This window comes from Methylobacterium soli, assembly GCF_008806385.1.
GTDB classification, from domain to species: Bacteria; Pseudomonadota; Alphaproteobacteria; order Rhizobiales; family Beijerinckiaceae; genus Methylobacterium; species Methylobacterium soli.
In genome coordinates, this window is sequence record NZ_VZZK01000016.1 from 1 (window position 1) to 112,767 (window position 112,767).

Annotated in this window: 103 protein-coding genes and 1 pseudogene; 46 read left to right on the forward strand and 58 right to left on the reverse strand. The window is 68.9% G+C overall.

Features of this window, described 5'->3' with window-relative positions:
- Window positions 1–119 precede the first annotated feature (119 nt).
- On the reverse strand, window positions 120–368 hold the full coding sequence (locus F6X53_RS15985; RefSeq protein WP_151001207.1) for a DUF6894 family protein: 249 nt from the start codon (window positions 366–368) through the stop codon (window positions 120–122).
- 223 nt (window positions 369–591) lie between these two features.
- Between F6X53_RS15985 and F6X53_RS15990 the strand changes: the two genes are divergently transcribed.
- Window positions 592–864: a DUF2312 domain-containing protein gene (locus F6X53_RS15990; RefSeq protein ID WP_150966574.1), complete on the forward strand. Its 273-nt coding sequence runs from the start codon at window positions 592–594 to the stop codon at window positions 862–864.
- Between the two features lie 18 nt (window positions 865–882).
- On the opposite strand, the gene F6X53_RS15995 is transcribed toward F6X53_RS15990, so the two are convergent.
- Window positions 883–1,476: an NAD(P)H-dependent oxidoreductase gene (locus tag F6X53_RS15995; RefSeq protein WP_151001208.1), complete on the reverse strand. Its 594-nt coding sequence runs from the start codon at window positions 1,474–1,476 to the stop codon at window positions 883–885.
- Between the two features lie 366 nt (window positions 1,477–1,842).
- Window positions 1,843–2,682, reverse strand: coding sequence for an outer membrane protein (locus tag F6X53_RS16000; protein ID WP_151001209.1), 840 nt, complete (start codon window positions 2,680–2,682; stop codon window positions 1,843–1,845).
- Window positions 2,683–3,212: 530 nt separating this feature from the next.
- Between F6X53_RS16000 and F6X53_RS16005 the strand changes: the two genes are divergently transcribed.
- Window positions 3,213–4,127, forward strand: a complete 915-nt coding sequence (locus F6X53_RS16005) for a manganese catalase family protein (protein ID WP_151001210.1) — start codon at window positions 3,213–3,215, stop codon at window positions 4,125–4,127.
- Window positions 4,128–4,189: 62 nt separating this feature from the next.
- Here the strand turns inward: F6X53_RS16005 and F6X53_RS16010 are convergent, their stop codons facing one another.
- The 4 genes from F6X53_RS16010 to F6X53_RS16025 form a co-directional block, all read right to left on the reverse strand.
- On the reverse strand, window positions 4,190–4,726 hold the full coding sequence (locus F6X53_RS16010) for a cupin domain-containing protein (RefSeq protein WP_151001211.1): 537 nt from the start codon (window positions 4,724–4,726) through the stop codon (window positions 4,190–4,192).
- 133 nt (window positions 4,727–4,859) lie between these two features.
- The gene (locus tag F6X53_RS16015; protein WP_151001212.1) at window positions 4,860–7,112 is read right to left on the reverse strand and encodes a xanthine dehydrogenase family protein molybdopterin-binding subunit; all 2,253 of its coding nucleotides are present in this window, start codon (window positions 7,110–7,112) and stop codon (window positions 4,860–4,862) included.
- An 11-nt stretch (window positions 7,113–7,123) separates the two neighbouring features.
- Window positions 7,124–7,570 carry a (2Fe-2S)-binding protein gene (locus F6X53_RS16020; RefSeq protein ID WP_151001213.1) on the reverse strand — a complete coding sequence of 149 codons (447 nt, stop codon included), beginning with the start codon at window positions 7,568–7,570 and terminating at the stop codon, window positions 7,124–7,126.
- An 11-nt stretch (window positions 7,571–7,581) separates the two neighbouring features.
- Entirely contained in the window at window positions 7,582–8,961 is a 1,380-nt protein-coding gene (locus F6X53_RS16025) for an MATE family efflux transporter (RefSeq protein ID WP_151001314.1), read from the reverse strand.
- Between the two features lie 409 nt (window positions 8,962–9,370).
- Between F6X53_RS16025 and F6X53_RS16030 the strand changes: the two genes are divergently transcribed.
- From F6X53_RS16030 to F6X53_RS16040, 3 genes are all read left to right on the forward strand, one after another.
- A complete protein-coding gene (locus tag F6X53_RS16030) occupies window positions 9,371–9,841 on the forward strand; it encodes a MarR family winged helix-turn-helix transcriptional regulator (protein ID WP_151001214.1) in 471 nt (156 codons plus the stop codon).
- An 895-nt stretch (window positions 9,842–10,736) separates the two neighbouring features.
- Window positions 10,737–12,305, forward strand: a complete 1,569-nt coding sequence (locus F6X53_RS16035) for a M10 family metallopeptidase C-terminal domain-containing protein (protein WP_191970860.1) — start codon at window positions 10,737–10,739, stop codon at window positions 12,303–12,305.
- Between the two features lie 323 nt (window positions 12,306–12,628).
- Complete coding sequence (locus F6X53_RS16040) at window positions 12,629–13,588, forward strand: GNAT family N-acetyltransferase (protein WP_151001216.1); 960 nt, start codon at window positions 12,629–12,631, stop codon at window positions 13,586–13,588.
- Between the two features lie 225 nt (window positions 13,589–13,813).
- Here the strand turns inward: F6X53_RS16040 and F6X53_RS16045 are convergent, their stop codons facing one another.
- From F6X53_RS16045 to F6X53_RS16055, 4 genes are read right to left on the reverse strand one after another with little or no spacing between them, the layout of a single operon-like run.
- On the reverse strand, window positions 13,814–14,191 hold the full coding sequence (locus tag F6X53_RS16045; RefSeq protein WP_210386386.1) for a DMT family transporter: 378 nt from the start codon (window positions 14,189–14,191) through the stop codon (window positions 13,814–13,816).
- Window positions 14,188–16,035: a hypothetical protein gene (locus F6X53_RS16050; RefSeq protein ID WP_151001217.1), complete on the reverse strand. Its 1,848-nt coding sequence runs from the start codon at window positions 16,033–16,035 to the stop codon at window positions 14,188–14,190. The genes F6X53_RS16045 and F6X53_RS16050 overlap by 4 nt, the downstream gene beginning before the upstream one ends.
- A gap of 8 nt (window positions 16,036–16,043) precedes the next feature.
- Complete coding sequence (locus F6X53_RS32420; protein ID WP_191970861.1) at window positions 16,044–16,205, reverse strand: hypothetical protein; 162 nt, start codon at window positions 16,203–16,205, stop codon at window positions 16,044–16,046.
- A 35-nt stretch (window positions 16,206–16,240) separates the two neighbouring features.
- On the reverse strand, window positions 16,241–16,957 hold the full coding sequence (locus tag F6X53_RS16055; RefSeq protein WP_151001218.1) for a sugar transferase: 717 nt from the start codon (window positions 16,955–16,957) through the stop codon (window positions 16,241–16,243).
- Between the two features lie 204 nt (window positions 16,958–17,161).
- On the opposite strand from F6X53_RS16055, the gene F6X53_RS16060 reads away from it, so the two are divergent.
- From F6X53_RS16060 to F6X53_RS16070, 3 genes are all read left to right on the forward strand, one after another.
- A complete protein-coding gene (locus tag F6X53_RS16060) occupies window positions 17,162–17,353 on the forward strand; it encodes a hypothetical protein (protein WP_151001219.1) in 192 nt (63 codons plus the stop codon).
- A gap of 423 nt (window positions 17,354–17,776) precedes the next feature.
- The gene (locus F6X53_RS16065; protein ID WP_151001220.1) at window positions 17,777–18,880 is read left to right on the forward strand and encodes a glycosyltransferase family 4 protein; all 1,104 of its coding nucleotides are present in this window, start codon (window positions 17,777–17,779) and stop codon (window positions 18,878–18,880) included.
- 207 nt (window positions 18,881–19,087) lie between these two features.
- The gene (locus tag F6X53_RS16070) at window positions 19,088–20,233 is read left to right on the forward strand and encodes a right-handed parallel beta-helix repeat-containing protein (protein ID WP_151001221.1); all 1,146 of its coding nucleotides are present in this window, start codon (window positions 19,088–19,090) and stop codon (window positions 20,231–20,233) included.
- A gap of 24 nt (window positions 20,234–20,257) precedes the next feature.
- Here F6X53_RS16070 and F6X53_RS16075 read toward each other — a convergent pair whose 3' ends face one another.
- From F6X53_RS16075 to F6X53_RS16085, 3 genes are all read right to left on the reverse strand, one after another.
- The gene (locus F6X53_RS16075) at window positions 20,258–21,409 is read right to left on the reverse strand and encodes a glycosyltransferase (protein ID WP_151001222.1); all 1,152 of its coding nucleotides are present in this window, start codon (window positions 21,407–21,409) and stop codon (window positions 20,258–20,260) included.
- A 114-nt stretch (window positions 21,410–21,523) separates the two neighbouring features.
- Window positions 21,524–22,822: a polysaccharide biosynthesis/export family protein gene (locus tag F6X53_RS16080; RefSeq protein WP_151001223.1), complete on the reverse strand. Its 1,299-nt coding sequence runs from the start codon at window positions 22,820–22,822 to the stop codon at window positions 21,524–21,526.
- 334 nt (window positions 22,823–23,156) lie between these two features.
- A complete protein-coding gene (locus F6X53_RS16085; protein ID WP_191970862.1) occupies window positions 23,157–24,251 on the reverse strand; it encodes a GumC family protein in 1,095 nt (364 codons plus the stop codon).
- A 1,027-nt stretch (window positions 24,252–25,278) separates the two neighbouring features.
- Between F6X53_RS16085 and F6X53_RS16090 the strand changes: the two genes are divergently transcribed.
- The 3 genes from F6X53_RS16090 (at window position 25,279) to F6X53_RS16100 (ending at window position 29,879) form a co-directional block, all read left to right on the forward strand.
- Complete coding sequence (locus tag F6X53_RS16090) at window positions 25,279–26,724, forward strand: UbiA family prenyltransferase (protein WP_151001225.1); 1,446 nt, start codon at window positions 25,279–25,281, stop codon at window positions 26,722–26,724.
- Between the two features lie 332 nt (window positions 26,725–27,056).
- Window positions 27,057–28,229, forward strand: coding sequence for a glycosyltransferase family 87 protein (locus tag F6X53_RS16095; RefSeq protein WP_191970863.1), 1,173 nt, complete (start codon window positions 27,057–27,059; stop codon window positions 28,227–28,229).
- A 198-nt stretch (window positions 28,230–28,427) separates the two neighbouring features.
- Window positions 28,428–29,879 carry an oligosaccharide flippase family protein gene (locus tag F6X53_RS16100; protein ID WP_151001227.1) on the forward strand — a complete coding sequence of 484 codons (1,452 nt, stop codon included), beginning with the start codon at window positions 28,428–28,430 and terminating at the stop codon, window positions 29,877–29,879.
- A gap of 7 nt (window positions 29,880–29,886) precedes the next feature.
- Here the strand turns inward: F6X53_RS16100 and F6X53_RS16105 are convergent, their stop codons facing one another.
- From F6X53_RS16105 to F6X53_RS16135, 9 genes are all read right to left on the reverse strand, one after another.
- On the reverse strand, window positions 29,887–30,750 hold the full coding sequence (locus F6X53_RS16105) for a glycosyltransferase family 2 protein (RefSeq protein ID WP_151001228.1): 864 nt from the start codon (window positions 30,748–30,750) through the stop codon (window positions 29,887–29,889).
- A 150-nt stretch (window positions 30,751–30,900) separates the two neighbouring features.
- Complete coding sequence (locus F6X53_RS16110; protein ID WP_151001229.1) at window positions 30,901–32,253, reverse strand: O-antigen polymerase; 1,353 nt, start codon at window positions 32,251–32,253, stop codon at window positions 30,901–30,903.
- Window positions 32,254–32,516: 263 nt separating this feature from the next.
- Entirely contained in the window at window positions 32,517–32,645 is a 129-nt protein-coding gene (locus F6X53_RS33700) for a hypothetical protein (RefSeq protein WP_280526032.1), read from the reverse strand.
- Window positions 32,645–32,815: a hypothetical protein gene (locus F6X53_RS32425; protein WP_191970864.1), complete on the reverse strand. Its 171-nt coding sequence runs from the start codon at window positions 32,813–32,815 to the stop codon at window positions 32,645–32,647. The genes F6X53_RS33700 and F6X53_RS32425 overlap by 1 nt, the downstream gene beginning before the upstream one ends.
- A 179-nt stretch (window positions 32,816–32,994) precedes the next feature.
- Entirely contained in the window at window positions 32,995–34,218 is a 1,224-nt protein-coding gene (locus F6X53_RS16115; protein WP_151001230.1) for an acyl-CoA dehydrogenase, read from the reverse strand.
- A gap of 50 nt (window positions 34,219–34,268) precedes the next feature.
- Window positions 34,269–35,420, reverse strand: a complete 1,152-nt coding sequence (locus F6X53_RS16120; RefSeq protein WP_151001231.1) for an acyl-CoA dehydrogenase family protein — start codon at window positions 35,418–35,420, stop codon at window positions 34,269–34,271.
- Between the two features lie 13 nt (window positions 35,421–35,433).
- Entirely contained in the window at window positions 35,434–36,630 is a 1,197-nt protein-coding gene (locus F6X53_RS16125; RefSeq protein WP_151001232.1) for an acyl-CoA dehydrogenase family protein, read from the reverse strand.
- Window positions 36,631–36,641: 11 nt separating this feature from the next.
- A complete protein-coding gene (locus tag F6X53_RS16130) occupies window positions 36,642–37,823 on the reverse strand; it encodes an acetyl-CoA C-acyltransferase (RefSeq protein WP_151001233.1) in 1,182 nt (393 codons plus the stop codon).
- Between the two features lie 76 nt (window positions 37,824–37,899).
- Window positions 37,900–39,975: a 3-hydroxyacyl-CoA dehydrogenase NAD-binding domain-containing protein gene (locus tag F6X53_RS16135; RefSeq protein WP_151001234.1), complete on the reverse strand. Its 2,076-nt coding sequence runs from the start codon at window positions 39,973–39,975 to the stop codon at window positions 37,900–37,902.
- Between the two features lie 347 nt (window positions 39,976–40,322).
- On the opposite strand from F6X53_RS16135, the gene F6X53_RS16140 reads away from it, so the two are divergent.
- The 9 genes from F6X53_RS16140 (at window position 40,323) to F6X53_RS16180 (ending at window position 48,899) form a co-directional block, all read left to right on the forward strand.
- A complete protein-coding gene (locus F6X53_RS16140) occupies window positions 40,323–41,501 on the forward strand; it encodes an ABC transporter substrate-binding protein (RefSeq protein ID WP_151001235.1) in 1,179 nt (392 codons plus the stop codon).
- 67 nt (window positions 41,502–41,568) lie between these two features.
- Entirely contained in the window at window positions 41,569–42,441 is an 873-nt protein-coding gene (locus F6X53_RS16145) for a branched-chain amino acid ABC transporter permease (RefSeq protein ID WP_151001236.1), read from the forward strand.
- A 10-nt stretch (window positions 42,442–42,451) separates the two neighbouring features.
- A complete protein-coding gene (locus tag F6X53_RS16150; RefSeq protein ID WP_151001237.1) occupies window positions 42,452–43,456 on the forward strand; it encodes a branched-chain amino acid ABC transporter permease in 1,005 nt (334 codons plus the stop codon).
- Complete coding sequence (locus tag F6X53_RS16155; RefSeq protein WP_151001238.1) at window positions 43,443–44,153, forward strand: ABC transporter ATP-binding protein; 711 nt, start codon at window positions 43,443–43,445, stop codon at window positions 44,151–44,153. The genes F6X53_RS16150 and F6X53_RS16155 overlap by 14 nt, the downstream gene beginning before the upstream one ends.
- Window positions 44,146–44,856 carry an ABC transporter ATP-binding protein gene (locus tag F6X53_RS16160; RefSeq protein ID WP_151001239.1) on the forward strand — a complete coding sequence of 237 codons (711 nt, stop codon included), beginning with the start codon at window positions 44,146–44,148 and terminating at the stop codon, window positions 44,854–44,856. Before F6X53_RS16155 ends, F6X53_RS16160 begins: the two co-directional genes overlap by 8 nt.
- The gene (locus tag F6X53_RS16165) at window positions 44,853–45,935 is read left to right on the forward strand and encodes an NAD(P)H-dependent flavin oxidoreductase (protein WP_151001240.1); all 1,083 of its coding nucleotides are present in this window, start codon (window positions 44,853–44,855) and stop codon (window positions 45,933–45,935) included. Before F6X53_RS16160 ends, F6X53_RS16165 begins: the two co-directional genes overlap by 4 nt.
- Complete coding sequence (locus F6X53_RS16170) at window positions 45,932–46,678, forward strand: enoyl-CoA hydratase-related protein (RefSeq protein WP_238296071.1); 747 nt, start codon at window positions 45,932–45,934, stop codon at window positions 46,676–46,678. The genes F6X53_RS16165 and F6X53_RS16170 overlap by 4 nt, the downstream gene beginning before the upstream one ends.
- A complete protein-coding gene (locus tag F6X53_RS16175; RefSeq protein ID WP_151001242.1) occupies window positions 46,675–47,505 on the forward strand; it encodes an IclR family transcriptional regulator in 831 nt (276 codons plus the stop codon). The genes F6X53_RS16170 and F6X53_RS16175 overlap by 4 nt, the downstream gene beginning before the upstream one ends.
- An 80-nt stretch (window positions 47,506–47,585) precedes the next feature.
- Window positions 47,586–48,899 (forward strand): CaiB/BaiF CoA transferase family protein, encoded by a 1,314-nt coding sequence (locus tag F6X53_RS16180; protein WP_151001243.1) that lies wholly within the window; start codon window positions 47,586–47,588, stop codon window positions 48,897–48,899.
- A gap of 33 nt (window positions 48,900–48,932) precedes the next feature.
- On the opposite strand, the gene F6X53_RS16185 is transcribed toward F6X53_RS16180, so the two are convergent.
- On the reverse strand, window positions 48,933–50,285 hold the full coding sequence (locus tag F6X53_RS16185; protein WP_151001244.1) for an L-serine ammonia-lyase: 1,353 nt from the start codon (window positions 50,283–50,285) through the stop codon (window positions 48,933–48,935).
- Between the two features lie 252 nt (window positions 50,286–50,537).
- Here F6X53_RS16185 and F6X53_RS16190 point away from each other — a divergent pair, with 252 nt between their 5' ends.
- Together F6X53_RS16190 and F6X53_RS16195 are read left to right on the forward strand one after the other, a co-directional pair.
- Window positions 50,538–51,758 carry an SMP-30/gluconolactonase/LRE family protein gene (locus tag F6X53_RS16190; RefSeq protein WP_151001245.1) on the forward strand — a complete coding sequence of 407 codons (1,221 nt, stop codon included), beginning with the start codon at window positions 50,538–50,540 and terminating at the stop codon, window positions 51,756–51,758.
- Between the two features lie 107 nt (window positions 51,759–51,865).
- On the forward strand, window positions 51,866–53,305 hold the full coding sequence (locus F6X53_RS16195; protein ID WP_151001246.1) for a protein adenylyltransferase SelO: 1,440 nt from the start codon (window positions 51,866–51,868) through the stop codon (window positions 53,303–53,305).
- 37 nt (window positions 53,306–53,342) lie between these two features.
- Here F6X53_RS16195 and F6X53_RS32430 read toward each other — a convergent pair whose 3' ends face one another.
- The gene (locus F6X53_RS32430; protein WP_191970865.1) at window positions 53,343–53,498 is read right to left on the reverse strand and encodes a hypothetical protein; all 156 of its coding nucleotides are present in this window, start codon (window positions 53,496–53,498) and stop codon (window positions 53,343–53,345) included.
- 205 nt (window positions 53,499–53,703) lie between these two features.
- Between F6X53_RS32430 and F6X53_RS16200 the strand changes: the two genes are divergently transcribed.
- The 3 genes from F6X53_RS16200 to F6X53_RS16210 all read left to right on the forward strand — a co-directional run bounded on the left by F6X53_RS16200 (window position 53,704) and on the right by F6X53_RS16210 (window position 54,824).
- Window positions 53,704–53,931 (forward strand): hypothetical protein, encoded by a 228-nt coding sequence (locus tag F6X53_RS16200; protein WP_151001316.1) that lies wholly within the window; start codon window positions 53,704–53,706, stop codon window positions 53,929–53,931.
- A gap of 10 nt (window positions 53,932–53,941) precedes the next feature.
- Window positions 53,942–54,343, forward strand: coding sequence for a hypothetical protein (locus F6X53_RS16205; protein ID WP_238296070.1), 402 nt, complete (start codon window positions 53,942–53,944; stop codon window positions 54,341–54,343).
- A gap of 124 nt (window positions 54,344–54,467) precedes the next feature.
- Window positions 54,468–54,824: a hypothetical protein gene (locus F6X53_RS16210; RefSeq protein WP_151001247.1), complete on the forward strand. Its 357-nt coding sequence runs from the start codon at window positions 54,468–54,470 to the stop codon at window positions 54,822–54,824.
- A gap of 19 nt (window positions 54,825–54,843) precedes the next feature.
- Here the strand turns inward: F6X53_RS16210 and F6X53_RS16215 are convergent, their stop codons facing one another.
- On the reverse strand, window positions 54,844–56,067 hold the full coding sequence (locus F6X53_RS16215) for a GNAT family N-acetyltransferase (protein WP_151001248.1): 1,224 nt from the start codon (window positions 56,065–56,067) through the stop codon (window positions 54,844–54,846).
- Window positions 56,064–57,494 (reverse strand): lipopolysaccharide biosynthesis protein, encoded by a 1,431-nt coding sequence (locus F6X53_RS16220; RefSeq protein ID WP_151001249.1) that lies wholly within the window; start codon window positions 57,492–57,494, stop codon window positions 56,064–56,066. Before F6X53_RS16220 ends, F6X53_RS16215 begins: the two co-directional genes overlap by 4 nt.
- Window positions 57,495–57,976: 482 nt before the next feature.
- On the opposite strand from F6X53_RS16220, the gene F6X53_RS16225 reads away from it, so the two are divergent.
- The 6 genes from F6X53_RS16225 (at window position 57,977) to cysC (ending at window position 61,984) form a co-directional block, all read left to right on the forward strand.
- A complete protein-coding gene (locus tag F6X53_RS16225) occupies window positions 57,977–59,500 on the forward strand; it encodes a DEAD/DEAH box helicase (RefSeq protein WP_151001250.1) in 1,524 nt (507 codons plus the stop codon).
- A 171-nt stretch (window positions 59,501–59,671) separates the two neighbouring features.
- Window positions 59,672–59,857, forward strand: a complete 186-nt coding sequence (locus F6X53_RS16230) for a YegP family protein (RefSeq protein WP_151001251.1) — start codon at window positions 59,672–59,674, stop codon at window positions 59,855–59,857.
- Window positions 59,858–59,987: 130 nt separating this feature from the next.
- A complete protein-coding gene (locus F6X53_RS16235) occupies window positions 59,988–60,275 on the forward strand; it encodes a hypothetical protein (protein ID WP_151001252.1) in 288 nt (95 codons plus the stop codon).
- 165 nt (window positions 60,276–60,440) lie between these two features.
- On the forward strand, window positions 60,441–60,635 hold the full coding sequence (locus F6X53_RS16240) for a hypothetical protein (protein WP_151001253.1): 195 nt from the start codon (window positions 60,441–60,443) through the stop codon (window positions 60,633–60,635).
- A gap of 51 nt (window positions 60,636–60,686) precedes the next feature.
- On the forward strand, window positions 60,687–61,103 hold the full coding sequence (locus F6X53_RS16245; RefSeq protein WP_151001254.1) for an acyl-CoA thioesterase: 417 nt from the start codon (window positions 60,687–60,689) through the stop codon (window positions 61,101–61,103).
- Between the two features lie 299 nt (window positions 61,104–61,402).
- Entirely contained in the window at window positions 61,403–61,984 is a 582-nt protein-coding gene (gene cysC / locus F6X53_RS16250; protein ID WP_280526036.1) for an adenylyl-sulfate kinase, read from the forward strand.
- Between the two features lie 16 nt (window positions 61,985–62,000).
- On the opposite strand, the gene F6X53_RS16255 is transcribed toward cysC, so the two are convergent.
- On the reverse strand, window positions 62,001–63,641 hold the full coding sequence (locus F6X53_RS16255; protein ID WP_151001256.1) for a helicase HerA domain-containing protein: 1,641 nt from the start codon (window positions 63,639–63,641) through the stop codon (window positions 62,001–62,003).
- A gap of 378 nt (window positions 63,642–64,019) precedes the next feature.
- Between F6X53_RS16255 and F6X53_RS16260 the strand changes: the two genes are divergently transcribed.
- Window positions 64,020–65,057, forward strand: coding sequence for a P1 family peptidase (locus F6X53_RS16260; protein WP_151001257.1), 1,038 nt, complete (start codon window positions 64,020–64,022; stop codon window positions 65,055–65,057).
- Between the two features lie 6 nt (window positions 65,058–65,063).
- On the opposite strand, the gene F6X53_RS16265 is transcribed toward F6X53_RS16260, so the two are convergent.
- The 6 genes from F6X53_RS16265 to F6X53_RS16290 form a co-directional block, all read right to left on the reverse strand.
- Window positions 65,064–65,372, reverse strand: a complete 309-nt coding sequence (locus F6X53_RS16265) for a hypothetical protein (RefSeq protein WP_151001258.1) — start codon at window positions 65,370–65,372, stop codon at window positions 65,064–65,066.
- A 10-nt stretch (window positions 65,373–65,382) separates the two neighbouring features.
- Complete coding sequence (locus tag F6X53_RS16270) at window positions 65,383–65,589, reverse strand: hypothetical protein (protein ID WP_151001259.1); 207 nt, start codon at window positions 65,587–65,589, stop codon at window positions 65,383–65,385.
- 209 nt (window positions 65,590–65,798) lie between these two features.
- Window positions 65,799–66,716: an EamA family transporter gene (locus tag F6X53_RS16275; protein ID WP_151001260.1), complete on the reverse strand. Its 918-nt coding sequence runs from the start codon at window positions 66,714–66,716 to the stop codon at window positions 65,799–65,801.
- Complete coding sequence (locus F6X53_RS16280; RefSeq protein WP_238296180.1) at window positions 66,713–69,124, reverse strand: hybrid sensor histidine kinase/response regulator; 2,412 nt, start codon at window positions 69,122–69,124, stop codon at window positions 66,713–66,715. Before F6X53_RS16280 ends, F6X53_RS16275 begins: the two co-directional genes overlap by 4 nt.
- An 88-nt stretch (window positions 69,125–69,212) precedes the next feature.
- On the reverse strand, window positions 69,213–70,205 hold the full coding sequence (rarD, locus tag F6X53_RS16285; protein WP_151001261.1) for an EamA family transporter RarD: 993 nt from the start codon (window positions 70,203–70,205) through the stop codon (window positions 69,213–69,215).
- Between the two features lie 143 nt (window positions 70,206–70,348).
- Window positions 70,349–70,744 (reverse strand): hypothetical protein, encoded by a 396-nt coding sequence (locus F6X53_RS16290; RefSeq protein WP_151001262.1) that lies wholly within the window; start codon window positions 70,742–70,744, stop codon window positions 70,349–70,351.
- Window positions 70,745–70,839: 95 nt separating this feature from the next.
- Here F6X53_RS16290 and F6X53_RS16295 point away from each other — a divergent pair, with 95 nt between their 5' ends.
- Window positions 70,840–71,037 (forward strand): ribosome modulation factor, encoded by a 198-nt coding sequence (locus tag F6X53_RS16295; protein ID WP_151001263.1) that lies wholly within the window; start codon window positions 70,840–70,842, stop codon window positions 71,035–71,037.
- 33 nt (window positions 71,038–71,070) lie between these two features.
- Here the strand turns inward: F6X53_RS16295 and F6X53_RS16300 are convergent, their stop codons facing one another.
- Window positions 71,071–71,826 (reverse strand): amino acid ABC transporter ATP-binding protein, encoded by a 756-nt coding sequence (locus F6X53_RS16300; RefSeq protein ID WP_151001264.1) that lies wholly within the window; start codon window positions 71,824–71,826, stop codon window positions 71,071–71,073.
- Window positions 71,827–71,906: 80 nt separating this feature from the next.
- A complete protein-coding gene (locus F6X53_RS16305) occupies window positions 71,907–72,884 on the reverse strand; it encodes a PAS domain-containing protein (RefSeq protein ID WP_151001265.1) in 978 nt (325 codons plus the stop codon).
- A gap of 350 nt (window positions 72,885–73,234) precedes the next feature.
- Here F6X53_RS16305 and F6X53_RS16310 point away from each other — a divergent pair, with 350 nt between their 5' ends.
- The 3 genes and pseudogenes from F6X53_RS16310 to F6X53_RS16320 all read left to right on the forward strand — a co-directional run.
- On the forward strand, window positions 73,235–75,559 hold the full coding sequence (locus F6X53_RS16310; RefSeq protein WP_151001266.1) for a P-loop ATPase, Sll1717 family: 2,325 nt from the start codon (window positions 73,235–73,237) through the stop codon (window positions 75,557–75,559).
- Window positions 75,560–76,079: 520 nt separating this feature from the next.
- Window positions 76,080–76,628 (forward strand): recombinase family protein, encoded by a 549-nt coding sequence (locus F6X53_RS16315; RefSeq protein ID WP_151001267.1) that lies wholly within the window; start codon window positions 76,080–76,082, stop codon window positions 76,626–76,628.
- Window positions 76,627–76,905 (forward strand): annotated as a pseudogene (locus tag F6X53_RS16320) (recombinase family protein); the annotation flags it as partial. The gene F6X53_RS16315 and the pseudogene F6X53_RS16320, both read left to right, overlap by 2 nt.
- A gap of 54 nt (window positions 76,906–76,959) precedes the next feature.
- On the opposite strand, the gene F6X53_RS16325 reads toward F6X53_RS16320, so the two are convergent.
- Complete coding sequence (locus F6X53_RS16325; protein ID WP_151001268.1) at window positions 76,960–78,000, reverse strand: hypothetical protein; 1,041 nt, start codon at window positions 77,998–78,000, stop codon at window positions 76,960–76,962.
- Window positions 78,001–78,403: 403 nt separating this feature from the next.
- On the opposite strand from F6X53_RS16325, the gene F6X53_RS16330 reads away from it, so the two are divergent.
- Together F6X53_RS16330 and F6X53_RS16335 are read left to right on the forward strand one after the other, a co-directional pair.
- Window positions 78,404–79,942, forward strand: a complete 1,539-nt coding sequence (locus tag F6X53_RS16330; RefSeq protein ID WP_151001269.1) for an ADP-ribosylglycohydrolase family protein — start codon at window positions 78,404–78,406, stop codon at window positions 79,940–79,942.
- A complete protein-coding gene (locus F6X53_RS16335; protein WP_151001270.1) occupies window positions 79,939–80,316 on the forward strand; it encodes a hypothetical protein in 378 nt (125 codons plus the stop codon). Before F6X53_RS16330 ends, F6X53_RS16335 begins: the two co-directional genes overlap by 4 nt.
- Before the next feature lie 535 nt (window positions 80,317–80,851).
- Here F6X53_RS16335 and F6X53_RS16340 read toward each other — a convergent pair.
- The 5 genes from F6X53_RS16340 to F6X53_RS16360 form a co-directional block, all read right to left on the reverse strand.
- Window positions 80,852–83,263, reverse strand: a complete 2,412-nt coding sequence (locus tag F6X53_RS16340) for a hypothetical protein (protein WP_151001271.1) — start codon at window positions 83,261–83,263, stop codon at window positions 80,852–80,854.
- Between the two features lie 208 nt (window positions 83,264–83,471).
- Entirely contained in the window at window positions 83,472–84,368 is an 897-nt protein-coding gene (locus tag F6X53_RS16345) for a site-specific integrase (RefSeq protein WP_191970866.1), read from the reverse strand.
- 563 nt (window positions 84,369–84,931) lie between these two features.
- Window positions 84,932–86,062, reverse strand: a complete 1,131-nt coding sequence (locus tag F6X53_RS16350) for an amino acid ABC transporter permease (protein ID WP_151001273.1) — start codon at window positions 86,060–86,062, stop codon at window positions 84,932–84,934.
- Complete coding sequence (locus tag F6X53_RS16355) at window positions 86,059–87,264, reverse strand: amino acid ABC transporter permease (protein ID WP_151001274.1); 1,206 nt, start codon at window positions 87,262–87,264, stop codon at window positions 86,059–86,061. The genes F6X53_RS16350 and F6X53_RS16355 overlap by 4 nt, the downstream gene beginning before the upstream one ends.
- The gene (locus F6X53_RS16360) at window positions 87,261–88,358 is read right to left on the reverse strand and encodes an amino acid ABC transporter substrate-binding protein (RefSeq protein ID WP_151001275.1); all 1,098 of its coding nucleotides are present in this window, start codon (window positions 88,356–88,358) and stop codon (window positions 87,261–87,263) included. The genes F6X53_RS16355 and F6X53_RS16360 overlap by 4 nt, the downstream gene beginning before the upstream one ends.
- 176 nt (window positions 88,359–88,534) lie before the next feature.
- Between F6X53_RS16360 and metC the strand changes: the two genes are divergently transcribed.
- Complete coding sequence (gene metC / locus F6X53_RS16365; protein ID WP_151001276.1) at window positions 88,535–89,725, forward strand: cystathionine beta-lyase; 1,191 nt, start codon at window positions 88,535–88,537, stop codon at window positions 89,723–89,725.
- A gap of 90 nt (window positions 89,726–89,815) precedes the next feature.
- Here metC and F6X53_RS16370 read toward each other — a convergent pair whose 3' ends face one another.
- The 4 genes from F6X53_RS16370 to F6X53_RS16385 form a co-directional block, all read right to left on the reverse strand.
- A complete protein-coding gene (locus F6X53_RS16370) occupies window positions 89,816–90,427 on the reverse strand; it encodes a pyridoxamine 5'-phosphate oxidase family protein (protein ID WP_151001277.1) in 612 nt (203 codons plus the stop codon).
- Window positions 90,428–90,488: 61 nt separating this feature from the next.
- Entirely contained in the window at window positions 90,489–90,863 is a 375-nt protein-coding gene (locus F6X53_RS16375; RefSeq protein WP_151001278.1) for a lipid-A-disaccharide synthase N-terminal domain-containing protein, read from the reverse strand.
- Window positions 90,857–91,657 carry a glycosyltransferase family 2 protein gene (locus F6X53_RS16380; RefSeq protein ID WP_151001279.1) on the reverse strand — a complete coding sequence of 267 codons (801 nt, stop codon included), beginning with the start codon at window positions 91,655–91,657 and terminating at the stop codon, window positions 90,857–90,859. Before F6X53_RS16380 ends, F6X53_RS16375 begins: the two co-directional genes overlap by 7 nt.
- On the reverse strand, window positions 91,654–93,414 hold the full coding sequence (locus tag F6X53_RS16385) for an ArnT family glycosyltransferase (RefSeq protein ID WP_151001280.1): 1,761 nt from the start codon (window positions 93,412–93,414) through the stop codon (window positions 91,654–91,656). The genes F6X53_RS16380 and F6X53_RS16385 overlap by 4 nt, the downstream gene beginning before the upstream one ends.
- Window positions 93,415–93,766: 352 nt before the next feature.
- Between F6X53_RS16385 and F6X53_RS16390 the strand changes: the two genes are divergently transcribed.
- On the forward strand, window positions 93,767–95,452 hold the full coding sequence (locus F6X53_RS16390; RefSeq protein WP_151001281.1) for an acyl-CoA synthetase: 1,686 nt from the start codon (window positions 93,767–93,769) through the stop codon (window positions 95,450–95,452).
- A gap of 49 nt (window positions 95,453–95,501) precedes the next feature.
- Here the strand turns inward: F6X53_RS16390 and F6X53_RS16395 are convergent, their stop codons facing one another.
- The 3 genes from F6X53_RS16395 to F6X53_RS16405 form a co-directional block, all read right to left on the reverse strand.
- Entirely contained in the window at window positions 95,502–96,011 is a 510-nt protein-coding gene (locus tag F6X53_RS16395; protein ID WP_151001282.1) for a cyclic nucleotide-binding domain-containing protein, read from the reverse strand.
- A 95-nt stretch (window positions 96,012–96,106) separates the two neighbouring features.
- On the reverse strand, window positions 96,107–96,496 hold the full coding sequence (locus tag F6X53_RS16400; protein WP_151001283.1) for a response regulator: 390 nt from the start codon (window positions 96,494–96,496) through the stop codon (window positions 96,107–96,109).
- A gap of 17 nt (window positions 96,497–96,513) precedes the next feature.
- The gene (locus F6X53_RS16405) at window positions 96,514–97,773 is read right to left on the reverse strand and encodes an ATP-binding protein (RefSeq protein ID WP_151001284.1); all 1,260 of its coding nucleotides are present in this window, start codon (window positions 97,771–97,773) and stop codon (window positions 96,514–96,516) included.
- 697 nt (window positions 97,774–98,470) lie between these two features.
- Between F6X53_RS16405 and F6X53_RS16410 the strand changes: the two genes are divergently transcribed.
- On the forward strand, window positions 98,471–99,298 hold the full coding sequence (locus F6X53_RS16410) for a hypothetical protein (RefSeq protein ID WP_151001285.1): 828 nt from the start codon (window positions 98,471–98,473) through the stop codon (window positions 99,296–99,298).
- A 67-nt stretch (window positions 99,299–99,365) separates the two neighbouring features.
- Here the strand turns inward: F6X53_RS16410 and F6X53_RS16415 are convergent, their stop codons facing one another.
- Complete coding sequence (locus tag F6X53_RS16415; protein WP_151001286.1) at window positions 99,366–99,701, reverse strand: hypothetical protein; 336 nt, start codon at window positions 99,699–99,701, stop codon at window positions 99,366–99,368.
- A gap of 245 nt (window positions 99,702–99,946) precedes the next feature.
- Between F6X53_RS16415 and F6X53_RS16420 the strand changes: the two genes are divergently transcribed.
- The 3 genes from F6X53_RS16420 to cuyB all read left to right on the forward strand — a co-directional run bounded on the left by F6X53_RS16420 (window position 99,947) and on the right by cuyB (window position 102,445).
- Entirely contained in the window at window positions 99,947–100,927 is a 981-nt protein-coding gene (locus tag F6X53_RS16420; protein ID WP_151001287.1) for a LysR family transcriptional regulator, read from the forward strand.
- An 88-nt stretch (window positions 100,928–101,015) separates the two neighbouring features.
- Window positions 101,016–101,420 (forward strand): polyketide cyclase, encoded by a 405-nt coding sequence (locus F6X53_RS16425; RefSeq protein ID WP_151001288.1) that lies wholly within the window; start codon window positions 101,016–101,018, stop codon window positions 101,418–101,420.
- A 203-nt stretch (window positions 101,421–101,623) separates the two neighbouring features.
- Complete coding sequence (gene cuyB / locus F6X53_RS16430; protein WP_151001289.1) at window positions 101,624–102,445, forward strand: cysteate racemase; 822 nt, start codon at window positions 101,624–101,626, stop codon at window positions 102,443–102,445.
- Here cuyB and F6X53_RS16435 read toward each other — a convergent pair.
- Entirely contained in the window at window positions 102,424–103,047 is a 624-nt protein-coding gene (locus F6X53_RS16435; RefSeq protein ID WP_151001290.1) for a winged helix-turn-helix domain-containing protein, read from the reverse strand. The two genes, cuyB and F6X53_RS16435, sit on opposite strands and share 22 nt — an antisense overlap.
- A 161-nt stretch (window positions 103,048–103,208) precedes the next feature.
- The gene (locus F6X53_RS16440; RefSeq protein WP_151001291.1) at window positions 103,209–104,300 is read right to left on the reverse strand and encodes a replication protein RepA; all 1,092 of its coding nucleotides are present in this window, start codon (window positions 104,298–104,300) and stop codon (window positions 103,209–103,211) included.
- A gap of 815 nt (window positions 104,301–105,115) precedes the next feature.
- Here F6X53_RS16440 and mazG point away from each other — a divergent pair.
- Window positions 105,116–105,961, forward strand: coding sequence for a nucleoside triphosphate pyrophosphohydrolase (mazG, locus tag F6X53_RS16445; RefSeq protein ID WP_151001292.1), 846 nt, complete (start codon window positions 105,116–105,118; stop codon window positions 105,959–105,961).
- Between the two features lie 463 nt (window positions 105,962–106,424).
- Here mazG and F6X53_RS16450 read toward each other — a convergent pair whose 3' ends face one another.
- From F6X53_RS16450 to pabB, 4 genes are read right to left on the reverse strand one after another with little or no spacing between them, the layout of a single operon-like run.
- Window positions 106,425–106,856 carry a DoxX family protein gene (locus tag F6X53_RS16450; protein ID WP_151001293.1) on the reverse strand — a complete coding sequence of 144 codons (432 nt, stop codon included), beginning with the start codon at window positions 106,854–106,856 and terminating at the stop codon, window positions 106,425–106,427.
- Entirely contained in the window at window positions 106,853–107,704 is an 852-nt protein-coding gene (locus F6X53_RS16455) for an aminotransferase class IV (protein ID WP_151001294.1), read from the reverse strand. Before F6X53_RS16455 ends, F6X53_RS16450 begins: the two co-directional genes overlap by 4 nt.
- A complete protein-coding gene (locus F6X53_RS16460; protein WP_151001295.1) occupies window positions 107,691–108,320 on the reverse strand; it encodes an anthranilate synthase component II in 630 nt (209 codons plus the stop codon). Before F6X53_RS16460 ends, F6X53_RS16455 begins: the two co-directional genes overlap by 14 nt.
- Window positions 108,317–109,786, reverse strand: coding sequence for an aminodeoxychorismate synthase component I (gene pabB / locus F6X53_RS16465; protein ID WP_151001296.1), 1,470 nt, complete (start codon window positions 109,784–109,786; stop codon window positions 108,317–108,319). Before pabB ends, F6X53_RS16460 begins: the two co-directional genes overlap by 4 nt.
- Window positions 109,787–110,272: 486 nt before the next feature.
- On the opposite strand from pabB, the gene rimO reads away from it, so the two are divergent.
- A complete protein-coding gene (gene rimO / locus F6X53_RS16470) occupies window positions 110,273–111,625 on the forward strand; it encodes a 30S ribosomal protein S12 methylthiotransferase RimO (protein ID WP_151001297.1) in 1,353 nt (450 codons plus the stop codon).
- Between the two features lie 60 nt (window positions 111,626–111,685).
- On the opposite strand, the gene F6X53_RS16475 is transcribed toward rimO, so the two are convergent.
- Complete coding sequence (locus tag F6X53_RS16475) at window positions 111,686–111,892, reverse strand: hypothetical protein (protein ID WP_151001298.1); 207 nt, start codon at window positions 111,890–111,892, stop codon at window positions 111,686–111,688.
- Window positions 111,893–112,110: 218 nt separating this feature from the next.
- Complete coding sequence (gene pncA / locus F6X53_RS16480) at window positions 112,111–112,743, reverse strand: bifunctional nicotinamidase/pyrazinamidase (protein WP_151001299.1); 633 nt, start codon at window positions 112,741–112,743, stop codon at window positions 112,111–112,113.
- Window positions 112,744–112,767 lie beyond the last annotated feature (24 nt).

The following is a 112,767-nucleotide window of genomic DNA, read 5'->3' on the forward strand; positions in this document are numbered from 1 at the left end:
CAGGGGCCGGATCGACTGATCCAGATCCTCCGGACGGCTCTCCGGGCTCAGAAGCGTCGGCGCCGATGACGGCGCGCCCGGATTCGCGGCCTGGCCCCCGCCGCGGCGGCCGGCCCGGATCACGCCGCCAGCGCCGGCATTCGCCCGGCGCATTGCGCGAAGGGCTGCAGCAGGACGCGCCGGCCCTTCAGATCGTGCACGGTCACGCGCCATTCCGACCAGTCGGTCTCGTCCTCCAGCGTCCGCATCACCTCCCGGGCGACCTGCTCGGCCCGCAGCGGCAGGCGGGCGGGCACGCGGATCTCCGCGCCCTCGGCGTCGAAGACGCATTCCGAACCGTTGGTGCAGTGGAAGCGATAGCGCGCCATTCCTCATTCCCTCTTCGTCTCGCGGTACCCGGCCGTCCGGCGGCCGATTCGCGCATGATTTGTTCTACATATGTTCTCACATCGGAGGGGCGATGGGGAAGCGCAAAATGCCGCATTCCGTCCTGTCTTCGGCGCTGCCGACCAGCCTGTTCGGGGCAATCTTAACGCCGCGCTTACCCTCTTGGCCGAGGTTGCGGCTCCCGATTGAGGAGAGAGAGGCACCATGACCGACAGTGTTGGAATCGCCGGCGATCGCATCCGCTCCATCATCGAGCGCGTCGAGAAGGTCGAGGAAGAGATCAAGGACCTGATGGAGGCCAAGAAAGACATCTTCCTGGAGGCCAAGAGCGAGGGTCTCGACGTGAAGATCCTCAAGGAGATCCTCAAGCTGCGTAAGCTCGACCAGGACGCGCGTGACGAACACGAGACGTTGCTCGAGGTCTACCTGCGCGCCATGGACGCGCCGACCCCGGCGCCGGTCGCTCAGGCGGCCTGACGCGCCGCCGCGCCCGCCTCAGCGCCAAGCCCCGAGGCGGGCGCGGACCTTGGCGGCGAAACGCTGCCGCTCGTTTCCCGTGCAGGAATCCATCCGGGTGAGCGCCAGCCATTCGAGCCGGCAGCGCCCAGCGCAGAGCGTCCGGATCCCGCGCCGGAACAGGCGCCAGTCGGGCCATCCGACGAGCCAGAGCAGCCATCGCGGCGAGCCGTAGGTGGTCACGATCGTGATCCGCCGGATGTTCGTCAGGAGCGGTCGCAGCACGCCGGGCCCCCCGAGCTCGAAGGCCACGCCGGGCAGCCAGACCCGGTCGAGCCAGCCCTTCAGCATGGCCGGCAGGCCGAACCACCAGGTCGGGTAGACCAGGACGAGAGCCTCCGCGCGCCGGAGCGAGGCCACGTGGCTCGCGATCTCGCCCCGGCCGGCCCCCCCGGTCTGATCGTAGTAGCGGCCGCGCTCCTCGGCATCGAGGGCGGGGCTGAACCCCTCCGCGTAGAGGTCTCGGATCTCCACCGCGTGCCCCGCCGACCGGAGCGCCTCGGCCGCCGCGTCCCGCAGGGCGGCGCAGAAACTGTCGGGCCGCGGGTGGCAATAGATCAGGAGGACACGCACAGGCCACGCTCCGAGCGACGGTCAGGCCGGTCCAGGCGGCGAGCCGGCCCGGCCGAGAATGGACCTAGCACGGTTCGATGCGCGGCTCCCCGTCGGGTGGCTTGGCGTCGGCCGGGACAACCGCGCGCCGGCGGTGCCCGATGCGGCCGGAGGGCCGGCCGCCGTTCGATGGTCCCGCGGGAGGCGGGCCGGGCGGGATCACCCTGACGGGGCGATCTGGCTCGTCCCGGCGCAACTGGTCCGCCGGCCGAGGCCGGGGAGCGCGCCGCGCGGCAGAGCGCCCCGGGAGCCAGGCTCCCGGGGCGCGGTTCGGCCAAGCGGCCAGTCTGATCGGGCTGGGGATGCTTCGGCCAAACCCGGTGAGGCTCAGTAGGAGCCGAACTTGTAGTTCAGGCCCGCGCGGACCACCGCGAACTCGTCGTCGCGGCGCCCGATGGCGCTGAAGGCCACGGCGGTATTGGCGGCGTTGTCGATGACGAGCGCGCCCTGGCGGCGGTTACCGCGGTCGAGGTTCACGTACAGGCCTTCGACCTTCAGCGTCACGGCCGAGGAGCGGAAGAAATTCAGGAACGAGTCGGTGGGCAGCGCGTACTCGACGCCGCCGCCGGCGGCCCAGCCGGTGCGGAAGTCGTCATTGCCGTTGAAGCCGCCGAAGCTGCGGTCGGCGCTGCCCGAGCCGTAGGCGAAGCCGCCGGTGCCGTAGAACAGGACGCGATCGAAGGCGTAGCCGACGCGGCCGCGGACGGTGCCGAAGAAGTCGAGGCTCGACAGGCCGCGCGGATCGACCGCCGAGAATCCGGCCGCCAGGGCACCGCCGCTGATCAGGGCGCTGCGACGGTCACGGCCGAAATCGACATATTGCGCGTCGGCCTCGAGACCGATCACCAGGCCCGAGCCGGGCGTGAACTGGAAGTTGTACCCGATCTGGCCACCGCCGGTGAACCCGTCCTGGCTCGACTGACGGAAGCTCGCGGTCGTGCCGGCGGTGGTCGCGAAGGCGGCCGGGATGCCGAAGGTGTTGGCGGAATCGTTGCTGGCGTCGAACGCGTAACCGGCATTGAAACCGGCATAGAAGCCCGTCCAGGTGAAGACCGGAACCGGCGTGAACACCGGCGGGGGAGCCGCGCGGCGCGGCAGATCGGCCGCCGAGGCGAGGGCGGTCGTGCCGGCAAGAACCGTCGCGGCGAGGAGAAGCGTTCTGATCATCAGGGGTCCTGTTCCCGTATGGGCTTTGACGACCGGGACAAGAAGGCAGCGCGCCGCCGGACGATAGTGCAGGACCGCAACAATGCGTCAGCGCATCGGGCAGGAATGCGATAAGACGTGCTCAAGCGCACATCATCGCACGATGGAATAAACTCCGGATCGGTTGATAGCCCAATTTAAATCAACAGAAATTCTGTCAGAGACATTATCAGAGCATCGAACCGATCATTTGTGCTTTCGCTAACCGCTTCGAGGCCGTGAACTTCAGGGCGCGATGCGATCCACGCGCGTGATCGCCTCAGGGTCCGCACAATCGCGGCGGGCCCGGTTCAGCGCCGGAACATGCCCTCCCCGGCCCAAGCTTCGGCCCGGTATCCGAAGCCGGCCGCGCCGCCGCGTCGGAGCCCGAACGAGGATCCGTCAGCACGTCGCCTCGGCTCCGGCCGTGAAAGAAAATTGCTCACCCTGTCGGAACAGCCGAGCCACTCGGCGGTACCCTCTGGACGAACAAACCGAGAGGGACACGCCCGATGTTCATGCGAATCGATCGCCTGCAAGCTGAGCTGCCCCAGCCGAAGAAACCCGATCCAAATGCTGCCGCGGCTCTTCAGGAACTGCTCGGCGGCAAGTATGGCGAGATGTCGACGCTCGGGAACTACATGTTCCAGAGCTTCAATTTTCGCGACAAGACGAAGCTGCGGCCGTTCTACAGCCTCGTGTCGAGCATCTTTGCCGAGGAACTCGGCCATGTCGAGCTGGTCTCGACCGGCATCGCCATGCTCAACAATGGCCCGGGCGACCAGACGCCGGAGGTCGACGTCTCCAAGGCGCCCTTCGAGGACATGAAGGACGTGCGCCTCGCCGGCAGCTTCCTGTCGAATGGCGGCGGCGCGATGCCGATGAACGCGAACGCGGCCTCGTGGAACATGGACATGGTCACCACGACCGGGAACATCATCATCGATCTGCTGCACAACTTCCATCTCGAATGCGGCGCCCGCCTGCACAAGCTGCGGGTCTACGAGACGCTGAAGGACCCGACCGGCCGCGAGGTCTGCGGCTACCTGCTGGTGCGCGGCTCCGTGCACGCGCACGCCTACGCGCTGGCGCTCAAGAAGCTGACCGGCGTCGAGATCGAGAAGATGCTGCCGACGCCCAATATCGACCTCTCCCGCATTCCCGAGTGCCAGAAATACCTGAACGAGGGCAGCCACCGGCGCCTCTACCGCTTCAGCCCCGACGACTACAAGGAGGCCGCCGGCGTCTGGTCGAACGACGAGGTGGCGCTGCCGGGCGACCCGCCGGGCAACCTCGAGGTCGTCGACGGACTGCCCGAGGGCGGCAAAATCCCCGAACTCGACGGCAATTACGGAGCCTTCGCGCCGAACTACGCCCCGGAAGAGATCTTCGAGGTCGCGAGCAAGCTCTACAAGAAGGGCCGCTGAGGCGCGCGGGGCCGGGGAGCGGACCCTCGCCGGCCCCCTCCCCGGCCCGACGCTCCGCCCATTCAGGGCTGTCGATGGATGGGATCGATCCAGTGGACGGCCTCGGGCCGCTCCACCGGCTCGACATCGGGCAGGTTGACGACGACCGCCTCGTTGTCCGAGCGCACCAGCACGCAATGCAGGGGCTCGTCCGTCGAGGCATTGATCTCCTGATGCGGCACGAAGGGGGGCACGAAGATGAAGTCGCCGGGGCCCGCCTCGGCGACGTATTCGAGCCGCTCGCCCCAGCGCATCCGGGCGCGGCCCGAGACGATGTAGATCACGCTCTCGAGCACCCCGTGGTGGTGCACGCCGGTCTTGGCGTCGGGCTCGATCGCCACGGTGCCGGCCCAGATCTTCTGCGCACCCACGCGCGCGTGGTTGATCGCCGCCTGGCGGAACATGCCGGGCGTCTGGGCGGTGTTCGGATCGAGCTGGCCGCCCGGGATCACCCGAACCCCGTCATGCTTCCAGCGCGCTTCCCCGGCCGGGCCGGCGCGGGCCTCCCCGGCCTCGGGGGCAGCCTCCCCATGCGCGTGGTCAGGGTCGTGATCGTGCATCGCTCGGGTCCCGTGCCCTCCCCCGCACCTGGCGGGGCACTCCGAGGATTGCCCGCCTGCGCGGCCTCCGCAAGCCCGGGCCGGCGCACCGGCCCGGATCGCCCCCGGCCCCGGCGGGCCGTTCGCCGCGGCATCAGGCGCCCGACAGGCGCGCCTTGCTCAGCGGCAGGCTGCGCAGGCGCTGGCCGGTGAGCACCGCCACCGCATTGACCACCGCCGGCGGCACGCCCGGCAATCCCGGCTCGCCGATGCCGCCCATCGGCGCCCCGCTCTCCACGATCGCCACCTGCACCCGCGGCATCCGGGTCCGGTCGAGGATCGGGTAGGCGTCGAAGTTCTTCGCCTGCCGCTCGCCGTTCTCGTAGACCACCTGCTCCAGGAGCGTGGCGGAGAGCCCGAGCGCGGCCGCTCCCTCGACCTGCCGCTTCACGATCGCCGGGTTGACCACGCGGCCCGGGTCGATCGCGATCCAGAGATCGTGCACCCGCGCCTCCCCGTCCTCCAGCGAGACCTCCGCGATGGTGGCCGTCTCCGAGCCGAAGGGCGAGGCCATCGAGACGCCCCGCGCCCGGCGCGACCCGTCCTGGGCCTCGAACGGACCGCGCTTCCAGCCGCCGGCGAGATCCGCCACCGCCTGCAGCAGGGTGCGGTGGCGCGGGCTGTCCTTCAGGAGCGTCATCCGGAGCGCGAAGGGATCGTGACCGCCGGCCTGCGCGATCTCATCGAGGAAGCTCTCGTAGAAGAAGTCGTTCATCGAGTGCCCGACCGAGCGCCAGAACGCGATCGTGACTGGGTGAGGCACCTTCACGTAGTCGAGGCGCCGGTTCGGGATGGCGTAGGGCTTCTTGTCGAGGCCCTCGACCACCGAGGAATCCACCGGCGCCTTGAAGATCGATCCGAACCAGCGCCCGATCGGGCCCTCGCCGACCGCCGTGGTCTGCAGCGCCACCGGAAGCCCGTCAGCCCCGAGCGCGGCCCTGAAGCGCGCGAAGCTCAAGGGGCGCACGGCATCCATCCCGAACTCCTCCTCCCGCGACCACAGCACGCGCACCGGCCGGCCCATCGCCTTGGCGAGCAGGATCGCCTGCGGGAAGGGGTTGGCCGGCCCGTAATAGAAGTGGCGCCCGAAGAAGCCGCCGAGCATCGGCGAGTGGATGCGCACCTGATCGGGCTGCAGCCCCGCGACCTTGGCGGCGACCTGCTGGAACAGCTCCGGCATCTGGTTCGGCAGCCAGAGGTCGAGGGTCCCGTCGGGGTTGAACCGGGCGATGGAGGCCGGCGGCTCGAGCTGCGCGTGGGCGAGGTAGGGCGCGTCGTATTCCGCCTCGACCACCTTCGCGGCGCCCGCGAATGCGGCATCCGGGTTGCCCTCCTGCTCGGCCGGGATGCCGGGCGCGGTCGAGCCCTTCAGCGCCGCCAGCATGGCGGCCGAGGAGAAGCCGCCCGAGACCGTGTCAACGCCCTCGGCTGCGGGCTTCGTCCAGGTGACGGCCAAGGCCTCCGCGCCCTTGCGGGCCCGCCACCAGGTGTCGGCCACCACCGCCACCGCGCCGGGCAGGCGCTGCACCGCCTGGACGCCCGGCATCGCCCGGACCTCGGCCTCGTTGGCGATCGCCTCGGGTTCGGTGCCGAGATGGGGCGCGTGCTGGATGGCGGCGTGCAGCATGCCGTCGATGCGGATGTCGATGCTGTAGACCGCCCGGCCGGTGGACTTGTCGCGCATGTCGAGGCGGGCCACCGGCTTGCCGATGTAGCGGAAAGCCTTTGGATCCTTGAGCGCGACGTCGTCACGGGGCTGAAGCGCCAGCGCGGCCGCCGCGAGCTCGCCGTAGCCCAGGGCGCGCCCGGTGGCCACGTGGATCACGCGCCCGTTCTCGGTGGTCAGGGAATCCTGCGCCACCTTGAGGCGCGCGGCGGCGGCGCGCAGCAGCATCTCGCGGGCGGTGGCGCCGAGCCGGCGCATGGCCTCGAAGCTGGAGCGGGTGGAGAAGGAGCCGCCGGTCATGCGCAGGCCGTTCACCACCGCGTAATCCGGCCCCGGCGGGGCGCATTCCACCGCGAAGCGGGCCGGGTCGAGGTCGAGCTCCTCGCCGATGGTCTGGGCAAGCCCCGTGTTGATGCCCTGCCCGCCCTCCACGAAGGGGCTGAGCAGGCGGACCGAGTTGTCGGGCCGGATCTCCAGGAAGGCGGCCACGCGCGTGCCGGGCTTCGGGGCGATCGCGGCCGGGCCCTCCGCCCGGGTCTGAGCGGCGGCCGGCGCGAGCCGCAGACCGACGCCGAGGAGGAGCGCGCCGGAGGCCGCGCCGAGGAAGCCGCGGCGGGAGAGGTTGCGGACCGGCTCGCGGTCGCGCTGGCCGGGCCGGAGGACGGGCGTGAGGTCGTTCATGGCATCCTCCCTCAGGCCGCGGCCTGCCGCACGGCGGCCGCGATGGCGTTGTAGGTGCCGCAGCGGCACAGGTTGGTCATCGCCTCGGCGATCTCGGCCTCGGAGGGCTTGGGATTCTGCTTGAGGAGGCTGGTCGCGGCCATGACCTGGCCCGACTGACAGTAGCCGCATTGCGGCACCGCGATGCCGACCCAGGCGGCCACGACCTTGGCGCCGACCGGGTCCTGCTCGACCGCCTCGATGGTGGTGATCGCCTGGGTGCCGACGCTCTCGGCGGGCACCTGGCAGGAGCGGGTCGCCTGCCCATCGAGAAGCACCGTGCAGGCGCCGCATTGGCCGATGCCGCAGCCATACTTGGTGCCGGTGAGCCCGAGGCTGTCGCGCAGCACGAAGAGCAGCGGCGTGTCGGGCTCAACCTCCGCCTGATGGGGCACCTCGTTGATCGTGAAGGTCAGCATGCGGGATCTCCTCACAGGCGATGACGTGTCGGGGCGGCAGGCGCGCGCCCGGCGGGAAGCCAGGCCCCGCTCAGGAGGCCTGCGGCGTTGATCAGGCCGACCGCGACGAGGCCGAGGCCGAGGGCCAGGAACACGCCATCGGGCACGAAGCCGAAGCACAGGGCGAGCCAGCCGCCGCCGAGCGCCAGTATCACCCGCAGGAGCCCGGCGGCCAACGCCCAGCCGACCCGGCCGGCGCCCTGCGCGGCGAAGTAGAGGGCGAGGCCGAATCCGAAGAAGCCGTAGAGGGGCCCGACCATCTGCAGGTAGCGGGTGCCCACCGCCAGCATCGCCGGATCGTCGCCGAACAGGCCGAGCCACGCCTCCGGCCGAAGCGCGGCGGCGACGCCGATCGCCTCCGCGGCGAGGCCCGCCAGCGCCGCGCCGATCCAGGCGGCGCGGCGCGCCCGCTCGCGGTCGCCGGCTCCGATCGCGGTGCCGACCAGGGCGGCGAGCGGGGCGCCGAGGCCGAAGACCAGGGGAACGAGCAGGTATTCGAGGCGCGTGCCGGTGCCGTAGCCGGCCACCGCCGCCGGCCCCGCGGCGCCGACGAGGCCGGTGGCGGTCGCGATGGTGACATTCGTGGTGGCGCTGACGAGGGCCGAGACGAGCCCGACGCGCAGGATCTCGCGGGCCGGCGGCCAGGCGAGAGCGGGCGGACGCGCGGGCGGACGCAGCACGCCGCGCCCGGACCAGAGATGAAGCGCGAAGACGAGGCTGCCCGCCGCGTAATAGCCGATCACCGCCGCCCCGCCCCCGGCAATGCCGAGCCGCGGCAGCGGCCCCCACCCGAAGATCAGGGCGGGCGAGAGGGGAATCAGCACCAGGGCGCCGAGGCAGGTGACCGAGGCCGGAAGCACCATGTTGCCCGCGCCGCGGATCACGGCGGCGAGCCCGTTGAAGAGCCAGATCAGCGCCGCGCCGGCGAAGACCACCTGCGCGTAGGTGATGGCGGCGGCGAGCGACCCGTCGCGCCCGCCCATGGCCCGGTAGGCGCCGGGCCCGAGGGTCAGGGCCAGAACGGTGGTGAGGAGGCCGAGCCCGAGGGCGATCGCGACGGCGTACCAGGCGAGATCCCCCGCCGCCTGCCGGCGTCCCGCCCCGAGGGCGCGCGAGACGGCCGAGAGGATGCCGCCCCCGACGGCGCCGGCCGAGACCATCTGGACGAGCATCAGCAGGGGAAACACCAGGGCCATCCCGGCCAGGGCGTCGGTGCCGAGCCCCGCCACGAAGTAGGTCTCGATCAGGCCCACCGATGCCTGCACCACGGACATCAGGACATTGGGAACGGCCAGCCGCAGGAGGGTCGGGACCAGCGGCGCCTGCAGCAGGCGCCGGGTGCGCGGATCCATGGGCGGGCTCACCGACGGCTCAGGCGGCGGGGCGCGAAAAGCCCTCGGGCCGCAGCCGCGGCCCGCCTGCGCGCCCTCGTCGGCGGCCCGCAGGCGCCCGTTCGCGAGGGCTGTCCCCGCTCGGATCGGCTCTGCCATCGTGGTCTCCGGTCCTCGGCGGTGGTTTGAGCCCTGGCGGCCGGGATGCGGCGCAGCCCGCCGCGATCGCCGCGCCGCCGGCGACGAACGGGTCTCGGCAACGGCGCCCGCCCGGGATGGCGTCCGACCATTTAGTGGCATATGCATCTTTATCGAGAGGGGTGTCAAGCACGCGGACGGGCAGCTTTCCGCCGGATGACCCGTTAAGGGCAGGAGGCCGTCGGGCAGACGGTCCCGGTCTGCCCGGGCCGTGCCAGGGTTTGGAGACGCGATGAAACCGGACCTGAGCCCGTGCAGCAACGCCGCGCTGCGCCAGGCCATGCGGCGCCTCGGGCAGCTCTACGACGACGCGCTGGCACCGAGCGGGCTCCGGGCGACGCAGCACGGGCTCCTGGCGACCATCGAGGCGCTCGGCACGCCCACGATGGGCGCGGTGGCCGAGCGCCTCGTGATGGACCTGTCGGGGCTCGGGCACACCCTGAAGCCCCTGGCGCGCGACGGCTTCATCCTGCTCGTCCCCGACGCGCAGGACCGGCGCGCCCGCCGCGTCACCCTGACCGAGCTGGGCCGGACGAAGCTCGCCGAGACAACGCGGCTCTGGCGCGGGGCGCAGGACCGGTTCGAGGCAACCTTCGGGACGGAGCGGGCCGCGGAACTCCGCTCGGTGCTCAGGCTCCTGGCCTCGCAGGATTTCCACGATGCCTTCGTGGCGGGACGGCCGCTCGCCGAGAACGCCGACTGACCGGAAAGACCTCGACCGGCGGGAGCGAACGTCCGGGTCCGCTCCCGGTGTTCCGAGACAGCTTTCGTGAGCAATCGGCAACGCCGTCAATCTGCGCCCGAAGACCTGCAGCCGCACGACAGCAGACCTAAGATTATATGCCGAGAATTGTAGCGTTTGTACAGACAAATACCATTATTGTACTATGGCAAATGTTAAGAAAAATCGTATTTGCCGCATTTCAGCCATATTCCGAGCTAGAACAACACCCAGCAACAAGCCAGACAAATCGAAGACATCGGGGAGTCAGATCGACGATGTATCCAAGCAAAATCGCAGATTATGCTGCCTTAAGCTTTTGAATCATTGTGAATTTGCAAGCATGAATCCGCCGATCACGCGCCGAGCCTCTGCGGCGCGGGAGGCCTGAGCGTCGATCGGCGCGCGAATCCGTCCGACCACCCCCTCGACGCCGGGCAACGGCTCTGAAATCCGGAGCGGGCGGATCTGCGCGGCTCCTCAAGGATCGTGTCGTCATTCAGGACCCGCACGGCCGTGAAGGACGGTCTCAAACCTTCGTTGGTCGCGGGGCGAGGTCACGCCCCTCCCCTGTGCTGGAAGCGGCTCGCGATCGTCGCGTGGCAGCGCGCAGATGCACTCGACCGAGCTCTCCGCTCAAAGATTGAGTTGTCTTTTCGAGCGAATATCCTCCAATTTGATAGTTGTCTTGCGTATATAATACAGAAATTTATTAGAAACCATCTGATTTGAATTCCAAATCTGCTCAAGACACCGCGCAGGTCAATATTGTCTGCCGGCCATGACGCTTGCCTTGAGCAAGAACCTGAAAAGTCACGCCGAACAGAAGAACGTCTTGGATTTTTCCAAGCAACGCGAACAAACGCAAGGGGATAGAATGATTTCCATCACAACTTACGGTGCCAGCGCGTCCGCGAAGGACAATACTGCGGCGATTCAGTCCGCCATCAACGCCGCGAAGGCCGCCGGCACCACGGTCGACGTGCCCGCCGGCACGTTCAAGCATGCCGGGGTCCTGAACCTCGATGGCGTTCAGATGACGGGCCATGGGGACAGCAGCGTCCTGGCGGCCACCAACGCCGCCACCCAGGCCGTGATGCTGACGGGCACCGGCGCCGGGCTCTCCAACCTCAAGCTCGTCGGCGCCGGCGGGGAGCGGCTCGCATCCTACGAGGCCGGCGGTCTCTCGGTGCTGAACGCGACCAACTTCACGGTCGACCACGTCACGATCGATCACGCCAGCGCCGCCGGCATGCACATCTCCGGCTCCTCGAACGGCAAGGTCACGAACAACGTCCTGTCCTATACGGGCGCGGATTCGATCCACTTCTCGAACTACGAGGGCGTCAACCACGACATCGAGGTGGCGGGCAACCGGATCGACCATAGCGGGGATGACGGCGTGGCGGTCGTCAGCTACGCGGCTGACGGTGCGGCCAGCTACAACATCAACGTCCACGACAACGCCGTCGTCGACCAGATCTGGGGCCGCGGGTACAGCGTCGTCGGCGGGCACGACATCGTCATCGAGGACAATTACTACAACAACAACCAAGCCGGATTTGCCGGCGTCTACATCGCCGCCGAGGGCGAGTACGGCACCCTGCCGGTCGACAACGTCAAGGTTGAGGACAACGTCATTGTCAGCGCCGGCGGCAATCACGGGTCGATTCACGTCTACGCGTCGAGCGGGCCGGTCACCGACATCACGATCGACAACAACTGGATCTACAACTCGAAGAACACGGACGTCATCCTGAACGGGGGGTCCGGGCAGTCCGGGATCAGCGTCACCAACAACGACGATTACGGGCCGGCTGCCTTCCTGTCGGATCAGGCCGGGGCGAAGCCGGTGGTCAGCGGAAACACCGAGAACGCGGCCAAGGCGGCCCCGACCCTCACGGAGTGGCTCGCCGCCCACAACGACGGCGGGACCGCGGCCCCCGCTCCGGTGACGTCGGCTCCCGCGCCGATCACAACGGCGCCGAGCCCCGCTCCGACGACGCCCGCTCCAACCGCGCCGACCCCCGCCCCCGCCGGCCTGACCCTGATCGGCAACAGCGGCGGCAACACCCTCAAGGGCGGCGCCGGCAACGACATCCTGAACGGCCACGGCGGCAAGGACATGCTGACGGGCGGCGCCGGCAGCGACAGCTTCGTGTTCGACACGCGCTCAGAGGCCAATGGCGACACCATCACGGATTTCGCGCACGGCCTGGACAAGATCGACCTGTCGCATATCGACGCGAACAGCCGCGCGGCGGGCAACCAGGGCTTCACCTTCATCGGCGAGCAGGGTTTCCACGGGACGGCCGGCGAGTTGAAGGCGTATCATTCGGGCGCCAACACCTACCTGGCCGGCGACGTCAACGGCGACGGCTCCGCCGATTTCACGATCAAGGCGCTCGGCGCGCACAGCTTCGCGACCGCCGACTTCATCCTCTGAGATCACAGCCCCCGGCAAAGCCGGGGGCTGTCCGCGTCCGAGACCCGCGTGGGAATTTTCCGCGCGGCCGCGGAATCGCCGCAGGCGATCGGGCGGCTCACCCGTCGGCCGGACCAGGATCCAGGCCCCGGCTCGGTTATCCGCCGCAATGCCAAAGGTGTAATCCTCCCGAGCTATCGCCGCGTCAATTCTGCCGTGAACAGGGCAGGATCAGAAATTCAGGGGCCAAAACATCAAAGGTTAATTTAGAACGACTGCTGTCATGCACCATATCTCGGCGCGGAGCATGCGTTTATGAGAAATAGTGCAGGGGCTCAGGAGAGATGAATCATCCGAAACCGATCTCCATTCCCAGCAAGGCAGATCTCAGGTCGACGATCTTTCACGAACCCTGGTGGCTCGATATCGTCACCGGCCGGACGCATGATCGTGTGCAGGTCAAGCGCGACGGGCAGGTGGTCGGATGGATGCCCTATTGTCCGAGACGCCGGATGGGTTTGTCCGCTCATCTGATGCCGCCCCTCACGCACTTCCTCGGGCCGGTTGTGGCTGAAGGCGAGGGAAATATCGACACGCGCTTCATCACGCGTCTCGGCATCCTTCGTGAATTGATCCAGCAACTCCCCAAGGCCGACCTGATCAATATCAAGTGCCACCGCGGAGTTACGGATACGATCGCCTTTCAGGAGAACGATTTCGCGACGTCCGTACAATTTACATTCGAGATCTTTCCGCAATCGATCGACACCGTCTGGAAGAACATGCGTTCGCCGCGTCGAACCGTGATACGGGGGGCGCAGCGGGAGGGGATCACGGTCGAGAATTACGGGGACGCGGATGCGTTCGCTGATTTTTACTGGAGGAACCTGGACGAGCGCGGGGCAAAACCGCGGTTCAGCAAGACATTGTGCCGCGACCTGATCGACGCCGCGACGGCGCGAAATCGCGGACGCGTGCTCTTCGCCAACGATCGGCACGGGGAGCACGTCGCGGCCATCTTCTACGTGTGGGATCTGGAAGCCGCCTATTACCTGATGACCACGCGCACGCAGCAGAGCCACAATGGTGCGATCAGCCTCCTGGTCTGGGAGGCCATCAAGAACACGATGCAGATGAATCTGGTCTTTGACCTGGACGGGCTGCACCACGAAGGCGCGATCATGTTCCTGGCGGGATTCGGCGCCCAGGTGAGCCCGCGATACATCCTGACCCGGGGCAACCTCTTCCTGCGCACCGGCTGGGAGATCAAGACCCGCGGCCTGCGCGGGAAGCATTTCTGCTGATCGCGACAGGCCGCCTGCGGTCGCGGGCTGCAGGGTTCGCGCGTTCCGACATTCGGTGGATCCGCCCGACCCGCGCGGAGACGCGATCCGGGCGAGAGCGGAGCGCCGATGCCGTCGGGACGAAGTCGGTGAAGCCGAGGATCAGGCAGGATCGAGGGCCCGGATCGTTCGATTGCGGGCGGAATCAGCGGTCGACGACCCGCATCCGCAGGGTCCGCCGCCCCCTCAACGACCGAGCGCGACGACGCCGACCCCGCTCACGATCAGGGCAAGGCCGGCGATGCGCGACACGGTCAGGGCCTCGCCCAGCATGAGGTGCCCTGCCAGCATGGTCAGGACGATTCCCAGCGCAACGCAGGGATAGGCGTAGGAGACATCGATCCGTGAGAGCACCAGGAGCCACACGACGGCACTGAGCCCAAACGTCAGGAGGCCTCCGAAGACGGCCGGCGCGAACGCCACGACCAGAACCGTCCTCAGGCCGATCGGACCGGCGAGCGCCGCCTGCACGGCGGCCGACGACATCCCGATCTTCAACAGGATCTGCGCCGAAGCGGACAGGGCGACGCTCAGCAGCACGAGGGCGAATGTCGCGGGAGTCACCGATCATTACCTCCGAAGGCGGCGGACGGCCGGCGGGACGCGTCGAAGACGCAGAGGCCGGAATGGCTGAAGACGATCGGGGCCGGCACCGGCTCCGCCGTGCAGGCATCGACCAAGTAGGGGATGTTCTCCCGGAACGCGAAGCTGAGGCGATCCCGGATACCGGGCAGGTTCAGCACCGCCGCGGTGCGGGCGCGCCATTCCGCGTAATAGCCCGGTGACCACATGACCGCAGCCCCATACCCGAAATCCGCCCAGACGCGGCGATGGGCATAATATTGAAACACTTCGCTGCCGCGTGCCAACGCAAGCTGCTTGCCATCCCCCATCGGAAGATCCCGGGGATCGGAGACGGGCCCGCCCCTCGGGGAACCCTGCGACAGCTTCGGATTCGCGACGGGCAGGAGAAACACGGCATCCGGCGCGGTCGCGGCCCGCGCCCAGGTCCCGAGGTCGCGCCATTTCGCGATATCTGCCCGAATCGCGGCATTTGCCCGTTCATTGCCCACGGCGATCGCCAGCCAGGACGCCAGCAGGAGCGGTAGCGCGAGGAGATCGAGCCGCACGCGTTCGAGCCGGGGCGGCGCTGCGCGGCGCCCCCGCGCAGCCCAGAGCGGGGCGAGGAGGAGCGGCAGGGCGAGCTTGCTCGTGGTCAACGCGGCGGCGGCGACCAGCCCCCAAGGCCACGCCCCCCAGCGCGCGCCCCGGGTCAGCCACAGGGTCGTCAGCGACACCGTCGCGAGGGTCACCATCAGCTGGATGCTGCCGCTCGCGCGGAGCAGGTGGAGGTTCAGGATCGGCGCCGCATGGGTGAGGAGCGGCAGGACGGCCCCGACGGCCCAGACCATTCCGAAGCCGATGAGGGCCTCCAGGCAGAAGGCGCGGGGAAGCTGCGCGGCCGCGAGCGCGCCGATGATCACGCTGGCGAGAAGAAACAGAAGGCTCGGTCCGGAGATCGAACCGACAAGAAAGTGGTCCGGATAGAACGCGTACAGGAATGTCGTGTAATCGTAAGGGACTGGACGGCCGTAGGTCGGATTGTTGAGGACGAGGCTGACGACCGGAGCCGCCAGCGCCGAGAACGGCAGCAGGCCCAGAAGGGCGCGCCGCAGAACAATCCGACTCGCGACCTCTCGCCGCCGGACTAGGCCGATCATGATCAGCCCGAGCGGCAACGCGTTCCAGACCGCCATGAAGGCATTCAGGAAGAAGACCGCGCCGTTGAGCGCGAAGGCTGCCGTCAGCCGCCCCCGCGCCGCGAAGGCGAGCAGGATCAGCGTGACCCCATTGGCGATCTCCGAATGCGTGAAGACGTTCAGGAACAGGCCGCCTCCCCCGGCGGGGGAGAGAAGCCGCATCGTGCTGGCGAAGGTCAGGAGGAGCACGAAGGTGACGCGCTGCGGCAGGGTGCGAATGCCGACAAGGTCGGCGCATAGAAGGAAGCCGAGGAAGCTCGCGCAGCGGGACAGATAGGCGAGCAGGAGGAACAGCGGCTGGTGGGCATCCCCGCTCACGCGGCCCGCCAGGAGCCACCAGAACCCGGAGGCGAAGTGCGGCAGGGACTGGATATAGGCATCCTGCGTGAATTGCGGCTCCGTCCAGAGCGCCGCCAGGATGCCGAGGTGATAAAGGTTGTTGCCGAAGCCGGAGACGTGGCCCGTCACGATCAGCGACAGGCCGGCGCCGAGGGCGGCCGTGACCAGAAGTTGGCGCGGAGCCGAGGCCATCGGCCCGGACGCGGCCCCGGCGGGAAGGACGCCGGCGCCCTCAGAGTGGTTCCGAGAGCCTTCGCGCCAGCGATGAAGCTGCGCCGCGCAGCCGACGGCGCATCGCGACAGGGGCATCAGGACCCTCACGGATCGGGTGGCGAGGGCGCACCGAGCCGGCAGGCCAGCCGCGCAGGGATCGGCAGGGTGATGCCGCGATGGGCAGGATGCTCGGATCCGCCGCCCGCATCGACCGGCAGGAACCGGATGCCATTCCGGGGCGCGTCGTCAGGCACAGATATCGTCATCTCCATCCCTGAATGCGCGTCATTGTGGTAAGCTGCTACCGGCTACCGCGTTGCGCCAGGACGGCCGGGATCGTGCGGATGAGAATGCTGAGATCATGCGCGAGCCGCCAATGCGTCGCGTAATGCAGGTCCAGCGCCACACGCTCGTCATAGGTGCAATTGCTCCGTCCGGACACCTGCCAGAGGCCTGTGATGCCCGGCGTGACGGAGAAGCAGAGGTGGAAGGCGTCGCCGTAGCGTGGAATCTCCGCCGTCACGATGGGACGCGGGCCCACGAGGCTCATGTCCCCCTTCAGCACGCTAACCAGCTGGGGCAACTCATCGAGACTGGTCTTGCGCAGGATCCGGCCGAGGGGGGTCACGCGCGGATCGTGGCTGAGCTTGTGGAACTCGCTCCACTCACGCTCTGCAGCAGGATTCTGTGCAAAGTAATCGCGCAGGACCTCGTCGCCATTCACAAGCATCGAACGAAACTTCAGAATCTTGATCGTCCGGCCTTGCTGCCCGACGCGCGCATGACGATAGAGCGGCGCGTGTCCGTCGCTCGCCCAGATCAACAAGGCGAGCAGGCACATCAGGGGCAGCAGGACCATGAGGGCAAGAGCAGCGACACTGAAATCGAGGCAGCGCTTGCCGGCTTGCTCGAGCGCCTGCGATGCCGCTGGCCTGAGCAAAGGATCCGTGATGATCTCCCGAGCTTGCTGCGATGCAGCGGATTGCAGCCGACGCGCGTGTTCGGCTCCTCTAGGCATGCTAGAGCCTCCAAAAATATCGTCCAAACGACTTAATTTTAGCTTGCAAGCCACGTACCACCAGCAAAAACAATACACAAGATTGCTAGTCCTGATGAACTATTACCCCACTTCGGAGTACGATATCGCACGCTGTGGATGTCTCTCGTCTTTGTTCAATAAGCTTACATGCCTGAAAGCCACGATATACGAAAGAATACGCATATGTCCGGATATTTTGCTCAGCGGTCAGGGGACCGCGATATGATCGTGTTGTTGTTCGGCGCCATCCTGGGCGGCTTGATTGGCGCCCTGTTCGGAGGTGGTGGCGTGACGCGGACCGTCGTGATCGTGCAGATCGGCGCCTGTTTCGGGGCGATCGTCGCCGCCGAGATTCTGAGACGCCGCCGATCCTGACGCGGTCCGTCGGGCGCCGGGCCACAGGCAACAAGTCTTTGGTTTTTCTGCAATAACCTGGAATTTCGCGCAGAATCCGCGAGCAGGGGTTGCAGGCTCCTCCGATCATGCCGCCCGGTCCGGCACTCCGAACTCGGACCGCCCCGACACGCGCGATCGACACCCCGCATGGGACCGTACGCAGCGCCGATGACGGGTCGTTTGCCGGTCATCTTCAAGTAATCGTTCGCGTTCCTTCAGAAGGATCGTCTTGCAAAACACCGGCACGGAAGGGCTTTCGGCCTCCGTCGGGCGCCTATGATGTGCTGCAGTGCAATGATAAGTTCGACGCCATACCGACGCGGCCTGACGCTGAGCGCGCGAGCCTCAGGCTGGCGCGCGCCCGTCACCGGGTGATCGGGGCCTTGCGGGAGGTTTTCAGCCTTGCACCTTTACATCAATGGCCGGTTCCTCACCCAGCGGTTCTCCGGCGTCCAGCGCTTCGCCATCGAGTTGACCGGCGCCATCGACGCGCTCGTCGGCGAAGGGGCGTGGCCGGCCGCCACCATTCTGGTGCCTCCGGGCCCGGCAGCGCCCCGACCCTACCGGTTCCTCGGCATGCGCCAGGTCGGACGCGCCAGCGGGCATCTCTGGGAGCAGCTCGAATTGCCGTATTTCAGCCGCGGCGGCTTCCTCCTCAATCTCGGAAACACCGCCCCCCTGGCGAAGGGATCGCGGCAGGCGGTCGTCATCCATGATGCCGGCGTCTACGATATCCCGCACGCCTATTCGCCCGCATTCCGAACCTGGTACAGGACGCTCTATCGCGGCTTGGCCGGGCTCGACGCGTCGCTCGTCACGGTCTCGCGGTTCTCGCAGGCGCGCCTCAGCGCCCGACTGCACTTGGCCCCGGACAGGATCGGGATCATGCGAGAGGGATCGGACCATATCCTGAGGGATTCCGGCGATCTCTCGGGACTGCCCGTCGACGGGAAACCCTTCGTCCTCGTCGTGGGCAACCTGGTGGCCCACAAGAACCTGTCGGCCTTGACGGCCTGCATCACCCCGTTGCGGGAGCGGGGCCTCGCCTTGGCGATCGTGGGGACCGGGGTGCGCACGATCTTCCAGTCGGCAGGCCATGAGGCCCTGGCCGGGGCGCTGATGCTCGGTCGCGTGACGGATCGACAGCTCAGCGCACTCTACAAGGCCGCGACCTGCCTGATCTTCCCATCGAGCTACGAGGGCTTCGGATTGCCGGCCGTCGAGGCCATGGCCTGCGGCTGCCCCGTCATCGCGCAGTCCGGCGGCTCGATCGCGGAGATCTGCGCGGAGGCCGCCCTCTATTTCGACGCCCGCGTCCCCGGATCGCTGGTCGATGCTCTGCGCGAGGTCGTGGGCGACCGCGAGCGCGCCGAGGCCATGTCCCGGATAGGGCTGGGGCGGTCCGCGCATTACACCTGGCGCAACGCGGCTTCGGACCTGTCGGGGCTTCTCCGAGACCAGATCGGCGAGACGAGGCGCCTCGGCACCGAGCGCCTCGTCCGCTGAAGCGCGGGATGATCGTTGCAGGCGCCCAAAAGTATTAATCCCAAAAGACCAATCGGGCGGAAACCGCACGGAATTAAACTCGACCGCCAAGCTTACTTCGTACGCTTATCAATAAACCTGCTCTCATGCTATCAGTCTTGGCCTTTTTCATCTAAGCTTTGCCGGCTTCTGTTATTTGGCCGGTATGATCGATGAGGATTCTAGACCTTGAAGGCACTCTTGCCCATTCTTCTCGCGGCTGTGCTCAACGATAGCGCACCACCTGCCCTATCGATCCTCGATTTTGGCGCCTCCCCGTCGGCCGAGGACAACACCGCGGCGATCGAGACCGCCATCGCGGCCGCCAAGGCGCGCGGCGTCCGGGTCTCCGTGCCGGCGGGCACGTTCAAGCACGCGGCCGCCTTGCGCCTCGATGGTGTGCAGATCGAGGGCGAGGGCCCATCCAGTGTGCTCCAGGGGACGGACCGCGAGAACATGGCGCTCATGCTCACGGGGCGCGGTGCAGGGATCCAGAACCTGCAATTGATCGGACCGCCCGGCGAACGCTACGCCTCGTACGAATCCGGAGGGGTCGCGGTGCTCAAAGCGCAGAACTTCCTCATCCGCGGGGTGACGATCAACCATTCGGGCGGCGCCGGCATCCACGTGTCCGGATCGCGCGACGGCCTGATCATCGGGAATGCCCTGACCTATACGGGGTCCGATTCCATTCACCTCTCGAACTACGAGGGCGCCAACCACGACATCGCCATCGTGGAGAACCGGATCGACCACGGCGGGGACGACGGGGTCGCGGTGGTCAGCTACGCCGACGGGCCGCCGAGCTACGCGATCGACATCGCCCGAAACGCCGTCACCGATCAGATCTGGGGGCGCGGCTACAGCGTCGTCGGCGGCCACGACATCAAGATTGCCGGCAATTTCTACGACAACAACATGTCGGGCGCGGCGGGAATCTACATCGCGGCAGAAGGCGCCTACAACACGCTCGGCGTCTCCAACGTGACGGTGACCGACAACACCCTCAAGAATGCCGGCGGCAAGCATGGCTCGATCCATGTCTTCGCCGACAACAACACCGTCCGCTCCGTGCTCGTCGAGCACAACACCATCTACGCGTCGCGGGCCGCCAGCATCGTGGTCAACGGCGGCGGCGGGGCCTACGATATCGCCGTCCGGAACAACACGTCCTACGCCCCTGCGGTCCGGAGCTTCGTCCAGCAGCGCGACGGGACGCGCGTCCAGCAGGCCGACAACACGATCCTCGATTCGTCGGATCCTGCGGCCGGGCAGGCGCCCGCAGCCGGGCAGGCGCCCGCGGCCGGGAAGATGCCCGCGACGCGGCGCCCCTGAGGGGAGCCCGCGCGGCCAAGCCCGTCACCGCGGCCGCGGCACCCGGGCCGATCCGAGCCCGGCGAACTCCCGGCGGAAGCCGTCGGCGCGCGCGCAGGCGGCGTAGAGCTTCAGCAACTGGCTGTTCATGCGATCGGACCGGTGATGCGCCTGGAAACGGTCGTAGCCGGCTCGGCCGAAGCGGGCGAGATCCGCCTCGGTCACCTGCGTGACGAGCGTGACGATCTGCTCGACGTCGCCGCAGGCGAACAGCCGGCCCGTCTCGCCATCGACAACGATCTCCTCGAGGCCGCCGACCCGGCTGGCGAAGATCGGGAGCCCTGCGCGCATCGCCTCGATGGCGACGAGTCCGAAGCCCTCCCAGCGCGAGGGAATGAGAAGCAGGTCGGCGTCCCGGTAGAGGGCGTCCAAGCCGCTCCGGTCACACCAGCCGCGGATCGTGACGTTCGCGGGAGGGGCGTGCGACCTGCCCGGATCGGTGAGGTAATCGCCGACGGCGAGGCCCTCCGCGCGGTCTGGCACGCGACGCATCGCGTCGAGGAAGAGATCGAAGCCCTTCTGGCGATCGAAGCGGCCCACATACAGGATCTTCAGCCGCCGCGGACCGAGGGGCCGCCCCCGTTCCGATCGGGGCGGCGCGGGGCCGGCCGGCGGCGCAATCCCGTTCTTGATGGTGACGCATTTCCGGGCAGGAAGTCCCGCCTGAACGGCCTCGTGCCATTCGTGGTCGGAGATGCAGATGATCCGATCGGAGCGGAAGGCCAGGATCCGCTCGATCAGGACCAGGAGCGTTCTCGGTGAGCCTTCCCGCAGGAAGCTCCACCCATGCGGGCAATAGAGCAGCCGGCCCCGGAACCGGACCAGGACGGCGCAGAGCCGGACGATGACGCCCGCGAAGGTGGAATGGACGTGAACGATGTCCGGCTTCTCGATCACGAGCACCGCCAGGACATGCCAGGCTAGGCGAAGCATTCCGATGAGCGAGCCGCGCGCGTGCGGATAGGGCTTCAGGATCAGCTTCGCGCTGCCCAGATGCGCGAAGCTGCCCGCGTTGACCGCAGGCAGGACCGCGATGATCCGCTCGATCTCGGGCGCGCGGAGCTGCTCGGGGATCACCTCCTCGAGATAGCTCAGGACGCCGCCCCGGGGCGCCTCGGTGATGTGGGCGACGCGCATCGCGATCCTCTCGGCCTTCGTGATCAGGAGGCGGCATGCCCATCCCGGAATCCTGCGGCCGATCCGCCGTTCCGGACTGCGCCGCACCGCACCGCGAGCCGGGCCAGGCCGGCGTCAGTGATCCAGGCTCCCGGAGGTGCTGATGATCTGCAGGCTCACCTCGATCAGGTCGCCGGGAAGCACGCGGCTGTCCTCGCTCGCGCTGAATTCCCGCGTCTCAGAGCCCTCGATCCGGACGAGCCGGATCTCGGCCTTCTTCTTGATGTCGTAGAGCGAGAGCGACTTGAGGGACCCGGTGGACAGGAGCTTCTCCTCCAGGGCCTTCATCCGGAAGGCGTTCTTCGAGAGTTTCAGCTCCGATTCCTCGATCTTCTTCATCAGCTCGGTCCGCCTCAGGGCTTCGAGCTTCTGATGCTGATTGCCGAGGTCCTCCCGGATGCGCTCGACCTCCGCGGCCTGGGCCGTGATCTGCAGAACGCGCTGGGAGGCGAGCAGGTAGGAGCGCTGCTCGCTCGTGAACTGGGTGATCGGCGTCAGACCGCGCTGGAATTGGTCCTTCACCCGCGCCAGGTCGGCGGCCTGCTGCTCGAGGCCGATTTCCTCCTGCTGCTTCTGCTTGAGAAGGGAGTCGATCTGGGTCGTGGTCTTGGTCTTGACCGTCTTGTAATAGGCCCGCTGGCTGTTCAGATCGTCCAGATTCGTCTGCAGCTGTCCGATCTCCAGATTGGTGATCCTGCTGAGCAACGGCGCCTGGACCGGCATGTTGACCAGGGCTTTCGTGTCGATCTGGGCAACCTCGTCGAGTTCGGACCGCAGGCGCACGAGGCGCACCTTGTGCTCGGCCGAATCCGTCCGCAGGCCGTCATACTCGCTCAGCCAGTCGGACGCCTCGGTGGCGGATCTCTTCCCGCCCTGGCGGAGGCTGTCATAGCCGCCGGCGAGCGCCACCGCCTTGCGCACCGTCATGCCGGTGCGGAACGCATATTCGCCGGGCTTCGAGACGTCGCCGCCGACGTAGAAGGGCCGCATCTCGACGACGTTGACGAGGACGTGGTCCCGCCCGATCGGGATGAAGTTGTCCTTCCCGTCCGGCAGCCTCTGGCGGAAGACCTTACCCGACAGGGCATCCTGGACCCGCGCATGAACCTCGGCCAAGCTCAGCCCCGCGGCCGGGCTCGATCCGACGAGCGGCACCATGATGCTGCCATCCGGGTTCACGGTGGTGCGCTGCTTCAGGTCAGGCAGGCCCGTCACGGAGATTTCGAGGACGTCTCCCGCCCCGACCGTGTATCCCGTCTCGGGCCCGGCCTGCGCGCCCGGAAGCACGGCCAGCAGGACAAGGAGCGCTGCAGGAAGGGCTGCCTTGAATCCGAACCGGCGCGGCCAAACAGCGAGATCGGGCAAGGCGGGCATTCCTTCATCATCGAGGGACCGGGCTTCTCCGCGCTACGATCGCGACGGTCTCGGCAGAGATCGCGCGGTGGGTCGCGGTGGAGCGCGACGATCGGCGTCGCGGACATCGATCGGGGCGAACATCGTCGCGCAGAGCTTCGCTGATTCCATACCCGAATTGTAGTGAATTTCAGCCTCTGTACGGATGTGCACTTTGTCTAGTTCGATTATCCTGATGTATTTCTCCGTCTAATATTGCTTGATAGCCGATCAATCCGAAGCAAAATCGAGTAAATCTTGGGCGGCTTGACGCCGGAATCGGCATCGCCTGCCCGTCCGCTGGCGGCCCCGATCGTCATGAGGCCCGCTGGAAGCGCCCGAGAAGGAGCGCGATCGCGCATCCGGCGGCTCCCCCCAGGACCACGAAGGTGAGCAGAATGGGCAGCAGCCGCGGCCAGCTCGGCCGGGTCGGGGAGGTCGCGGGCGCGACCCGCTGGACGCTGGCCTCCGATGCCGGCGTCCAGCCCGAGAGCTCGATCGAGCGCTGGAGCAACTTCTCGTACGCGGCGCGGGTCGAGCGCGCGACGCTGTCCAACTCGCGGATCCGCGCCTGGCTCTCCGCGAATTCCCGGGCCCGCCCGGCCCGCTCCTTCTCGACGCTCTCGTAGCTGCGTGCGTAGCCGCGACCGGACTCGATCGGTCCCGCGCTGGCTTGCGCCGCCGCCGCATCCCCGGGAAGGCCGTCATCCTTGGAGGATTGCGCGGCCTTCTCGGCAGCGAAGGACTGCATCCGCAGCTCTTCCACCCGGCCGCCCAGGGCTTGGAGTTCGCGGGCATTGTCCTGGGCCTTGAACTCGTACTGATCGGTGATGAAGCTCTCGACGATGGCATTCGCAAACTGCGCCGCCTTGTCCGGATCGCGCATCCGGAACGAGATCTCGACGAGTTGGCTCAAGCCCACCCGCTTCACGCCGAGGCGCTCGCGCAGCTGATCGACGACCCATTGCGTGCTGACCTCCGGCGTGCCCTCCCCGACCGCCGCCAGCCCGAAGGGCCAAGCCTTCGGCTTGGCGAATTCCGGGTCGGAGCGGAGCGCGAGGGTCTCGGCGGCCCGCCTCAGGATCCGGTCGGAGCGCATGATCTCGATCTGATTCTCGACCAGGATCGTGTTGGCGACCCCGTCGCCCGAGCCCGAGCCGCCCGTGAGATTGGCGCTTTTCGGCTCGCGGATCAGCAGGAGGGCACTCGCGCTGTACCATTTGGGAGCCATCTGGCTGTAGGCGATTCCGGCGATCATCGACACCGCGACGATCGCGGCGATCAGCCAGGCGTGGCCGCGCAGGCTGGCGCCGATGTCGAACCGGGCTTCGCGGGAGGCCGGAGGAAAATGTTCCGAGGATTGTGCATCCCGGGCAAATTCGGGTCTTCCTGCCGTGAAGATATGAGTCAATAGACGTCTCCGCACGTTGCGTCGGTGGACAAGATCCACACAAGCAGCAGGCCTGCACCGTAACGATCTGGCACGGTAATGCTTGCTTCCGGACAGGACCACAACTGCTTCAAGCCTTCAGGCCATGGCAATTAAGATCTAGGACCGATTTTTTTGAAGCGCGCGCCCGGCCTGTGATCCCGGTCACCGCGCTGCACCCCGCGACGGGCGTGGATCGCACCCGTCTCGCCGTCGCGGGGCTTCATGCAGGATTCGTGCAAAGATCGCCACAGGCGAACGAAGCAGACCAGCATCGCGCGTCAGGTCCTGCCGGGTCCGAGACCGCACGAGACAGGTTGATACCGTACAGGAGCGTGGATTTGTCTTGTTATGTCCATGGGATACGGTGATCGCTCATTCACGCGACGCGACGATCGATGAGCCGGAGGTCAGAACATCCCGGCACGGTAGCATGCTTTGTGCTTGATCGGCGGACATGAGGTTTCATCGCTCCGGCACGCGCCGTTGGGCTTGCACGGCGCCGATCGCGTCAAAGCGGTGCTTGCGCAGATCGACGCGTAACTTGCGAGCCTGCGTTCGAACAAGCAGCCCATGTCTTCCAAGCAGCCCATGTCTTCATCCCCGCCTCCGCACGCGTGCCGGAACGAGCGAGGCAGGGTTTGTGGATCCTCGCATCCTGTGCCGGTTCCGCACCCTTCGGTCCAGAAACGCACGACCGCGCCGACGCGATTTCGACCCGAGCCTCGGGATCCCGCCGGGGATGGAGCAAAGGCGCATAGAGCAAAAGTATTAGCCCGCAAGGGCGATATAGGCCTTGGCAGAAAACCCCGATAGGGTCGAATGAGTTCTAACAAATTTTGGATATTGCCCAGCTTTCTAACCTGAGAAGGCCGGATAAGTCTCGCCTTATTCCCGAACAAGATTTGATATGTGTTTAATTTGTACTTCTTCGTACACGTTATCTGATAGACTTTGTGCAGTGCAGCGTGCCACGATCGACAGGATCATGCGGTTTGGAGGAGCGGTGATGACCGATTCAGCTGCGCTCGAGAACACGGGAGCGATACCGCTGGTGGTCGATCTTGACGGCACCCTGATCAAGACCGACCTGTTGATCGAAGCGTTGTTCGCCCATCTGGGACAGGACATCGCCGGGACCTTCTTCGTTGCCCGTGCGCTGGCCGGCGGCAAGGCCGCGATGAAGCACGCCCTGGCGGCCCGCATCGAGATCGATGCCGCGCTCCTGCCCTATGACGAGGCGGTCCTCGACCTCATCAAGGAGGCGCGATCCCAGGGGCGCCCGGTCTATCTCGCCACGGCGAGCCACGAGAGCAAGGCTCAGGCCGTTGCCCGTCATCTCGGGATCTTCCACGGCGTGTTCGCGACGACGCACAGCCACAACCTGCTCGGACCCAACAAGGCGCGCGCGCTCATCGACGCGTTCGGGAGCCGGGGCTTCGATTACATCGGCAACAGCTATCCCGACCTGGCGATCTGGCAGGAAGCCCGGCGCGCCTACGCGGTTCGAACCTCGGCGGGCGTGCGCCGCAAGGCGGAACGCCTCGGTCTCACGCTGCAGCCGATCGCGAGCAGCGATAGCGGGCAGTGGATGACCTGGCTGAAGGCGCTGCGGGTCCATCAATATGCGAAGAACACGCTCGTCTTCGTGCCGCTGCTGACCTCGCACAACTTCCAGACCCATGCGATTCTGATGGCCTGCATGGCCTTCGTGACCTTCTCGCTCGCGGCCTCCGCCGTCTACCTGCTCAACGACCTGATGGATATCGACGCGGACCGGCGCCATCCGACGAAGCGCAATCGCCCCTTCGCCAGGGGGGCTCTGTCCATGAAGGCCGGCATGGCGGCGATCGTCGGGCTGTTCGCCCTCGCGATCGCGGGGGCGTCGCAGGTTTCCACCCTCTACCTGCTGACGCTGATCGGATACATTGCCCTGACGACGGCCTACTCGCTGTTCATCAAACGCAAGATGATTATCGACATCGTCGTCCTGGCGATGCTCTACACGGTGCGGGTCGTGGCCGGTGCCGTTGCCATCGATGTGGTGCTCTCCGAGTGGCTGCTGACCTTCTCGATGTTCGTCTTCACGTCCCTGGCCCTGATCAAGCGGTACACCGAGCTGGCCATGCGGATGGATAACGGGCTCGGTGACCCGACGAACAGGAACTATCGCAAGAGCGATCTGACGGTGATCGGCGGCCTGGCGGCCGCCACCGGCATGAACGCCGTGACGGTCTTCGCGCTCTATCTCTCCTCCCCGGCGGTGACCGCCAATTACGGCTCACCCAAGATCCTCTGGGCGATCTGCCCGCTCCTCGTCTATGTCCTCGGCCGGATGCTGGTGATGGCGCATCGGCGCGACCTGCACGACGATCCCGTCGTCTTCGCGCTGCGGGACCGGGTGACCCGCCTCGCGGTCGTGACCGCCGGTGCGCTCGTGCTGATCGCCCTGTGATTTCACCGGACCAGGCTCGTCGACGGCAGGGCGGGCGCGAGACGCGTCGACATAAATTCCAAAGCATCGATGAAGCACATGAGGCTAACGGCGCCTAGATTTTGCGATGTTCGCCAAGAGAAACACAGGTACACAGGATGAAATCACGCTCCCTTATCCTGATCTGCGCGCTAATTCCGTTCGTTATGCTCCTCATAAGTGGATCTCTGGTCGCACTCCACCTCTACTTTTTAAATACCCCCAACGGCCAAACAAACGCCGTTTATTTTCACAGCAATCTCCATGATCTTCGTGAAGCCCTACGGTTTCGGACTGACGACTCGTGGGGTCCGATGCTGCGGGCGCAGCAATGGTTGCGAGAAAATCCCGGGCAAGATGTCTACCAAGCGCTTTTCTTTGAACAAGGCATCAAGTTTCAATACCCGACCACATCTTTGTTCTACACTGAATTACAGAGCATAATCGCAGGCAGCGCAGCTGTTCAATCGTTAAACATCACAAATGCCTTGCTGTTCTTGTTGGCGGTCGTCGGGATGGTGCTGCTCACCCTCGGCTTAGTCGAGCACACGCGGCCCTCAGATACGAAGCGGGAGGTCAGAGAGCGCATCGGAATTGGTTTCGCCGCTGCCATAGGCACGCTGTGCTTCTATCCCTTGCAGAGGGCGTGGGCACTCGGCCAGATCCAAATTCTGCTCGATGTTCTATTCATATTCAGCTGTTACGCCTTCTTGCATGGTCGTTCCGCCACATCCGGCTTCCTGCTCGGTGCTTCCGCGCTGATAAAGCCGCAAATGGCACTTTTCCTGATCTGGGGGCTTCTCCGAAGAGACAAAACGTTCGTCGCCGGATGGATATTACCGGTCGGCTTTGGACTGACGGCATCCATTCTCGCTTACGGGCATGCATGGATCGGTGGATACATCCATGTTCTCAGCTTTATCAGCAGCCACGGTGAGAGTTACTTTGCGAACCAATCGGCTAACGGACTGATGTATCGGTTGCTTGATTTGGGTCCGAACTTGATCTGGGATGCGAGAGGCTTCGCTCCGCCCGACTTTCGCGTCAGAATTGTCACCCTTCTTTCATCCATCATGATCATCTCCATGGCATTGGTGCTTGCGGCCAGGGATTCTTCTCGTGAGGGAGGCCTTGTTTCGCTGATCGTCGCCGGTGGATGTTTCACAATGGCATCACCGATCGCTTGGGAACATCATTACGGAGTGCTGCTGCCAGCCTTCGCGTTCTGCTTCGCCACATTACATGCCCGCGAGAAGCAGACAGGGGCTGCCCTGTGGCCGTTCAGGATCACACTGGCAACCACGTTTATTGTCTCGGCGAACGCGCTACCTTTCCTGAATTATTTTGCAAAAACATCACTCAACCCAATTCAATCGTACCTCTTCTTTACAGCCATTGTGACACTTACCCTCACTTACATGCTCGCGAGCAGGAGTAGAATCCAGATCAACGATCTCGCGTTCAGGAGAGCCCGATTCGGCCCATGATGCGGCTGTGCGAGTATGACATCCTTCCCACAGCAGGCTGGAGGCCTTTGATCCACAGCTTGGTGCTAAGCGGCACTTTAGTATCGTCCGTGATGAAGAACATCGGCCGCCTCCCCGGGCGGTCGCATCCGGAGGAATCCCGCAGCATTGCCGTCTCGTCGCCCCTGGATACCGTGCTCGTGAAAGGCCCGCCACGCTGTGAGGACCGCCCGGTACAATGTCTATCGCTCCGCGGCTTGGGTGATCCTCGAAGTCCTCAGCGGCTCCGTCTTCTCCTCGATCGGCCTGATCCTGATCGCGAGCCTGATCGGGACGGCGAGCCTCGGCACGGCCGCGATCGCGCTGGCGATCGCCCAAACGATCAACTTCTTCCCGGACACGCTGTTCGATGAAGCCATCGTTCAGCGCCGCCGACTGGAACGGCGCCATCTCGGCAGCGCATTCTGGATCGTGACCGGTCTCGCGGTGATCCTGGGCGCCGCGATGGGCCTGACGTCCGGGTTCGTTGCGCGACTCTACGGGCAGGCCGAAATCGCCCCGCTCCTCCTCGCACTCGCGCCCGTTCCCATCTGCTCGGCCGTCGTGAGCGTTCAGTGCGCCCGGCTGCGCCGCACGCTGCGGCTTCGCACGCTCACGATCTGCACGGCCATCGCGCGCGCCTGCGCGACATCCCTCGGCATCGGCCTGGCGATCGGCGGATACGGCTCCTGGGCCGCGGTGGCGCAGTTCGGGTTCGCGCCGGCGATGCTCGCCATCCTGCTCGGCGCAAACAGCGATTGGAGGTTCGTGGGAAGCGTCTCCCGAAGACATGCGATCGAGATCAGCCGCTTTGCTTCCGTGCGCACGGTCGCCCACTTTGTCGAGGCGACGCGAAATCAGTTCTTTTTCATGATTCTTGGCTATTACGTGAGCCCCCAAGTCCTCGGCCAGGTCAGCCTCGCCTTCCGCCTGATCGATTCGCTCACGCGGATCATCTGCACGGCGCTGGTTCGGCTGCTGCTCCCGCTCCTGTCCCGCATGCAGCATGACAGGACGGCCCTGCCGGGCTTCTTCCTCGCTGCGAGCCGAGCGACGGCGGCGATCTTCATGCCGCCCTTCGTCGTGCTGGCGCTCATGGGTGGGGATCTGGGTCACCTCGTGGCCAACACCGATTGGCAGGGCCTTGCGCAGCTCGTCCCCTGGCTCTCGATCGCCGGCCTGTTCCTGGTGATCGAGATCCCGGCCCACACCGCGATCCTGGCGATCGGGCGTCCGGCGCTCCTGTCCTTCGCGGCCCTCGGCGGCCTCGCCTTCCTGCTGCTTCAGATCGTCGTCTTCGCGCCGGCCACCGGTGTCGGAGCCGTCCTCTGCTGGCTCACGGCCGTGGTGGCGAGAGCCCCGGCGCAGTTCCTGATGACCCGGCTCGTTCTCGGGATCCCGCTGCGGTCACAGCTGGCCGCCTACTGGCCCGCCCTCATGATCACGGGCGCGGTCCTTGTTCCGGTGCTCACGATCGCCCACTGGACCCTCCGGCACGGCTATTCGGACGTGTTCGTCGTGGCCCTGAAGCTGTTGGCCTGCGCCTGCATCTACCTGGCGTCGATCGCCCTCCTACTTCGGGCGCAACGCGGGACCGGAAGTCTTCCGAACACGCCCGGCGTCAGGGCGTGATCGGGGCTCAGCGCCGGCCCGGCCCGAGGGAATTGTCCAGCCGGTAGGCACCGAACCCGTAGATCCGCCCGCGCAGGGTCTGCAGGTGGTAGCGGGCCTTCAGGAGACGCCCGCAGGCCAGGTTCAGGATGAAGCCCCCCGTCGGACGAACCAGGAAGGTCGCGACCGTCATCGCCGGAACCCGGTTCTTGCGCATGGCGAACCCGAGCCCCGCCCCGTAGGTGTAGGCCCGCGCGACGGCGAGGCGCGTCAGGCTCTTGTCGGGATGCACGGCCAGTTGCGCGACGTCGTACCAGCAGAGCCAGCCGGCCTGGATCGCCCGAATGACCAGATCGTTGGCCTCGGCGGAGCCGAAGGGGCTGCCGACGCCGAGCCGTTCATCGAAGCCGCCCAGATCCTGGATCAGGGAGCGGCGGATGAACATGTTGAACTCGATCACCGACGTCCAGACGTCCCGGCACCCGATCGGCCCCGATTGCGGCCGCCAGCGCCCGGAGCCCAGGCCTCCACCCGGCGCCGCCGACGGACCCGTCCGCACGCCGAGACCCGGATCCTCGCGGAAGGCCCGATCGATCCGGGCCAGGAGGTCGGCCGGATACGTGCAATCATCGTCCGGGAAGGCGATGATGTCGCCCCGCGCCTGTTGCAGGCCGAGGTTTCGCGCGTGGGAGGAGTGACGGATACTGGAGCGGAGATGCGTGACCGCGAAGCGGAAACGCCCCTCCTCCGCCAGCCAGGCCAGGCGCTCATCCGCGTTCTGATCGACCACGATGACGTCGAAATCCCGGAACGTCTGGGCCTCGAGGGAGGCGAGGAGCTCGACGAGCTCGGCGACCCTGCCCAGGGTGGCGACGATGAGGGAGATAGGCATAGGCGTGATCCCGTTCGAGCGGCGGCGATGGCTGAACCCACGGCGCCGCGGCCCCGGCGGGCGGGCCGACGACCGGCGAGGCAGCCTCGTCCCCGCGTGGCCGCGCCCCAGCCCGCCTCCACCGACCGTGGCCGACCCCGTCGGATCGGCTCACAGCGCCGGGCCGGTCTTCGGCGCCCGCCCGCCGAACCAATCTCCGCCGGGGCGGGAAGCGCTCTCGACCGCGCGCGGCCGAGCCTCGCCCGCCCGGGGGCGGGGCGGGCCGGCCCGGCGCGCTTCCAGCCGGTGCCCACCCCGGATGTAGAAGTAGACCGCGATCGCGGCGCCCGCGAGCGGGACGAAGCGCGGCTCCCCCCAGTAGAAAACCCGGATGATGTCGAAGTATCCGTAGATCCACACCGGGTACAGGATCAGGCCGAGCAGCCCCCTGGCGACGAAGCTCCTGTAGACGAGGCCGCCCAGGAAACCCCAGATCGTCAGATAGAGACAGCCCAGCGGGAGACCGAAATCGATCAGGGCGGCGTAGACGCCCGAGTAATTGTTGAATTCCGGATTCGCAAACCGGTTCAGGAAGCTTTGAAACTGCACGCCCGACGAGGCATCCATCGAAATCCCGAGGAAATCCCAGAGTGGAAATCGGTGGAGCCACCCTGCCGTCCAATAGGGCATGAGCGTCGGGTCTGTCTTGAGATAGTATCCGGCGCCATTATTGATCGAACTTGCGAAATATCCGACGAACCGGTCGAAGGCAAAATCCGAAAACTGGATCCCGGTCCCCTGATAGAACGGCCAGCTCCGAAAATATTCACCGACCGCGAAGAGACCGAAGATTCCGATCATTCCCACGAAGGGAGATGTCGCACGGAAGAAGGACGGTCGCAGCTTGAAGGTGAGCGGCGCAAGAAGCGCGGCAACGCCCATCTCGATGATGACCACGCGCTCGGAGACGATGAAGCTGTACATCAGCGTCGTCACGACGAGCGCCGCGTAGAGGGGCCAGATCCACCGCGCCAGCCGAAAGTCCCGGTCGAGCAGGCAGGCCGAGACGAGGGCGAAGAAGACTCCCCTGACGTTCATCAGCGATGTGAGGCCGGGGATCCGCACGGCCGTGTCGTGGAGTTCGTAGATCGCGCCCTGCTCACCGTTGATGGCCTGCATCACCAGCCCCGGGTATGAGATCACGAGGTCGAAGATCACGAAGACCTGGCTGGCGATGGCGAGGCTCGCCAGAACGATCAGCGCCGTGTTGGTGCGGGCTTCGGGCAGATGCAGCGGGTTGTTGGAGGCCGGGGCCAGCCAGATCGCGAGGCCACTGCCCACGCAGAGGGCGAAGAGGGCGCAGATTCCGGCCGGGACCGATTCCCAGTCCATGTAATTCGAGTAGATGCGGTTGATCGCGAGGCTGTCGGCCCCATAGATCGTCGAGATCAGGAAAACCGGAAGGATGAAGACGCCCAGCAACGCAATCGGGTTGATCCACCACGGAGGACGAATGACTTCCATCGATCTCTGCCTCGCCCGTCCCGTAAATCCTGCCTCGTCCGGCGGCATCTGCCCTGGATTGCATCGGGCGCTGGATCACCAGCGACCGCGGGGTGAATCCCTGTTGATCGACCGATCTCCCGTCGCGCTGACGCGATCCTGAACTTACGCGAAAACGATACCAAACCGAACGGCAAAGCCCGGTACGTTTCGCGACACTGGAGGCGGGAGACGAAATCCTGGCGGTGAGCCTGCAGGACCCGGCCCGAAGCAGGTCTCCGACCTCAGAAGAGCGCCTGCGCGAGCCGCGCGAGAGCGCCGATCCACGCAATGGTGAGCATCAGGACCACGGCGAGGACGCCGCAGGCCAGGAGGCTGATCCGCCGGCGCGATCCGCGCCGCGCCGGGCCCATCAGCGCCGGCGCCGGAGGCGGGAGGCGCACCGCTCGTAGACGAATCCCGGCAGGTGGAGCAGCGCGCGCCCGGAGACGAACAGGGCGGCGAGGAGCCAGATCCAGGGCCCCGGATCCGTGTCGGGCTCGGCGCGGTCGTACCAGAGCGGATCGGGCTTCGGATCGTTCATCGCGCAAACCGACTCCTGCCCCACGAAGCGTGGCGTTCATCGGATGCTAACCAACCCGTCCGTGGTCGAGCCTTAACTTTCGATGCCGGGCCGGGAGCCGGGACGACAATCTCCGACGCTCTTCGTGCCGGAAGGCCCGGCGGGGCGGCGTTTGCCGCAGCACCGCCGGGATCCGCGCGTCAGAAGAACGCCTGCAGGCCGGTCTGGGCGCGCCCCAGGATGAGAGCGTGCACGTCGTGCGTGCCCTCGTAGGTGTTGACCGTCTCGAGGTTCTGGGCGTGGCGCATGACGTGATAGGCGCCCATGATGCCGTTTCCCCCGTGCATGTCGCGGGCGACCCGGGCGATCTCGAGGGCCTTGCCGCAATTGTTGCGCTTGACCAGGCTCACCATCTCGGGCGCCATCCGGCCCGCGTCGAACAGGCGCCCCACCCGCAGGGAGGCCTGGAGCCCGAGGGCGATCTCGGTCTGCATGTCGGCGAGCTTCTTCTGCACGAGCTGCGTCTGCGCCAGCGGCCGGCCGAACTGCTTGCGGTCCAGCGTGTATTGCCGGGCGCGGTGCCAGCAATCCTCGGCGGCGCCCATCGCGCCCCAGGAGATGCCGTAGCGGGCCCGGTTGAGGCAGCCGAACGGCCCCTTAAGACCCGAGACGTTGGGCAGGAGGGCGCTCTCGGGCACCTCCACATCCGCCATCACGATCTCGCCCGTGGTCGAGGCGCGCAGCGACAGCTTGCCCTCGATCTTGGGCGCCGAGAGGCCCTTCATGCCCTTCTCCAGCACGAAGCCCCGGATCGCGTCGTCATGGGCTTCCGACTTCGCCCAGACCACGAAGACGTCGGCGAAGGGCGCGTTCGAGATCCAGGTCTTGGCCCCCGAGAGGCGGTAGCCTCCGTCGATCCGGACCGCCCTGGTCCTCATGCCGGCCGGGTCCGAGCCGGCATCGGGCTCGGTCAGGCCGAAGCAGCCGACCCACGCCCCCGAGGCGAGCTTCGGCAGGAACTTCCGGCGCTGCTCCTCCGAGCCGTAGGCGTGGATCGGGTGCATCACCAGGGAGGATTGCACGCTCATCATCGAGCGGTAGCCGGAATCGACCCGCTCGACCTCGCGCGCCACGAGGCCGTAGGCGACGTAGCTCGCCTGGGCGCAGCCATAATCCTCCGGCAGCGTCACCCCGAGGAGGCCGAGCGCGCCCATGCGGTCGAACAGCCCCCGGTCGGTCTTCTCCTGGGTATAGGCCTCGACGATGCCGGGCAGGAGCTGCTCCTGCGCGAAGGCGCGGGCGGTGTCGCGGATCGCCCGCTCGTCCTCGGTGAGCTGCTCCTCGAGGAGGAACGGGTCCTCCCACGAGAAGGCGGCCGAGGCCGGGGTCGGGCGGACGACTTCGAGCGTCTCGGGATTGGTCATCTGTGCTCCGGTGTCTGAACGCGCGGGGCCGGCCCGGCCCGCGCGGCGGCTCAGGCCGCGCCGAGAAGGCCGCCCGCCCGCGTCACCCGACGCAGGTGGTGGGCGGTGTCGCCGAACAGGATCTCGATCATGGTCAGGCGGCGGAACTGGTGGGCGCCGAGATATTCCTGCGTCATGCCGATGCCGCCATGGAGCTGCACCGCCTGCTGCCCGACGAAGCGGGCCGAGCGGTTGATCTGAACCTTGGCGGCGGACAAGGCGGGGCCGCGCGCCTCCGCCTCCGCCTCGACCATCATGGTGGCGTAGAGCTCCATCGACCGGGCCTGCTCCAAAGCCACCAGCATGTCCACCGCCCGGTGCTGCAGCGCCTGGAAGCCGCCGATCGCGGTGCCGAACTGCTTGCGGGTCTTCAGATAGGCGACCGTGAGGTCCTGCAGGGCCTCCATCAGGCCGACCGCCTCGGCCGCGACCGCCGCGATGGCGCCGTCGATCACCTGCTCGATGATCGGCAGGGCGCCGTCCGCGGGCCCGAGCAGGGCCTCGGACGGGACCCGGACGCCCCGGAGGATCACGTCCGCCGCGCGCCCGCCATCCTGGGTCGGGTAGGGGCGGAGCGTCAGGCCGGGGGTGTCCGTGGGGACGAGGAACAGGCTGATTCCCGCGCCCTCGCGCCGCCCGCCGGCCGTGCGGGCGCTGACCACCAGGAGGCCGGCGGCATCCGCGTTCAGCACGACGCCTTTCGCTCCGTCGAGGACGTAGCCCCCCGCCTCGGGACGGGCCGTCGTGGCCACGTCCTCGAGGTCGTAGCGGGCCTGGCGCTCGCCATGCGCGAAGGCGAGGCGCAGGCTGCCCCCGGCGAGCTGCGGGATGAGCCGGGCGCGCTGGGCCGCGTCGCCCGCGAGCCGCAGGGCGGCCCCGCCCAGGATGACGCTCGCCAGATAGGGCTCGGGCGCGAGGGCGCGGCCGAGCGCCTCCATCACCACCATGGTCTCGACCGGCCCGCCGCCGAAGCCGCCATCGGCCTCGGAGAAGGGCAGGCCGAGGAGGCCGAGCTCGGCGAGCTCGGCCCAATGGGCCTCGCTGAAGCCGAGGGGCTCGCTCCGGCTCGCCTCGACCCGGTCGAGGCTCGCATAGGTGTCCGCGGCCCAGCGTGCGACGCTGTCCTTCAGCAGGCGCTGCTCGCTCGTCAGATCGAAATCCATGGATGTCCGTTCCTCACAGGTCCAGGATCGCTTTGGCGATCACGTTGCGCTGGATCTCGTTCGAGCCGCCGTAGATCGAGACCTTGCGGGTGTTCAGGTACATGGGCGCGGCCGCATCCTCCCAGGCGAAGGGGGCGTCCGGATCGTTGCGCAGGAGGTCGGCGCCCCCTGCCGGCAGGGCGTTGGGGCCGGCGAGTTCGAGGAGGAGCTCGGTCGCGGCCTGCTGCAGCTCCGAGCCCTTGATCTTGAGGATCGAGGAGGCGGGATCGGGCTTCGTGGCATCGCGGGTCGCCTGGGCGGCGACCACCCGCATCTGGGTGATCTCGAGGGCCTTGAGCTCGATCTCCACCCCGGCGACGCGGGCCCGGAAATCGGCGTCGTCCCACATCGTGCCCGCGCCCATCGGGGTCTCCCGCGCGAGGCGCTTGATGCGCTGGAGCCGCTCCTTGGTGAGGCCGATCCGGGCGATGCCGGTGCGCTCGTTGGCGAGCAGGAACTTGGCGTAGTCCCAGCCCTTGTTCTCCTCGCCCACGCGGTTCTCGACCGGCACCCGCACCGCGTCGAGGAAGACCTCGTTCACCTCGTGCCGGCCGTCGATCGTGATGATCGGCCGGACGCTCACCCCGGGGCTCTTCATGTCGATGAGCAGGAACGAGATGCCGGCCTGCTTCTTGGCCGCCGGGTCCGTCCGCACCAGGCAGAAGATCCAGTCGGCGTATTGGCCGAGCGTCGTCCAGGTCTTCTGGCCGTCGACGACGTAGTGGTCGCCCTCGCGCACGGCGCGGGTCTTCAGGGAGGCGAGGTCGGAGCCGGCGCCGGGCTCGGAGAAGCCCTGGCACCACCAATCGTCGAGGTTGGCGATGCGCGGCAGGAAGCGCCGCTTCTGGGCCTCGGTGCCGAAGGCCGCGATCACGGGCCCCACCATGAAGCAGTTGAACTGCAGCGGCAGCGGCACCGCCGCCTGCATCAGCTCCTCCATGAAGATGTAGCGCTGGACCGGGCTCCAGGGCTGGCCGCCATAGGCCACCGGCCACTGGGTCACGGCCCAGCCCTTGGCGTTGAGGATGCGCTGGGAGGTGACGTAATCCTCGCGCGCGAGGGCGCGGCCCTCCGAGACCTTGGCGCGGATGTCGGCCGGGATCTCGCTGCGGAAGAAGTCGCGGACCTCGGCCCGGAAGGCGGTCTCCTCGGGAGTGAAGCGCAGATCCATCGGGGCGGCTCCTAGTTGATCTCGAGGAGGCCGGCGCAGCCCATGCCGCCGGCGACGCACATGGTGACGACGGCGAAGCGCACGCCGCGCCGCCGGCCCTCGAGCAGGGCGTGCCCGACGAGGCGGGCGCCGCTCATGCCGAAGGGATGGCCGATGCTGATGGCGCCGCCATTGACGTTGACGCGGGCGGGATCGAGCCCGAGCCGGTCCACGCAATACAGGGACTGGGACGCGAAGGCCTCATTCAGCTCCCACAGGCCGATATCCGCAACGCCGAGGCCGTGGCGTTCGAGGAGGCGCGGCACCGCGAAGACCGGCCCGATGCCCATCTCGTCCGGCGCGCAGCCGGCGGCGGAGAAGCCCCGCACGATCCCGAGGGGTGCGAGGCCGCGCCGCGCCGCCTCCGTCCCGGACATCAGCACGCAGGCCGAGGCCCCATCCGAGAGCTGGCTGGCATTGCCGGCGGTGACGAACTGGTCGGGCCCGCGCACCGGCTTCAGCCGGGCCAGGCCCTCCAGGGTCGTGTCGGGGCGGTTGCCCTCGTCCGCCGAGAGCGTGACCGTCTCGGTGCGGGTCTCGCCCGTCGCCCGGTCGGTGATCGCCTGCGGCACCGTGATCGGCACGATCTCGGCGTCGAACAGCCCGTCGCGCTGGGCCGCGGCGGTGCGGGCCTGGCTCTCCAGCGCGAAGGCGTCCTGGGCCTCGCGGCCGACGCGATAGCGCGCCGCCACGATGTCGGCGGTCTCGATCATCGGCGTGTAGATCGCGGGCATCCGGGTGAGCAGGGTCTCGTTCTGGAAGAGCTCGCGCTTCACCTGCGGCTGGACGAGGGAGATCGATTCGACGCCGCCCGCCACCGCCACCGGCACGCCGTCGAGGATAATGCGCTTGGCCGCGCCCGCGATGGCCTCGAGCCCCGAGGCGCAGAACCGGCTGACGGTGACGCCCGCCGCCTGCACCGGGATGCCCGCCACCAGGGCGGCGTGGCGGGCCACGTTGCCGCCGGTGGCCGCCTCCGGGTAGCCGCAGCCGAGGACGACCTCCTCGATCTCGGCGGGCTCGACACGCGCGCGCGCGACCGCGTGGCGGATCGCGTGGGCCGCGAGATCGGCCCCGCGGGTCAGGTTGAGGGCGCCCCGATGCGCCTTGCCGACGGGCGTGCGGGCGGTGGAGACGATCACGGCATCGATCATGGGAATCTCGGGCTTCTCGCGGGCGGGGGCGCGGTGCGGGCCGGCGGGCGGCCCGTCGGGACAGTGGAAGCCGGGCTCATGCGGGGCCTGCGGGGCCTGCGAGGCTCGCGAAGCCGGCGCCCTGCGCGGCGAGGCGCGCCAGAAGCGGCGCGGGCGCCAAGTCCGCGTCGCCGGACGCGTCGGCGAAGCGCGCGAGGTCGGCCGCCACCGCGGCGAGGCCGATCGTGTCGGCCCAATGCAGGGGACCGCCCCGCCAGGCCGGCCAGTTGTAGCCGTTGAGCCAGATCGTATCGATGTCGCCGGGGCGCGCCGCGATCCCCTCTTCGAGGATGCGCGCGCCCTCGTTGACCATCGGGTACATCAGGCGGGCGACGATCTCCTCCGGTGCGAAGGCGCGTCGCGCGATGCCCCGTCGGGCGGATTCGGCCTCGATCAGGGCCTCGACCTCGGGGTCGCGTTCGCCCGCACGGGCGCCCTCGGGGTAGCGGTAGAAGCCGCGCCCGGTCTTCTGGCCGAAGCGGCCCTGCGCGCAGAGGGCGTCGGCCACCGGCGCGACGCCGCCGGTGGCCTTGCGGGTGCGCCAGCCGATATCGAGGCCGGCGAGATCCGCCATGGCGAAGGGGCCCATCCGGAAGCCGAAATCCCGGATCGCCGCATCGACCGCGTGCGGCAGGGCGCCTTCGAGGAGCAGGCGCTCGGCGGCCGCGCTGCGCCGGGCCAGCATGCGGTTGCCGACGAAGCCGAAGCAGACCCCGACCGTGACCGGCAGCTTGCCGAGGCGGCGGGCGAGATCGAGGCCGGTGGCGAGCACGTCGGGGGCGGTCGCGGCGCCGCGCACCACCTCGACGAGGCGCATCACGTTGGCGGGGCTGAAGAAGTGCAGTCCGATCACGTCCTGAGGCCGGGCGGTCGCCGCCGCGATGGCGTCGAGGTCGAGATAGGAGGTGTTGGTGGCCAGGATCGCGCCGGGCCTGGCCACCCGGTCGAGGGTGGCGAAGATCCCGGTCTTCACGGCCATGTCCTCGAAGGCGGCCTCCACGACGATGTCGGCCTCCCCCGCCCGCTCCAGCCCGATCGCGCCGCCGATCAGCCCGAGACGCTCGGCCTCGGCCTCTGCGCTCAAGCTGCCGCGCGCGCGCGACGCGGCGTAGAGGGCGCGAATCCGGTCGAGCCCGCGGGCGAGCGCGGGCTCCTCCGCCTCGATCACCGTCACCGGGATGCCGGCCTGGGCAAAGCACATGGCGATGCCCCCGCCCATCGTGCCGGCGCCGATCACGGCCGCCTTCCGGATCGGCCGCCGGGGCGTGTCCCGGCTCAAGCCCGGCACCCGCGCCGCCTCGCGCTCGGCGAAGAAGGCGTAGCGCAGGGCCTTCGCGCGCGGATCGTCCAGGAGGGCGAGGAAGCGGGCGCGCTCGACAGCCAGCGCCTCCCCGAAGGGCAGATCGAAGCCGGCCCGGACCGCATCCGCCAGGGCCGCCACGTTCGGGCTGTCGGGGGAGCGCCGCAGAGCCTCGGCGGCCGCGGCCTCGAAGCCCGCGCGCGCGCCCGGATCGAGGCGCTCCGCCCGTTCCCGCGACCAGGATCCCGCCTCGGCGAGGCGCAGGGCCTGCACCCGGGCGGCCGCCACGAGGTCGCCCGGTTCGAGGGCGTCGGCGAGGCCGAGGGCGAGGGCCTTCCCGGCCTCCAGGGGCTCGCCGCCCAGCATCAGGGCGAAGGCGGCCTCGGGCCCGACGAGGCGCGGCAGGCGCTGCGTCCCGCCCGCGCCCGGGATGAGGCCGAGCTTGATCTCCGGCAGGCCGAGCCTGGCTCCGGGCCCCACCACCCGCGCGTGGCAGGCGAGCGCGAGTTCCAGCCCGCCGCCGAGGGCCGCGCCGCCGATCGCCGCCACCACGGGCTTCGGGCTCGCCTCGATCCGGGCCAGCACCTCCGGCAGCATCGGCGGGCGCGGCGGCTTGCCGAACTCACCGATATCGGCGCCCGCCACGAAGACCCGGCCCTCCGCCGCGATCACGATGGCGCGGACCGCCTCGTCCCGCGTCGCCTCCGCGAGGGCCGCATCGAGGCCGGCGCGCAACGCGGCGCCGAGGGCATTCACGGGCGGATGCGCGAGGGTGAGGACGGCCACGCCGCCGCTGATCTCCTGCCGGACCACAGATCCCCCGTCTGTTCTGCAGTGCAGAATTACGAACTGCACTTTCCAGAGGCGTCTAACGGGGCTCCGGAATGCATGTCAAGGCAAGTGACTGATCACAGGTTCCAGACAGGGCATGGTCAGCTTCAGCCAGCACGAGATGTCAGTTCCACGATGCAGAACAGGCTTCCACGCGTTTGACAGGGCCTGCGGAGGCGTGACATGGAGGCGCTGCCACGCCGCCCTCCGGCCAACGCCACCGGGCGGCTGCGACGGCGCGCCCCGACGGCGCGCCCGAACGACGACGCGGATCCGCAATCCGCGCGCCATCGCGGCCGCCTCGGAGCGGATCGCCAGGGGAGGTTGGAATGCTTCGCAAGGCCGTCGCGGCGACCGCGATGACGCTCGCCCTCGTGGGGGGAGCGCTGGTCGCCTCCCTGCCCGCCCGTGCCGAGGAGGTTCTCGTCGGCGCCCACATGCCGCTCACCGGCTCCCTCGGTCGCTCCGGCCAGGCCTTCGAGGCCGGCATGCGCACGGCCATCAAGATCTTCAACGACGCCTCGCCCAGGACCAAGATCCGACTGCAGGTGATCGACGACGAGAGCACCCCGGCCGCCGCGGTCTCGGCGGTGGAGAAGCTCGTGTCGGAGAAGGCGGTCGCGGTGATCGGCGGCTACGGCTCCAACATCATCGGGCCGGCCTCCGATGCCGCCAGCAAGCTCGGCACCGTCTACATCACGGCCGGCGCCGTGAGCGACGAGCTGACCGCGCGCGGGCTGAAGACCTTCTTCCGCATCAACAACAACGCCGGCTACCAGCGCGGCATGGCGGGGCTCGTGGAGAGCGTGAAGCCCGCGGCCGTCTCGATCATCGCCTCCACCAAGGAGGCGCCGATCCTGCTCGCGCGCGGCCTGGAGAAGGACCTCTCGGCCAAGGGCATCCGGGTGACGGTGCACGCCTTCGATCCGGCCATCACCGACTTCAAGCCCTTGATCAACAAGGTGAAGCTGCAGGATCGCTCCGAGATCCTGATCATGTCGGCCTACGAGAACGACTACGTGGGCATCATCCGCGCCGCCAAGGTGCTGAAGCCGCCGCTGAAGCTCGTCCTCGGCGCGTGGTCGCTCGCCACCCCGAAGATGTACCAGGAATTTCCCGACCTGATGAACAACGTGGTCGGCACCTCCTTCCTGCCCTTCCCGGTGGAGATGAAGGACCAGGAGGGCCGGCGCTTCGCCGAGGTCTTCAAGCAGCTCTACAACAAGGACATCGAGTACCTGGCGACCCTGAGCTTCGTCGAGACGACGATCCTGGCGGAGGCGATCGGGCGGGCGGCGGAGGCCGGGACCCTGTCGACGGGCGGCCTCGCCGAGGAGATGCGCCGCACCGACCGCAAGACCCTGATCGGGCCGGTGCGGTTCGACGCCACCGGCGACAACCCGCTCTTCTCCCTGTCGATGGGCCAGCACCAGGACGGGAAGGTGGTGCTCGTCGCGCCGCCGGCCGCGGCGACCGGCTCCCTCGCCTATCCGGCCCTGCCCTGGTGAATCCTCGCTGATCCCTTCGCTGATCCTGGCGCGGCCCGGCGGGCCGAGCCCGATCCGTCGAGATGACATGACCGACCTCATCCTCCAGGCCCTGTTCTCCGGAGTGCTCATCGGCGGCGTCTACGCCCTGGTGGCGCTGGGCCTCGCCCTCTCCTTCGGGGCCATGCGCATCATCAATCTCGCCCATGGCGAGCTCGTGCTGCTGGCCGCCTATTGCGCCTACCTCGTCGAGACCCGCACGGGCCTCGACCCCTACGCGGCGATTCCCCTGGCGCTCCTCGTGGTGGCGGGGGTGAGCGCCGTGCTGTTCCTGATGATCGACCGCATCCGCCAGGACCGCGAGCTGAATTCGCTGATCCTGACCTACGCGGTCGGCATCATCCTGACGAACGCGATCCTGCTCGCCTTCGCGAGCGACGTGCGCAGCACGGCCTCGCCGACCCTTCAGGACGCCGTCACCCTCGGCAGCGTCTACGCCATGACGGGCGAGATCATCGCCTTCGGCCTCAGCCTCGTCCTGATGGTGGCCCTGTGGTGGTGGCTGAAGCGGAGCTGGTACGGCCGCGCCGTGCGGGCGGTGTCCTCGAACCGGGCGGCCGCGACCCTGATGGGCATCAGCCCGGGCCGGACCGAGCTCGTCGCCTTCCTGGTGGCGGGGGCGCTCGCGAGCTTCGCCGGGGTTGCACTCTACACCATGAGCGTGATCCAGCCGGCGCTCGGCCACGCGCTCACCGTCAAGGCCTTCGTCATCACGGTGCTGGCGGGCGTCGGCTCGATTCCCGGGGTGTTCCTGGGGGCCCTCCTGCTCGGGGTGACCGAGGCCCTGACGGTGACGCTGGCGAGCTCCGCCCTGCAGGACCTCGCCGGGATGGTGCTGTTCCTCGTCGTTCTCTTCCTCCTGCCGAACGGCCTGTTCGGCGCCCGCGCCCGGCGCGGCTGAGAGGCACGCCATGGCGCCCGCACATCGCGATCCCCGGATTCCGGCCCCCGCATCGGGCAAGCCCTGGCGCAACGCCGCCCTGGTCGGCGCCTGCCTCGTCCTGGCCGCCCTGCCGGTCCTGCTCGGGGCCAGCAACTACCTGCTCGGGCTCCTGATCTCGGCGCTGATCCTCTCCGGCATCGCCCTCGCCTGGGCGCTGCTCGGCAATCTCGGGGGCATGGTCTCCTTCGGTCACGCGGCCTTCTTCGGGGTCGGGGCCTACGCCTCGGCGCTGATCTCGGCGCGGCTCGGGGTGCCGGTGCTCCTGGCGATCCCGCTGGCGGGCCTCTGCGCCGCCCTGAGCGCCCTCGCCATGCTGCCGACGCTGCGCCTGTCCGGCCCCTATTTCGCCCTGGCGATCCTCGCCTACGCGCAGATCTTCCGCATCCTCGCCACCGAGGCGACCGGGCTCACGGGCGGCGGCGCGGGCCTGCAGCGCTTCCCCGGGCTGCCGACGATCCTCGGCCTCGATCTCGGCAGCCGCACCGGCAGCTACGGGCTCCTCGTCGCGATGGTCGCCCTCAGCGCCCTCGCCTACGAGGCGATCCGCCGGAGCCACGTGGGCACGGCGCTCCGGGCCATCGCCCACAGCGAGGACGCGACCCGCGTCGTCGGGGTCAACAGCGTGCTCCTGAAAGCCTGGATGCTGCTGCTCTCGGCCTTCATGACCGGGGTGTTCGGGGCGCTGAACGCCCACATCATCGGCTTCCTCGAGCCGGCCTATGCCTTCTCGGGCCTATGGAGCGTGATGCCGATCATCGCGGCGATCTTCGGGGGCTACCGCACGGTCCTGGGGCCGATCGGGGGCGCCATCGTGATCTACCTGTTCGATCAGCTGGTCGCGAAGGACCTGATCGCGGTGGGCCACCAGATCCTGCTCGGCCTCGTCCTCGTCGTCATGGTCCTGATCGCCCCGAACGGCCTCCTGGGCCTCCTGAAACGCCGCGCGGGAGGGCGTCCCCATGCTGACGCTTGAGGCCGTCACGGTCCGGTTCGGCGGCCTCGTCGCCCTGCGCGAGGTCTCCTTCGGGCTGCAGGCCGGCGAGATCCTGGGCCTCGTCGGGCCGAACGGGGCGGGCAAGACCACCCTGTTCAACGTCATCTCGGGCCTGACCCGGGCGCGCGGGACGATCCGGTTCGAGGGGCGCGACATCACGGCCCTGCCGCTGCACGCGCGGGCGCGGGCGGGGATCGGGCGCACCTTCCAGATCCCGCAGCCGATGAAGCACCTCTCGGTGCGCGAGAACCTGACGGTGGCCCAGGTCTTCGGGGCCGGACGCCACGATCCGGCGCGGATCGAGGAGATCCTCGACGTCATGGAGCTTCGCGCGCAGGGGGACCGGGACGCCGAGGGCGGCCTCGCCCTGCAGGAGCTGAAGCGACTCGAGATCGCAAAGGCCCTGGCCACCGAGCCCCGCCTCCTCCTCCTCGACGAGGTGCTGGCGGGGCTGGAGAGCCAGGCCAAGCGCCAGTTCATGGGGAAGCTGAAGGAGCTGCACGCCCGCTTCCGCCTCACCATCGTGATCGTCGAGCACGACATCGAGACGATCTCGGGCCTGTGCTCGCGGGCGGTCGTGCTGAATTTCGGGCAGGTGATCGCCGACGCCACCCCGGCCGAGGTGTTCCGCAACCCCCTCGTGGTCGAGAGCTACACGGGGACGGCCGATGCTTGAGACCCGCCGCCTCCGCGCCGGCTACGGCCACATCACGGTCCTGTGGGACCTCTCGCTCCGCTTCCGCGCGGGCGCCCTCACGGCCATCGTGGGGCCGAACGGGGCGGGCAAGACCACCCTGCTGCGCGCGCTGACGGGCCTCGTGCCGCATGCGGGCGAGATCCTGTTTCAGGGCGAGCGCCTCGTCAGCCGCACCAGCGATCTCGCGGGCGCCGGCCTCGTCATGGTGCCGGAGGGCCGCATGGTCTTCCGCGACATGTCGGTGGAGGAGAACCTCCATCTCGGCGCCTATCCGAAGCGCTGCCGCGGCGATCTCGGGGCGAGCCTCGACCGGGTCTACGGCCTGTTCCCGCGTCTGCGCGAGCGCCGCCGCCAGGCCGCCGGCTCCCTGTCGGGCGGCGAGGCGCAGATGCTCGCCATGGGACGCGGCCTGATGTCGGCGCCGCGCGTCCTGCTCATCGACGAGCCCTCCCTCGGCCTCGCCCCCGTCATCGTCAAGGAAGTGTTCGAGATCATCGCCCGCCTCAAGCAGGAGGGCACCACCATCGTGCTCATCGAGCAGAACACCCGCGTCGCCCTCGGGGTCGCCGACGACGTGCACCTAATGCGCGGCGGCCGGGTCCTGCTCAGCGAGCCGGCCGCGCGCGTCGACCTCGACCGGCTGCACGACCTCTACTTCGCGCGGGAGGCGCAGGGCGCATGACGCATTCTCCTCTGCCTCCCGCCCCTCTGCCTCCCGCCGCGCTGCCCCCCGCCCTCGAGGCGCGGCTGCCGCCGGCCCTGCGCGGAACGCTCACGCTCCCGGTCGTCGCCGCACCGATGTTCATCGTCTCGGGCCCCGAGCTCGTGGTCGCCCAGTGCCGCGCCGGGGTGGTGGGCGCGTTCCCGGCCCTGAACGCGCGCGCGCCGGACAGCCTCGACGCCTGGCTCGCCCGCATCGGCCGGGACCTGGCGCGGGCGCGGGCAGCGGAGCCGGAGCGCCGGATCGCGCCCTTCGCCGTCAACCAGATCGTCCACGCCTCGAACGACCGGCTGGCGCAGGACGTCGAGACCTGCGTCCGGCACCGCGTGCCGATCGTCATCACTTCGCTGCGCCCGCCCGACGCGGTGGTGCGCCCGATCCAGGCCTATGGGGGTCTCGTGTTCCACGACGTCACCACCCTCCGGCACGCCGAGAAGGCGCTCGAGGCCGGCGTCGACGGGCTGATCCTGGTCTGCGCCGGCGCGGGGGGGCATGCCGGCACGCTGAGTCCCTTCGCCCTCCTGGGCGAGGTCCGGCGCATCTATGACGGGCCCGTGATCCTGTCGGGCGCGATCACCACGGGAAGCGCGATCCTGGCGGCCCAGGCCATGGGCGCCGACCTCGCCTATATGGGCAGCCGCTTCATCGCCACCGCCGAGGCGAACGCGGCCCCCGCCTACAAGGCGATGATCACCCGCGCGCGGGCGGCCGACATCGTCTACACGCCCTTCTTCACCGGCGTGCCCGGCAACTACCTGGCGCCCAGCATCGCGGCGGCCGGGCTCGACCCGGAGGCGCTGCCGGGGGCCGACAAGAGCGCGATGAGCTTCGGCAGCGGCCGCGCCAAGCCCTGGCGGGACGTCTGGGGCGCGGGGCAGGGCGTCGGGACCATCGCCGACATCCCGACCACCGCCGACCTCGTGGCGCGGCTCGGCCGGGAATACGCCCAGGCCCGGGCGCGGCTGATGCCGGCCGATGCCGGCTCGCCCGCGCTGGGATCGGCAGAACCGGGATCGGCAGGATGGGAGGAGGCCTCGTGAGCGACACCGTCATCGTCACCGAGCCCGGGGAGGGGATCCGGCTCGCCACCCTCTCCCGTCCGGCGCGCCGCAACGCCCTCGACCGGGCGACCTACGCGGCGCTCGCCGAGGCCGTCCGGGCGGCCGGCGCGGACGAGGCCGTGCGGGTGCTGGTGCTCACGGGCGCCGAGGGCTGCTTCACCAGCGGCAACGACTTGGCGGATTTCCGGGACGTCGCGGAGACGGGCGAGGAGAGCGCGGGCCTGCGCTTCCTCAAGGTCCTGGCCGCCTGCCCGAAGCCCGTGATCGCGGCGGTGGAGGGCTTCGCCATCGGCATCGGCACCACGCTGCTGCTGCATTGCGACCTCGCCTATGCGGGGCGGGGTGCGCGCTTCCGCCTGCCCTTCGTGCCTCTCGGGCTGTCGCCGGAGGGCGCGTCTAGCTACCTGCTGCCCCTGGTCGCCGGCGCGAAGAAGGCCACGGAGCTCCTGATGCTCGGCGAGGTCTTCGGGGCGGAGGCGGCCGTCGAGGCCGGCCTCGTCAACGCGGCGACCGAGGCGGGCGGGGCGCTCGATTCCGCCCTCGACCGGGCCCGGGCGCTTGCCGCCCTGCCGCCCGCCTCCCTCGCGGCCACCAAGCGGATGCTGCGGCGGGGCCAGGCCGAGATCGTCGCCAGGACCTTCGAGGAGGAGGCCCGCACCTTCCACGCCCTGCGCCGCGGCCCCGCGGCGCAGCAGGCCTTCGCGGCGTTCTTCGCCCGATGACCGAACCCGCGAACCTCCCGCCGGGCGAATCCGCCGGCCCCGATCCGGACGAGGCCGGCGGCCCCAAGGACGACCGGCACTTCGTGACCGCCCTCGCCCGGGGGCTTGCCGTCCTCGCCTGCTTCGGGCGCGGCCGGACCTTCATGGCCAACCACGACATCGCCGAGGCCTGCAACCTGCCCCGATCCACGGTCTCGCGGCTGACCTACACGCTGACGAAGCTCGGCTACCTCCACTACGTCGAGGAGGTGGGCAAGTACCGCCTCGGCACGGCCCTGATCGCCCTGAGCTCGACGGCTCTGGGCGGGCTCGACGTGCGCCACATCGCGCGGCCGGCCCTGCGGGAGGTCGCCAACTTCGCCAATGCCTCGGTCGGCCTCGGCGTGCGCGACCGGCTGAGCATGCGCTACGTCGATTGCCAGCGCGGGCCCGCCGCCATCGCCCTCAACCTCGACATCGGCTCGCGCATCTCCCTGCCCCGCAGCGCCATGGGCCGGGCCTATCTCGCCGTCTGCGACGCGCGCGAGCGGGCCGCGATCTACGACGAGCTCTGCGCCCTCGATCCGGTGGCCTGGCCGAGGCTGCGCGACAGCATCGAGCGGGCCATCGCCGAGTATCGGGAGATCGGCTGCAGCACCTCGTTCGGCGCGTGGCAGGACGAGGTCAGCGCCATCGCGGTCGGCTTCCACCCGGGCGGCGGCCTCCCCGCCATGGCGGTCAATTGCGGCGGTCCCACCGTCATCACCGACCCGCGCACCCTGATGGAGGTGGTGCGCCCCAAGCTCATCGAGGCGGTCCGCGACCTCGAGGGCGTGATGGGAGCCTGACGCCCCGCCGGGGCCAGACGCCCCGCCCCGGGCCCCACATCTCGAACGGGGGCCGCCCCCTCGCCTCTCGGAGACGCCCCATGCCCGACGACGCTTCCGCCGACCTGCCGCTCTCGGGAATCCGCGTGCTCGACCTGTCCCGCGTCCTGGCCGGGCCCTGGTGCGCCATGGTGCTGGGCGATCTCGGCGCCGACGTCGTCAAGGTCGAGCATCCCGGGCGCGGCGACGACACCCGCGATTGGGGCGTGCGCACGGGGCCGACGCGCACCTCCTATTTCGACAGCGTGAACCGCAACAAGCGCTCGATCGGCGTCGACCTCGCGACCCCCGAGGGCCTCGCCATCGTCCGCGGCCTCGCCCGCGAGAGCGACGTGGTGGTGCAGAACTTCAAGACCGGGGGCGCCGACAAGCTCGGCCTCGGCTACGCGGCGCTCAGCGCCGAGAACCCGCGCCTGATCTACTGCTCGGTCTCCGGCTACGCCTCGGACGGGCCGGAGGCGACGCGCCCCGGCTACGACCTCGTGGTGCAGGGGGAGGCGGGCCTGATGGCGCTGAACGGCGAGGCCGGCCGGCCGCCCCTGAAATTCGGCCTCGCGGCGGTGGATCTGTTCACCGGGCAATACGCCGCCCAGGCCGTGCTCGCCGCCCTGTTCCAGCGCGAGCGCACCGGGCGCGGGCGGCACGTGGAGCTCGCCCTCTACGATTGCGGCGTCGCCCTCACCGCCTATTACGGCCTGGAGGCGCTGGCGCAGAACGCGGATCCGCCCCGCTACGGCAACGCCCACCCCTCCATCGTGCCCTACGGGGTGTTCGAGGCGGGGGATGGGCCGGTGGTGCTCACGGTCGGCACCAACGCGCAGTTCCGCCGCTTCTGCGAGGCGGTGCTAGAGCGGCCCGACCTCTGCGCCGATCCGCGTTTTTCCACCAATCTCGACCGCGCGCGCAACCGCGCGGCCTTCATCCCGATCCTGGAGGCGGAGCTTGCCCGCTGGCCGCGCGCGACGCTGCTGGCGCGCCTGCGCGAAGCGGGCATTCCCTGCGGCGAGGTGCTGGGCCTGCTCGAGGCCCTGACCTCGGAGCGCTCGCGCGCGGCGGGCCTCGTGGTCGCGGCGGGCGAGGGCGCGCCGACGCGCGAGGGGTCCGCCCAGGGTCCGGCCGCCCATGATCTGACTGCCCATGATCTAACTGCCCATGATCTGACTGCCCATGGTCCGGCCGCTCATGGTTTGACTGCCCATGTCTTGGCGCCGCCCTACCGGCTCGACGGGGCGCGGCTGCCGGTGCGCCGGATGCCCCCTGCCCTCGGATCGGCCGGCCCCGAGATCCTCGGCGAGCGCCTCGGCCTCTCGGAGGCGGAGCGTGGGGCCCTGGTGGCCAAGGGCGTGCTCCGCTGAAGCGTCCCGATCGCTGCCGGAGGCGGGCAGCGCTCAGCAGGCCGCGACGTTGACGGCGAGGCCGCCGAGCGCCGTCTCCTTGTATTTCGACTGCATGTCGGCGCCGGTTTGGCGCATGGTCTCGATCACCTCGTCGAGGCTGACCCGGTGCTGACCGTCCCCCCGCAGGGCCAGGGAGGCGGCCACGATCGCCTTGTTGGCCCCGAAGGCGTTGCGCTCGATGCAGGGGATCTGCACCAGGCCGCCGATCGGGTCGCAGGTCATGCCGAGATGGTGCTCCATGGCGATCTCGGCGGCGTTCTCGACCTGGTAGGCGCTGCCCCCGAGGGCCGCCGCGAGGCCCGCCGCCGCCATCGCGGCCGCCGAGCCGACCTCCCCCTGGCAGCCGACCTCCGCCCCCGAGATCGAGGCGCGGCGCTTGATCAGCCCGCCGATCGCGGCCGCGCTCAGCAGGAAATCGCGCCCGCGCGCATCCGACCATCCGGGGCAGAAGTCGCGGGTATAGCGCAGCACCGCCGGCACGATGCCGGCCGCCCCGTTCGTCGGCGCCGTGACGACGCGCCCGCCCGAGGCGTTCTCCTCGTTCACCGCGAGGGCGAACAGGCTGATCCAGTCCATGATCTCGTGGGCGGGCCGGTCGTTGGCGAGGCGGCTGCCCTCCAGGGCCTCGTGCAGGCGCCTGGCCCGGCGCCGGACCTTGAGGCCGCCGGGCAATTCGCCCTCCTGGCGCAGGCCCCGCTCGATACAGGCGAACATGGCGTCGCGGATCGCGTCGAGGCCTGCCTCGATCGCCCCCCGCTCCCGCTGGGTCAACTCGTTGGCGAACTGCACCTGCGGCACGCTCAGGCCCGTGCGGGCGCAGAGATCGAGGAGCTCGGCCCCGCTCGCGAAGGGCAGGGCGGCCTCGGCGAGCAGGCCCTCGGTGCCCTCCTGCGCCCCCACCACGAAGCCGCCGCCGATCGAGTAGAAGTCCTGCTCGGACAGGCACGTCCCTGCCGCGTCGTAGGCGCGGAAGCGCATGCCGTTGGTATGGCGCGGCAGGATCTCCGTCAGGTTGAAGACGAGGTCGGAGCCGGGGTCGAAGGCCGCGCCCGCGGGGCTGCCGGGGATCGCGATGCGGCGCGCCGCCGCGAGCCCGGAGACCAGCCCGGCGACCGCGTCCGGATCGACGGTGGCGGGGTCCTCCCCGAGGAGGCCGAGGAAAATCGCGATGTCGGTGCCGTGCCCGCGCCCGGTCCAGGCGAGCGACCCGAAGATCTCGGCCCGGACCCGCCGGGTGGCGGGACCGAGCCCCGCGCGGAAGCGGGCCGCCGCCACCATCGGGCCGACCGTGTGGGAGCTCGACGGGCCGATGCCGATCTTGAAGAGATCGAAGGCGCTGATCATGGGGACCTGACGGGCGAGGGTTGGGGCAGGCGTCTCTCGCACTTCGTGCGGGCCGGGGGTGCAAGCAAGAACGGGACGACGACAGACGGGGCGCGATGACACATCCGGGACCGGACTTGAGCCGCGCGCAGGGGCCGCGCGCAGGCTTGCGCCGCGATGAAGCTTGCCTTGCGCTGAAGCTTTCCCCGCGATGAAGCTTGGCCGGCCTTCCGCGCGTTGGCACGGCATCCTTCCCTTCGCGAGAGCGCCCTGATGCCGCGTCCGACCTCCCCCGCTTGCCTGCTGACGGCCCTCCTCGCCGGATCGCTGCTGGCGGGCCCCGCCCTCGCCCAATCCTCGGATTTATCCTCCGCCCCGGCCCGCGCGGGCGGCGCCACGCTGACCAAGGTCGCCGACTTCGCCCATCAGGTCACCGGCGTCACCGTCTCGAAGGACGGGCGCCTCTTCGTGAACTTCCCGCGCTGGACCGAGGACAGCGCGGTCTCGGTGGCCGAGCTGAAGGACGGCCGGCTCATCCCCTTCCCGGACGACGCCTGGAATGCGTGGCGCAACGCCAGGAAGGACGAGCTCTCGGCGAAGGACCACTGGGTCTGCGTCCAGAGCGTGGTGGCCGATTCCCGGGGCAATGTCTGGGTGCTCGACCCCGCCGCCCCCGCCATGGCGGCGGTGGTCAAGGACGGGCCCAAGCTCGTGGAGATCGACCTCAGGACCAACAAGCCCGCCCGCATCATCGCCTTCGACGAGAGCGTCGCGCCGCAGGGCTCCTACCTCAACGACGTGCGCTTCTCGCCCGACGGCAAGACCGCCTACCTGACGGATTCGGGCGCCAGTGGGGCCCTCGTGGTGGTCGATCTCGAGAGCGGGCGGGCCCGGCGGGTCCTCGACGGCGACCCCTCGACCCAGCCGGACAAGAGCGTCACCGTCACGGCCGACGGCAAGCCGCTGCGGCGCCCCGACGGGCGCGGCGTGGAATTCGCGGCCGACGGCCTCGCCCTCGCGCCGGACGGCAAGACGCTCTACTGGCAGGCGATCAAGGGCAAGACCCTCTACGGCATCTCGACGGAGGCGTTGACGGGCTGGCTCACCGCGGCGGTGGTGCCGAGCGGGCTCGCCGACAAGGGCCTGTCGGGCAAGGTCGAGACGATCGGCGAGAACGGCCCGGCCGACGGGCTCGTCATCGCGCGCCGCGACGGGCGGATGTACGTCACGGCCCCCGAGGAGAACGCCGTGAAGGTGCGCGACCTCTCCGCCAAGGGCAGCAAGCCCGCAATGCTCGTGCAGGATGCGCGCCTGCGCTGGCCCGACACCTTCGCGGAGGGGCCCGACGGCACGCTCTACCTCACGACCTCGCATATCCAGGACTCGGCCTTCTACAAGCCCGACGCGCCGGCGGCCCTCCCGACCGAGCTCTGGAGCCTCAAGCCCGGCCCCGCCGAGGCCACCGGCTCGAGCGGCAGCCCGCCCGCCCGCTGAGGCGTTGATCCCGGGAGGCGCCGTCCTTAGGCGCCTCCGCCCGGTCTCGAGGGGCCCTGCCCGCCCGGACCTGGTGTATGGAACGCGCCCGCAGACCCGGAACCCGCATGACCGCGCACGCCCCTCGCCTCTCCCGCCGCCACGCCGATCTCGGGCCCGCCTTCTACGACGTCGTCGCGCCGGCCCGCTTCCCCGAGACGATCCTGCGCTACCGCAACGATCCGTGGGCGGCCCGCATCGGGCTGGGGGACCTGTCGGAGGAGGCCTGGATCGCGCATTTCGGCCGGTTCGAGCCCCTGCCCGGGAGCTTCCCCGAGCCGCTGGCGCTGCGCTACCACGGCCACCAGTTCCGCTCGTACAACCCCGATCTCGGGGACGGGCGCGGCTTCCTCTACGCGCAAGCCCACGATCTCGCGGACGGGCGCCTCCTCGATCTCGGCACCAAGGGCAGCGGCCAGACGCCGTGGTCGCGCGGCGCCGACGGGCGCCTCACCCTGAAGGGGGGCCTGCGCGAGGTGCTGGCCACCGCGATGCTGGAGGCGCAGGGGGTCAACACCTCGAAATCCTTCAGCCTGATCGAGACCGGCGAGGCTCTGGAGCGGGGCGACGAGCCCTCCCCCACCCGCTCGGCCGTGCTGGTGCGCCTCAGCCACGGGCATATCCGCATCGGCAGCTTCCAGCGCTTCCTGGCGCTCGACGAGCCCGACGCCCTCGTGCGGCTCCTCGACCACACGATCACGACCCACATGCCGGAGCTCTGGCGCGACGATCTCGCCGACCGGGCGGTGGCCTTCCTCGAGGGGGTGAGCGGGCGCGTCGCCCGGACCGGCGCGCAATGGATGGCGGCAGGCTTCGTGCACGGGGTGCTCAACACCGACAACATCAACGTCACGGGCGAGAGCTTCGATTACGGCCCCTGGCGCTGGCTGCCCCACAGCGACCCGGATTTCACGGCGGCCTATTTCGACAGCCAGGGCCTCTACGCCTATGGCCGCCAGCCCGAGGCGCTGTTCTGGAACCTGAGCCGGCTCGCCGATTGCCTGCTGCCGCTGGCCGACCAGACGCGGCTCGAGGCGGCGCTCAAGGGCTTCGGCCCGCAGCTCCAGGACGCCTTCGCGGAGAGCCTGTTCGCGCGGCTCGGCCTCGGGCCGGCGGAGGAGACGGCGACGCACCGCTTCGTCGCGGTGTTCTGGCGCTTCCTCGCCGAGAGCCGCGCCCCCTTCGAGCAGACCTTCTTCGACTGGTACGGGGGCCTGGCGAGCCTGGAGCGGGCCGCCCGCAGCCCCGCGGCGGCCTTCTACGCGAGCGAGGGCTTCGCCCCGGTGCGCGAGGCCCTGGGAAGCCTGCAGCCCGCCCCGGATGCGCGCCTCGACCACCCCTACTTCGCCGCGCCGAGCCCCTGCACCCTGCTGATCGACGAGGTCGAGGCGATCTGGGCGCCGATCGCGCAAGCCGACGACTGGTCCCTGTTCCGGGCAAAGCTCGCGGCGATCGACGCCATGGCGCAGGCCTACGGCACGGCGCCGGAGCCGGTGCCGACGGCCTGAGACCGCGGCGGCGAAGCCGCGACGGCGAAGCCGCGGCTCACTCCTTCGGCTGCTCGGATTCCGCCTCCCGGCGGCGGGCCTCGTCGCGGCCGGCCGCGATGCCGAGATCGACCGCGCGGCGGGTCAGGCGCAGGCCGAGCCAGAACAGGATGGCGCAGAGCGCGACGGCGGCGGCGATCTTGACGGGCTGCATCGCCGCAGGTCTAGCACGCGGAGGCGGGCGCAGGGATGCGGGCGCAAGGGACGCGGGCGCAGGGATGCGGGCGCAAGGGACGCGCGTACAAGAGGGACGCGCGTACAGGGACGCGGTGCCGCCCCGGTGCAGGCGCGGGCCGGATCCCCTATCTGTTCCGGGAGACCGTCACCCTCCCCCGAGCGGAGCCGCCGAAGCCTTGAGCCTGCGCGAGACCTTTCACATCGAAGTCCTCGGCCCCGAGGAGGGCGAGGTTCAGACGCGGATCTCCGTGCGCACGCAGGATCTGGAGGGAGCGCGGGAGCGGGCCCTGCGCCTGTTCGCGCGCGCCCGGGTACCGCAGCGCTCGGGCGCGCCGGCCGAGGCCGTGCGGGTGATCGACGGGGCGGGGCGCGAGGTCTTCCACTGGACGCGCTTCGACGCGCAGGACTGATTCTCCTCGCGTGGGCAGCGCCCTATCTCCCGGTGACGCCGCCCTCACCCGGGACGCCATGCGCCTGCTCTCCGCCCTCGCCCTGTTCGTTCTCCTCGGGCTGCTGTTCGTGCGCAGCTACACGGTCCCGCCCGCGCCGGACCGGCGCGGCGGCACCACGGTCTCGCTCGCCTGGCCGAACCGCCCGCTCTTCGGCAGCCCCCGGGCCGATTGCCTCGCCACGCCCGAATCCGAGCCCGCCATCGCCTGCCTGATCGCCTCGGTGAACCGGGCCCGGTCGGCCGGAATCCCGCTCCTGTCGCTCGGCTTCTGCGCCACCTGCTACGACCTCTCGCAGCGCATCGCCCTGATCGGCCGCGACGAGGCCGCCGCGCAGGCCCGCCTCGCCCAGATCGCCCGGTTCGGCTGGTGAGCCCGCCCCGGCGCCGCAGGAGGCCCGGGGAACAGTTCCGCGCGCTGATCCTTGTCCCGAGGACCATCCCCGCACGACCCGGCGCTCCGCAGCCCAGGGTCGTGGGCTTCAGGACGACACCGCGATGACGCTCAGGTCCGAGACCCCGCCCCCGCCCGCCGACCTCGCGGCCGGCGCAGCGCCCGATTCCGCCCAGCCGACGACGGCGCAGCTCAAGGCCGACATCGACCGGGGCCGCACCGGCGACAAGGTGGCGCATTACGATCCGGGCCTGTCGCAGCTCGGCACCGACGACGAGGCGGCGGGCAACCCGAACGCCCCCGACCGCATCCGGCTGGCCCGCGAGACCGAGGCCGCCTCGCCCCGGGTCCGGGCGGCCGCCGACCCGCATGGCAGCCGCAGCTGGATCCTGCCGGCCTTCTTCGGGTTCATCGTGGCGGTCGGGGTGGTGGTCGGCCTCGCCCTCTGGCTGCTGCGCTGAGGGCGCGGCGACCGGGGCGTCAGGCCGCGTCTCCAGGATGCGCGTCGAGCCGCGCGCCCCCGCGGCGCGCGGCCCTGATCCGCGCGACCCGCTCCCGCGCCCGCTCCAGGGCCGCCGCGAGGGGAAACAGGGGATCGCCGCCCTCCCCCTCGATCAGCGTGTGCGCGAGGCGGCGGCGCCCGGTCCAGAACATCTCGGCGAGCCGGTAATCGGCGCCCGCGCAGGAATCCACCCGCGCGAGGCTCGGATCGGCCAGGACCGCCTGCGTCAGCCGGTGGACGAGCTGCACGCCGGGGGAATTGCGCGCCTCCGCCTCGTCATGGGCGATCTTGAGCCACCAGGCCTCGCGGCCGGTCGGCCCCTCCCCGGTGATCGGCAGGATCGCGGCCGCGAGGGTGCGCGAGCCGCGGCGCAGGCGGTCGATGCGGATCCGGCCCTCGGCGCCGAGCGCCCCGACCATGTCCCGCAGGAAGGCGATCTCGGCCGGGCGATCGGCGACGGCGGTGCCGGCCCGGCCCTTCCAGCCCGCCCCCTCGAGGGCGATGTAATCCTCCAGCGCCGCGGCGAGCGCCGCGGGGGCGCGGGCGGTCTCCAGGGTGACGGGCCCCTCCGCCTCCAGGCGGGTGAGGAGCTGGCGCAGCTTGCGCCGCCGCTTGCCGGGCATGTGGTCGAGATAGGCGGCCCGCGCCGCGGGCGCGCAGGCGCCGAGGTCGAGGACCCCGCGCGCGTAGGGCCAATACGCCGCCCGCCGCAGGCCGGCCCGGGCGGCCTGCCCGGCCAGGAGGTCGGCGAAGGGCCCCTCCCGCGGCAGGGTGGACATCAGCAGGCGCGGCGGAAGGCCGAGCGCCTTCGGGGCGGCCAGGAGGCCGGCGAGCGCCCGCTCCGGCGCGTCGCCCGCCAGCAGCGGCACCCCGAGGGCGCTGAAGCCGTGGGTCCAGCCCATCAGGACGCCCAGCGGCAGGCCCCAGCGGGCCCGCGCGCGCAGGAACGGCCACAGGGCGAGGATCCGGGCGCCCGCCTCTTCCGGGGGCCGGTCGGCCACGAGGAGGAGCCGCACGCCGGCTCCGAAGGCCGGGGCCGCCGCGAGGGCGTAATCCGCCTCGTAGAAGGGGTTCGCCGCGAAGGCGGCCCGCCCGAGCGCCGCCCAGGCCGCCCGGTAGGGCGCGGCCGGATCGAGGGGGCGCAGGGCCGCCACGAGGTCGTTCCCGAGGCTGCGCGTCGGATGCTCGGGGGGCGCGCTCATCGGGCCGCGCGCCGCCGGCGCAGGAGATCGGCGACGCCGACGATGTTGAAGTGCCACGCGGCGGCGAGGAAGCCCGCCGCCAGCACGGCGAGCCGGGCGGCCTGCCCCGGGGCCGCGTGGCCGCCGGGCATCAGGCCGATCCCGTAGAGGAGCGCCCCGCAGGCGGCGGCCGCGAGCGCGATGCCGAGGACGTCCAGGACGGGCACCGGCATGCGCACCCGGTCGCGGGCGGGGGCGAGGCGCGCGCCCAGGACGAAGACGAGGCAGGCCAGCCCCTGGCCCGCCACGAAGGCGAGGGCCGCCCCCATCACCCCCATGCGGGGGATCAGCAGGAACGAGAGCCCCGCCACCGCGACGAGGAGGACCAGCGAGGCGAACGCGTCGAGATGGCTCGTGCGGGTGAAGTAGATCACCTGCCCGAAATAATAGGAGCGGAACATCAGGATGATGCTGGCGGCGAGCAGCACCGGCGCCAGGGTCACGGCCTGGGCCCGGTAGCCGGGCCCGAGCAGGATCGCCACGATGAGGTCGTCGAAGCTGAGGACGAAGACCGCCCCGAAGGCGGCGACCAGGGTCAGGGCCCGGGCCGCATCCCGCAGGACCGGGACGGCCGCCGCCATGCCGCCCGCCCGCGCATCCCGCTTGGCGATGGAGATGAGCGAGAGGGCGACGCTCTCGCCGAACATGACGAAGCTCTGGCGCAGGAAATCCGCGATGGCCCCGTAGGCGCCGAGCTCCTCCGCGCCGACCATCCGGCCGATGATCAGGCGGTCGCTGGTCTGGGCGAGCGCAGCGATGCCGAAGGACAGGATCAGCGGCCAGCCATAGGCCACGAGCCGCCGGGCCTCGGCGCGGCTCGCCCCGCCGCGCAGGACCGGCAGGATCGTCCGCAGGGCCGGCAGGGCCGCGAGCAGGTTGGCGCAGGCCACCGCGAGGACGAGGTCGACCGGATCGCCCGTCGCCGCGAGCACGAGGCTGCCGAGTCCGAGGACCAGCACCGCGCGGGCGACGATCGCGAGGGCGACGGCCCCGGCCGCGAGGCGCGCCCGGGCGATCTCGCTCGCGGCCTCGAACAGGGTCATGCCCAGGACGGCCGCGACCAGGACGGCAGCGGTGCGGGGGCTCGTCAGCCCCAGGAGGGCGGCGAGCCCCGCGACCATCCCGGCCACGACCAGCATGGCGGCGAGGAGGCGCGCGACGGTGGCCACCTGCGCGGGCGCGCGCGCCTCGTCGTAGAGGGCGAAGAACGAGAATTTCGGCCATTGGCAGGTCGCGCCGTAGAGCACCAGCACCCAGGACAGCACGAACAGGTAGGCGCCGTAGGTCTCCACCGGCGCGAGCCGGGTGAAGACCGCGACCGAGGCCATGTTGAGGGCGGCGGCGAGGCCGCGCGCGCCGACATACAGAAAGGTGTGACGCGCGATCATCCTCGAGCCCGGGAATGCGTCCTGCGCCGACGGGCGGCCATGAGGCGCGGCGTCGCGCGCGGATGCCGCGGCCCGACCGGCCGTGGCGGATCGGGCTGTAGCACGGCCGCGCTCTCCTGCGGGGGCGGATTGCCCCATGGCGGAACGCGAATGTGCCATGATGGCGTGGAGATCCGGCCTCGATTGCATGGCGGCCCTGCATCCGCACGGGTCGTGCCGTGCGGCCACGCATTGACTTCGCAGCTGCGAAGCCGCATATCGCGGTTGCAGCGTCAGCGGCCGTTTAGCGGAACCGCTTGAGAGGGCTGCGTGACGGATGGGGCGAGCCCGCGCATCGGCGGCTCGAACGGTCCGGCCCCTCTCTTCAAACGTGCATGCACCTGGGCTGCCCCATCACGCGGGCGGCCACCTGCCAACGGATCGAATCTGCCCGCACTGCGCCCGGCGCACGGCCCGAGATCCGCTGCTCTGAAAGACCAGACTTGACCCAATTCACTGATTTCGGCCTCGCCCAGCCCGTGCTGAGGGCGCTTGCGGAGGCCGGCTACCAGAATCCCACGCCGATCCAGGCGCAGGCGATTCCCCCCGCCATGGAGGGCCGCGACCTCTGCGGCATCGCCCAGACCGGAACCGGCAAGACGGCCGCCTTCGCGCTGCCGATCCTGCACCGCCTCAGCCTCGAGAACCGCCGCGCCCCGCGCCGCGGCTGCCGGGTGCTGGTGCTCTCGCCGACGCGCGAGCTCGCCAACCAGATCGCCGAGAGCTTCTCGGATTACGGCCGCCATCTCCCGCTCACCAACACGGTGGTGTTCGGCGGCGTCACCATCGGCCGCCAGGAGCGGGCGCTGGCGCCGGGCGTCGACATCCTGGTCGCCACGCCGGGCCGGCTGATCGACCTCGTCGACCGCCGCTCCCTGACGCTCGAGGGCGTCGAGATCCTGGTCCTCGACGAGGCCGACCAGATGCTCGACCTCGGCTTCATCCACGCGCTCAAGCGCATCGTGAAGATGCTGCCGCAGCAGCGCCAGAGCCTGTTCTTCTCGGCCACCATGCCGAAGAACATCGCCGGATTGGCCGACCAGTACCTGCGCAATCCCGTCCAGGTCGCCGTGACCCCCGTCGCCACCACCGCCGAGCGCGTGGAGCAGCAGGTCATCTTCGCCCATACGGGGGCCAAGCAGGCCCTGCTCGGCCACATCCTGCGCGATCCGAAGATCGAGCGCGTGCTCGTCTTCACCCGTACCAAGCACGGCGCCGACCGGGTCGTGCGCGGCCTCGAGAAGAGCGGCACCGCGGCCTCCGCCATCCACGGCAACAAGTCGCAGCCCCAGCGCGAGCGCGCGCTCGCGGCCTTCAAGGACGGGTCCTGCCGGGTGCTGGTGGCCACCGACATCGCGGCCCGGGGCATCGACGTCGAGGCGGTGAGCCACGTCGTCAATTTCGACCTGCCCAACGTGCCGGAGAGCTACGTCCACCGCATCGGCCGCACCGCGCGCGCCGGGGCGAACGGCCTCGCCATCTCGTTCTGCAACGACGAGGAGAAGGCCTATCTGCGCGACATCGAGCGCCTGACCCGCCAGAAGGTGCCGGTGGCCCCGTTCCCGGCGGATTTCACGCCCCCGAGCCGCCAGGAAGCCGCCGAGATCGCCGACAGCGAGGAGCGCCGTCCGGGCCCGCGCGGGCAGCGTCCCGGCCAGCGTCCGCAGGGGCAGCGCCCCGGCGGCCAGCGCCAGGGCCGTCCCTTCGGGGGCGGGCGTCCCGGCGAGGCCGGCCGCGGTGGCCGCCCGCAGGAGGGCCGTCCCGGCGGGCGCCCGCAGGAAGGTCGCCCGCAGGATGGGCGCGGCGAGCGCCGCGACACGCGTCCCGCCAGCGGCCGCCCCGAGCAGAACGCCCGGCCGGACCGCGGCTCCGAGGGCCGTCCGACGCAGCGCCCCGGCAACCGTCCGCGCAGCGGCGGCGGCGAGGGCCGGGCCATCGGCTGGCTCGAGCGCTCCCCGCGCTCCTGAGTCGCAACGCAAGCTCCGATCACGATCCGCGCCGCCCCGGACCTCCGGGGCGGCGCTTCGCGTTCGGGAGCCGGGGCGCGGCATCACGGCCCCGGGATTTCCGCCCGCCATATTGCCAAGCCGCCCGCGCGCGCCATCTCACCCCCGGAGACGGCAAGGGGAGGCGGCGGCATGCGCTTCGAACTCTATCGCGATGCGGGTGGGGAATGGCGCTGGCGCCTGCGGGTGCAGAACGGCAACGTCATCGCGGATTCGGCCGAGGGCTATGCCCGGCGCGAGGATTGCGAGCACGGGATCAGCCTCGTGAAGCAGAGCGGCGCGGCCCCGACCGTCGACATGACGACCCGGATCGCCTGACGCCCCTCGCGCCGCGCGCCCTCCGTCTCCGCGAAACGCTTTGGGCGGTTCGCGCGTTTGATGCAGCCGGGTCTCGGATCTGAAACCCTTCGCCCGAAAACGTCCACCGACACACCAAGGAGTTGTGAACGTGCTGAGGAAGTTCGTCCTGGCCGCCCTGCTGGCCCTCGGTTTCGCTGCCGCAAGCCCGCAAGGCGCCTCCGCGGCCCCCGTCGGGCCGGCCCTCGCCCTCCAGAGCGAGGCGGCCCCGGCGCTCGCCGAGAAGACGCAGTACTATTACGGCCGTCGCTTCTACGGCCCGCGCCGCTTCTACGGCCGCCCGTATTACGGACGCCGCTTCTACGGTCCGCGCCGCTTCTACGGCCGCCCGTATTACGGCCCGCGCCGCTTCTACGGCCCGCGCCGGTTCTACTACTGATCGGTCCTCCGCGCTCCCCGCGGACCTCGCCCGGCGGCTCCCCCGAGCCGCCGGGCTTTTTCATGCGCGGTCGCCCCGGCGTTTTTCCAAGGCCCGGATTTCCTGATATCCTGGGCTTCGCGCGAGACGGCCCGCGACAGATCGGGCCGCTCCGGAGGACACGCCATGGACGACGTCGCGACCCGGGCCACCGCCCCCCCGAAGGCCCCCATCCTCGATTCCTTCGCGCCCCCTCGGCGGGCCGCGCGGACCGGATCCGGCCCAGCCGGGCTCTGGCCATCGATCCCGCTCGAATGCATCGTCTGCGCGGTCGCGGTCTTCGCCGCGGCAGGCCTGAAACTTGCCGGGCTGATGCCCTGATCGGCGCCAGGCCGGTATTCGCGCGCAAGGCGCCTCGGAGGGACGGTCCGGATGAACGAGGGGAGAACGGTGGCGGCCGAGCCGCGGGGCGATCTGACGGTGCGCACCATCGCGATGCCGGCCGACACCAACGCCAACGGCGACATCTTCGGCGGGTGGGTGCTCTCGCAGATGGACCAGGCCGGCGGCATCGCGGGGGTCGACCGGGCGCAGGGACGGGTCGTCACCGTGGCCCTCGACGCCATGACCTTCATCCGCCCGGTGCGGGTCGGCGACGTGCTCTGCGTCTACACCCGGGTGGCGAGCGTCGGGCGCACCTCGATGAAGATCGACGTGGAGGCCTGGGCCCGCCGCTTCTGCACGCAGATGCGCGAGAAGGTGACGGAGGCGACCCTGACCTTCGTGGCGATCGACGACGAGGGCCGCCCCCGCCCGATCCCGCAGGACGCGCGCGCCAGCCCGGGATGAGCCGCCGGGGCCATATCGCGGGTCGCGGCCCGCGTGCCACACGCCACACGCCACACGCCACACGCCACACGCAGTGGTTTCATTTCCTGAAAAACTCGCCTACAACACCGGTCGACGAGGGTTGAATCTTCGCACCGGAGTGTCGTCGATTGCAAGCTTTTGGTTCGAGCAAAGCTTCCGCTGCGCGCGCCGAAGAAAGACCGTGGATACAAGCCGGAAACAATCGGCGTGAGATCCTTCGGCCGCTTCACGAAGACTGGCAACCGAGTCAGGAGACCGAGGCGGCGCCGGGCTCCAACCTGACTTGGCACACCTTGCAGCCGCGCGAGAATCGCTGGGCCTGCCTCGGCCAGCGGCCCGCCATCGCGTGGTTCACGGGCCTGTCGGGGGCCGGCAAGTCGAGCATCGCCAACGCGGTGGACCGGGCGCTGACCGCGCAGGGGCGCCACACCATGGTGCTCGACGGGGACAACCTGCGCCTGGGCCTCAACCGGGATCTCGGCTTCAGCCCCCGCGACCGGGCCGAGAACATCCGCCGCGCCGCCGAGACCGCCCGGCTGATGGCCGAGACGGGGCTGATCACCATCGTGTCGCTGATCTCGCCCTTCCGGGCCGAGCGCGCGGCGGCCCGCCTGATCGCGGGCGACATCCCGTTCCTGGAGATCTTCATCGACACGCCGCTCGCGATCTGCGAGGCGCGCGACCCGAAGGGGCTCTACGACCGGGCGCGGGCGGGCAAGATCCCGGATTTCACCGGCATCTCGGCACCCTACGAGGCGCCGGAGGCACCGGACCTGACGATTACCACTCATGGTTGCAGCGTGGCGGATTCGGCCAGGGCGCTGATCCCCGCGCTGCTGGGCCTCAGCGCCCCGGCGTGAGGCGGCACGCCGCCGCTCACTCGGCGGCGAACAGATTCCAGGCCTCGGCCCGAGGCGCCTGCGCCGGCTCGGGGGTGGACGGCGCGGTGCCGAGGTCACCGGCAGCGACCCTGAGATCGGCGGCGGCCTTGATGTCGGCGGCGGCGGCCTTGGGATCCCCCGGCGCGGTCTCGCAGGCGAGCGCCGGCAGGGCCACGATGCGGTTGCCGCGAAAATCGTTGCGGCACACGATGGCGCCGCGGCTCTCGACATAGCCGAGGAGACGCCGGGCCCGGCCCGGCGAGCGGCTGCCGATGGCCCGCGCCAGCGCGGCGTCCCCGGGGCAGGGCTCGTCCGCGAGCGCCGCGCGGGCGAGCAGCAGGTAGAGCCCCTGCACCTCCTCGGGCATCGCGGCGGCCGCCTCCTGCGCCTGCGCCCAGCGCCCGTCCGCCTCCGAATCGGCCGCCGCCGTCAGGGCCGCCTCGTCGATGCCGGCCCGCGCGACGCTGAGCGCCCGGCGGAAGGCCGGCAGCCCGATCGCCTCCCCGTCGAGCCCCCGCATCCGGCAGCGCACCAGGAAATCCTGGTAGACCACCGCGACGGACTGCCCCCCCGCATCCGGGTCGCCGATGAGGCCGCGCAGCACCGCCTCGCAGCCCGCGCGGTTCTCGGCCGCGCCGAGCGCCGGGGGCGCCTCGACGGGCTCGGGCCGGTAGGCGCTCAGCTCGCGCATCAGGTCGGCCGGGCTCACGCGGGGCTGGGCCGCCGCCCGCGCGCTGGGCGCGCGGGGCGGCAGCAGCGCCTCCTCGGGCGAGGGCGTCAGGATCAGGGCGCGCAGATCCGCCTCGCTCGGTTCCGGCAGGGGGATGAGCTTGGGCGAGCCGGAGCGGGCCGAGGTCGCGACCGGGCCGATGCGCAGGGCGAGCGGACGCCGGCTCAAAGCCGGCCCGAGGGCCACGAACTCGCCGCGGGCGAGGTCGCGGAAGCGCTCGGCGCCGCGCCGGTCGAGGCCCAGGAGATCGGCGGCGCGCGCCATGTCGATGTCCAGGAAGGTGCGGCCCATCAGGAAGTTGGTGGCCTCGGCCGCCACGTTCTTGGCGAGCTTGGCCAGGCGCTGCGTGGCGATGACGCCGGCGAGACCGCGCTTGCGCCCGCGGCACATCAGGTTGGTCATGGCCCCGAGGGCGACCTTGCGGGCCTCGTCCGAGACGTCGCCGGCGGCGGCGGGGGCGAAGATCTGCGCCTCGTCGACCACGACGAGGACCGGGTACCAATGCGCCCGCTCGGCCTCGAACAGGCCACCCAGGAAGGCGGCGGCGGCGCGCATCTGCGCCTCCATGTCGAGGCTCTCGAGGTTGAGCACCACCGAGACCCGGTGCGCCCGCACCCGCGCGGCGATGGCCTGGAGATCGGCCTCCGGGTGGGCGCCGTCGACCACCACGTGGCCATAGGCCTCCGACAGGGTGACGAAATCGCCCTCGGGGTCGACCACCACCTGCTGAACCTGGCCCGCGCTCTGCTCGAGGAGCCGGCGCAGCAGGTGCGACTTGCCCGAGCCCGAATTGCCCTGGACCAGCAGGCGGGTGGCGAGGAGTTCCTCGAGGTCGAGCCGCGCCGGCTCAGGGGCATTCTGCCCCGCCGCGCCCATGCTCAGACCCATCTCGATGCCGAACGCCATCACCGCTCCGGTTGCAGGCCGTGTGCCGAAAATCCAATGCCCCGCGGGGATCCGGCGGATCCCCGCGGGGCGCCGGACCCTAACACGCGGGGGCAGGCGCCGTTTCCGCCCCGGCCCGGCGCATCCACAGGGATGGGGTCGCAGGGCCTGCCAGCCTGGGTCTTCGTGCCTAGGTCCGAGAGCCTAGGTAAATTGGCTTAGGGTCATAAGCCTAGGAACGATGCCGTCCACCCCCTGCCCGTCCGGCCCTCCCCTGCCCCCTTGGCGGGCTTGGCTTCGCGGTGTCCTCTTGGCCTTGCGGTGTCCTCCTGTCTCGCGGTGTCGCCGTGGCCATTCGGGCGGCCCCGTGCGAAGAAACCCGCCCCCGGAGCCGTCACCATGCGCCGCAACAGCCTCACCGACATCCCGGGCATCCGCGTCGGCCACGCGGGCGACGCGCGGGTCGCGAGCGGCACCACCGCGATCCTGTTCGACGCGCCGGTCACGGCGGCCGTCGACGTGCGGGGCGGGGGGCCGGGCACCCGCGAGACCGACCTCCTCGACCCCGAGCGCACGGTGGCGGGCATCGACGCGCTGATCCTGTCCGGGGGCTCGGCCTTCGGACTCGACGCGGCGGCCGGCGTGGTGGCGTGGCTCGCCGAGAACGGGCGCGGCTTCCCCATCGGCGGCATGCGGGTGCCGATCGTGCCGGGCGCGATTCTGTTCGATCTCCTCAACGGCGGCGACAAGGATTGGGGCCGCTACCCGCCCTATCGCGAGCTCGGCTACGCGGCCGCCGCCGCGGCGGCGGCGGATTTCGCGATCGGCTCCGTCGGGGCAGGGACCGGCGCCCGCACGGCGAACCTCAAGGGCGGCCTCGGCACCGCCTCGGCGGCGGTCGCGGGCACCGGCCTGTCGGTCGGGGCCCTCGTCGCCGTCAACGCCTTCGGGCGGGTCACGATCGGGGAGGGGCCGCATTTCTGGGCAGCCCCCTTCGAGCGGGAGGCCGAGTTCGGCGGGCTCGGCTGGCCCGGGCAGGTGCCGCCCGCCGCCCTCGCCTTCCCGGCCCGCGCGATGCCGGGCGCCTCGACCACCCTCGCCGTGGTGGCGACCGACGCGGTGCTGACGAAGGCGCAGGCGCGCCGCCTCGCGGTGGCGGCGCAGGACGGGCTCGCCCGGGCGATCCACCCGGTGCACACGCCCCTCGACGGCGACGTGGTGTTCGCGGCGGCGACGGGCCGCCGCCCCCTGGCCGATCCGGTCATCGACCTCGCCCGCCTCGGGGACGCGGCGGCGCAGGTGCTCGCCCGCGCGGTCGCCCGGGGCGTCCACGCCGCATCCGCCCTGCCCGGCCTGGCGACGATTCCCGCGGGGGCCGCCCCGTCGTTCCTCGGCCTGCCGCCGGCCTGGGCGGACCTGTTCGGGAAAGACGCCTGAGGCGCCTCAGCCCGCCCCGTCGATCGCCTCGCGACCGTCCTGCAGGAGCTGTGCGAGGCCGGCATCGACCTCGGCGCCGAGCATCGCGCGCTCGGCCTCGGTGAGGTCCCGGGCCCATCGCGGCCCGGCGAAGCCGTCCGCGCAGCGCGCCCGCTCGGCGGCGATGTAGGCCTCGGTCTCGGCGGGCTGCGTGCGCAGGGCCTGGACGAAGCCGAACCAGGCCGCCCGCTCCACCACCGCCAGGCGGGCGCGCAGGCGGATCATCACGGCCCGGTCGGGGCTCACCTCCGGGCCGCCCTCATCCCGATCGCTCATGCTCGCTCCCTCAGCGCCGCGGCTCGCAGCGGGTCTTGACGTAGCTGCCCTCGCCGCCCGCATGGCCCGCATTGGCGGCCAGCACAGGCCCCTGGATCAGGCATTCCTGAAGGGTATGGGCCGGCCCGGTGATCACGTCGAGCGCCGTTTCGCGGGAGCAATCGGGGGCCTGGACCGTGGAGGCGCAGACGAGCGCGACGACGAGGATGGCATTCATGGAACCTCCCTGGCTCCGATGCGGGCGAGCACCCGAGCGGGCGCGCGGGAGCCGGCGAGGGAGCCGGCAAAAGAGACCGGCAAGAGAAACCGGCAAGAGAGACCCGCAAGAGAGACCCGCAAGGGGACGCCGCCAAGGTGCGGCAGAATTCCGGTCTCCCCAAGGGCCCGCGTCGTCGCAGGGGAGGGGCGCCCGGGCAGAGGGGCCGCTCAGGCCGCGGGGGCGGCGGGCGCCCGGCGGGCCCGGGCCGCGCTCAGCGTGCTGCCCGCCGAGGCCGCCACGATGCAGGCGATGGCGAGCCCCTCGGGCAGGCTCAGGCGCTCGCCCAGGATCGCCAGCGCGGCGAGCGCGGCGATGGCCGGCTCGAGGCTGAGCAGCACCCCGAAGGTCTGGCGCGGCAGGCGCTTCAGGGCGACCATCTCGAGGCTGTAGGGCAGCGCGCTCGACAGGATCGCGACCATGAGGCCGAGGCCCATCAGGCGGAGGTCGAACAGGGCGGCGCCGGCCTGCGCCACGCCGACGGGCAGCACCACGAGGGCCGCCACCGCCATGCCGAGGGAGACCGCCTGCCCTCCGTGCAGCCGCCCGGCCCGCTGCCCGAACACGATGTAGAGGGCCCAGCACAGGGCGGCGCCGAGGACGCAGGCGAGCCCGACCGGATCCAGCGGCTGCAGCGCGGCCGGGGCGGCCAGCCGCCTGGGCAGGAGCAGCAGGGCGAGCCCGAGGGCGGCGAGGCCGATCCAGAGGACATCCGCGAGCCGGCGCGAGGCGAGGAGCGCCACCGCGAGGGGCCCGGTGAACTCGATCGCGACCGCGATGCCGAGCGGGATCGTGCGCAGCGACAGGTAGAACAGGAGGTTCATGGCCCCGAGCACGGCCCCGTAGAGCGCGAGCGTCCCGGCATCGCGCCCGGACAGGGGCCAGCGCCAGGGCCGCCAGAACGCGCAGAGCAGCAGCGCCGCGAAGCCGACCCGGTAGGCGGTGGTGCCCGCCGCCCCGATGGCCGGGAACAGGTGCTTGGCGAAGGCCGTGCCGACGCAGAGGCAGACGATGCCGGCCACGAGGGCGCCGACGAGCAGCAGCAGCGGGACGCTGCCCGGCCGGCTGGGAACGTCCGGCCGGCTCACCGCGCCGAACCGCTCCCGTCGCCCGTCCCCGGCCCGTCCTTGGCGGCGAGCCGGTCGATCAGCCCCTGCATGCCGCTGGGCACCGGGCTGTCGGGCTCGCGGGCGTAGAGGGTGCGCAATTGCCGCCCGATCTCCGCCAGGCTGAGGGAGCCCTTGAGAATGACCCGGTCGGCCTGGGTGGCGAGGCTCGCCTTCTCGGCCTCGGTGATCTCCTTGGCGGTGAGCACCACCACGGGCACGTCGCCGCCGTCGGGCCGGGCCCGCAGGGCCCGCAGGAAGCCGAACCCGTCCATCTCCGGCATCATCAGGTCGAGGAGGATCAGGCTCGGGAAGCCCGCGTCGAGGCGCGTGAGGGCGGCGGCGCCGTTCTCGGCCTCGTCCACGGTCCAGCCGTCGCGGGTCAGCGTCCGGCGCAGGCGCTCGCGGGCGTCCCGGTCGTCGTCGACCACGAGCACGCGGCCCTCGACGCCCTCGGGCCGGTAGCGGTCCATCAGGCTCTTGAGGCGGCCCCACGCGATCGGCTTGACGAGGTAATCGGTGGCGCCGAGCGCCTGGCCGAGGCCCTGCTCGGCCACCACCGAGGTCATGATGACGGGGATGCCGGCGAGCTCGGGATCGCTGCGCACGGCGTGCAGCACCGCCCAGCCGTCCATGCGCGGCATCTCGACGTCGAGCAGGATGGCGCGGGGCTTCAGGGCGCGGGCGAGGGTCAGGCCGGCGCGCCCGTCATTGGCGGTGCGGACCCGGAACCCCTCGCGCTCGAGGAAGCGCTGCAGGATCTCGCGGGCGGCCGGGTCGTCGTCGACGAGGAGCACCGCGTCGTGCTCCTCGTGCTCGGGGATCACCGGCGCCTCGATGGCGCCCTCGGCCTCGGCCACCGCCTCGTCCTCGGGGCTGAGCTCGGCGGGCAGGCGGATCGTGAAGGTCGAGCCGGCGCCGTGCCGGCTCTCCACCGCGATGTCGCCGCCCATCTTGCGGCAGAAGGCGCGGGTGATGGCGAGGCCGAGGCCGGTGCCGCCGAACTGGCGGGTGGTCGATTCGTCGGCCTGGGCGAAGCGCTCGAACAGGCGCCCGATCTGCTCCTCGGTGAGCCCGATCCCCGTATCGGCGACGGAGAAGCTCAGCCAGTCGGCCCCCTCCTCCCGGTGGCGGCGCACCGACAGGGTGATGCGGCCCTCCTCGGTGAATTTCGCGGCGTTGCCGATGAGGTTCAGCAGGCACTGGCGGATCTTGGTCTGGTCCTGGTGCATCTCGCCGAGATCGGGTCCGAGATCGGCCGCGAAACGGTTGTGCTTCTTGGCGACGAGGGCTTCGGTGGCCGCCTCCACGTCCTCGACGAGGGACGCGACCGCGAAGGTCTCGCCCGAGACGGTCATGCGCCCGGCCTCGATCTTCGAGATGTCCAGGACGTCGTTGATCAGGCTGAGGAGGTGGCGCGCCGCCGTCTCGATCTTGCGCAGGTCCGGCAGCAGGGTGGACTGGCCGAGATCCTCCAGCTCCTCACCGAGCATCTCGGCGTAGCCGATCACCGCCGAGAGCGGCGTGCGCAGCTCGTGGCTCATATTGGCGATGAACTGGCTCTTGGCGAGGTTGGCCGCCTCCGCCGCCGCCCGCGCCCGCTCGACCTCGGCCTCCGCCTCCTTGCGCGCGGTGATGTCGACGTTGAGGCCGACCCATTCGCGGATCGCTCCGTCCGCCGCGAGCACCGGCACGCCGCGCACCTCGGTGTCGCGCCAGACCCCGTCGGCGCGGCGCAGGCGGTACTCGACCTGATAGGGCGTGCGGGTCTTGAGGCATTCCGCCCAGACCTCGGCGGCGTGGGCCCGGTCGTCGGGATGGACGGCGTCGACCCAGCCCCAGCCCTGGTAGGCCTCGTCGCTCTGGCCCGTATAGAGGCTCCAGCGGGGCTGCGGCGGCAGCAGCTCGCCCTCCGCGCTGGTGTTCCAGATCACCGCCGCCGAGGCTTCGACCAGCGCCCGGAAGCGCTCCTCGGACTGACGCAGGGCCGCCTCGGCGGCGCGGGCCTCGGTGACGTCGGTGTTGGTGCCGTACCAGCGCAGGATCCGGCCCCGCGCGTCCCGGTGGGGCAGGGCCTGGGACAGGAACCAGCGGTATTGCCCGTCGCGCCCGCGCAGCGGAAAGGTGTCCTCCCAGGATTCGCCCGCCGCGATCGCGGCCCGGAAGCGCTCCGTCACCGCCTCGACATGGTCGGGGTGGTGGACCTTGCGCCAGCCCCAATCCTGCATCTCGTCGAAATTCGAGCCGGTGTAGTCGTACCAGCGCCGGTTGTACCAGACGATGGTGCCGTCGGCCCGCGCCATCCAGGCGAGCTGCGGCAGCGCCTCCGCGAGATTGCGGTAATCGGCGTCTCCGATGTCAGGGTCCGGCATCGCGTCGTCTCGGCTCATGCGTCCATCGGCTCCCGGCCCGCCGCCCGCGGGCGCGCCTTCCATATAAGTTTCGGGAGCCGGTTCGGATCAGCCCGGCCGCCGGAATTCAGCGCGCGGGCGGTCCCGGCCGGGCGCCGCAATCGTGGGCGGCAAGCCGGGATGACTGCCCGGATGACTGCCCGGATGCTTGCCGCGATGCTTGCCGCGATGCTTGCCGCGATGCTTGCCGCGATGCTTGCCGCGATGCTTGCCGCGATGCCTGCCGGGCGGCCCGCCACGTGTCGAGGGCGTAGAGGGCGAGCGCCAGCCAGATCAGGCCGAACAGGGGCACCTGGTGGGGCGCCACCTGCTCGCCATAGGCCAGCACGCTGAGCCCGAGCAGGCCGGTCGGCGCGAGGTATTGCAGCAGGCCGAGGGTGGCGAGCTTCATCCGCTCGGCGGCGGCCGCGAACCAGATCAGCGGCAGCGCCGTCGTCACCCCGGTCAGGGCCAGGAGCCCGAGGGTCTGGCCGTCGCGCGGGGTCGTCTCCGGGGTCCAGGCCCAGTAGGCGAGCGCGAAGGGGGCGAGCAGCAGGGTCTCGGCCAGGAACCCGACCACCGGATCGACGCCGACGACCTTCCGGATCAGCCCGTAGAGGGAGAAGCTGGCCGCCAGCGCCAGGGCCAGCCAGGGCAGGGTCCCGGCCATGGCGACCGCCACGATCACGCCCGACGCCGCGATCACCACGGCGGCGATCTGCACCGGGCGCAGGCGCTCGCCGAGCACCGCGGCCCCGAGGGCGACGCTGACGAGGGGGTTGATGTAGTAGCCGAGGCTCGCGTCGAGCAGGTGGCCGCTATTCACCGCGGTGAGGTAGAGCAGCCAGTTCACCCCGATGAGGGCGGCGGAGGCCGCGAGCCATCCGTGCCGGGCCCGCAGGGGAAACGGGCTGCGCAGGCGGGCGCGCCACAGGGCTACCAGGGCGAGGGCGAACAGGCTCGACCAGACGATGCGCTCGGCCAGGATCAGGCCGGGGCTGAGATGGCCGAGCAGCCGGAAATGCACCGGGACCACGAGGCCCCAGCTCAAATAGGCACCGAGCGCGTAGACGAGGCCCACTTCCCGAGCTCCCTCCCCGCCCGCCGGGTGCGGCGGGGGCACGCCCGCCGGGTCCGGCGGGGGCAGGCTTCATAGCGGCCGATGGCGGGCGCCGTCAGGGCCTCCGGCGCCGGGCCTGCCCTGTGCGCGGCGCGGGGACCGCCTCAGCGCCGGACCGGGGCGATCGGGTCGCCGCGCATCAGGGCGTTCAGGCGCTCGGTGTCGAAGCCGTTCGGGATCTTGGGCGCGGCGGGCTTCGGCGCGAGGGCCGCGACCTTCGGCTCGGCCGCCCGGGTGCCGGGCCGGGCCTCGCCCGCCCGGGTCCCGCTCGGGCGGATTGCGCCGGGCGCGGCTCCGCCGGGCAGGATGGCGCCCGGCTTGCCCTCGCCGGGCCCCGGCTCGGGCAGGATCGAGCCGGTGGCGGAGGGTTCCGGCGGGAGGGCGTGGGCGAGGCGCGGGGCCGGCTGCAGGTGCGCGAGCCGGTCGGCGCAGGTGAAGCCGACGATGCCGGTGCTGGCGGCCACGACGGCGCCCACGGCGAGGAGACGCAGGATACGCAAGGGCGAACTCATCCCGGATACGCGAACAGGGCACCAGGATAGGCACGCGGCCGTTAACGAAGGGACACTCCCGGCCACGATTGAACGGAAATCCGATGAACCGCACCACCGACCACGAAGCCACGGCAAGCGACAGCCCCTTCATCCAGGGCCGCAACGCCCGCCTCTACGGCAAGCCGCGCAGCCAATGCCCCTATGCCGAGGGCTCGCAGGACCACGCCGCCTGGATGCAGGCCTACGAGGAGGCGTCGAGCCCGGAGGCCGACGAGGGCGGCGAGATCAAGCGCCCCTGAGGCCGCGGGGGCCCAAGGCGGGCCCCCTCCCCTTCACCCCGGGATCCGGCCGAGGAAGCTGCGGGCCCGGGGATGGCGCGGCGACGCGAAGAATTCCCGCGGCGGGGCGTCCTCGAGGATCTGGCCCTCGTCCATGAACACGACCCGGTCGGCGACCTGCCGGGCGAAGCCCATCTCGTGGGTGACGCACAGCATGGTCATGCCGCCCTCCGCGAGCCCCACCAGGGTGTCGAGCACCTCCTGCACCATCTCGGGGTCGAGGGCGGAGGTCGGCTCGTCGAAGAGCATGACCTCCGGGCTCATGCAGAGCGCCCGCGCGATCGCCACCCGCTGCTGCTGGCCGCCGGAGAGCTGCGCCGGGTGCTTGCCGGCCTGCCCGAGGATGCGCACCCGCTCGAGATGGCGGCGGGCAAGATCCTCGGCCGCCCGCCGCTCCATCCGCCCGACATGGATCGGCGCGAGGGTGCAGTTCTCCAGAACGGTGAGGTGAGGGAACAGGTTGAAGGCCTGGAACACCATGCCGATCCGGGGCCCGGCCGCGCCCGGGGCCCGCCCCCCGACCCGGATCGTGCCCGCCTGATGCGGCACGAGGCCGTTGATGCAGCGGATCAGGGTCGACTTGCCGGAGCCCGAGGGGCCGCAGATCACGATCCGCTCGGCCGGCGCCACCGCGAGGTCGATCGCGCGCAGGACGTGCTGGGACCCGAACCAGGCATTGACGCCGCGCAGCTCCACCGCGGGGGGCCGGGCCGGGGCATCGGGAGGATCGGCGGTCTCGGGCAAGGCCATGGGCGCCAGACAATGGCGGTTTCGGCCCCGGGCGCAAGCCGCGCCAAGCCGCGCCAAGCCCCGCATCCCTCGCCCGCGCCTCAATCCGCCCGGGTCAGCGCGATGGCGTTGCCCTCGATCAGCGAGAAGCTGATCCCGGCCGCCCGCAGGGTGGCGATGGCGGTCTGGCGGGAGCGGGCGGCAGGGCCGTCCGCGTTCTCCTCGAGGCGCCTGACCGTCGAGAAGGACAGGCCGCTGGCGCGGGCGAGGTCGGTCATCGACCAGTCGAGGAGCGCGCGGGCCGCGCGCAGGTGGCGGCCCTGGATGCCCTGCTCCAGCCCGGCCCCGAGATCCGGCTCGGGCCGGGGCGCGACCGTGTCGGCCGGCACCATCACCATGGTCCAGCTCTCGATGAGGCCCGCGGCGTCGCGGGACGGAACCAGGGTCATGCGGAACGGCACGCGCTCGCCGCCGGCGAGCCGCAGGGTCGGGGTGACGGTGAAGGGCTTGCCCGCCGCGTAGAGCTGCGGGATCTGCTCGCGCCAATGCGGCCATTCCTCGGGGACGGCCGGGACGACCCAGTTCTCGCAGATCTCCTCGCGCCGCAGCCCGGTCATCTCCAGGAACTCGGGCCCGTACTCGACGAAGGGCACGACCCGCTCGGTGAAGGTGAAGATCCGGGCCTGCCGGGCGAGGGCCCTGCGGCGGCGCTGCTTGAGCCTCTGCGCCCGGCCCAGGCGCTCGCGGTCGGTGACGTCGAGCACCACCCCGACCAGCCCCATGGGGCGGCCGTCGGGGGCGTGGAACACCTCGCCGCGGATCGCGAGCGCGCGCATCGTGCCGTCCCGCCGGACGATCCGGACAACGCGCTCGCCGAGCACGCCCGTGCGCAGGATCTCGGCGGGCTCGACCAGGCTCGCCCGGTCGTCCGGATGGGCGAGCTCGCGCAGGAGCGCGTAATCGGGCCGCACCGCGCCCGGCGCGATGCCGAGGATGTCGTAGAGGCCGGGCGACCAGGTCTGCTCGCCGGTGGCCAGCACCCAGCTCCAGGTCCCGGTCAGGCCCTGCGCCTCGATCATCCGCAGGAACTCGCGGGCTGCTCGGTCTAGCCGTTCGCTCTACAATCCGAAAACCATCACTTTATCAGGGTTTTAGCACCGCTCTCCATTACCGTATTCGACCGTAGAATCAATGCCGAAAAGATGCCAAATGGACGATTTTCGGACGCTCAGTGTGCTGGAAGTGCGCTGGAAATCGGATGGTTGGATCGGGCCTAAGTGACCGTCCTGTATGACGCTTCGAAGGCTGATCGAGGGCGTTGGGTGATGGTCGTAGGGGCCCCGTCGATAGAAACACCGGACTTCACAACTAGCCGGTCGACTCTAGCTTGTGTACGATTCCGAGCACAACCGAACGTGGTAGGGGAAACATGGCTGAGCGGTTCAAGAAAGCATTTTATGCCTATCCAGCTGAGCCGGCCGACCTCGTCAACACGATCTCCGGGGCATCGAAACTGGCTTCCCAATCCGGCTCCAAGCTTTCATTGAAGATTTGGCCCAATATGAGCGTATTTGGCGCAAATGTGCCAGATGAGGTAAGAGAAAGCATCAGAGAGTCTGATGTTGTAGTTGCCGACGTAACAGTCCCAAACCTAAATGTTTACTATGAGGTCGGCTTTGCAATCGGTGAGGGCAAAGCCGTCGCGCCAGTAGTAAATAAATCATTCGCGAATGCAACGGTAGACCCACAGCGTGACGGTATTTTTGACAATATTGGGTACAAAACCTACGAAAATGCCGACCAGCTTTTCAAATTACTCGGCGATCTTCCTTCAAATTCACTGATCGATTTGTACGGCAAGCCCATAAATTTTAATCAGCCACTATTTCTTCTAGACGCATTGCATAAAACCGACTTTATAAGCTCTATTGTTTCCGGCATAAAGGGGGCAAAAGTATTTTACAGAAGCTTCGACCCCGTTGAGATACCAAGATTTTCGACAATAACGATGATTTCGGAAATTACATCATCAGCCGGCGTCATCGTTCCCTACCTTGCACCCCATGTTGGCGACGCTGATCGACATAACCTGCGCGCAGCATTGCTGGCAGGGCTAAGTCACGGACTAAACAGAAGCACCCTCATAATTCGGATGCACAAACACGGTCAAAGCGGCCCCGCAGATTACAGGGATATGATCGAGATCGGTCAGAACGAGAAGGATATTTTCGATAGAGTGGGAGATTTCGCCAAGGCTGCCGTTATAGACAGCCATTCCATTCGGCCTAAGACACCAAAAAGATCAAGAAGCTCACTACAAAAACTCACACTAGGGTCGTCCGCAGCTGAAAATGAATTCCGCACACTGCAAAATTACTTTGTAGAAACATCAGAGTTCGTACGAACTAGACGTGGTGAAGTTAACGTTGTGGCGGGCCGCAAAGGTTCTGGCAAGTCCGCCATTTTCTTCATGGTGCGGGACGATTTCCGAGATTCAAAACATACAGTGGTCGTAGACCTCAAGCCCGAGTCGCATCAATTGAGCCTCTTTCGGCGCGAGCTTGCGTCGGTGATCGACGCCGGAGTTTTAGACCATACCCTTGCGGCCTTCTGGTACTTTGTTGTTCTTTCAGAAATTGCTTTGACCCTTAGGCGCAGCCTGCAACGCAAGTCCAAATTTGACGGTAACGCGTATGCTGGACTTAGGGAAATCAGCGAAAGCTTGGATATTTTTGATATCTCAGAGACCGGAGATTTTTCGTCGAGAATCAATAAGCTCGCTTCGTATGTCTTACAAGAAATTGAAAGGGCAAAATCTCAATCCAAAAAGATTACATCGGACAGTCTTACTAACATTGTGTTTCGGAATGGGATATCCTCACTTAAGAATGTTGTTGTAAAGTACACCGACAAGCGATCGCAAGTAGTATTTTTATTTGACAATATAGATAAGGGCTGGCCGACCAACGGAGTCGACAAGCTGGACGTGCGGCTTGTCCGCTTGCTGATAGAAACCCTCGATAAAGTGCGCAGAGATTTGGATACTCAAGACAGGGAATTTCTCTCGGTAGTGTTCCTCAGGAACGACATTTATGAGCTTCTGATGGATGAAACTCCGGATCGCGGCAAGGCAGCTCAGATACGTATCGATTGGACTGATCGAGTAAAATTACGCCAAGTTATATTGAAGCGGCTGCAGGACTCAACGCGCAACGTTGACGCAAAATTTGAGGAACTCTGGCAGCGGTTCTTCATCGAGAAAATAAGTGGCAAAGACTCATTCGACTATTTTGTCGAGCATAGCCTGATGCGTCCAAGATTCCTGATAAACATCATCGAAAATGCTGTCGCCAATGCTATCAACCGTGGTCACAGTGTAGTGGACGAGTCGGACTGCATAGACGCGGTGAGACAACATTCTAACTACCTAATCGACGATTTCGGTTTTGAAATTCGCGATGTCTCAAAGCTCCCAGAGGACCTATTGTATGCCTTAGTCGGAGCACCCAAGTTGCTTGCGAAAGAGGAAATCTTTGATCGTTTATCAAATTTTGTCAAAGAGGAAGATAGCAAAGATCAAGCGTTCAAGCTTATGCTTTGGTACGGAGTGTTGGGCATCATAAACCGGACCAACTCTGAGCGGTATATCTACGATTTTGACTACAACATGAAGAGACTGGAAGCCGAAATAAGAACAATATCGGGCGAAATTCTGTATGTCACAAATCCCGCGTTGCAAGTTGCGCTGGAATAAAAAAAGGGTCGCGTTAAGCGACCCGGCTGCATATTGGAAGGATTATACATCCTAAACTCACGACGCGTGGCCGCAAATTTCACGTTACATGACAGCCTCTCGAAGCTCGCGGTTTCCTACGACTCGCGGGCTTTGCACACGAATCGAACGATCCCTGATACCGCGTATGAGCCGAGACGGAAAGTCCAAAAATGCGATCCGTACGGCCGCGTGAGCCTAGGCATCTAAGGGATTGGTTTGTTCGATATGTGTACTCAACGCGCTTGAAGGTTAAGCCGCTGCGCTGAAACCACGCAAGACCTTAGGCTTTGGTGTTCTCCTCGTGACGCTACGATCCGCCTTCCGGCCATCCCTCGAACCATCAGGGTGCACCGTGATGGTGTGTCACATGGGTAAACTCATACGAGTCACTCGTTCGAGACACCCAAGCGAAGGGCCGAAATGTCTTTTATGACTCGACTTTTGCGTTCTGAGACACTAGGGTATGAAGGTCTAGACTCATAAGAGACAGGAGGGTCGCATAGCCACATACGGATACGCCAGAGTCAGCAGTTCCTCTCAGTCACTTACGATCCAGCAAGAAGCCCTGCGGGCTTTCGGTTGCGAGGTCGTCCGAGCCGAGACGCGAACAGGCACGAAGTTCGAGGGCCGCACCGAGCTTGAGACGCTCCTACAGTTCGCCAGGACGGGTGATCGGATCGTGGTCACACGCATCGACCGTCTTGCACGATCTATTGCGGACCTTGCCGGGATCGTGAAGCGGATGGAGGCGAACGGAGTACATCTGACCGCCATCGAACAGCCCGTGGACACCACCACAGCCGCAGGACGATGCTTCCTACAGATGCTCGGCGTGTTCGCGGAATTTGAGACAGCCATCCGTCGTGAGCGGCAGATGGAGGGCATCGCCAAGGCTAAGGCCGAAGGCGCCTTCAAAGGGCGCAAGCCATCCATCGATGCTGTCCGGGTTAAGGAGCTTGCAGCGTCGGGGATGGGAGGAACCGCTATCGCCCGCGAGTTGAACGTGAGTCGGGCGTCCGTGTATCGCCTAATGAGCGCCACTGACTGATCAGCGTGGTGCCTTCCTGACGGTTCTTGATCCCCATGTCAGCACGCGAGGCGAGTCGGGGAGGATCGTTCTGACGGTTTTAGGGATGGTGGCCCAGATGGAACGGCGTTTCATTTTGGAGAGGCAGCGTGAGGGGATAGCCACTGCGAAGAAGGCCGGGGTCTCTAAGGGTGGCACGCGGCGGGTGGATCGTGAGCGGGTGTTAGCTATGCGGGCTGATGGTCAAGGTCCAGCGGCGATTGCGAAGACGCTCGGATGCACATTTACCGGATCATAGAAGGCTTAGGACCGTCCACCGCGTTAAGGGCTGAACCGGTCATGCCAGCTTTCGTCAATGATCGGATTCATTTACGCCAATGTCAGGGATGATTTGGTGCTTAGGGTTATCAAAATCGATCATATATCGGGTCCTAAGCTTGTCTAAACTGATGTTTTTGATAAAGAATATCCTCGCTCCAAAACTGTCGCGTATCTGTTCCTTCAATTGATCCCAATCATCCACGTCGCAGTAGCTGTCGGAGCCCAAACAAGGCTCTTGCTTGGTCGCCTTTGTAGCGCCTGCGGGGTGCCAGTCTCTTTCGAGCTTGCTGATAGATCGCTTCTCCTCAAAGTTACCTCCGCATCGGAATTTATGCGCAATTTTGCAATATCGGTTGAACCTTCGGCCGTATCCCTGCCACGACCAAGAATCTAGATTAGTTTGGTTCGCTAAATCATCTATCTCGTCCGCACTGAGTCCAATTTGAGAAATAAATCTTTCTTTTACTGGATTCGAATTGTCGTAGTCAATTTTCTGAATCACCTGTAGAAGACCGCGACCACTTGCCGGTATCACAGACTCTTCCACCGGGAAGATAATTGCCGAAACACGTTGACCAGGTGTGAGCTTGCTACCGGACATATTGACCGCATCCTCCACGCTGTATCCTTTCAATTCTGCATAGGGAGAAACAAAAGTGTAGGCTGTGGTTGGAGGGCCGAGCGTCTTGAGTTTCGATATCGGTAAATCGAGATCAGATTCTGCGCCGGGAGAGTATGGAATTAGTCTTATAGCCCAATTTATCCGTTTGTTTTTATTGAGGTTATCGAACGCCTCGTCTTTGGACAGGGTGCGAATGCGGTTTTCATTTAACTTCATCAGGGCGAAAGAAGGTCCGGCTCCCGAGAACACAACACCGGCAACAAGGCTGCCGGCAGCTATAAACTTAAGCCACTCCGAGGTATCCTCAGGCTTCGTCTTAAACAATTTTTGTAGAGTATAAAGCGCAACAAAAAGTAATATTAACCCGATGGCAGTCAGCGTAGTTCCGACGCTAGTGTTCGTTAAAAGGTCCAAGAACTCTTTTGCGCTTTTCACGAAATTATCGAACATTCCCATGAAATCCGCTCTGCACGCAGTATTGTGGCCCTCAGCCTAAAGCCGAGCTTATCCATATTGTGCAGCCTTTTCAAGCCAGCCCAACTATCATGCCAGATTGCTGTCGGACAGTGCGGGCCAAGGAAAGCCTTTTTCCACCGCAATTGGTTCTCTATAGCGGCATTGAGGAGCAAATCAAATTTCCGGAGGAAGAAGACTCGGAATTCCCCCTCTAAGTATATGTGATCAGAAAACATACGCATTTCGACACCGGCAGGAAAGTTATCATGTTGTCGAAACTTCGTATAGATTGGAGTTCTGCAAATAGAAACCTCCAAGGACCGCATTCTCTAGATTTCAAGCTCCGGGGCATTGAAATTTCAGGACTTCTCTGACATTATGATGTCGGAGAGGTTTGATGACGAAGGATCATTATCACACGTTTTTTGCTACATTCGGGTTTCATAGTCGTTCACTGGCGGCGAGACATGTTCGCACAAGCTTATCGCATCCGATGCAGATAGGTTCTGTGCGGCCGTTTCTCCCTAGTGGACTAATCGGCATTACATTCTGCCCTGGTAAAAAACAGGAAGTCGCCGCGTCAGGGTCGTGGGATCGTGACCTGTCGGTGGATATCAAAGCCGTCCAAGCGCTCGGTGCTGTCGCACTCGTCACGCTTATTGAGCAGCACGAAATCGACGCCCTACAGGTCTGTGACATTGGTGAGGTATGCCGCCGTCACTCTATCGAATGGCTGCACCTGCCCATCCCTGACGTTTCCATCCCATCGGCACCCTTTGAAACGCGGTGGGCAATCGTCGGTGAAGGCTTGCGATCACGCTTGCGTAACGGCTTCAACATCGTGGTTCACTGCAAAGGCGGCCTCGGGCGTGCTGGAACGGTAGGCGCGAGGCTGCTGATCGAGCTTGGCGTGGAACCGTCCCGTGCTGTCCAGATGATTCGTGAGGCTCGCCCTGGCGCTATCGAGACGGATGGTCAATTGGCCTACGCCCTTCGCCAGCGGGTCGTGCCGGAGCGTCAGCCTTCAACTATGATAGCTGACGTTCGTGATCGTGCGCTCGGAGCGTTCGTCGGGCTCGCTGTGGGTGATGCGCTCGGCACTACCCTAGAGTTCAAGCCGCGCGATACCTATGAGCATCTGACCGATATGGTCGGCGGCGGTCCGTTCCGATTGAAGCCGGGACAGTTCACAGACGACACAAGCATGGCTTTATGCCTCGCAGACAGTCTGATCGCGCGTGACGGCTTGGACGAACGCGAGTTGCTGGAACGGTTCTGCCGATGGTTTGAGTTGGGCGAGAACTCCTGTACCGGAACGTGCTTCGACATAGGCAATGCGACGAGTGCAGCCTTGTCCGAATATCGAGCCACTGGGGACGTTCAAGCAGCGTCGGCTGATCCTCGCCTCGGAGGGAACGGTTCAATCATGCGGCTAAGCCCAGGGGCGATTCGCTACTGGAACGACGCCAAGAAACTGCGCGACACCGCCAGACGACAATCCGCGACCACCCACCCCGCTCCTGAGCCCGTAGACGGCAGCGAAGCTCTTGCCTTGCTCCTTGCCTCCCTGATTCACGGAACGCCGCTCAGCGAGGCTCTGAGCGCCAAATACGGTCCATTTTGCGAGCGTGTGCAGGCCGTCATGGATGGATCATGGCGAGGGAAGCACCGGGATGCGATTAGGTCGAGCGGCTATGTGATCGATACGCTTGAGGCAGCAATCTGGGCCGTTGCGTCGACCGGCAGTTTCGAGGAAGCGGTCCTACGAGCGGTCAACCTCGGGGATGATTCCGATAGCGTTGGGGCGGTATGTGGTCAGATCGCTGGTGCAGCGTATGGGCTGAGTGGCATCCCCGAACGCTGGCGTCAGAAGCTCGTGTGGTCGGATAGGATCAAGGGCTTGGCGGATCGTCTGTTCGCTGAGTCCTGCCGATGACGGACGCTCCCTTCATTCCGCACGCCATCGTTGAGACTGAGCACCGGATTCCGACCTCGATCATGCAGGCTGCGATTTACGGCGTCGCCAACATCATGCGGATCGACCTCGACGGTTCGCAACCGGAGGACACGTTCATCGAGCAGGCCATAGCGGGATTGCAAGCTAAACATGAACGATGGAGGACGGATCGTTGCCATGGACGGCTACCAGCGTTCGGAAAGCCTGTGTCGCTGGTCGTGAACTATGCCGCAGACCGTGCAACTCGATACGATCTTGACGGAAACGTGATCGAGCATCTGAATCAATCGGTCGAGATTGGGTCCGCGTCGGCCACAGTAGCACGAGGCAAGGTCAAGCTTGAGGTGAGATAGCTACTTCGTTGAAACAAGTTGGTAGGGCAACGCTTGAATTGCCCTACCAACGAATGATTCTATTGCTCGTTACAAAGCATCAGCGGAGACAACTGCTGAATTGAGGTTTGTAGACTGCACTCAATTTCTGCATTTTTTAGGCGCACGAGCATATAGGCAACGCTTAGCGCATGATGGACTCTGGCGATCTCTGTTACATGTAGCTTCATCAGGTTCTCGGGAGCGAAATGCAACCTCTCCTGCAAATCCTCGAATTCGCGAAGCAAACTATGATAGTCAAGCCCTGTCTCGGTATCTGCGTCCGTAATGTGTGCACGATACGCATACTCTGCTGCAACCGAGAGAACACGACACACAAAGCCCCTAGATAGGCAATCGTCAGAGCGTGAATATTCGGGGAAATTTTCGTGCAATGGGTGGAAGTTAGGCATAGGTTGGGTTGTACCTCTAAATCTGTCCGGTAAATTTGGTTTCGGCAGTGACAATTGGGCTCAAGTTAAGAATAAAATCTTGGAGCCAATTCATCAATTAATCATCAACGAAGCTTTTTTATCAATCGGTCAGCCTGTCTCTTTCTGTCTCTAGGTGACGACGATGTTGATACCGCTCGATACAATAGTAGTTGTAGATTGTTGATTGAAACTGATGCACGCCGTAACGCGATGTAGAGACTATAGAGTCCAGTGTCTCCGTTACCTCGCAATCGACCATAGCGATCCCATTCGGAGAACGCTGCATCGATCTTGGCTTGCTGTTCGCTAGTTAGTTCATCTGTTTCTCCGTCTTTAAGTATGAGCGGAAAATCATAAAAGGCATCGTCTACTTCGTATTGCAGCCGATGTTTCAGCCACTGGTCAACGTCTATCGGCGAACGATCATTGACGTACTCAAGAAAGAAGCTGTGACGATTATCCTTCGCCTGACACGGCAACATTGATAGACTTGCGGGATTAGGCCGACAATCGATCCCATCGAAAGGACGATTAGCGCTAGCGCACCGCTTCGCGTCTGTTTTCATTCCATTAATGTATCCGTCTAGATTGAGGTTATATCGAACTTGATGGTAGATCGCCCTACTCTCTTGTGGCGCCATAATTCTGCTAGTTGGAAGATAGAGCCGGAAGCGAGGTTGATCCTTCGTATGACTGAACGTGTTATAGGCGACGAACTGGATCATGGGGAAGTGACGGCTGAATTCCTCTGGCGTTAGGTCACCATTCTCGACGTCTATCCATATACCCCGGACGAATTCGACACTCTCCGAGCTTCTTTGCGTGCCGTCTGTCGCTAACGGGTTGAACATCGCACCGGAAACGCAGGGCAAGTCGTGTTTATAGGCATAGACATTGTTATGATGATTCCTCAAGTATGTAATGAACTTATCTTGTTTCATGCAGATGGATTTTGGGGACGTATCATACATGTTGTTGAAGAAAGAAGCGCGAAAGTTCCCGACGTATTTACCTATAGACTTATAAGCTAATTCGTCGGAGGGATTTAAGAACACGACTCTTGTAATCATATCCGGTGCGAATTTATCAGCGAAGCTGGCGCTCTGCGCTTTCCATTCCTTCCTTTGTTCCTCATAAGCACGTTTCCTATCCTTGTCCGTCTCGTGCTTTCTTGCAGGTCCAGGTGTTCCCTTTACAGGCTGAATAATGTTCAGGGACTCGATCACAGCACCTGGAAGCCTCTCAGCCAGAAGTTCCGCATCGACTCTGGACGCCACCACCCATTTCTTCGGATTGATTGTGTCATCGTTTCTCACCGAAGTGCGCATTAGAGCTTGATAGATTCCAAGATTTAGGCTGCGGGTTTGCATACATTCATCAAAGCCGCCTATGTGTGATAGGAACATCGAGGCATCCGGAGTGTGGTTATAGGCAGCGAGTACAACGGCATTGTGATAGTTCGCGTATTCATTCAAACCGTGTGACATAGGCGGTAAGACGTCTCCTTCTGGAACTTTATTCAGGACTGATTGCGAAAGCCAATCTTTGTTCTCAAGCCACACAAAGGGTTCGCCATTCATTACTTTAGTTGCAGCCGTCCTAAGCTCGGAGTTGCCCATCTCATGAAGCTTGTTCCTCTGATATTTGCTATTCCGATCTTCATAGCCGTAGTAGATTTTGATTGACGGATTTATTGGATGGATACGACGGAGCAACTTGCTAACTACACATGCGTCCTCTCGCCACTTCACTCCCAATCGCTCCCAATAATCATACATCAGGGTATCTTTGAGCCCCGCAGCAGTCACTGTTACCTTTTCAAATCCGTCTAGCCACCTGAACGACATTAGAGAATACAAACTTAACTGCCCGCCATTCGTCAGCTTATGCTTCAAGTCACTGTACTGTTTTGATCGGACGTAATGTCTGTAATTATCATTTAACAGTAGCAATGCGAGTTCTTTAAGCTCTACCCACAAACGGTCCTTACCGCTATTTTCAGCGATTCGTCTAAGCATCGTCCTGTCTGTCACTTCGATCCGGCCGTACCTTGCATCAGTTTTCGGAATGGATAGACAGTCAGTTACGAGCGCAAAGCTTTCTTGCAGCCCAATGGTTTGTTGTTCAAATACCGGAATACCTTCATCGATGAAAACCTGCCATCGACTCTTCCGATTGATATAGGGCAGCTTCGTGAAACACTGACGACAGATGACAAGAATTTCCCCATACGGACCGGCCTTGTCTAAATGTTCACAAACCAAATGAACGACACTTTGGCCCTGCTCGACCTTGTAGTCTTCGCTGTAATACGCTTTGACTTGCGTAGTTGGATTAATGGTGTTGATCGTCGCCTCAATCTCGCGTCCAAGCTTGACAGTCGGAACAACTATCATAGTTTTCTTTCCGGCCGCGTGACGCTCAATCGCAATGGTGGCAGACGCATAGCTTTTGCCTGCGCCAGCCCGAAGGTCAGCGTAATGAATAATAGACATGATTCTCGTGTGTGTTAGGAATTAACTGGGTCGAAATTCTGCCCGCCGTCGAAACTCAACAGGGTATTTGGCCCCGCGTTCGACAAGCAAGTTCATAAAAAATGAATGTAAACTAATGTTAATGGGTTTTAAGTGTGGTTTTCGTCTCGGGCGTAATTTTGCGATGGTGAGTTGCATGGCGCTGAAACCCGCCCACCATCTGGCAGAACTATTCTTGTGAGGCTTGGGTGAGCTTTGCCAGCTTCGCGGCAACGTTCTCTGGCCGTAAATGAACATACCGGGCGAGCAATCTAAAATCTTGGTGGCCTGACACGAGGGCGACCTCTGGAACGCTTAAGCCCAGTTCGATCAGTGTCGAGACTCCTTCATGACGCAGATCGTGAAATCGAAAATTCTTGATTCCGCTTTCTTGCATCAGCCTACGCCAGCCTTTTCGCAACCCGCGTTCACTGATCCCGAAGACGCGATGTTCTTGGTTTATTGCTGCGCGTTTCCGCAACACGGCGCTCGCTCTAGGGCTCAACGGGATCGTTCTCGGACACCCGTTCTTCGTGATGGGTATGTGTAGCGTCTGGTTTTTGAAATCGATATGCTTCCATTGTGCGTTTAGTATCTCACCTTTTCTCATTGCTGTCTCAACAGCAAACTGTATTATGTCGCTGTAAAGTTCAGACTTCTCTTTCCTGCAAGCTTTGTCTAACGATTGTCTTTCTTCCGCTGTAAGTCTCCGGTCGCGAGCATCCCTTACGGATGGCTTTCTGACCTTCGCGAAAACGTTAGTTGGAATTGGGTAGCCCCAGTCTCTACTCGCGATTCCGACGCAGTGAGAGAGCAAGGCTAGTTCCTTCACGATTGTCGAAGGCTTCACGACTTTCAGCCTTTGATCCCGGAACTCCGCGACAACGCCCTCTGTGAGGTTCGTTAGGCTGTAGGCGGATATTGGGTTCTTTCGTATCAGTCGAATTCGAGAAATTTCCTGCCGTCGTCCGCGTTTAGTCGGGGAAATTTCGCGGCCATACCGTTCCAAAATCTCGCCGAGGGTTAGCCTTTCTAGCGCCTTGACGTTCGTTGGTAGGCCGCGCGTCTCAACCTCGGACTCGCTCACTCTTGCCCATCGTTGCGCGTCACTTTTTATCGTAAAGGTTCGTGACAGGATTGGGTTGCCCTTCACGCGAATCTGAGCCTGCCACCGACCGCTTTCGAGTTTCCTGATCGTCGCCATTTGGTCCCCATTGCGCTGGATTTACGCTGGACCCTTCAAGGCGATAATTTCTGGACGGTGAGCGAGACGGCCTGACAAACGTTAAACCGTTGATCTACAATCCGTTTCCATTTGAGTAAGGGTTACCCCTCACTTCCTTACCGTTCATCAAACCGGTGGATCGATCATCCGCAGGAACTCGCGGGATGAGAAGGTGGTGGAGGTGGCGTGCGTCGCCGAAGCTCCGTCCATCGCGATCCCCTGGCTGCCTCGCTGCGCGGCCCGGACCGAGACCCCGCCGGGACGCGGCCGGATTACCACAAGCTCAGAAAGACTTCAAAGATCTTTCCAAGTTCAACTTAAGGGTGCACGTGTATTCGACACAACAGCGTCCGGTTGGCAGATGATGTCGAGACTTCTTTCGAGTATTCCATTCAAAATACAGTCGTCACTCCGGAGCCCGGATCTCAGCGGCGGTCGCCCGCCGCGAGGCGCCGCTCGATGAAGCCGGCATAGCGCGCCATGCCGAAGCAGACCGCGAAATAGACCAGGGCCGCGAAGGCGTAGGCGGTGACCGGCACGGAGGGGGCCGACCAGCGCGGGTCGGCGCGGGCCGCCTCCAGCGCCCGGATGAAGTCGCTGATGCCGACGATCGAGACCAGCGTGGTGTCCTTGAACAGGCCGATCAGGGTGTTGACGATGCCGGGCACCACCACCTTGAGGGCCTGGGGCAGCACCACGAAGGCGAGCACCTGCGGGCGGGTGAGGCCGAGGGCGGCGGCGGCCTCCTCCTGGCCCCGCGGCACCGCCTGGAGGCCGCCGCGCACCACCTCGGCCATGTAGGCGGAGGCGAAGAGCGCGATGCCCACGAGGGGGCGCACGAGGCGGTCCACCGTGAGGTCGCCGGGCAGGAACAGGGGCAGCATCACGTTGGCCATGAACAGCACCGTGATGAGCGGCACCCCGCGCCAGAACTCGATGAAGCCGGTGCAGAGGAGGCGCAGCACCGTGAGCTCCGAGCGGCGCCCCAGGGCCAGCAGGATGCCGAGCGGCAGCGCCGCGACGATGCCCACGAGGGAGACCACGATGGTGACGAGGAAGCCGCCCCAGCGCCCCGTCGGCACGGGATCGAGGCCGAGCGCCGGCATCCCGGCGAGCAGCCCGTAGGCCGCGAGCGGCAGGAGCAGGAAGGCGAAGACGGCGCCGAGGCCGCGGCGGGGTGAGCCGGGCCAGAGCATCCAGGCGAGGGCGAGGGCGCTCAGGGCGAAGAACAGGTTCGGCCGCCAGCGCTCGGCGACCGGATAGGAGCCGTAGGTGAGATAGCCGATCTTCTCGCCGATGAAGGCCCAGCAGGCGCCGACCGGCCGGCCGACGATCTCGGGGCGGCAGGCGGCGCCGGAATCCCCAGTCCAGACCGCGTCGAGGACGAGGAAGCGCAGGGCCGCCGGCACCAGCCAGGCCAGGAGGGCGAGGATCGCCAGGCTCGTGAGCCCGTTGCCGAGGCTCGAGAACAGGTTGCGGCGCATCCAGGCGACCGGACCGGCCACGGCCCGCGGCGGCGGGGATGGCGGGATCAGCGCGGTCCGCACGCGGCTCATCGGCGCCCCACCGCGACGATGCGGGCATTGTAGCGGTTCATCGCGGCCGCCGTGGCGAGGCTGATCGCGAGGTAGACCGCCATCGTGATGGTCACCGCCTCCATCGCCTGGTTCGTCTGGTTGAGCACCGTGCCCATCATCACGTGGACGAGGTCCGGATAGCCGATCAGCACCGCCAGGGACGAGTTCTTGGTGAGGTTGAGGTACTGGCTCGTCAGCGGCGGCAGGATCACCCGGAGCGCTTGCGGCACCACGACGAGGCGCAGCGCCTTGGCGCGGCTCAGGCCGAGCGCGGTGGCGGCCTCCCCCTGGCCCCGGGGCACGCTGGCGATGCCGGCCCGCACGATCTCGGCGATGAAGGCCGCCGTGTAGGTGGAGAGCCCGGCGAGCAGGGCCGTGAACTCGGGCTGGAGCGCGAGCCCGCCCTCGATGTCGAAGGGGCCGCGCGCCGGGAAGGCGACCGGCACCGGGCGCCCCGCGAGCGCGAGGCCGATCCAGGCCAGGGCCGGCAGCCCGAGGCTGAGGGCGAGGCCCGGCCACAGCAGCGGCAGCCCCCGCCCCGTCCGGGCGGCCCGCGCGCGGGAGACGCCGCGCAGCGCGAGGCTCAGGCCGAGGCCGAGCCCGAAGGCGCCCGGCACCAGGGCGCCCCATTCCGAGAAATCGGGCCGCGGCAGGAACAGGCCGCGCTGGGTCAGGAAGATGGCCTCGCGCCAGGCGGCCGGATCACGGGGCTCCGGCAGGGCCACCCGCACCGCCACGTACCAGACGAGGAGCTGCAGCAGCAGCGGCACGTTGCGGAAGAGCTCGACATAGGCCCGCGCCAGCCCGCGCAGGATCAGGTTCGGGGAGAACCGGGCGAGGCCGATGCCGAACCCGATCACGCTCGCCAGGACGATGCCGAGCCCGGAGACCAGGAGCGTGTTGAGGAGCCCGACCAGGGCGGCCCGCCCGTAGCTCGCGGTGGCGGCCGCGTAGGGGATCAGGCTCTGGCTGATGTCGAAGCCGGCCGCGCGGTCGAGGAAGCCGAAGCCCGCGACGATCCCCTGGCGCGCGAGCTTGTCGGCCGCGTTCGTCGCCGCCCCGTAGGCGAGCGCCAGGAGGCCGGCGACGAGCAGCGCCTGGAGCGCCAGCCCGCCCCAGGCGCGGCCGGGATCCTGTCGCCGCGCCGGCTCCTCCGGCGCCCGTGCCCGCCCCGCCCTCACCGGATCGGCGGCCCGTATTGCAGGCCCCCCTGGTTCCAGAGGGCGTTGAGGCCGCGCGGGATCTTCAGGGGCGTGTCCGCCCCGAGATTGCGGGCATAGACCTCGCCGTAATTGCCGACGTGCCGGATGATCCGGTAGGCCCAATCGTTCGTCAGCCCCAGCGCCTCGCCGTACTTGCCCTCGAGCCCGAGGATGCGGCGGATGTCGGGGCTGAGCGCCTCCCGGCGCATCGCCTCGACATTGCCCTGGCCGATCCCGGCCTCCTCGGCATCCAGCATGGCGTAGTGGGTCCAGGCCACGATGTCGCGCCATTGGTCGTCGCCCTGGCGCACCACGGGGGAGAACGGCTCCTTCGAGATCGTCTCGGGCAGGACCGTGTGGGCGTCGGGCTCGGCCATCTTCAGGCGCTCGCCGTAGAGGGAGGATTTGTCGGTCGAGTAGGCGTCGCAGCGCCCCGAATCGTAGGCGCGGCCGGTCTCCTCGGCGGTGGCGAAGGCGACCACCTTGTAGGCGAGGCCGTGGGTGCGGAACCAGTCGGCGAGGTTCAGCTCCGTGGTGGTGCCCTGCTGCAGGCAGATGGTGGCCCGGTCGAGCCCCTCCACATGGGCGATGCCCCGGTCCTTGCGCACCAGGAAGCCCTGCCCGTCATAGAAGTTGATGGCCGGGAAGTTCAGCTTGGCGCTGGTGTCGCGGGCGAGCGTCCAGGTGGTGTTGCGGGCGAGCACGTCGATCTCGCCCGATTGCAGCGCCGTGAAGCGGGCGGGCGCGGCCAGCGGCACGAAGCGCACCTTGCCCGGGTCGTCGAAGATCGCGGAAGCCAGCGCCCGGCAGAAATCGATGTCGAGCCCGCGCCACTCGCCCTTCGCGTCCGGCACCCCGAATCCGGCGACCCCCGGGCTCGATCCGCAATTGAGGTAGCCCCGCGCCTTGATCTCGCCGAGGAGCCCCTCGGCCCGGGCGGGGGCGGCCAAGGCGAGCAGGCAGGTGGCGAGCAGGCAGGCGACGATGAAGGATGCGGCGAAGAGGCACGCCGCCCTGCCGGCCCGTTGCCCCGCCCGGGCCGGCGGCGTCGCTGTGTCCGGGTACGGGGTCATCCGTCGGTCGGCTCCGGGCGCGGGGGGTGAAATCCCGAGACAATCGTCCGGCGCCATTGCGCGCGGCGGGCGCGCCGGTCAAGGCCTGTCCCGGAGAACCGGCCGCGCCCTTGACCTCGGGGCGGGGGCCGGGCTTCCGTCGCGGGACCACCCGCCCTCACCTGCCCCGAGCCCGCATGTCCAAATCCCCGCCCCGCGATCCCGGCCGCTTCGGCGAAGCCACCCGCCTCGTCCATGCGGGGCGCGACCCCTCGGCCCAGCACGGCTTCGTCAACACCCCGATCTATCGCGGCTCGACGGTGCTCTACCCCACCTACGACGACATCCAGCACCGGCGCGGGCGCTACAATTACGGCACCTCGGCCACCCCGACCATGGATGCGCTGACCGAGGCCTGGACGCAGATCGCGGGGGCCGCCGGCACCGTGGTGACGCCCTCCGGCCTCTCGGCGCTGACGGTCGCCCTGATGGCGAGCGTGTCGGCGGGCGACCACCTGCTGGTCAGCGATTCGGCCTACCGCCCCACCCGCCAGTTCTGCGACGGGGTGCTGTCGCGCTTCGGCGTCGCGGTGACCTATTACGACCCGACGATCGGGGCCGGCCTCGCGGAGCTGATGCAGGCCAACACCCGGGCGGTGCTGGTCGAGGCGCCGGGCTCGCAGAGCTTCGAGATGCAGGACGTGCCGGCCATCGCCGAGGTGGTGCACGCGCGCGGCGGCATCGTGATCATGGACAACACCTGGGCGACGCCGCTGCTGTTCCCGCCCCACGCGCGCGGCGTCGACATCGCGGTGGAGGCCGGCACCAAGTATCTCAGCGGCGGCTCGGACCTGCTGATCGGCCTCACCTCGGCCAACGCGAAGCACTTCCCGGCGGTGCGCCGCACCTTCGACCACTTCGCCATGTGCGCCGGCCCGGAGGACATCTTCCTGGCGCTGCGGGGCCTGCGCACCATGTCGCTGCGCCTGCGCGAGCACGGCCGCCAGGGCCTCGAGATGGCGCGCTGGCTGCAGGCGCGCCCGGAGGTGCTGCGGGTGCTGCATCCGGGCCTGCCCGAGGATCCCGGCCACGCGATCTGGCGCCGCGACTTCTCGGGCGCCTCGGGCCTGTTCGGCGTCATCCTGAAGCCGGTGCCGGAGGCGGCGGTCGCGGCCCTGCTCGACGGGCTCGAGCTCTTCGGGATGGGCTTCTCCTGGGGCGGCTTCGAGAGCCTCGTCATCCCCTTCGACTGCAGGCCCTACCGCACGGCGACGGCCTGGGCCCCGGGCGGGCCGGCTCTGCGCTTCCATATCGGCCTCGAGGACACGGCCGACCTGAAGGCGGATCTGGAGGCCGGGTTCGCGCGGCTGCGGGCGGCCGCCGGCTGAGGCCGGGCCCGCCCCTCAGGGCGCGAGCCAGGTCCGCCCCTCAGGGCGCGAGCCAGGTCGGCCCTTCACGGCGCGAGCCAGGTCCGCCCTTCACGGCGCGAGCCATGTGCCCGACCAGCCCCCGGCCCCGCGCGTCCAGCCGGCGCGACGATGCCCGCGGCGGTCGAGATAGAGGAAGTCGAGGCGCTCGGCGCGCAGGCGGAGCGCGCAGAAGTTCGGGCGGCCGAGGACGAGGGCCGCCTCGGGGTCGGGCTGGGCGTAGGCGCCGCCCCGCGCCAGCGCCGTGCCGGGGGCGGGCGTGATGGCGTAGCAGACGCGGCTCATGGGCTGGCTCGCGGCCCAGGCCGCCTCGGCCACGTCATCCTCCGCGTGGAGCGAGGCCCGGCCCTCGATGCGGATCTGCACCTTGCTCTCGGGATCGTAGGCGTGGAGCGCGCAAGGGGCCCGCGCCAGCACCTCCCGGGCCTTGTCCGAGCGCCGGTCGCAATGGATCCGCAGGAGCGCGGCCTCGGGATCGGCCGCGCGCAGAACCACGGTGCGCACCCGCGGCCGGCCATCCTCCCCGAGCGTGGCGAGGCTCGGGGTGTGGAAGGCGGAGCGCCCCCGCGCCACCCCGTCGGCGAGGAGCCGCCACAGCTCGGCCCAGGCGGCGGCGAGGTCGTCGTGGAAGGGGGGCAGGGGCGCGCGGGCGTCGAGGCTCATGCGGCCAGGCTCGCAGGCAAGCTCTGCCCAATCAAGTTCTGGCCGATCAAGTGGTGCCCGATCAAGCGCCGCCGTCGGGGGCCGCGCGCTCCGCTCCGCCGGCGGCGCCACCCCGCGGCCGGCGGCGGCGCTCGCGGAAGATCAGCGCGAGGTTGCGCAGGTAGATGCCCGTGGAGAGCCCCTGCCCGATGATGATCACGGGCTCGCGCCGGACGAGCCCGTAGACCAGCGTCATCAGCCCGCCCGCGATCGACAGGAACCAGAACGAGAGCGGCATCACGCTCTTGCCCGCCCGCTCGCTCGCGATCCATTGCAGGATGAAGCGCGAGCCGAAGATGAGCTGCGCCAGGATGCCGAAGACCAGCCAGAAATCGAAGCGCGTCACGAACACGTCGTAGACGTAGCCGCGCAGGTGGTCCGAGATCTCGATCAGCACGGCGTCTCCTCCCGGCCCGCCACCTCCGTCACGGACGGGGTCGGCCGCTTGCGGCGGATCAGCCACCAGACCCCCGCAAGGTCGAGGAGCCCGACCCAGAGGCGGTCGAACAGGCCGTAATTCGAGCGGCCGGTGTGGCGGGGCCGGTCGACCACGTCGCGGTGGACGACGCCGTAACCCTCGCGGGCGACGAGGGCCGGCATGAAGCGGTGGAGCGCGTCGAAATAGGGCAGCGCCCGGTAGACCGCGCGGCGGAACACCTTGAGGCCGCAGCCGGTGTCGCGGGTGGAATCCCGCAGGATGCGCCCCCGCACCCCATTGGCGATGCGCGATTGCAGCATCTTGAAGGGCCCGTCCTTGCGGCCGATGCGCTGGCCCTGCGCCAGGCCGATCGCGGGGCCGCCCTGCTCCAGGGCCGCCACGAGGGCGGGGAGGAAGGCGGGGTCGTTCTGGCCGTCGCCGTCGAGGGTCGCGACGATCGGCGCGCGCGCCGCCGCGACCCCGCTGCGCACCGCCGCGCTCTGGCCGGCGCTCCGGGCGTGGCGCAGCACCCGCAGCCAGGGCCGGCCTGCGCGGGCGGCCTCGAGGGCGGCGGGCGTCGCGTCGGTGGAGCCGTCATCGACGTAGATCACCTCGAAGGGCGCGAGGGCGGCGCAGGCGCGGCCGATCTCGGTGACGAGGCTCTCGATGTTGCCGGCCTCGTTGCGCACCGGCACCACCACGGTGAGGCGGGTCGGCGGGCCCGCCGGATCCGAGTCCGCTGCGGCCACCGAGGCGGTCACCGATGCCGTCATGGGTTCACCCCGTAGGCCGTGAGGTCGACCCGCCGGCCGCCATTGATGTTGAAGCCCGAGACCTGCCCGACGACGTTCGGCGGGAGGTCCGCTCTCTGGGCGGCGGCCGCGAAATCGGGGGCGAACCGGCCCTCGACGAAGACGAGGCGGCAGCCGCCGGCGCGCAGGAACGCGACCGCCTCCGCGCCGGAATTCAGCATGGCGAGGTCGGTGCCGATCAGGAAGACGAGGCTCGGCTCGCGGTAGCCGAGGCTCGCGACCCGCGGATGCGGGCAGGCGAGGCCGTCGCGGATCGCGGCGAGGCGCGGCGAGACCTTGAGGGCGGGCAACGCCGGCTGCACCAGCCCGAACACCGCCGGCGAGACCAGGGCGGAGGCGACGATGGCCAGGACGAGGGCGCGCTCGGCCGCCCCCCGGGCGAAGGCCGCGACGGACAGGCCCGCGAGCCCGGCGGCGCCGGCGAGCAGCGGCAGCCCGGCCCAGGGCAGGGCCCGGTCGAGCTGCCAGCCCGCGAAGGAGAGGCCGGCCATCAGCCCGACCGGGATCAGCACGACGAGGAGCGCCACCGCCACAGCGCCGCGCCGGGCCGGATCGACGCCGCCGCGCCCGACCGGATCGACGCCGCCGCGCCCGACCGGATCGACGCCGCCGCGCGCCGCCGCCATCGCGGTTAGGATCGCCAAAGCCGGCATCAGGGGCAGGACGTAATGCGGCAGCTTCGTCGGCACCGCCTCGAACACGATCCAGGCGGGCACGATCCAGGCGAGCAGGAAGGCGACCGCGTCGGTGCCCCGCTGGCGCCAGCAGAAGGGCAGGCTGAGGGCCGCGAAGGCCGCGCCCGGCCAGAAGGTCGCGAAGAAGACGAGCAGATAGGTGCCGGGCGGCGCCCAGTGCTTCTCCTTGGCGCCCCCGACCTTGCCGAGCATGTCCTGGCCGACCGCCTCGCCGAAGAAGGCGCCGCCGCTCTTCCACGCGATGGCGAGGAACCAGGGCGCCACCAGGACGAGGACCAGGGCGAGGCCGAGCCCGGGGCGCAGCGCCAGGAGCCAGCGCCCGGAGCGGGCGCGCAGGGAGAGGGGGATCCCCGCGAGCCCGACGAAGAGCGGCACCATCGGGCCCTTGACCAGGATGCCGAGCGCCAGTCCGAGCCAGAAGGCCAGGACCGTCGCGAGGGGGAGCCGCGGATCGGCCCGCCCGAGCCAGGCGCGGGCGAGCGCCCCCATGGCGGCGACCGAGCAGGCGGTGAGCACCGCGTCGGTCTTGGCGAGGCGCGCCTCGGCCGAGAGCATCAGGCAGGCCCCGAACAGGGCGGCGGCCAGCAGCGCCCCCCGGCGCGGCAGGAAGGCGAGCGCCGCCCAATAGGCCAGCAGCACGGCCGCGACCGCGCCCGCCAGCGAGGGCAGCCGGTAGAGGGCGATCCGGCTGCGGGCCTGCGGCACGCCGAGCGCCTCGCCCAGGGCGACGCTGGCGCTCTGGAGCCAGTAGATCCCCACCGGCTTCTTGTGCCGGGCCTCCCCCTGGAAGCGGATATCGACGAGATCGCCCGTCTCCAGCATCTGCTTGGAGGCCTGGGCGAAGCGCGGCTCGTCCCGGTCCATGGGCTGGAGGGACGCGATCCCGGGCAGGAAGCAGACGAGGCCGAGGACGAGAAGGAGCGCGCAGGCGCGGGCATGGCTCGCGGAGGCCGCCGCGAGGAGGCGGTCGATCCAGGCGGAGGCGTGGCCCGGAGCGACCCGGCCGGCGGAGAGGCTCGTCATGGCGTTAGGCGGCCGTGCGGGCGTTCATGACGGCATTCCTGGACGGCTTCGGACCGGCCGTCGGGCCCCGGAGCGGGATGCGAGGACGAGACGCCGGAGAGGTCGGGGCCGCGGCCGGCCGTGTCGATGATTGGGCCGGGAAAGTCAAATGGCGGGGGGGTCCCCTCATCCGCGCGCGCTCATCTTCGGTGCTGCTCCCGGCGTGCCGCAAGGGCGGTCCAAGGACGATCCAAGGACGATCCAAGAGCGGTCCAAGAGGCGGGTCCGGGCCGTCGTGCGGATGGGGGCGCTCCGGGCGCGCGTTGGATCGGCGGCGCGGGCGCGCTACGGTGGCGCCAGGGAGACAAACGCCATGAACGCCCGCACCGACGCCGCCCCAGAGGCAAACCGCGACACCATCTACGACCGGGACCTCGACCGGAACCCGGCCAATTACCAGCCGCTGACGCCGCTGAGCTATCTCGACCGGGCGGCGCGGGTCTTCCCCGACCGGGTCGCGGTGATCCACGGGCCGCTCCGGCGCTCCTACGCCGAGCTCTACGCCCGCTGCCGCCGCCTCGCCTCGGCGCTCGCGGCGCGCGGCATCGGGCGCGGCGACACGGTGGCGGTGCTCCTCGCCAACACGCCCGAGATGATCGAGTGCCATTACGGGGTGCCGATGACGGGCGCCGTGCTCAACACCCTCAACACCCGCCTCGATGCCGGGGCGCTGGCCTTCTGCCTCGAACACGGCGAGGCCAAGGTGCTGATCACCGACCGGGAATTCGCCAAGGTCGCGGGTCCGGCCCTGGAACGGGCCGGGGTCAGCCCCCTGGTGATCGACGTGGACGATCCCGAATATGCCGGCGAGGGCGGCCTCCTCGGCAGCCTCGGCTACGAGGCCCTGCTCGCCGAGGGCGACCCCGACCACGACTGGGCCATGCCGGGCGACGAGTGGGACGCGATCTCCCTCAACTACACCTCGGGCACCACGGGCGACCCGAAGGGCGTCGTCTACCATCACCGGGGCGCGGCGCTCCTCTCGCTCGGCAACGTCATCACGGGCGCGCTCGGGGGCCACCCCGTCTATCTCTGGACGCTGCCGATGTTCCACTGCAACGGCTGGTGCTTCCCCTGGACCCTGTCGGTGGTGGCGGGCACCCATGTCTGCCTGCGGCAGGTGCGGGCGGGGGCCATGTACCGGGCGCTCAGCGAGCACGGCGTGACGCATCTGTGCGGCGCCCCCATCGTGATGCAGCTCCTCCTCAACGCCCCCGAATCCGAGCGCCGCCCCCTGCCCCGCCGGGTCGCCTTCCTGACGGCGGCCGCGCCTCCGCCGCAGGCGGTGCTCGCCGCCATGGGCGAGGCCGGCTTCGACGTGACCCATCTCTACGGCCTGACCGAGACCTACGGCCCGGCGGTGGTCAATGCCTGGCACCCGGAATGGGACGACCTGCCGGCGGACGCGCGGGCCGCCAGGATGGCGCGCCAGGGCGTGCGCTACCCCGTCCTCGAGGGCTTCGACGTGCGCGACCCCGAGACCCTGGATTCCGTGCCGGCGGACGGGGAGACCCTGGGCGAGGCGATGTTCCGCGGCAACGTGGTGATGCGGGGCTACCTCAAGAACCCGGCGGCGACGCAGGCCGCCTTCGCGGGGGGCTGGTTCCGCTCCGGCGACCTCGGGGTGAAGCATCCCGACGGCTACATCCAGCTGAAGGACCGCTCGAAGGACATCATCATCTCGGGGGGCGAGAACATCTCGTCGATCGAGGTCGAGGACGCCCTGTTCCGCCACGCCGCCGTGTCGGCGGCGGCGGTGGTGGCCCGGCCCGACGCGAAATGGGGCGAGACCCCGGTGGCCTTCGTCGAGCTCAAGCCCGGCCAGAGCGTCGCGGCCGACGCCCTCATCGCCTGGTGCCGCGAGCGCCTCGCCCCCTACAAGCTGCCCCGCGCGATCATCTTCGGCGAATTGCCCAAGACCTCGACCGGCAAGGTGCAGAAATTCGTCCTGCGCGAGCGGGCGAAGGCGGAGGCCGGGGAGCCGGGCAAGGACGGCTAGCCCGCGCCTCGCCCGCGGGGACCAGGCGGAGACCGGGCGCCCCCTGCCCTCAACGCTCGGGCGCCGCGCGAGGCCGCGTCGCCGCGGCGCGCGAGGCCTCCGCCAGCTCGGCGAAGCGGTGATCGGCCCGGCGCAGCCGCCGACAGAGCTCGCGGTTGATGTTCTGCATCACCATCGCGTAGGCGTGGATGTCGGCCTTGTAATACGCGTACAGGTTCCGGGCCGTGAGCTCGTAGAGCGCGACCGGGCCCTCCGCCACGAGGGTGGCGGACCGGTGCTGCACGTCGATGAGCGTCATCTCGCCGAAGAAATCGCCGGGCCCGAGGCGGTTGAGATCGATCACGCTCCCCGCATCGCCGCGCTTGCGCACCGCGAGCGCCCCGGCGTGAACGATGTACATCGAGCGCCCCGGCTCGCCTTCCGCCACGACCGTGGCGCCCGCCTCGAAGCGGCGCTCCACCAGCATCGCGACCAGGAGGTCGAGGCTTTCGGCCGAGAGGCCGCCGAAGAACGGGGTCTCGATCAGGAACGCCTTGAGCTCGGGCGAACTGGCAGCCATCAGCCTACGCTCCCGGAACGCGACCGCGGCGCATCTTTGGGCCCTCCCGGCCCATCCGCAACAGGTTTTTCGCGGCGGGCGCCGGGGCTTGCCCCCTAGCCGACCCCGAGCTGGCGGGCCACGCGCACGATCGCGGAGGGGCGGTAGGGCTTCATCACCAGGACGCTCGCGCTCACCTGCCGGGGCGCCTCGGCGCTGTAGCCCGTGACGTAGATCACCGGCAGGGCCGGGTTCCGGGCGCGGGCGCGCTCGGCGAGGTCCCAGCCGTCGAGGCGGCCGGGCAGGCGGATGTCGGTGAACAGGAGGTCGATCCCGGTCCCGGCCCCGAGGATCCCGTCCGCCTCCTCGGCGCTCGCCGCGCAGAGCACGCGGAACCCCGCATCCGTCAGCTCGGCCGCCACCACGTCGAGGAGCATGGCCTCGTCCTCGACCACCAGGATTGTCGGCCCGGCCGCCGCCCGGGCGGGTCCGGAGGTCTCCCGCATCGCGTCCCCGCTCCCCATCACGCGGCACCGCCCGCGAGCGCGAGGTTCGGCTGCCAGGTTCGCGCCGCCTCCGCCGCCGGCGCGGGGAGCCGCGCCGGGAAGCAGAGCCGCACGACGGTGCCCCCGGAGGGCCCGATCACGATGGCGGCGGCCCCGCCCGATTGCTCGGCGAAGCCGAAGACCTGGCTGAGGCCGAGGCCCGTGCCCTGGCCGAGGGGCTTCGTGGTGAAGAACGGCTCGAAGGCGCGCGCCGCCACCTCGGGCGACATGCCGGCCCCGGTATCGCCGACCTCGACCGCGACGCCGCCGGCCGCCCCGCCCGCGAGGCTCCCCTCCTCCGGCCGCAGGCGGCGCGTCGCCAGGGTGAGGACGCCGCCCCCCGGCATGGCGTCGCGGGCGTTGACCGCGAGGTTGAGGATCGCGTTCTCGAACTGGTTCACGTCGAGATGGACCCGCGGCAGGTCCGGCGCGAGGGCGAGGCGCAGGCGGATCTGCGCCCCGATCGTGCCCCGCAGCAGCTCCGCGAAGGCCTCGATCCGGGCGTTGAGGTCGGTCTCCTCCGGCGAGAGGGGATGCTTGCGGGCGAAGGCCAGGAGCTTGTGGGTGACGGATGCCGCGCGCTCCGCCCCCGTCATGGCGTCGCGCACGGGTTCGAGGAGGCGGCTGCCCGCCGGCAGGCCCCGCTCCACCCGCTCGAGATTGGCCAGGACGACGTTGAGGAAGTTGTTGAAGTCGTGGGCGACGCCCCCCGTGAGCTGGCCGATCGATTCCATCTTCTGGGACTGGCGCAGCAGCGCCTCGGTGCGCTGGCGCTCGGCATTGGCCTGCTCGAGGGCCGCGAGCGCCGCGTCGCGCTCGGCCACCCGGGCCTCGAGCTGGGCGTTGGCCTGGCTCAGCTGGCGGGGCGAGGGCAGCGCCAGGGCCCGCGGCATCAGCTGCCAGAGGGCGATGGCGGTGGCCACCGAGGCGAGGGCCGTCACGGCCTTGATCAGGGCCTCGGCCCCGTAATCGGGCACCCAGAGGGTCCAGATCGCGAACAGGTGGGTGGTGCCGCAGGCCAGGATGAAGACCGCGAAGGACCAGAACATCCAGCCGTACACGACGTCGCGCCGGCGCCAGACGAAGTAGGCGAGCGCGCCCGGAATCGTGAAATACGCGAAGGCGATCAGCGCATCGGAGATGACGTGGGTCCAGATCAGCTCCGGGCGCCACAGCAAACAGATGCCGTGGGGCGCGAGGGAATCGGATTCCCAGAGACGTCGCAGGAAATCGAGCATAGGCCTCCGCTCCTGGCTCGGCACCATAGCGTACATTGAGGACTATCGGCGGTTCCTTTGCAATGCAGGCCCTGCCGAGATCTGACCGGGCGCGCGGGAATCCGATGTCCCGGGCGTGACGCCCCGGAGCCCAGCGCGCCGATACGCCGGCAGGCGGCGAAAACCTGCGGCGAAACTCTGCGGCGAAACTCTGCCGTGACGATCAGGCCGGCCCGGGTCGGGGACGGTCAAGCCGCGTGCGGGCCGAGCCAGTCTGGGGGCGGGTTCAGGCTCGGCCCGCCGGCCGCGCCGGCCCGCGCTGGGAGCGGATGGCCACGGCAAGGCCAGCATCGGGCCCGCGTTTTTCTGGATGATTGCTGACTTGGCCGAACCACCCGGCCGAACCACCCGGCCACTCCCCCTTTCGCGCCGGGCCCTAAGCCGTTTGAGGCCCTGGATCGCGGGGCCCCGCGGGATTTCAATGGGGGCCGGACCCGTGAGGCGTCGCCGGCTTCCCGGGGACCGGGTCCGGCGGCGCGGGAGCGGGAGCTTCGCTCACCCGCGCCGCCGGACCGCGCGGCACGGATCCGCCTCCCCCGCCACGAGACCGCCGATCCCGCCGCCTCCGCGCGGGCGCCGCGAACCGGACGCCGCTTTTCTCGCGCCGAGATGGTAACGGGCGTGCAGATCCCCCGCCACGCCACCGCGACGCCCCCTCATGCTGACCACCGCCCTCCTCTCGGCGCCCTGGGTGGCGCCCCTCGTCCGGGCCGTCACGACCGGCCTCATCGTCGTGCTGGCCTCCGCCGTCGCGGAAGCCGCCGGGCCGTTCTGGGGGGCGCTCGTGATCAGCCTGCCGGTGACGGCGGGGCCCGCCTACGTCTTCATGGCCCTGGAGCACGATGCGGGCTTCATCGCCGGGGCGGCGCTCAACGGCTTCGCGGCCAATGCGGCGACGGGGGCGTTCCTGATCGTCTATGCCCGGCGCGGGCCCAGGGGCTCGCTGCCCGGCGCCTTCGGGGCCGCCCTGGCGACCTGGCTGGTCTCGGCCCTCGCCATCGCGCAGCTGGCCTGGACGCCGCTGACGGCCTTCCTGCTGAACGGCGCCGTCTACGGGGCGGGGCTCGTCCTGTGCCGGGCCCGGGTGCGGCCGAGCTACGCCCCGAGCCCCGTGGCCCGGCGGCGCTGGCTCGATCTTCTGGTCCGGGCCGTCGCCGTCGCCCTGTTCGTCACGGGCGTGCTCGCGGTGAGCGCGGTGCTCAGCCCGGCCCGGACGGGGGTGATCGCGGCCTTCCCGATGGCCCTCAGCTGCACCATCGTGATCCTGCATCCCCGCGTCGGCGGGGCCGCCACGGCCCATCTCGCCAGCACGGCGATCCGGGGCGTGTTCGGCTTCGGCCTGACGCTCCTGACCCTGCATCTCCTGGCGGAGAGCCGGGGCGTCGCGACGGGCCTGGTCTCGGCACTCCTCGTCTCCCTCGCCTGGTCGGCGGGATTGCTCGGGGTGCAGCGGCTGCGGATGCGGCGCCCGCCGGCGGGCTGGTAAGCGGAGCGATGCTTGGGCCGATCCGCGCAGCGATGCTTGGCCCGATCAGCGGAGCGATGAGCGGGCCTCACGGCGCGGCCGCCGCCCGCTCGCTCCGGAGCGCCGCGAGGCAGCGGTCGAGGTCGGCCTCGTGCGCGAAGAAGCCTCGTGCGCGAAGAGGCCTCGTTCGCGAAGAGGCCTCGTGCGCGAAGACATGCGGGCTGAGAGGCAAGGCCCCGAGCCGCTCGCCGACGAAGACGCCCCGCGCCCGCAGCCGCGCGACGCGCCCCTCCGGGATCCCGCCGGGCCAGCGCAGGCCGAGGATGTGGGGCGCGCGGCCGGCGCGCGGCGCCATCCCGAGCGCCGCGGCCCCCTCGGCGAGGCGGTCGGTGAGGGCGCGCAGGCGCGCCGCCACCGCGGGCACGCCCCAGCCGGCGATGAGTTCCAGCGGGGGGATCCGGGCGGGCCGAGGGGATCGCCAGGATGGCGGCCGGGATCAGGCGGCGTGCGAACACGCGCCGGGCAGGATAGACCGGGATGCCGGCTTGCGGGGAGGCGCGGGCAGGCGGCAAGGCAAGAGCGGCAAGGCAAGCGCGGCAAGAGGAGCGCGGCAAGGGGAGCGCTGCCGGGGCGGGCGCGCGGACCATCGCGGCAGCGGGGGGGGGCATCATGGAGCTCAAATGGCTCGAGGACTTCGCCAGCCTCGCCCGGACCGGCAGCTTCTCGCGCTCCGCCGAGGAGCGGCACGTCACCCAATCCGCCTTCAGCCGCCGCATCCGGGCCCTCGAGACCTGGCTCGGCGTCGCCCTGATCGACCGCAGCACCTACCCGACCACCCTGACGGCGGCGGGGCGGGATTTTCGCGAGACGGCCGAGGAGGCCGCCCGGATGCTCCATGCCGGCCGCGCCGCCCTCCGGGCGAGCGCGGGCCCGGGCCGGCAGACGGTCGCGGTGGCGGCGCTCCACACCCTCGCCCTCACGGTCTTCCCGGGCTGGTTCCGGGAGATCCAGGCGCGGACCGGCCCCCTCGGCAGCCGGCTGCTGCCCGACGACTTCCACACCTGCCTCCAGGCCCTGGCCGAGGGCGGCTACGATTTCCTGCTCACCTTCGCGCATCCGAGCGTGCCGATCCTGCTCGACCCCGGCGCCTTCCCGCACCGGGTGATCGGGCGCGACAGCCTGGTCGCGGTCCGGCCCGCCGGGCTGCCCGGCGCGGCGCCCCTGCCCCGGCTCGGCTACCCGCCGGCCTCCTTCCTCGGCCGGGTCGTCGCCGCGCAGGCGGAGGGACCCGGGGACCCGCCGGGGGATGCCCCCGTGGGCCTCGCCCATGTCAACGAGAACGCCATGGCGGAGGCGCTGAAGTTCATGGTCCTCGAAGGGCACGGCTCGGCCTGGCTGCCCCGCAGCCTCGTGGCGCGGGAGCTGTCCGAGGGCCGCCTCGTGGCCACGGGCGGGGAGACCGCCCTCGCGGTGCGCCTCTACCGCAATGCCGGGCATCGCCGCGGCGCCGTGGCGGCCCTCTGGGAGGCGGCGTGTGCCCTCGCGGCGACGGCGGATGCCGTCGCGGGGACGGCGGATGCCCTCGCGGCGGAGACGGACGCCCCCGCGGCGGAGACGGATGGGGTCCGAGGCCGGACGGACGGGCCTTGAGCGTCCGCGCCGCGCCGGATCCGGCGCCCCGTGCGCGCAGGACGATTCTCGGGCAGAGCCCCGGGGGTGCAACGCCGGGAGATGCGCCATGCTGGATACGGACGTGATCACCTGCTCGGTGGCGCGGGATGCGCGGGCGCTCTACGCGCTGCTCTGGCGGCCCGAGAGCTTCGCGCACTGGGCCTCGGGCCTCGGCGGCGCCCTCGCGCGCGACGACCGGGGCTGGACGGCGCAGGGTCCGGAGGGCCCCGTCCGGATCACGTTCACGCCGCACAACGCCTTCGGGGTGATGGATCACCGGGTCGATCTCGGGGGCGGGCGCGTCGCCTGCGTGCCCCTGCGGATCGTCCCGAACCAGGCGGGCAGCACGGTGATGCTGACCCTGTTCCGGCAGCCCGGCACGAGCCCCGCGCGTTTCGCCGCGGATGCCGCCTGGGTCCGGCGCGACCTCGCATCCCTCAAGGCCTTCGCGGAGGGCGCGCTGGCGCCCTGACCGCGCCGGCGCCGATCGTCAAGGCCGCCGTCCCGCCTGCCTGGCCCGCCTGCCTTGGCCCGCCGCAAATCCGTCCGCGGTCCGGCCCATCCGCGAAACGCCCCCGCATCCGAGGCGATGCGGAATCGGACTGGGCCGGACCGAGACGGCATTGGCCGCCCGCCCCCGCACCCGGCACCCTCGCGGGCGACAGGAGAGGCGCGATGCTCGGTGTTCTCGGCGGGATGGGTCCGATGGCGACGGTGGATTTCATGGGCAAGGTGGTGCGCAACACCCCGGCGGCCCGCGACCAGGAGCACATCCCGATGATCGTGAGCTCGGCCGTCCGGATCCCGGACCGGACGGAGGCGATCCTGGGCCGGGGGCCCGATCCCGTCCCGGCCCTGCGCGCGGCCCTGCGCCAGCTCGAGGCCGCGGGGGCGACCCGCATCGCGATCCCGTGCAACACCGCCCATCACTGGCACGGGGCCCTCCAGGCCGGGACGGCCCTGCCGATCCTCCACATCGTGGACGCGGTGGCGGCCGTCCTGCTCGCGCCGGGGACGCGCCCCGGGCCAGTCGGCCTCCTGGCGACGCGCGGCACCCTGGCGGCCGGCCTCTATCCCGAGCGCCTCGCCCGCCACGGGCTCGCCTGCCGGGTGCCGGACGCGGCCGGGCAGGAGGCGGTGACGCGGGCGGTGCGGCTGGTGAAGGCCGGGGCGGTCGCGGAGGCGGCTGGGCTCCTGCGCGCCGAGGCCGCGGCGCTGGCGGCGGCGGGCTGCGCGCAGGTGGTGATGGCCTGCACCGAGATCCCGATCGCCCTCGCGGCCCCCGAGGACAGGTGCCGCTGGTCCCTGGTGGATGCCACCGAGGCGCTGGCCAGGGCCTGCGTGGCGGCCTTCTGGCCGGGCCGAAGCCCGGTGCCGGGCCGAAGCCCGGTGCCGGGCCTGAACCCGGTGCCGGGCCTGAACCCGGTGCCGGCCTTGAGCCCGGCGGTCCGGGGATGCGGGGCTGGCTCCGGGCCCTACCGGTCCGCCAGGGCGTAGACCGCGTCCCCCATGCGGCGGACCGGGCCGCCGGGGCCGGAGCGCTTCCACAGGCGGGTGTTGAGGGCCGCCACCGGGTCCTGGCCCGGCAGGGTGAAGCCCTGGGCGGCGAGCCGCTCCAGGATCTCGCCCGCATGGAGCGGCCGGCCGGCCGCCTCCAGCACGCCGATGGCCGCCTCGATCACCGCCCGGCCGTAGCGGCGGGCCGCGACGGGGTCGTCCTCGAAGGCCACGGGTGGGACCGGAAGCTGCGAGACCGGGATCTGCGAGACCTGGAATTGGGGGCCCGGGGATTGCGGGGCCGGCCCAGCCGCGCCCGGGCTCGGGCGCAGGGGCGCGGGCGCCGCCCAGGGCTGCGGCGGAAGCGCCGCCTCGCCCGGCGCCGGATGGGGCCGCGGCCCGGACCCGGAGAGCGGGGGCCTTGCGGGCGGATCGTCCGCTGGATCGGGCCTGGGCTCCGGGGCGGCCCCGAGCCTGGGTTCCCCGAGGCGCCGGCCGAGCTCGCGGTAGAGGGTGAGATCGGCGATCTCGCGGTCGAGGGCCTCGCGGCGCCGGCGCAGGGCGGCGAGGCGCGCCTCGATCTCGGCTTCCGACGGGAACATGCGGCCTCCGGAGCTTTATTCCTTGGGCCTCAAGGAATACCCGATCCTAGCGCTTCGTTCCCTCCGGCGGAAGGGTTTTGTATTCCCTCTGGAACCTTGGATTTGTTCATATGAATCCCGCGGAATTCCCCTGTGAACCCGCGGGATCGTGCATGAAGTGTTCAGCGGGCCGCGGCCCGTTTTCCCTCGCGTTTTCCCTGCCGCGGCGGCACCAGCAGCGCCCCGGGATCGGCGGGCTGCAGGGTCATGCCGTTGTCGTCGAGGGCGACCGGGAGCTTCGGAAACACCTCGGCGAGGTGGGCGAGATCGGCCTTGAAGGCCTGCCGGAAGCTGCGGATATTGCCGTTCTCGGCGCCGAACTGCCCGTGGAGGTTGTCCCAGGTGAGGCGCAGGGGCCGCTGCAGCGCCCGCAGGCGGTAGCCGATCCAGAACAGGAGGTCGAGCTTGCGGGCCGAGCCCGAGAAGGCCCGGGCCGCCCGGATGTCCACCGGCAGGGCGTGGCGGATCAGGTTGTCGTAGAAATCCTGGTGGAACTGCACGGTCTTCGACCAGACGAGCCCCTCGGCGCCGTTGCCGCGCCAGAGGTCGAGGCTGCGGAAGGGCGGCACGTTGAGGGTGCTGGCCTTCGATTCCCCGTCCCAGAGGCCGATCTGCATGGTGCAGGCGGCGAGCCGGTTCAATTGCTCCTTGAACTGCCGGATGGTGCCGCGCTCGCCCCCCGTGACCGCGAAGCCCATCTCCCGCATGAAGCCCGAGAGGCTGTCGGCGACCGCGATGGTGGGGCTGCGCTGGCGCACGGCCTCGGTGCAGAGGTGCAGGAGCACCAGGCGGGCCTTGGGGCCGTAGGGCAGGCCCTGCGCCTCCATCTCGCCCGTGACGGGGCTCTTGAGGCGGCCTGCGAGGAGGCTGAGGGTGTTGCGCCCGTATTCGCGGAAGAACTCCCGGGTGTCGCCCGGATCCCGGTAGGGCAGGCCGCAGAGGGCCAGGACCGAGTGGATGTGCTGCAGGTTCTCCGGGGCCGTCGGCTCGTTCTCGATGACCTCCCGGATCGCGTCGCGGCGGCGCTGGTCGCGGCCCATGCCGGCCCGGCGGTCGGCCACGGCGCCTTGCGCCGCCCGCTCCGCGTCCCGCGCGCGCTGCCGGTGCAGGATGTGCTCGACGATGGCCCCGAACAGGAAGCCGCCGCGCGCCGCCTCGACCTCCGCCAGGAGGTCGGCGTCGTGGATGCCGGCCAGTCTGTCCTCGATCCCCATGCCTCGATCCTCAAGCCTCAACCCTCGTGCCTCGGTCCGCGAAGACCTGGCCCGTCGGATTCCGGGGCGGCGCCGAGGTCTCCCCTCGGGTCCCGAATGCCGCGCGCGCTCCCGCAACCGCCGGTGGTCGATCCGCCGACCGATCCTCTTGGCACGATTCGGCCCCCCGGAGTCTCGGGGACCCCGGGCCCCGGCCGGGCTTATCCCGGCAATCCCCGCTTCCCGGCCCCGGATTTCCTCAGGATTCGCCGAAGGGACGAACGGGCGGTGAGGCGGGCGCCGGCCCGCGGCCCGCACGCAGAGTTCGATACGCCCCCGCCTCCCCGGATCCCCGGCTTCCCGGCCCACGCAGAGTTCGATACGCCCCCGTCCGGGTCGTTATCCCCATTCTGCACCGCGCGAGGGCGCGATCGCGCGCCGAATCCCATGCAACCCCACGCCGAATCCCATGCGCCACCCCGGCAAACCGGCGCAGAGTTCGATACGGTCTCACGCAGAGTTGCATGCGGGATTGCGCAGAGTCGGATGCGCGAACAGGCCCTATCCTCTTAGCCACACTGGGGTTTTCCGCACCCCATATAACTTGCTGAACTGACTCTCTGAGAATCCCTTCTGATATCTTTCCTATGACGTCGGAGGAGCGTTCGCTTTGCAGAACCATCCGTCACCCCCCCCCCTTTTCCAATTGGAATACAGGGAATAAGAGCCACTTCTCCCCAGCCCCTCCCCCAAAACGCGCCGTGCCATCCCGATCCGGGCGCGGTAAACGCGAGGCGGATCGGGGCGCTCTGCCACCGCATCCTCAGAGAGACGGCATGGCCTCACCCGCGTCCGAACCCCCGATCGCGATGCTCCTGCGCCTGATGGCGCAATTGCGCGACCCGGAACGCGGCTGTGCCTGGGATGTCGCGCAGGACTTCGCGAGCATCGTTCCCTACACGCTGGAAGAGGCCTACGAGGTCGCCGACGCGATCGAGCGGGGCGACCTCGGCGATCTCAGGGAAGAACTCGGCGACCTCCTGCTCCAAGTCGTCTTCCACGCCCGGATGGCTGAGGAGCGCGGAGCTTTCGGGTTCGACGACGTGGTGCGCGCGATCGCCCAGAAGCTGATCCGCCGGCATCCGCACGTCTTCGACGCGCGCGGACAGCTGCTCGACGAGGCGGCGCGGCCACGTGATCCGGCGGAGATCGCGGCACTCTGGGAGACCATCAAGTCGAGCGAGCGTCGCGCGCGGGCGGCGCAGCGCGGGGAGGGGGCGGTCGACCCGCTCGGCGGAATCGCGCAGGCCTTGCCGGCGCTGTCGCGGGCCGAGAAGATCTCCCGGAAGGCCGCGTCCTACGGTTTCGACTGGCCGAACGCGCGCGAGGTCATCGCCAAAGTCCGCGAAGAGACCGACGAAGTCGTGGACGCACTCGAATCCGGGGATTCGGCGGCCCTCGCCGAGGAGATCGGCGACCTTCTGTTCTCGGTCGCGAATCTCGCCCGCCACGCGGGCATTGATCCGGAACTGGCCTTGCGCCGCGGCAACACCAAGTTCGAGCGCCGTTTCGCCGCCATGGCCGAACGGCTTCAGGCGGCCGGAGGCGATCTGGCCTGCAGCGACCTCGCGGCGATGGAAGCGGCCTGGGCCGCCGTGAAGCGAGACGAGCGGTCCGCGTGAGGCGCGCCCGGCATCAGTTCTTGCGGGCCGGCGACCCGTCCGCCCTCGGCGGACGTCGCCCCTTCGGCGCCAAGCGGTCGAGGGTTGCCTTGATGGCCCGCTCGACATCCTCCTGAGCAGGCGGATGGTCCGACGGAACGCGGCGTCCTGGCTGCTTCGATCGGCTCGTGTCGCTGCGCTTCGGCATGCCGGCAAGCGTACCAGACTCAAACCGATCCGGCGATGAGGCTATTTCGCGACGGTTAATGTGTGCTGCCGCGGATGTGAAAACCCGCAACTCTGGATCCGTCTGCCGGGAGACTGGATGTCGTGAGAGCCGCCTCCCCGCTTATGCTTGCGAGGCCAGGGCTCTGCCGGCGCAGCACTGGATCCCGCCCGCGGCGGCCCGGGGCGGCACACGCGAAAGTTGCGTTGATGTTTGCTGATACCTCGCCGGACGGGGAGAAACCGGGTGCGGCGGCGCTCAAGCGCCTGTCGGACCAGCGACCGATCGCGCAGACTTCCGGAATGGCCAGTCCAGAAGACCGGACGCGTAGAGTGCTGCCCAGACCAGCACGGGCTGAAAGGCGAGACGCGGCCCGTGATACCACCAGGAATCCGGCAGGCCCTCCACGTGGATGCCTTCCAGGGCCTGTTTGAGATTGGCCGGAAAGACGCAGATTGCGTAGAGCGCCAGCCCGAGACCGGCCGCCCGCCGCAGACGCGGTGTCATGAGCGCGACGGCGCCCGCAATTTCGCACAGGCCCGTGGCGAGAATGACGAGACGAGGCTCCGGCACCCAGTCCGGCATGATCGGCATGAGTTTCTCGGGGGCCGCGATGTGGACCGCCCCGATGCCGCCATAGAGCAGAATCAGGGCTCGGCGCAGCCAGGTTCGGCCTCCCTGCCTTGTCATGGGATGGTCTCCACCGCGACCTCGCACGCGGCCGCGACCCGCGCGCGGAGCGCGCGCGCGAGGCTCGCCACGGCCGGGTGGGCGGCGCTGGCGAGGACGGTCGCGCCGATGGCCTCGACGGGCGCCAGGAGCCGCAGGGAGTTCGTGAGGAAGACCGCGTCGGCGCGCAGCAGGGTGTCGAGCGTCAGGGAGCGTTCCTGGCACGCGAGCGCGCAGGCGGGCGCGAGGCGCAGGATCTCCGCGCGGACGATCCCGTCGAGCACGCCGTCGGTGAGCGGCGGGGTGACGAGGCGCCCGTCCAGGATCGCGAACAGGTTGCCGGTCCCGCCGCAGGCGACGGCGTCCTTCGTGTTGCGGAACAGGGCCTCGTCGAAGCCGTGCTCCGCCGCTTCGCGGGCGGCGAGCACCGCGTCGAGATAGCCCAGCGTCTTCAGGCGGGCCGTCGGCGCGGTGTCGTTGCGGCGGATCTGCGTCGGCCAGAGGCGCAGGGGCGCGCCCGCGAGGCCGGGCGCGAGCGGGCCCGCGCTGGCGAACAGGGTCGGGCGCGGCTCGGCCGGGGGCTTCAGGCCGCGGGGGCCGGAGCCCCGGGTCACCGTGGTGCGGATCGCGGCTTGCGGGAACTGCGCCGCCAGGGCCCGCATCGCCTGATCGATCCGCGCGGGCTCGACCGTGAAGCCGAGGGCGGCGGCGGCCGCGACGAGGCGGTCCCGGTGGGCGGCCGCGAAGGCGACGCGCCCGTTCAGGGCGAGCGCCGTGTCGAACACCCCGTCGCCGAGGAGGAGCCCGCGGTCTCCGAGATCGAAGGGCGCGCGCGGGTCCTCGCTCAGCGCTCCGTCACGCCACAGCATCGCGGCGCGCCTCGGCGGTGTCGCGGGCCCCCGTCTCCCGCCAGCCGCGGGCGAGGTCGAGGAAATTGCCGAAGAGCGCGTGCCCGTTCTCGGTCAGCACCGATTCCGGGTGAAACTGGATGCCGTAGGTCGGGTGCTCCCGGTGGGACAGCGCCATCACCTCGCCCTCCGCCGAGACCGCGTCGACCGAGAGCTGGCGCTCCATCCCGGGCTGGGGCGTCACGATCAGGGAATGGTAGCGCCCGACCTGCATCGGGGCGGGCAGGCCGGAGAACAGCGCCCGGCCCTCATGGGTCACGGGCGTCGCCTGCCCGTGGAGCGGGCGCAGCGCCCGCTCCACCCTGCCCCCGAAGGCCGCGCCGATCGCCTGGTGGCCGAGACAGACCCCGAGGATCGGAACCTCTCCGGACAGCGCCTGGATCGCCGGCAGGGAGATCCCGGCCTCGGCCGGCGTGCAGGGGCCGGGCGAGATCACCATCGCGTCGGGGGCGAGCGCCCGGATGCCCGCGACGTCGAGGGCGTCGTTGCGCACCACGCGAACCTCCTGGCCGAGCTCCTCCAGGTAGCGGACGACGTTGAAGACGAAGGAATCGTAATTGTCGATGACGAGGATCATCGCGCCGCCCCGCTCGGGTCCGTCGCATCCGGGGCACCCCCGGCGGGGGCACCCCCGCACGGGGCACTCCCGCACGGGGCCTCCCCGAAGGCCTCGAAGACGCGGGCGGCCTTGGTGAGGGTCTCCTCGTATTCGGGGCCGGGCTCGGACAGGAGCGTCACGCCCCCGCCCGCCTGGAGCACGGCCGTGGTCGCGTTCATGAACACGGTGCGGATCGCGATGGAGGTGTCGAGCGCGCCGTCGAAGCCGATGCGGCCGATGGCGCCGCAATAGAGTTCGCGCGCATCCCCCTCGATCTCCGTGATGATGTCCATGGCCCTGAGCTTCGGCGCACCCGTGATCGAGCCGCCCGGGAAGGTCGCGGCGATGAGGTCGAGGGCGTCCATGCCTGCCCGCAGGGTGCCGACGACCACCGAGACGAGATGGTGGACCGAGGCGTAGGATTCCAGGCCGCAGAGCACCGGCACCGCGACGCTGTGCGGCTCGCAGATCCGCGAGAGATCGTTGCGCAGCAGGTCGACGATCATGATGTTCTCGGCCCGCTCCTTCGGGTTGGCCTGGAGCGCCGCGCCGAGCGCCCGGTCGGCCTCCGGGTCGCCCACCCGCCGCACCGTGCCCTTGATCGGCCGGGTCTCGACGCTGCGGCCGTCGAGCTTCAGGAAGCGCTCGGGGGAGCTCGAGGCCACCGTCAGGCCCTCGAAGGCGAGATAGGCCCCGAAGGTCGCGGGGTTGGTCTCGCGCAGGCGATGATAGAGGGCGAAGGGGTCGAAGCCCGGCGGCAGGTCGGCCACGAAGCGCTGGGCGATATTGGCCTGGTAGATGTCGCCGGCCCGGATGTAGTCGCGCACCCGCTGGACCGCCGCCTCGTAGGCGGCCCGGTCGAAGTTCGAGCGCCAGGCGAGGGGCCGGGGCACGGGCGCGGGGTTCGGCTGGGCGGGGTTCGGCTCGGTGGGCGCCGCGAGAAGGCGCGCGAAGGCGTCGAGCCGCGCCTCGGCCCGCGCCCGGCGGGCATCCGGCTCGGTCTCCGGGAAGCCCGTGGCGACGAGCCGGCAGGTGCCGGCCTCGTGGTCGAGCGTCAGCACCGTGTCGTAGAGGTTGAAGGCGATGTCGTCGGTCAGGCCGGCGCGCCGGGCCGGCACCGCGACGCGCTCCAGGGACTGGCCGAGATCGTAGGCGAAATACCCGATGGCGCCGCCCGGGAACGCGTGCTCCGCCTCCGGCGCCAGCCGGTAGGGGGCAAGGCAGGCGCGCAGGGCCTCGATCGGCCCCCCGGGGAGCGGCCGCCCGTCGAGGCTCGCCTGCCCGGCGCGGTAGCGGAAGCGCCCGAAGGGGTCGGCCGCCACGGTGGAGCTCCGCCCGAGCGTATCGTGATGCATCGCGCTGTCCAGGAAGGCGAGGCCGGGCAGGCGGGCCAGGCGCTCGGCCGCCGCCATCGCGTCGAGGTACGGAATCTCACGGGTCCACATGTCGTCCGGACTTCGCTTCGCCTCGTGTCGCGCCCCTTGCGGGGCTCGTGTCGCGCCCTTGCGGGGCGCGTGTTGCGCCCTTGCGGGGCGCGTGTTGCGCCCCAAACGGCGCATGTCGCGCTCCTCGAGGGCCACCGCTTCCACCGGGCCGGCCGCGGCCGGTCCCGTCCGCCACGCCTTGCACAGGCGAGGCCGCGGGGAAAGCCGGCACGGCGTCGCCCGCTGCGCGAGGGGGCTGCGGGCGGCGCATCGCCGGGAGTGCCCTGCCCTGATGTGGTGGCTTCGGGGTCGGCCTCAAAGTCCTGATCCGACACGGCAAAGCTTCGCTCCAGCCCCGCGCCGGCGTCACGCCGCCCCTGTCGCGGCGAGGCTCGCCTCGCCGCGGCAATCCCGGTATAGGGCCGGACGAATCCCGGGATCCTCCTGATCGTCACGGCCGGCGCGGCGCGCGCCCGACCCTGCGGCGATCGTGCCGCACGAGCCGCCATGACCCTGTCCCCATCGCCCTCCCCCGCGCCCGGCTCGAAGGCCGCGGCGCCCCGCATCTCCTTCGTCTCGCTCGGCTGCCCGAAGGCCCTGGTCGATTCCGAGCGCATCCTCACCCATCTGCGCGCCGAGGGCTACGAGCTGTCGCGGCGCCATGACGGGGCGGATGTCGTCATCGTCAACACCTGCGGATTCCTCGATTCGGCCAAGGCGGAATCGCTCTCGGCGATCGGCGAGGCGATGGCGGAGAACGGCCGGGTCATCGTCACGGGCTGCATGGGGGCGCAGCCGGACGAGATCCGCGAGAAGTACCCGAACCTCCTGGCGGTCACCGGGCCCCAGGCCTACGAATCGGTGGTGGCGGCGGTGCACGAGGCGGTGCCCCCGGCCCACGACCCGTTCCTCGACCTGATCCCGCCCCAGGGCGTGAAGCTGACGCCGCGGCACTACGCCTATCTGAAGATCTCGGAGGGCTGCAACAACCGCTGCACCTTCTGCATCATCCCCTCCCTGCGGGGCGACCTCGTCAGCCGCCCGGCGGCCGAGGTGCTGCGGGAGGCCGAGAAGCTCGTGAAGGCCGGCGTCAAGGAACTCCTCGTCGTCTCGCAGGACACCAGCGCCTACGGCCTCGACACCCGCTACGCCCCGAGCACCTGGCAGGACCGGGAGGTGCGGGCCCGCTTCTACGACCTCGCCCGGGAGCTCGGCACCCTCGGGGCCTGGGTGCGCCTGCACTACGTCTACCCCTATCCCCATGTCGACGAGGTCATCCCGCTGATGGCCGAGGGCAAGATCCTGCCCTATCTCGACATGCCGCTGCAGCATGCCAGCCCGAGCGTGCTCCGGCGCATGCGCCGCCCCGGCAACCAGGAGCGCCAGCTCGACCGGATCCGGCGCTGGCGCGAGATCTGCCCCGATCTCGCGATTCGCTCGACCTTCATCGTGGGCTTCCCCGGCGAGACCGAGGCCGAGTTCGAGGAGCTGCTGGCCTGGATCCGCGAGGCCAGGCTCGAGCGGGTCGGCTGCTTCACCTACGAGCCCGTGCGGGGCGCCGTCGCCAACGATCTCGGCGACCCGATCGCGCCGGAGCTTCAGGCCGAGCGCAAGCGCCGGTTCATGGAGACGCAGGCCGCCGTGTCGGCGCGCCTGCAGAAGGCGAAGGTGGGCAAGCGTCTCCCCGTCATCATCGACGAGGCCGGCCAGGGCCTGGCCAAGGGCCGCTCGAAATACGACGCCCCCGAGATCGACGGCGCCGTCCACGTCGCCTTCCGGCGACCGGTGCGCGCCGGTGACATCGTCACGGTGAAGATCGAGCGGGCCGACGCCTACGACCTGTACGGCACGGTGGCGTAGGGGCCGCCGGCACGGGGCCCCGCCCGCTGCGGCGAGCGGGACCCCTCTTGAATGCGGCCCTCAGGCGTTCTTGCGCGAACGGTGGTTCGGGTCGACGCCGCCCTCGGGGGTGGTCTCGTTCTCGACATCGCCCTCGAAGGTCGAATCCGCCTCGAGGTCTTCCGGGTCGCCCCCCGACAGGGTCATGCCCTTCGAGGTGCCGATGCCCGGGTTGCCCTTGAGGTCGGCATCGGTCGGGCGCTCCGTCTTGGGGTGCTTCGTCGACATGCTGTCTCCTGCTGGGGTTGCTCTCCCGGGACCAACGCGGGCCGCAGGATCGGGCCGATGCGGCGGTTCGCCGCCCGTGATCCCGTGATCCTGGAATTTTCCGAACCCGGGATCCTTCGACCCCAGGATCCTTCGACCCCAGGATCCTTCGACCCCAGGATCCTTCGACCCCAGGATCCTTCGACCCCAGGATTGTCCAACCCCGAGATCCTGCAGCCTCAGGTTCCGGTGATCGCCGCGCTCGCGATCCGGAGGACGCCCGCCGCCGCCATCTCGGCCCAGGCCCGGGCCACGGAGCCGTCCCGGTCGATGCCCCGCACCGCGTCCTCGACCACGAGCGTCTCGAATCCCTCGGCCCGGGCGTCGAGGGCGCTCCACAGCACGCAGTAATCGGTGGCGAGGCCGCACAGGAACAGACGCCTCAGGCCCCGCTCCCGCAGGTAGCCGGCAAGCCCCGTGCGGGTGCGGCGGTCGGCCTCCAGGAAAGCCGAGTAGCTGTCGACGAGCGGCGCGTGGCCCTTGCGGATCACGAGGCCGGCCCGGGTGGCGTCGAGGCCGGGGGCCAGCTCCGCCCCCGCGGTGCCCTGCACGCAATGCTCCGGCCACAGCACCTGCGGGCCATAGGCCAGCGCCACCGTGTCGAAGGGCGCCCGGCCCGGATGGCTGCCCGCGAAGGAGGCGTGGCCCGGAACGTGCCAATCCTGCGTGACGACCACGTGCGGGAACAGGCCGATCAGCCGGTTGATCGGCCCGATCACCCGGTCGCCCTCCGGCACCGGGAGCCGGCCCCCCGGCAGGAAGTCGTTCTGCACGTCGATGACCACGAGAACGTCGCCGGGCTCGAGGATCATGGCCGCCTGCCTCCCTCCGCTGCC

What these genes read in the sequence shown, in the direction of transcription:
- F6X53_RS16055 (WP_151001218.1), bottom strand. Translation starts at nt 16,957, where the DNA reads ATGCCTAGAGGAGCCGAACACGCGCGTCGGCTGCAATCCGCTGCATCG.
- F6X53_RS16165 (WP_151001240.1), top strand. Translation starts at nt 44,853, where the DNA reads ATGACGCATTCTCCTCTGCCTCCCGCCCCTCTGCCTCCCGCCGCGCTG.
- F6X53_RS33700 (WP_280526032.1), bottom strand. Translation starts at nt 32,645, where the DNA reads ATGGGCCCGGCGCGGCGCGGATCGCGCCGGCGGATCAGCCTCCTGGCC.
- F6X53_RS16265 (WP_151001258.1), bottom strand. Translation starts at nt 65,372, where the DNA reads ATGAGCGATCGGGATGAGGGCGGCCCGGAGGTGAGCCCCGACCGGGCC.
- F6X53_RS32425 (WP_191970864.1), bottom strand. Translation starts at nt 32,815, where the DNA reads ATGAACGATCCGAAGCCCGATCCGCTCTGGTACGACCGCGCCGAGCCC.
- F6X53_RS16475 (WP_151001298.1), bottom strand. Translation starts at nt 111,892, where the DNA reads ATGTCGACGAAGCACCCCAAGACGGAGCGCCCGACCGATGCCGACCTC.
- pabB (WP_151001296.1), bottom strand. Translation starts at nt 109,786, where the DNA reads ATGTGGACCCGTGAGATTCCGTACCTCGACGCGATGGCGGCGGCCGAG.
- F6X53_RS16245 (WP_151001254.1), top strand. Translation starts at nt 60,687, where the DNA reads ATGAACGAGGGGAGAACGGTGGCGGCCGAGCCGCGGGGCGATCTGACG.
- F6X53_RS16270 (WP_151001259.1), bottom strand. Translation starts at nt 65,589, where the DNA reads ATGAATGCCATCCTCGTCGTCGCGCTCGTCTGCGCCTCCACGGTCCAG.
- F6X53_RS16075 (WP_151001222.1), bottom strand. Translation starts at nt 21,409, where the DNA reads ATGCGCGTCGCCCACATCACCGAGGCGCCCCGGGGCGGCGTCCTGAGC.
- F6X53_RS16010 (WP_151001211.1), bottom strand. Translation starts at nt 4,726, where the DNA reads ATGCACGATCACGACCCTGACCACGCGCATGGGGAGGCTGCCCCCGAG.
- F6X53_RS16370 (WP_151001277.1), bottom strand. Translation starts at nt 90,427, where the DNA reads ATGAGCCTCGACGCCCGCGCGCCCCTGCCCCCCTTCCACGACGACCTC.
- F6X53_RS16325 (WP_151001268.1), bottom strand. Translation starts at nt 78,000, where the DNA reads ATGTTCGATAATTTCGTGAAAAGCGCAAAAGAGTTCTTGGACCTTTTA.
- F6X53_RS16110 (WP_151001229.1), bottom strand. Translation starts at nt 32,253, where the DNA reads ATGGAAGTCATTCGTCCTCCGTGGTGGATCAACCCGATTGCGTTGCTG.
- F6X53_RS16280 (WP_238296180.1), bottom strand. Translation starts at nt 69,124, where the DNA reads ATGAGCCGAGACGACGCGATGCCGGACCCTGACATCGGAGACGCCGAT.
- F6X53_RS16360 (WP_151001275.1), bottom strand. Translation starts at nt 88,358, where the DNA reads ATGACCCCGTACCCGGACACAGCGACGCCGCCGGCCCGGGCGGGGCAA.
- F6X53_RS16405 (WP_151001284.1), bottom strand. Translation starts at nt 97,773, where the DNA reads ATGCTCGATTTCCTGCGACGTCTCTGGGAATCCGATTCCCTCGCGCCC.
- F6X53_RS16195 (WP_151001246.1), top strand. Translation starts at nt 51,866, where the DNA reads ATGACCGCGCACGCCCCTCGCCTCTCCCGCCGCCACGCCGATCTCGGG.
- F6X53_RS16035 (WP_191970860.1), top strand. Translation starts at nt 10,737, where the DNA reads ATGATTTCCATCACAACTTACGGTGCCAGCGCGTCCGCGAAGGACAAT.
- F6X53_RS16180 (WP_151001243.1), top strand. Translation starts at nt 47,586, where the DNA reads ATGCCCGACGACGCTTCCGCCGACCTGCCGCTCTCGGGAATCCGCGTG.
- F6X53_RS16425 (WP_151001288.1), top strand. Translation starts at nt 101,016, where the DNA reads ATGCTGGATACGGACGTGATCACCTGCTCGGTGGCGCGGGATGCGCGG.
- F6X53_RS16050 (WP_151001217.1), bottom strand. Translation starts at nt 16,035, where the DNA reads ATGCCCCTGTCGCGATGCGCCGTCGGCTGCGCGGCGCAGCTTCATCGC.
- F6X53_RS16030 (WP_151001214.1), top strand. Translation starts at nt 9,371, where the DNA reads ATGAAACCGGACCTGAGCCCGTGCAGCAACGCCGCGCTGCGCCAGGCC.
- F6X53_RS16040 (WP_151001216.1), top strand. Translation starts at nt 12,629, where the DNA reads ATGAATCATCCGAAACCGATCTCCATTCCCAGCAAGGCAGATCTCAGG.
- F6X53_RS16215 (WP_151001248.1), bottom strand. Translation starts at nt 56,067, where the DNA reads ATGAGCGCGCCCCCCGAGCATCCGACGCGCAGCCTCGGGAACGACCTC.
- F6X53_RS16005 (WP_151001210.1), top strand. Translation starts at nt 3,213, where the DNA reads ATGTTCATGCGAATCGATCGCCTGCAAGCTGAGCTGCCCCAGCCGAAG.
- F6X53_RS16400 (WP_151001283.1), bottom strand. Translation starts at nt 96,496, where the DNA reads ATGCGGGAGACCTCCGGACCCGCCCGGGCGGCGGCCGGGCCGACAATC.
- F6X53_RS16310 (WP_151001266.1), top strand. Translation starts at nt 73,235, where the DNA reads ATGGCTGAGCGGTTCAAGAAAGCATTTTATGCCTATCCAGCTGAGCCG.
- F6X53_RS16230 (WP_151001251.1), top strand. Translation starts at nt 59,672, where the DNA reads ATGCGCTTCGAACTCTATCGCGATGCGGGTGGGGAATGGCGCTGGCGC.
- F6X53_RS16090 (WP_151001225.1), top strand. Translation starts at nt 25,279, where the DNA reads ATGACCGATTCAGCTGCGCTCGAGAACACGGGAGCGATACCGCTGGTG.
- F6X53_RS16145 (WP_151001236.1), top strand. Translation starts at nt 41,569, where the DNA reads ATGACCGACCTCATCCTCCAGGCCCTGTTCTCCGGAGTGCTCATCGGC.
- F6X53_RS16350 (WP_151001273.1), bottom strand. Translation starts at nt 86,062, where the DNA reads ATGAGCCGCGTGCGGACCGCGCTGATCCCGCCATCCCCGCCGCCGCGG.
- F6X53_RS16125 (WP_151001232.1), bottom strand. Translation starts at nt 36,630, where the DNA reads ATGGATCTGCGCTTCACTCCCGAGGAGACCGCCTTCCGGGCCGAGGTC.
- cuyB (WP_151001289.1), top strand. Translation starts at nt 101,624, where the DNA reads ATGCTCGGTGTTCTCGGCGGGATGGGTCCGATGGCGACGGTGGATTTC.
- F6X53_RS16185 (WP_151001244.1), bottom strand. Translation starts at nt 50,285, where the DNA reads ATGATCAGCGCCTTCGATCTCTTCAAGATCGGCATCGGCCCGTCGAGC.
- F6X53_RS16160 (WP_151001239.1), top strand. Translation starts at nt 44,146, where the DNA reads ATGCTTGAGACCCGCCGCCTCCGCGCCGGCTACGGCCACATCACGGTC.
- F6X53_RS16105 (WP_151001228.1), bottom strand. Translation starts at nt 30,750, where the DNA reads ATGCCTATCTCCCTCATCGTCGCCACCCTGGGCAGGGTCGCCGAGCTC.
- F6X53_RS16435 (WP_151001290.1), bottom strand. Translation starts at nt 103,047, where the DNA reads ATGTTCCCGTCGGAAGCCGAGATCGAGGCGCGCCTCGCCGCCCTGCGC.
- F6X53_RS16190 (WP_151001245.1), top strand. Translation starts at nt 50,538, where the DNA reads ATGCCGCGTCCGACCTCCCCCGCTTGCCTGCTGACGGCCCTCCTCGCC.
- F6X53_RS16420 (WP_151001287.1), top strand. Translation starts at nt 99,947, where the DNA reads ATGGAGCTCAAATGGCTCGAGGACTTCGCCAGCCTCGCCCGGACCGGC.
- F6X53_RS32430 (WP_191970865.1), bottom strand. Translation starts at nt 53,498, where the DNA reads ATGCAGCCCGTCAAGATCGCCGCCGCCGTCGCGCTCTGCGCCATCCTG.
- F6X53_RS16455 (WP_151001294.1), bottom strand. Translation starts at nt 107,704, where the DNA reads ATGCTGTGGCGTGACGGAGCGCTGAGCGAGGACCCGCGCGCGCCCTTC.
- F6X53_RS16385 (WP_151001280.1), bottom strand. Translation starts at nt 93,414, where the DNA reads ATGACGAGCCTCTCCGCCGGCCGGGTCGCTCCGGGCCACGCCTCCGCC.
- F6X53_RS16335 (WP_151001270.1), top strand. Translation starts at nt 79,939, where the DNA reads ATGACGGACGCTCCCTTCATTCCGCACGCCATCGTTGAGACTGAGCAC.
- pncA (WP_151001299.1), bottom strand. Translation starts at nt 112,743, where the DNA reads ATGATCCTCGAGCCCGGCGACGTTCTCGTGGTCATCGACGTGCAGAAC.
- F6X53_RS16460 (WP_151001295.1), bottom strand. Translation starts at nt 108,320, where the DNA reads ATGATCCTCGTCATCGACAATTACGATTCCTTCGTCTTCAACGTCGTC.
- F6X53_RS15985 (WP_151001207.1), bottom strand. Translation starts at nt 368, where the DNA reads ATGGCGCGCTATCGCTTCCACTGCACCAACGGTTCGGAATGCGTCTTC.
- F6X53_RS16120 (WP_151001231.1), bottom strand. Translation starts at nt 35,420, where the DNA reads ATGGATTTCGATCTGACGAGCGAGCAGCGCCTGCTGAAGGACAGCGTC.
- F6X53_RS16000 (WP_151001209.1), bottom strand. Translation starts at nt 2,682, where the DNA reads ATGATCAGAACGCTTCTCCTCGCCGCGACGGTTCTTGCCGGCACGACC.
- metC (WP_151001276.1), top strand. Translation starts at nt 88,535, where the DNA reads ATGTCCAAATCCCCGCCCCGCGATCCCGGCCGCTTCGGCGAAGCCACC.
- F6X53_RS16060 (WP_151001219.1), top strand. Translation starts at nt 17,162, where the DNA reads ATGTCCGGATATTTTGCTCAGCGGTCAGGGGACCGCGATATGATCGTG.
- F6X53_RS16390 (WP_151001281.1), top strand. Translation starts at nt 93,767, where the DNA reads ATGAACGCCCGCACCGACGCCGCCCCAGAGGCAAACCGCGACACCATC.
- F6X53_RS16210 (WP_151001247.1), top strand. Translation starts at nt 54,468, where the DNA reads ATGACGCTCAGGTCCGAGACCCCGCCCCCGCCCGCCGACCTCGCGGCC.
- F6X53_RS16150 (WP_151001237.1), top strand. Translation starts at nt 42,452, where the DNA reads ATGGCGCCCGCACATCGCGATCCCCGGATTCCGGCCCCCGCATCGGGC.
- mazG (WP_151001292.1), top strand. Translation starts at nt 105,116, where the DNA reads ATGGCCTCACCCGCGTCCGAACCCCCGATCGCGATGCTCCTGCGCCTG.
- F6X53_RS16220 (WP_151001249.1), bottom strand. Translation starts at nt 57,494, where the DNA reads ATGATCGCGCGTCACACCTTTCTGTATGTCGGCGCGCGCGGCCTCGCC.
- F6X53_RS16395 (WP_151001282.1), bottom strand. Translation starts at nt 96,011, where the DNA reads ATGGCTGCCAGTTCGCCCGAGCTCAAGGCGTTCCTGATCGAGACCCCG.
- F6X53_RS32420 (WP_191970861.1), bottom strand. Translation starts at nt 16,205, where the DNA reads ATGACGATATCTGTGCCTGACGACGCGCCCCGGAATGGCATCCGGTTC.
- F6X53_RS16340 (WP_151001271.1), bottom strand. Translation starts at nt 83,263, where the DNA reads ATGTCTATTATTCATTACGCTGACCTTCGGGCTGGCGCAGGCAAAAGC.
- F6X53_RS16095 (WP_191970863.1), top strand. Translation starts at nt 27,057, where the DNA reads ATGCTGCGGGCGCAGCAATGGTTGCGAGAAAATCCCGGGCAAGATGTC.
- F6X53_RS16140 (WP_151001235.1), top strand. Translation starts at nt 40,323, where the DNA reads ATGCTTCGCAAGGCCGTCGCGGCGACCGCGATGACGCTCGCCCTCGTG.
- F6X53_RS16380 (WP_151001279.1), bottom strand. Translation starts at nt 91,657, where the DNA reads ATGACGGCATCGGTGACCGCCTCGGTGGCCGCAGCGGACTCGGATCCG.
- F6X53_RS16255 (WP_151001256.1), bottom strand. Translation starts at nt 63,641, where the DNA reads ATGGCGTTCGGCATCGAGATGGGTCTGAGCATGGGCGCGGCGGGGCAG.
- F6X53_RS16305 (WP_151001265.1), bottom strand. Translation starts at nt 72,884, where the DNA reads ATGATCGAGGCGCAGGGCCTGACCGGGACCTGGAGCTGGGTGCTGGCC.
- F6X53_RS16440 (WP_151001291.1), bottom strand. Translation starts at nt 104,300, where the DNA reads ATGGGGATCGAGGACAGACTGGCCGGCATCCACGACGCCGACCTCCTG.
- F6X53_RS16115 (WP_151001230.1), bottom strand. Translation starts at nt 34,218, where the DNA reads ATGACCAATCCCGAGACGCTCGAAGTCGTCCGCCCGACCCCGGCCTCG.
- F6X53_RS16025 (WP_151001314.1), bottom strand. Translation starts at nt 8,961, where the DNA reads ATGGATCCGCGCACCCGGCGCCTGCTGCAGGCGCCGCTGGTCCCGACC.
- F6X53_RS16330 (WP_151001269.1), top strand. Translation starts at nt 78,404, where the DNA reads ATGACGAAGGATCATTATCACACGTTTTTTGCTACATTCGGGTTTCAT.
- F6X53_RS16260 (WP_151001257.1), top strand. Translation starts at nt 64,020, where the DNA reads ATGCGCCGCAACAGCCTCACCGACATCCCGGGCATCCGCGTCGGCCAC.
- F6X53_RS16295 (WP_151001263.1), top strand. Translation starts at nt 70,840, where the DNA reads ATGAACCGCACCACCGACCACGAAGCCACGGCAAGCGACAGCCCCTTC.
- F6X53_RS16175 (WP_151001242.1), top strand. Translation starts at nt 46,675, where the DNA reads ATGACCGAACCCGCGAACCTCCCGCCGGGCGAATCCGCCGGCCCCGAT.
- F6X53_RS16240 (WP_151001253.1), top strand. Translation starts at nt 60,441, where the DNA reads ATGGACGACGTCGCGACCCGGGCCACCGCCCCCCCGAAGGCCCCCATC.
- F6X53_RS16130 (WP_151001233.1), bottom strand. Translation starts at nt 37,823, where the DNA reads ATGATCGATGCCGTGATCGTCTCCACCGCCCGCACGCCCGTCGGCAAG.
- F6X53_RS16450 (WP_151001293.1), bottom strand. Translation starts at nt 106,856, where the DNA reads ATGACAAGGCAGGGAGGCCGAACCTGGCTGCGCCGAGCCCTGATTCTG.
- F6X53_RS16015 (WP_151001212.1), bottom strand. Translation starts at nt 7,112, where the DNA reads ATGAACGACCTCACGCCCGTCCTCCGGCCCGGCCAGCGCGACCGCGAG.
- F6X53_RS16300 (WP_151001264.1), bottom strand. Translation starts at nt 71,826, where the DNA reads ATGGCCTTGCCCGAGACCGCCGATCCTCCCGATGCCCCGGCCCGGCCC.
- F6X53_RS16080 (WP_151001223.1), bottom strand. Translation starts at nt 22,822, where the DNA reads ATGCCCGCCTTGCCCGATCTCGCTGTTTGGCCGCGCCGGTTCGGATTC.
- F6X53_RS15990 (WP_150966574.1), top strand. Translation starts at nt 592, where the DNA reads ATGACCGACAGTGTTGGAATCGCCGGCGATCGCATCCGCTCCATCATC.
- F6X53_RS16155 (WP_151001238.1), top strand. Translation starts at nt 43,443, where the DNA reads ATGCTGACGCTTGAGGCCGTCACGGTCCGGTTCGGCGGCCTCGTCGCC.
- rimO (WP_151001297.1), top strand. Translation starts at nt 110,273, where the DNA reads ATGACCCTGTCCCCATCGCCCTCCCCCGCGCCCGGCTCGAAGGCCGCG.
- F6X53_RS16020 (WP_151001213.1), bottom strand. Translation starts at nt 7,570, where the DNA reads ATGCTGACCTTCACGATCAACGAGGTGCCCCATCAGGCGGAGGTTGAG.
- F6X53_RS16410 (WP_151001285.1), top strand. Translation starts at nt 98,471, where the DNA reads ATGCTGACCACCGCCCTCCTCTCGGCGCCCTGGGTGGCGCCCCTCGTC.